Origin of the sequence: Shewanella spartinae, assembly GCF_019457555.1 — a bacterium.
In the GTDB taxonomy this organism is placed as follows: domain Bacteria; phylum Pseudomonadota; class Gammaproteobacteria; order Enterobacterales; family Shewanellaceae; genus Shewanella; species Shewanella loihica.
Genome location: NZ_CP080418.1, coordinates 4,031,604 through 4,146,946 on the forward strand (window position 1 = coordinate 4,031,604; position 115,343 = coordinate 4,146,946).

Annotated in this window: 84 protein-coding genes, 3 tRNA genes and 7 rRNA genes (2 of these 94 cut by a window edge); 45 read left to right on the forward strand and 49 right to left on the reverse strand. The window is 53.2% G+C overall.

What is annotated here, in order from left to right:
- The 3 genes from K0I31_RS17430 to K0I31_RS17440 form a co-directional block, all read right to left on the reverse strand.
- Nucleotides 1–236, reverse strand: partial view of an NACHT domain-containing protein gene (locus K0I31_RS17430; protein ID WP_220079196.1) — the beginning only. The gene continues 1,504 nt to the left of window position 1, outside the view; only the first 236 of its 1,740 coding nucleotides appear in the window; the start codon lies at nucleotides 234–236; its stop codon lies beyond the left edge, outside the window.
- Nucleotides 237–395: 159 nt separating this feature from the next.
- Nucleotides 396–695, reverse strand: a complete 300-nt coding sequence (locus K0I31_RS17435; protein ID WP_220079197.1) for a hypothetical protein — start codon at nucleotides 693–695, stop codon at nucleotides 396–398.
- Nucleotides 696–708: 13 nt separating this feature from the next.
- On the reverse strand, nucleotides 709–951 hold the full coding sequence (locus K0I31_RS17440) for a hypothetical protein (protein WP_220079198.1): 243 nt from the start codon (nucleotides 949–951) through the stop codon (nucleotides 709–711).
- Nucleotides 952–1,877: 926 nt separating this feature from the next.
- On the opposite strand from K0I31_RS17440, the gene K0I31_RS17445 reads away from it, so the two are divergent.
- The 11 genes from K0I31_RS17445 to hemB all read left to right on the forward strand — a co-directional run bounded on the left by K0I31_RS17445 (nucleotide 1,878) and on the right by hemB (nucleotide 12,272).
- The gene (locus K0I31_RS17445) at nucleotides 1,878–2,921 is read left to right on the forward strand and encodes a formimidoylglutamase (protein WP_220079199.1); all 1,044 of its coding nucleotides are present in this window, start codon (nucleotides 1,878–1,880) and stop codon (nucleotides 2,919–2,921) included.
- A gap of 213 nt (nucleotides 2,922–3,134) precedes the next feature.
- Nucleotides 3,135–3,890: a bifunctional demethylmenaquinone methyltransferase/2-methoxy-6-polyprenyl-1,4-benzoquinol methylase UbiE gene (gene ubiE, locus K0I31_RS17450; protein ID WP_220043454.1), complete on the forward strand. Its 756-nt coding sequence runs from the start codon at nucleotides 3,135–3,137 to the stop codon at nucleotides 3,888–3,890.
- A gap of 234 nt (nucleotides 3,891–4,124) precedes the next feature.
- Nucleotides 4,125–4,748: a ubiquinone biosynthesis accessory factor UbiJ gene (locus K0I31_RS17455; RefSeq protein WP_220079200.1), complete on the forward strand. Its 624-nt coding sequence runs from the start codon at nucleotides 4,125–4,127 to the stop codon at nucleotides 4,746–4,748.
- Nucleotides 4,745–6,394 (forward strand): ubiquinone biosynthesis regulatory protein kinase UbiB, encoded by a 1,650-nt coding sequence (ubiB, locus tag K0I31_RS17460; RefSeq protein WP_220043456.1) that lies wholly within the window; start codon nucleotides 4,745–4,747, stop codon nucleotides 6,392–6,394. Before K0I31_RS17455 ends, ubiB begins: the two co-directional genes overlap by 4 nt.
- Before the next feature lie 60 nt (nucleotides 6,395–6,454).
- A complete protein-coding gene (tatA, locus tag K0I31_RS17465) occupies nucleotides 6,455–6,685 on the forward strand; it encodes a Sec-independent protein translocase subunit TatA (protein WP_220079201.1) in 231 nt (76 codons plus the stop codon).
- 6 nt (nucleotides 6,686–6,691) lie between these two features.
- Complete coding sequence (tatB, locus tag K0I31_RS17470; RefSeq protein ID WP_011867173.1) at nucleotides 6,692–7,090, forward strand: Sec-independent protein translocase protein TatB; 399 nt, start codon at nucleotides 6,692–6,694, stop codon at nucleotides 7,088–7,090.
- A 3-nt stretch (nucleotides 7,091–7,093) separates the two neighbouring features.
- Entirely contained in the window at nucleotides 7,094–7,849 is a 756-nt protein-coding gene (gene tatC / locus K0I31_RS17475; RefSeq protein ID WP_011867174.1) for a twin-arginine translocase subunit TatC, read from the forward strand.
- A 111-nt stretch (nucleotides 7,850–7,960) separates the two neighbouring features.
- The gene (locus K0I31_RS17480; protein WP_220079202.1) at nucleotides 7,961–8,500 is read left to right on the forward strand and encodes a hypothetical protein; all 540 of its coding nucleotides are present in this window, start codon (nucleotides 7,961–7,963) and stop codon (nucleotides 8,498–8,500) included.
- A complete protein-coding gene (locus tag K0I31_RS17485) occupies nucleotides 8,500–9,309 on the forward strand; it encodes a TatD family hydrolase (RefSeq protein WP_220079203.1) in 810 nt (269 codons plus the stop codon). The genes K0I31_RS17480 and K0I31_RS17485 overlap by 1 nt, the downstream gene beginning before the upstream one ends.
- Complete coding sequence (locus K0I31_RS17490; RefSeq protein ID WP_220079204.1) at nucleotides 9,296–11,164, forward strand: sensor domain-containing diguanylate cyclase; 1,869 nt, start codon at nucleotides 9,296–9,298, stop codon at nucleotides 11,162–11,164. Before K0I31_RS17485 ends, K0I31_RS17490 begins: the two co-directional genes overlap by 14 nt.
- Before the next feature lie 91 nt (nucleotides 11,165–11,255).
- Nucleotides 11,256–12,272: a porphobilinogen synthase gene (gene hemB, locus K0I31_RS17495; RefSeq protein WP_011867178.1), complete on the forward strand. Its 1,017-nt coding sequence runs from the start codon at nucleotides 11,256–11,258 to the stop codon at nucleotides 12,270–12,272.
- A gap of 77 nt (nucleotides 12,273–12,349) precedes the next feature.
- Here hemB and K0I31_RS17500 read toward each other — a convergent pair whose 3' ends face one another.
- The 6 genes from K0I31_RS17500 to K0I31_RS17525 form a co-directional block, all read right to left on the reverse strand.
- Nucleotides 12,350–12,910 (reverse strand): hypothetical protein, encoded by a 561-nt coding sequence (locus K0I31_RS17500; RefSeq protein ID WP_220079205.1) that lies wholly within the window; start codon nucleotides 12,908–12,910, stop codon nucleotides 12,350–12,352.
- A 224-nt stretch (nucleotides 12,911–13,134) separates the two neighbouring features.
- On the reverse strand, nucleotides 13,135–13,995 hold the full coding sequence (gene ubiA, locus K0I31_RS17505) for a 4-hydroxybenzoate octaprenyltransferase (RefSeq protein WP_220043461.1): 861 nt from the start codon (nucleotides 13,993–13,995) through the stop codon (nucleotides 13,135–13,137).
- Between the two features lie 117 nt (nucleotides 13,996–14,112).
- Complete coding sequence (uvrD, locus tag K0I31_RS17510; protein WP_220079206.1) at nucleotides 14,113–16,278, reverse strand: DNA helicase II; 2,166 nt, start codon at nucleotides 16,276–16,278, stop codon at nucleotides 14,113–14,115.
- A 155-nt stretch (nucleotides 16,279–16,433) separates the two neighbouring features.
- Nucleotides 16,434–17,369 (reverse strand): SPFH domain-containing protein, encoded by a 936-nt coding sequence (locus K0I31_RS17515; protein ID WP_220079207.1) that lies wholly within the window; start codon nucleotides 17,367–17,369, stop codon nucleotides 16,434–16,436.
- Nucleotides 17,366–18,292 (reverse strand): SPFH domain-containing protein, encoded by a 927-nt coding sequence (locus tag K0I31_RS17520; RefSeq protein WP_144202573.1) that lies wholly within the window; start codon nucleotides 18,290–18,292, stop codon nucleotides 17,366–17,368. The genes K0I31_RS17515 and K0I31_RS17520 overlap by 4 nt, the downstream gene beginning before the upstream one ends.
- 29 nt (nucleotides 18,293–18,321) lie before the next feature.
- Nucleotides 18,322–18,783 carry an NfeD family protein gene (locus K0I31_RS17525; RefSeq protein WP_220043463.1) on the reverse strand — a complete coding sequence of 154 codons (462 nt, stop codon included), beginning with the start codon at nucleotides 18,781–18,783 and terminating at the stop codon, nucleotides 18,322–18,324.
- Nucleotides 18,784–19,084: 301 nt separating this feature from the next.
- On the opposite strand from K0I31_RS17525, the gene K0I31_RS17530 reads away from it, so the two are divergent.
- On the forward strand, nucleotides 19,085–19,837 hold the full coding sequence (locus K0I31_RS17530) for an outer membrane protein OmpK (RefSeq protein ID WP_041407482.1): 753 nt from the start codon (nucleotides 19,085–19,087) through the stop codon (nucleotides 19,835–19,837).
- Nucleotides 19,838–19,926: 89 nt separating this feature from the next.
- On the opposite strand, the gene udp is transcribed toward K0I31_RS17530, so the two are convergent.
- On the reverse strand, nucleotides 19,927–20,685 hold the full coding sequence (gene udp, locus K0I31_RS17535; protein WP_011867186.1) for a uridine phosphorylase: 759 nt from the start codon (nucleotides 20,683–20,685) through the stop codon (nucleotides 19,927–19,929).
- A gap of 443 nt (nucleotides 20,686–21,128) precedes the next feature.
- Between udp and K0I31_RS17540 the strand changes: the two genes are divergently transcribed.
- The gene (locus K0I31_RS17540) at nucleotides 21,129–21,344 is read left to right on the forward strand and encodes an HP1242/YdcH family protein (protein WP_011867187.1); all 216 of its coding nucleotides are present in this window, start codon (nucleotides 21,129–21,131) and stop codon (nucleotides 21,342–21,344) included.
- 66 nt (nucleotides 21,345–21,410) lie between these two features.
- Here the strand turns inward: K0I31_RS17540 and K0I31_RS17545 are convergent, their stop codons facing one another.
- The gene (locus K0I31_RS17545; protein WP_220043466.1) at nucleotides 21,411–22,586 is read right to left on the reverse strand and encodes a type III PLP-dependent enzyme; all 1,176 of its coding nucleotides are present in this window, start codon (nucleotides 22,584–22,586) and stop codon (nucleotides 21,411–21,413) included.
- A 223-nt stretch (nucleotides 22,587–22,809) separates the two neighbouring features.
- Nucleotides 22,810–23,265 (reverse strand): hypothetical protein, encoded by a 456-nt coding sequence (locus K0I31_RS17550; protein WP_220079208.1) that lies wholly within the window; start codon nucleotides 23,263–23,265, stop codon nucleotides 22,810–22,812.
- Nucleotides 23,266–23,496: 231 nt separating this feature from the next.
- Between K0I31_RS17550 and K0I31_RS17555 the strand changes: the two genes are divergently transcribed.
- Complete coding sequence (locus tag K0I31_RS17555) at nucleotides 23,497–24,330, forward strand: mechanosensitive ion channel family protein (protein ID WP_011867190.1); 834 nt, start codon at nucleotides 23,497–23,499, stop codon at nucleotides 24,328–24,330.
- Nucleotides 24,331–24,374: 44 nt separating this feature from the next.
- Here the strand turns inward: K0I31_RS17555 and K0I31_RS17560 are convergent, their stop codons facing one another.
- Nucleotides 24,375–25,253, reverse strand: coding sequence for a radical SAM protein (locus tag K0I31_RS17560; protein WP_220079209.1), 879 nt, complete (start codon nucleotides 25,251–25,253; stop codon nucleotides 24,375–24,377).
- 295 nt (nucleotides 25,254–25,548) lie between these two features.
- Here K0I31_RS17560 and K0I31_RS17565 point away from each other — a divergent pair, with 295 nt between their 5' ends.
- Nucleotides 25,549–25,725, forward strand: a complete 177-nt coding sequence (locus tag K0I31_RS17565) for a hypothetical protein (RefSeq protein WP_258406130.1) — start codon at nucleotides 25,549–25,551, stop codon at nucleotides 25,723–25,725.
- 168 nt (nucleotides 25,726–25,893) lie between these two features.
- Here the strand turns inward: K0I31_RS17565 and K0I31_RS17570 are convergent, their stop codons facing one another.
- On the reverse strand, nucleotides 25,894–26,364 hold the full coding sequence (locus tag K0I31_RS17570) for a GNAT family N-acetyltransferase (RefSeq protein ID WP_220079210.1): 471 nt from the start codon (nucleotides 26,362–26,364) through the stop codon (nucleotides 25,894–25,896).
- 364 nt (nucleotides 26,365–26,728) lie between these two features.
- Between K0I31_RS17570 and K0I31_RS17575 the strand changes: the two genes are divergently transcribed.
- From K0I31_RS17575 to K0I31_RS17605, 7 genes are all read left to right on the forward strand, one after another.
- Complete coding sequence (locus K0I31_RS17575) at nucleotides 26,729–27,025, forward strand: c-type cytochrome (RefSeq protein WP_011867194.1); 297 nt, start codon at nucleotides 26,729–26,731, stop codon at nucleotides 27,023–27,025.
- Nucleotides 27,026–27,372: 347 nt separating this feature from the next.
- Nucleotides 27,373–29,451: a transcriptional regulator NosR gene (nosR, locus tag K0I31_RS17580; protein WP_434086930.1), complete on the forward strand. Its 2,079-nt coding sequence runs from the start codon at nucleotides 27,373–27,375 to the stop codon at nucleotides 29,449–29,451.
- A gap of 52 nt (nucleotides 29,452–29,503) precedes the next feature.
- Nucleotides 29,504–31,390: a TAT-dependent nitrous-oxide reductase gene (nosZ, locus tag K0I31_RS17585; RefSeq protein ID WP_011867196.1), complete on the forward strand. Its 1,887-nt coding sequence runs from the start codon at nucleotides 29,504–29,506 to the stop codon at nucleotides 31,388–31,390.
- A gap of 204 nt (nucleotides 31,391–31,594) precedes the next feature.
- Nucleotides 31,595–32,968 (forward strand): nitrous oxide reductase family maturation protein NosD, encoded by a 1,374-nt coding sequence (locus tag K0I31_RS17590; protein ID WP_220080894.1) that lies wholly within the window; start codon nucleotides 31,595–31,597, stop codon nucleotides 32,966–32,968.
- Between the two features lie 4 nt (nucleotides 32,969–32,972).
- Entirely contained in the window at nucleotides 32,973–33,941 is a 969-nt protein-coding gene (locus tag K0I31_RS17595) for an ABC transporter ATP-binding protein (protein ID WP_220079211.1), read from the forward strand.
- Nucleotides 33,938–34,756: an ABC transporter permease gene (locus tag K0I31_RS17600; RefSeq protein ID WP_220079212.1), complete on the forward strand. Its 819-nt coding sequence runs from the start codon at nucleotides 33,938–33,940 to the stop codon at nucleotides 34,754–34,756. Before K0I31_RS17595 ends, K0I31_RS17600 begins: the two co-directional genes overlap by 4 nt.
- Before the next feature lie 14 nt (nucleotides 34,757–34,770).
- Nucleotides 34,771–35,292 carry a nitrous oxide reductase accessory protein NosL gene (locus K0I31_RS17605; protein ID WP_220080895.1) on the forward strand — a complete coding sequence of 174 codons (522 nt, stop codon included), beginning with the start codon at nucleotides 34,771–34,773 and terminating at the stop codon, nucleotides 35,290–35,292.
- 51 nt (nucleotides 35,293–35,343) lie between these two features.
- Here the strand turns inward: K0I31_RS17605 and K0I31_RS17610 are convergent, their stop codons facing one another.
- Both K0I31_RS17610 and K0I31_RS17615 read right to left on the reverse strand, forming a co-directional pair.
- On the reverse strand, nucleotides 35,344–36,951 hold the full coding sequence (locus tag K0I31_RS17610; RefSeq protein WP_434086931.1) for a DHA2 family efflux MFS transporter permease subunit: 1,608 nt from the start codon (nucleotides 36,949–36,951) through the stop codon (nucleotides 35,344–35,346).
- Between the two features lie 5 nt (nucleotides 36,952–36,956).
- Nucleotides 36,957–38,033 (reverse strand): HlyD family secretion protein, encoded by a 1,077-nt coding sequence (locus K0I31_RS17615; protein WP_220079213.1) that lies wholly within the window; start codon nucleotides 38,031–38,033, stop codon nucleotides 36,957–36,959.
- Nucleotides 38,034–38,143: 110 nt separating this feature from the next.
- Here K0I31_RS17615 and K0I31_RS17620 point away from each other — a divergent pair, with 110 nt between their 5' ends.
- From K0I31_RS17620 to K0I31_RS17630, 3 genes are all read left to right on the forward strand, one after another.
- Nucleotides 38,144–39,079, forward strand: a complete 936-nt coding sequence (locus tag K0I31_RS17620) for a LysR family transcriptional regulator (RefSeq protein WP_220079214.1) — start codon at nucleotides 38,144–38,146, stop codon at nucleotides 39,077–39,079.
- A gap of 108 nt (nucleotides 39,080–39,187) precedes the next feature.
- Nucleotides 39,188–39,913 carry a YebC/PmpR family DNA-binding transcriptional regulator gene (locus tag K0I31_RS17625; RefSeq protein ID WP_011867204.1) on the forward strand — a complete coding sequence of 242 codons (726 nt, stop codon included), beginning with the start codon at nucleotides 39,188–39,190 and terminating at the stop codon, nucleotides 39,911–39,913.
- Nucleotides 39,914–40,305: 392 nt separating this feature from the next.
- Nucleotides 40,306–41,337: a DUF4382 domain-containing protein gene (locus K0I31_RS17630; RefSeq protein WP_220079215.1), complete on the forward strand. Its 1,032-nt coding sequence runs from the start codon at nucleotides 40,306–40,308 to the stop codon at nucleotides 41,335–41,337.
- A gap of 95 nt (nucleotides 41,338–41,432) precedes the next feature.
- On the opposite strand, the gene K0I31_RS17635 is transcribed toward K0I31_RS17630, so the two are convergent.
- Nucleotides 41,433–42,872 (reverse strand): SO_0444 family Cu/Zn efflux transporter, encoded by a 1,440-nt coding sequence (locus K0I31_RS17635; protein ID WP_220079216.1) that lies wholly within the window; start codon nucleotides 42,870–42,872, stop codon nucleotides 41,433–41,435.
- A 3-nt stretch (nucleotides 42,873–42,875) separates the two neighbouring features.
- On the reverse strand, nucleotides 42,876–43,352 hold the full coding sequence (zntR, locus tag K0I31_RS17640) for a Zn(2+)-responsive transcriptional regulator (RefSeq protein ID WP_011867207.1): 477 nt from the start codon (nucleotides 43,350–43,352) through the stop codon (nucleotides 42,876–42,878).
- A 298-nt stretch (nucleotides 43,353–43,650) separates the two neighbouring features.
- Between zntR and purH the strand changes: the two genes are divergently transcribed.
- From purH to K0I31_RS17655, 3 genes are all read left to right on the forward strand, one after another.
- Entirely contained in the window at nucleotides 43,651–45,240 is a 1,590-nt protein-coding gene (gene purH, locus K0I31_RS17645) for a bifunctional phosphoribosylaminoimidazolecarboxamide formyltransferase/IMP cyclohydrolase (RefSeq protein ID WP_011867208.1), read from the forward strand.
- 51 nt (nucleotides 45,241–45,291) lie between these two features.
- On the forward strand, nucleotides 45,292–46,593 hold the full coding sequence (gene purD / locus K0I31_RS17650) for a phosphoribosylamine--glycine ligase (RefSeq protein ID WP_220079217.1): 1,302 nt from the start codon (nucleotides 45,292–45,294) through the stop codon (nucleotides 46,591–46,593).
- A 288-nt stretch (nucleotides 46,594–46,881) separates the two neighbouring features.
- Nucleotides 46,882–49,884 carry a hypothetical protein gene (locus K0I31_RS17655; RefSeq protein WP_220079218.1) on the forward strand — a complete coding sequence of 1,001 codons (3,003 nt, stop codon included), beginning with the start codon at nucleotides 46,882–46,884 and terminating at the stop codon, nucleotides 49,882–49,884.
- 111 nt (nucleotides 49,885–49,995) lie between these two features.
- On the opposite strand, the gene K0I31_RS17660 is transcribed toward K0I31_RS17655, so the two are convergent.
- On the reverse strand, nucleotides 49,996–50,802 hold the full coding sequence (locus K0I31_RS17660) for an SDR family oxidoreductase (RefSeq protein WP_220079219.1): 807 nt from the start codon (nucleotides 50,800–50,802) through the stop codon (nucleotides 49,996–49,998).
- An 89-nt stretch (nucleotides 50,803–50,891) separates the two neighbouring features.
- The gene (locus tag K0I31_RS17665) at nucleotides 50,892–53,465 is read right to left on the reverse strand and encodes a sensor domain-containing protein (protein ID WP_220079220.1); all 2,574 of its coding nucleotides are present in this window, start codon (nucleotides 53,463–53,465) and stop codon (nucleotides 50,892–50,894) included.
- A 323-nt stretch (nucleotides 53,466–53,788) separates the two neighbouring features.
- Here K0I31_RS17665 and K0I31_RS17670 point away from each other — a divergent pair, with 323 nt between their 5' ends.
- From K0I31_RS17670 to K0I31_RS17685, 4 genes are all read left to right on the forward strand, one after another.
- A complete protein-coding gene (locus K0I31_RS17670; protein ID WP_220079221.1) occupies nucleotides 53,789–54,490 on the forward strand; it encodes a spondin domain-containing protein in 702 nt (233 codons plus the stop codon).
- Nucleotides 54,491–54,499: 9 nt separating this feature from the next.
- Complete coding sequence (locus K0I31_RS17675) at nucleotides 54,500–55,228, forward strand: spondin domain-containing protein (RefSeq protein ID WP_220080897.1); 729 nt, start codon at nucleotides 54,500–54,502, stop codon at nucleotides 55,226–55,228.
- A 98-nt stretch (nucleotides 55,229–55,326) separates the two neighbouring features.
- On the forward strand, nucleotides 55,327–56,055 hold the full coding sequence (locus K0I31_RS17680) for a response regulator transcription factor (RefSeq protein ID WP_220079222.1): 729 nt from the start codon (nucleotides 55,327–55,329) through the stop codon (nucleotides 56,053–56,055).
- A 2-nt stretch (nucleotides 56,056–56,057) separates the two neighbouring features.
- On the forward strand, nucleotides 56,058–57,551 hold the full coding sequence (locus K0I31_RS17685; RefSeq protein ID WP_220079223.1) for a sensor histidine kinase: 1,494 nt from the start codon (nucleotides 56,058–56,060) through the stop codon (nucleotides 57,549–57,551).
- 8 nt (nucleotides 57,552–57,559) lie between these two features.
- Here K0I31_RS17685 and K0I31_RS17690 read toward each other — a convergent pair whose 3' ends face one another.
- On the reverse strand, nucleotides 57,560–57,775 hold the full coding sequence (locus K0I31_RS17690) for a hypothetical protein (protein WP_220079224.1): 216 nt from the start codon (nucleotides 57,773–57,775) through the stop codon (nucleotides 57,560–57,562).
- Between the two features lie 176 nt (nucleotides 57,776–57,951).
- Complete coding sequence (gene hemE / locus K0I31_RS17695; protein WP_011867218.1) at nucleotides 57,952–59,016, reverse strand: uroporphyrinogen decarboxylase; 1,065 nt, start codon at nucleotides 59,014–59,016, stop codon at nucleotides 57,952–57,954.
- Between the two features lie 477 nt (nucleotides 59,017–59,493).
- On the opposite strand from hemE, the gene K0I31_RS17700 reads away from it, so the two are divergent.
- Nucleotides 59,494–59,964 carry an Rsd/AlgQ family anti-sigma factor gene (locus tag K0I31_RS17700; RefSeq protein WP_011867219.1) on the forward strand — a complete coding sequence of 157 codons (471 nt, stop codon included), beginning with the start codon at nucleotides 59,494–59,496 and terminating at the stop codon, nucleotides 59,962–59,964.
- A gap of 109 nt (nucleotides 59,965–60,073) precedes the next feature.
- Here the strand turns inward: K0I31_RS17700 and acnB are convergent, their stop codons facing one another.
- A complete protein-coding gene (gene acnB / locus K0I31_RS17705) occupies nucleotides 60,074–62,671 on the reverse strand; it encodes a bifunctional aconitate hydratase 2/2-methylisocitrate dehydratase (protein WP_220043485.1) in 2,598 nt (865 codons plus the stop codon).
- Nucleotides 62,672–63,084: 413 nt separating this feature from the next.
- Between acnB and hxpB the strand changes: the two genes are divergently transcribed.
- Nucleotides 63,085–63,756, forward strand: a complete 672-nt coding sequence (hxpB, locus tag K0I31_RS17710) for a hexitol phosphatase HxpB (protein ID WP_220079225.1) — start codon at nucleotides 63,085–63,087, stop codon at nucleotides 63,754–63,756.
- A gap of 87 nt (nucleotides 63,757–63,843) precedes the next feature.
- Here hxpB and K0I31_RS17715 read toward each other — a convergent pair whose 3' ends face one another.
- The 9 genes from K0I31_RS17715 to ampD all read right to left on the reverse strand — a co-directional run bounded on the left by K0I31_RS17715 (nucleotide 63,844) and on the right by ampD (nucleotide 81,670).
- A complete protein-coding gene (locus tag K0I31_RS17715; protein ID WP_220079226.1) occupies nucleotides 63,844–65,898 on the reverse strand; it encodes a M13 family metallopeptidase in 2,055 nt (684 codons plus the stop codon).
- Nucleotides 65,899–66,029: 131 nt separating this feature from the next.
- The gene (locus tag K0I31_RS17720) at nucleotides 66,030–68,243 is read right to left on the reverse strand and encodes a patatin-like phospholipase family protein (RefSeq protein WP_220079227.1); all 2,214 of its coding nucleotides are present in this window, start codon (nucleotides 68,241–68,243) and stop codon (nucleotides 66,030–66,032) included.
- A 95-nt stretch (nucleotides 68,244–68,338) separates the two neighbouring features.
- On the reverse strand, nucleotides 68,339–72,793 hold the full coding sequence (locus K0I31_RS17725) for an EAL domain-containing protein (RefSeq protein ID WP_220079228.1): 4,455 nt from the start codon (nucleotides 72,791–72,793) through the stop codon (nucleotides 68,339–68,341).
- Between the two features lie 142 nt (nucleotides 72,794–72,935).
- On the reverse strand, nucleotides 72,936–74,363 hold the full coding sequence (gene lpdA, locus K0I31_RS17730) for a dihydrolipoyl dehydrogenase (protein WP_041509825.1): 1,428 nt from the start codon (nucleotides 74,361–74,363) through the stop codon (nucleotides 72,936–72,938).
- A 153-nt stretch (nucleotides 74,364–74,516) separates the two neighbouring features.
- Nucleotides 74,517–76,472: a pyruvate dehydrogenase complex dihydrolipoyllysine-residue acetyltransferase gene (gene aceF / locus K0I31_RS17735; RefSeq protein WP_220079229.1), complete on the reverse strand. Its 1,956-nt coding sequence runs from the start codon at nucleotides 76,470–76,472 to the stop codon at nucleotides 74,517–74,519.
- 11 nt (nucleotides 76,473–76,483) lie between these two features.
- Entirely contained in the window at nucleotides 76,484–79,150 is a 2,667-nt protein-coding gene (gene aceE / locus K0I31_RS17740; RefSeq protein WP_011867227.1) for a pyruvate dehydrogenase (acetyl-transferring), homodimeric type, read from the reverse strand.
- Nucleotides 79,151–79,219: 69 nt separating this feature from the next.
- On the reverse strand, nucleotides 79,220–79,972 hold the full coding sequence (pdhR, locus tag K0I31_RS17745; RefSeq protein ID WP_011867228.1) for a pyruvate dehydrogenase complex transcriptional repressor PdhR: 753 nt from the start codon (nucleotides 79,970–79,972) through the stop codon (nucleotides 79,220–79,222).
- Between the two features lie 238 nt (nucleotides 79,973–80,210).
- On the reverse strand, nucleotides 80,211–81,062 hold the full coding sequence (ampE, locus tag K0I31_RS17750) for a beta-lactamase regulator AmpE (RefSeq protein ID WP_220079230.1): 852 nt from the start codon (nucleotides 81,060–81,062) through the stop codon (nucleotides 80,211–80,213).
- A gap of 62 nt (nucleotides 81,063–81,124) precedes the next feature.
- Entirely contained in the window at nucleotides 81,125–81,670 is a 546-nt protein-coding gene (gene ampD, locus K0I31_RS17755) for a 1,6-anhydro-N-acetylmuramyl-L-alanine amidase AmpD (protein WP_220079231.1), read from the reverse strand.
- 285 nt (nucleotides 81,671–81,955) lie between these two features.
- Here ampD and nadC point away from each other — a divergent pair, with 285 nt between their 5' ends.
- The 10 genes from nadC (at nucleotide 81,956) to mutT (ending at nucleotide 91,599) form a co-directional block, all read left to right on the forward strand.
- Nucleotides 81,956–82,834 carry a carboxylating nicotinate-nucleotide diphosphorylase gene (nadC, locus tag K0I31_RS17760; RefSeq protein WP_220079232.1) on the forward strand — a complete coding sequence of 293 codons (879 nt, stop codon included), beginning with the start codon at nucleotides 81,956–81,958 and terminating at the stop codon, nucleotides 82,832–82,834.
- Nucleotides 82,835–82,879: 45 nt separating this feature from the next.
- Nucleotides 82,880–84,544: a PglL family O-oligosaccharyltransferase gene (locus K0I31_RS17765; protein WP_220079233.1), complete on the forward strand. Its 1,665-nt coding sequence runs from the start codon at nucleotides 82,880–82,882 to the stop codon at nucleotides 84,542–84,544.
- Between the two features lie 474 nt (nucleotides 84,545–85,018).
- Nucleotides 85,019–85,396 carry a prepilin-type N-terminal cleavage/methylation domain-containing protein gene (locus tag K0I31_RS17770; protein WP_220079234.1) on the forward strand — a complete coding sequence of 126 codons (378 nt, stop codon included), beginning with the start codon at nucleotides 85,019–85,021 and terminating at the stop codon, nucleotides 85,394–85,396.
- A 217-nt stretch (nucleotides 85,397–85,613) separates the two neighbouring features.
- Nucleotides 85,614–87,320, forward strand: coding sequence for a type IV-A pilus assembly ATPase PilB (gene pilB, locus K0I31_RS17775; protein WP_220079235.1), 1,707 nt, complete (start codon nucleotides 85,614–85,616; stop codon nucleotides 87,318–87,320).
- A 32-nt stretch (nucleotides 87,321–87,352) separates the two neighbouring features.
- Nucleotides 87,353–88,624, forward strand: coding sequence for a type II secretion system F family protein (locus K0I31_RS17780; protein WP_220079236.1), 1,272 nt, complete (start codon nucleotides 87,353–87,355; stop codon nucleotides 88,622–88,624).
- A 43-nt stretch (nucleotides 88,625–88,667) separates the two neighbouring features.
- Complete coding sequence (locus tag K0I31_RS17785) at nucleotides 88,668–89,579, forward strand: prepilin peptidase (RefSeq protein ID WP_220079237.1); 912 nt, start codon at nucleotides 88,668–88,670, stop codon at nucleotides 89,577–89,579.
- Nucleotides 89,580–89,599: 20 nt separating this feature from the next.
- Entirely contained in the window at nucleotides 89,600–90,205 is a 606-nt protein-coding gene (gene coaE, locus K0I31_RS17790; RefSeq protein WP_011867237.1) for a dephospho-CoA kinase, read from the forward strand.
- A gap of 8 nt (nucleotides 90,206–90,213) precedes the next feature.
- Nucleotides 90,214–90,948, forward strand: coding sequence for a cell division protein ZapD (zapD, locus tag K0I31_RS17795; protein WP_011867238.1), 735 nt, complete (start codon nucleotides 90,214–90,216; stop codon nucleotides 90,946–90,948).
- A gap of 48 nt (nucleotides 90,949–90,996) precedes the next feature.
- A complete protein-coding gene (yacG, locus tag K0I31_RS17800) occupies nucleotides 90,997–91,209 on the forward strand; it encodes a DNA gyrase inhibitor YacG (protein WP_041407493.1) in 213 nt (70 codons plus the stop codon).
- On the forward strand, nucleotides 91,210–91,599 hold the full coding sequence (mutT, locus tag K0I31_RS17805) for an 8-oxo-dGTP diphosphatase MutT (protein WP_011867240.1): 390 nt from the start codon (nucleotides 91,210–91,212) through the stop codon (nucleotides 91,597–91,599).
- A gap of 936 nt (nucleotides 91,600–92,535) precedes the next feature.
- On the opposite strand, the gene rrf (K0I31_RS17810) is transcribed toward mutT, so the two are convergent.
- From rrf (K0I31_RS17810) to K0I31_RS17865, 12 genes are all read right to left on the reverse strand, one after another.
- Nucleotides 92,536–92,651 (reverse strand): 5S ribosomal RNA (gene rrf, locus K0I31_RS17810).
- A 122-nt stretch (nucleotides 92,652–92,773) separates the two neighbouring features.
- A 23S ribosomal RNA gene (locus K0I31_RS17815) occupies nucleotides 92,774–95,666 on the reverse strand.
- Between the two features lie 251 nt (nucleotides 95,667–95,917).
- Nucleotides 95,918–97,460: ribosomal RNA gene (locus K0I31_RS17820) — 16S ribosomal RNA — on the reverse strand.
- A gap of 1,840 nt (nucleotides 97,461–99,300) precedes the next feature.
- Nucleotides 99,301–99,416 (reverse strand): 5S ribosomal RNA (rrf, locus tag K0I31_RS17825).
- A 9-nt stretch (nucleotides 99,417–99,425) separates the two neighbouring features.
- Nucleotides 99,426–99,501 (reverse strand) — tRNA-Thr (locus tag K0I31_RS17830).
- Nucleotides 99,502–99,583: 82 nt separating this feature from the next.
- Nucleotides 99,584–99,699: ribosomal RNA gene (gene rrf / locus K0I31_RS17835) — 5S ribosomal RNA — on the reverse strand.
- Nucleotides 99,700–99,811: 112 nt separating this feature from the next.
- A 23S ribosomal RNA gene (locus K0I31_RS17840) occupies nucleotides 99,812–102,704 on the reverse strand.
- 245 nt (nucleotides 102,705–102,949) lie between these two features.
- Nucleotides 102,950–103,025 (reverse strand) — tRNA-Ala (locus K0I31_RS17845).
- A 52-nt stretch (nucleotides 103,026–103,077) separates the two neighbouring features.
- Nucleotides 103,078–103,154 (reverse strand) — tRNA-Ile (locus tag K0I31_RS17850).
- Between the two features lie 69 nt (nucleotides 103,155–103,223).
- Nucleotides 103,224–104,768: ribosomal RNA gene (locus K0I31_RS17855) — 16S ribosomal RNA — on the reverse strand.
- The 16S, 23S and 5S rRNA genes sit together here with 3 tRNA genes alongside, the layout of an rRNA operon.
- 677 nt (nucleotides 104,769–105,445) lie before the next feature.
- Entirely contained in the window at nucleotides 105,446–108,169 is a 2,724-nt protein-coding gene (gene secA / locus K0I31_RS17860; RefSeq protein ID WP_220079238.1) for a preprotein translocase subunit SecA, read from the reverse strand.
- A gap of 58 nt (nucleotides 108,170–108,227) precedes the next feature.
- On the reverse strand, nucleotides 108,228–109,127 hold the full coding sequence (locus K0I31_RS17865; RefSeq protein ID WP_011867242.1) for a M23 family metallopeptidase: 900 nt from the start codon (nucleotides 109,125–109,127) through the stop codon (nucleotides 108,228–108,230).
- 27 nt (nucleotides 109,128–109,154) lie between these two features.
- On the opposite strand from K0I31_RS17865, the gene K0I31_RS17870 reads away from it, so the two are divergent.
- Nucleotides 109,155–109,610, forward strand: coding sequence for a DUF721 domain-containing protein (locus tag K0I31_RS17870; RefSeq protein WP_144201747.1), 456 nt, complete (start codon nucleotides 109,155–109,157; stop codon nucleotides 109,608–109,610).
- A gap of 3 nt (nucleotides 109,611–109,613) precedes the next feature.
- Here K0I31_RS17870 and lpxC read toward each other — a convergent pair whose 3' ends face one another.
- The 5 genes from lpxC to murC form a co-directional block, all read right to left on the reverse strand.
- Nucleotides 109,614–110,534, reverse strand: a complete 921-nt coding sequence (gene lpxC, locus K0I31_RS17875) for a UDP-3-O-acyl-N-acetylglucosamine deacetylase (protein WP_011867244.1) — start codon at nucleotides 110,532–110,534, stop codon at nucleotides 109,614–109,616.
- A 178-nt stretch (nucleotides 110,535–110,712) separates the two neighbouring features.
- The gene (gene ftsZ, locus K0I31_RS17880; protein ID WP_011867245.1) at nucleotides 110,713–111,888 is read right to left on the reverse strand and encodes a cell division protein FtsZ; all 1,176 of its coding nucleotides are present in this window, start codon (nucleotides 111,886–111,888) and stop codon (nucleotides 110,713–110,715) included.
- Nucleotides 111,889–111,922: 34 nt separating this feature from the next.
- Nucleotides 111,923–113,158: a cell division protein FtsA gene (ftsA, locus tag K0I31_RS17885; RefSeq protein WP_011867246.1), complete on the reverse strand. Its 1,236-nt coding sequence runs from the start codon at nucleotides 113,156–113,158 to the stop codon at nucleotides 111,923–111,925.
- A gap of 3 nt (nucleotides 113,159–113,161) precedes the next feature.
- On the reverse strand, nucleotides 113,162–113,926 hold the full coding sequence (locus K0I31_RS17890) for a cell division protein FtsQ/DivIB (RefSeq protein WP_220079239.1): 765 nt from the start codon (nucleotides 113,924–113,926) through the stop codon (nucleotides 113,162–113,164).
- Between the two features lie 143 nt (nucleotides 113,927–114,069).
- Nucleotides 114,070–115,343: the 3' portion of a UDP-N-acetylmuramate--L-alanine ligase gene (murC, locus tag K0I31_RS17895; protein WP_220079240.1), read on the reverse strand. It continues 181 nt past the right edge of the window; the window shows 1,274 of its 1,455 coding nt (coding positions 182–1,455); its start codon lies beyond the right edge, outside the window; the stop codon is at nucleotides 114,070–114,072.

Consider the following 115,343-nt stretch of genomic DNA (forward strand, 5'->3'; position numbering starts at 1 on the left):
TTTCGATAATTGGGGTATATCTTTAAAGAAACGTAGATATGGGATATTTTTTTTGCATTGCTCATCCCCATAATCTGAACTTTGTTTAACGAATGCTCAATACCTTCTCTGTAAGTATTCAACTTCTCGTTTTTTGGATCTATTTTCTGAAACCACTTTTTGGCCTCGCTATAAACATCTCCAGAAATACTCTTAGAAAGGCTACGTTCAGACCCATTGACAAAATCATTATCCAAATTTAACAGCTCCTAATGTAAAAATTTAAGCCAAATCCCGATATTGGCAGCTAACGCCCGCCTCAACTGCCGGAGGCTACTGGCGCCTTTTGTGCGGCTTTTTGCACAAAAGGTGACAGTAGCCGGAGGTCAGATTGCAGGCGCTTGTTATGTTTTGGCTTAAAATGTGACCTGAATATCTACGAATTTGTCATCTCTCTTTTTATATAAAATTCTTCCACCATCAAGATGAACAGCTAGCTCAAGTTTGGTTAATGTTCCTCTAGCATCTGTGCCAGCGTGTACGAATATTTGTGCATAAGCTTCTTTAGTAAGTGATGCCGGTGGATAAGCTGTCCAATCACTTGGAGCCTCACTATCTGAAAAGCAAGTGGCAGATTTACTAACGAAAAAACCAATACCTTGCTTTTCTTCGCAAGATTTCTTAATTGTAGGGTAATTTTTCTGATTGAATTCCATGCTTTTTATAGCCTTATTTATTAGATTTTTGCCAAACATTTAGAGCATTTTTTAAAAACTCCTCGGGCTTTGGCATTGGGTGAGACTTTCCTGGTTTTGTTTTCCTTTCATGGTCTCGATATGATTTTTCGATTTTACCCCAGTCTTTTGGGTACATTTCAATGAACTTGCTAATAAATTCTTCTTGCGTGTAGTTATCATTCAAGGAATCTACCACATCACCAATTTTTTCATCTTTCTTTGTAAGTACAGCCATTCTTATTCCTTGTTAGTATTCGCACGATGCCTGATTAAAAATCATAACAACTTATTAGTGAGACCTTACAAGGTACGCTACCTTGTAAGGTAGGAGACCAAGCACGTAAATAAATGGGGTCAGAGTAAACTTTTGAGGGCGTTGGTTGGCGCATGGTGGTTCGCTTTTCCTTCCCTGAATGACGTAATCGATGTTTGATTCGAGTTCGCCTAGCTCTGTCCTTAACTGGTTACACATTAAGCTATTGATCAGGCAGCAATCAACATGTTCAGTCACATTTCCGCGCGTTTTTTATTAAAAAGAATAGTTTGTCTCAATGTCATCTAAGTAAGGCGAAATCGAAGAGACGTTAGATACCCAGTGTAAACACGCCTATGACTTTCGGTTTCAGGGCCGAAAATGTTCCCTACATTTTTCGACATTCCCTACATCCATGTGGGTCAGATGATCTCGCAGAGCGGCCTGGGATGGCGCACACGTGTCACAGGCCGCTCTGCACATCCCTCGCCGGGCAGGCAATAAGTAACATTGAAGATGCAACCATCAATCACCTCCCAAACAAGCATTCAACTAAACGCTACAACGAAAAACAAACCAAGACTCCTTTCGCTTCCAATAAAGCTAAATCGAAGAGATGAAATTCCCCGGTGTAGATGCATCTGCGGACGTCGATGGCAGGGATGCCATCGTCGAGCCTCCACGGATGGATTCACGGCGTGTAGCAGATGTATCTACACATAAGCCCACCGCAGGTGATAGGTTGCCATGAAGGTGAGACCTTCAAACATTTCCCCAGCAAACATTCGGGTAGAGGCTACTCAGAAAAACCTGTATTTTTTGCAGGCGACAAAAAAATCAAACTTTTCTAAATTTTATCCATTAAAATTACCCCACCTTTGCATCAACAACAAAAAACAGAACCCCTAATGCAAACCCTAATTCCATTTACCGCCGAGCGTTGCCAGGGCCTTGTCGCCAAGCGCGAGGGCGAAACCAAGATAGGTCAGACAATTCATTGTTATGAAGGCAAGACGCCGCTCGGCGAGCAGCTGGCAAGTGCCAAGGCCGACGGCGTGCGCTTCGTCATCCTTGGGATAGGCGAAGATATCGGTCCCAGAGCCAACCTGGGACGCGGTGGCGCCGTCGATGGTTTCGAGGCCGCCATGGCGCAGTTTTGTAACTTCCAGTCGAATCAGTTTCTCGACGGCGGCCACTGTATGGTGCTGGGGCAGATCGCCACAGACGATCTGCAGCTGCCAGAGGGCAGCAGCGCGCAGGCCCTGAGAGAGAACGTCGACAAGTTAGATGAGCGGGTGATCGAGATAGTCGGCGAGATCATGACGGCCGGCCTGGAGCCGATAGTGATCGGCGGCGGGCATAACAACGCCTATGGCCTCTTGATGGCCACCAAGCAGGCGACAGGTAAAATGGTAGCGGCGGTTAACTTAGACCCCCACTCAGACTTTCGCCCGCGAGAGGGCCGCCACAGCGGCAATGGTTTCAGCTATGCCGCCGCCAGCGGCGCCCTGGGACACTATCATGTGCTGGGGCTACATGAGCTAAAAAACAGTCAGCAGACCCTGGAGCAGCTAACGGCCTTCGGCGGCAAGTGGCACACGCTACAGGCTATCTGGGTCAGACGCGAGACAAGCCTGGAGCAGGCGCTCAAGACGATAGTCGAGGACCTCAACGCCAGCGATCTGCCGGTAGCGCTGGAGCTGGATCTCGACGCCATCACTAACATGCCCAGCAGCGCCTCGACGGCGGCGGGAATTCCCCTGCTCGATGCCCTCTATTATGTGAATCAGGTGGCCAGCAAAACCCCGGCCGCTTACCTGCATCTGGCCGAGGCGGCGCCAAGCTGTCACGTGGCGGGTGTCGAGGCCGGTCGCCGGGAGACGGGTCAGAGCATCGGCGAGCTGATCTACGCCTATATCCAGGGACGACTGGCACAGCATCCCCTGGGGTAAGTCACTCTGCGCATTTGGCATATTGCTAATATTGTGCTGTAATGCGCTCCTCGTTTTTGAAACTCTGGTTGAAACTCTGCGCTATAACGCATTTTTCAATTAATTGTGCACGGATTATTTACATCGATCACAGAGTGATAGACCAATGATTCAGCAAACTGAGTCAATCACTTACACTCGCGGTTAACAGCAGCAATAAACAGGAAGCCAGTAATGTCAGAGGGCAGCTCAAACAGTACCCACTTTGGATATAAGACGGTCGATGCTGAGAAGAAAGCAGACCTAGTGGCCGACGTCTTTCACTCGGTCGCCGCCAAATACGACATCATGAACGATGTCATGTCCTTTGGTATTCACCGTCTATGGAAGCGTTTTACCATCGAGAGTGCGGGTGCGCGTCCGGGCATGAAGGTACTGGATCTCGCCGGTGGCACAGGCGACCTTACCGCCAAGTTTTCCCATATCGTAGGTAACACAGGTCAGGTGACCCTGGCCGACATCAACGATTCTATGCTGAAAGTGGGCCGCGAGAAGCTGCGCAACCGTGGCGTTGTGGGTAACGTCAACTATGTGCAGGCAAACGCCGAGGCGCTGCCTTTCCCTGACAACCACTTCGATATCATCACCATCGCCTTCGGTCTGCGTAACGTGACCGACAAAGATGCGGCGATCCGCTCTATGCTGCGCGTGCTTAAGCCAGGTGGTAAGCTGCTGATCCTCGAGTTCTCTAAGCCACAGCACGACCTGATGCGTAAGGTCTACGACCTCTACAGCTTCAAGGTACTGCCTAAGATGGGCGATATCATCACTCAGGATGCCGGCAGCTATGAGTATCTGGCCGAGTCTATCCGTATGCATCCGGATCAGGAAACCCTTAAAGGAATGATGATAGATGCCGGATTCGAGCAGGTGGAATACACCAACATGACAGACGGTATCGTCGCCCTGCACAAGGGTTACAAGTTCTAATATTGGTTCCAATACCAATTCTTATATCGAAAAAGGCCCCGCACAATCGGGGCCTTTTTGTTGTCGCCTTTTTGCTGTCGCCTACTTTGGCCGCCTCGCCGCAATCTCACTGAATAAATGACATTTTTACCTAGCCCTTTTGCCGCCAGATTAGTGTAGAATAGCGTCACCTTTGCGCCATCATCATTTGATGATGAGCCCAGCAGCCACAGATTCTCAGGTCTTAGGTAACGCATGAAACGTGAAATTGCATTGCTGATCTGTGCGGCCCTCGAAACCGCACTCAAAAAAGTGACTCAGCAGTCTCCCGGCGCCTACGCCAAACTCCACAACCTGCAGGGGCGAGTTCTCTGCCTCGAACTCAGCCAACTGGGCTGGCCCATCTACCTGTTGTTTGCCAAAGAGATTCAGGTCTTTAGCCAGTATGATGGCGAGGTGACCACCAAGGTGTATGCCGATCTGACCACCCTCTATAAGCTCACCGAAGGCGCCAACCTCACCGAGCTGATCAAGCAAGACAAGCTGACCCTGGAAGGGGATCTCAACCTGCTACAGAGCTTTAGCCATTTCATGCAGCAGGTGGAGTTCGACTTCGCCGAGCCCCTGTCACGCTACATAGGCGATGCGCCGACTCACCTGCTCACCGAGGGCGCCAAGCAGCTGAAGCAACAGCTGGGGCAGGTGCTGAGCAAGAGCTGGGATCATATGGGCCAGCTAGCCACAGAGGAATATCGCCTGAGCCCCCACAAGATAGAACTTGTTCATTTTAGTGATAGAATCGAGCAACTTGAGGCCGATACCAACGCCTTAAGCCAACGGATTGAGCGACTCATAAACAAGGCAAACAGCAACAGATGACAATCAAAAGCATGCGGCGCGCATACCAAGTCGTAAAGACGGTGCTTCAATATGGTCTGGATGATCTTATCCCCGCTAAGCTCAAACCCTGGTATTTCAGGCTGCTACGCTGGAGCTTCTTCTGGTTAACCAACCAACATAAAGACAAGGTGGGCGGCGAGCGCCTCAAGCTGGCGATGCAGGAGCTGGGCCCGGTCTACATCAAGTTTGGTCAGATGCTGTCGACCCGTCGGGATCTGCTCAGCGACGAATGGGCCGAAGAGTTGGCCATGCTGCAGGACAGGGTGCCGCCCTTCGATTCAGCCATCGCCCGCGCCCAGATAGAGGCTGAACTCGGCGCCCCCATAGAGACCTATTTCGACAATTTCGACGACACGCCGCTGGCCTCGGCGTCCATCTCCCAGGTACATACCGCCACCCTCAAGTCTAACGGCGAAGAGGTGGTGCTCAAGGTACTCAGACCCAATGTGGAAGAGAAGGTCCACGCCGACCTGCTGCTGATGACCCAAAGCGCCCAGGTGCTGGAAACCCTGCTTGGCCACGGCAACCGCCTGCGCCCCGCCGAGGTGGTAGAGGATTATCGTACTACCATTGAAGGCGAGCTGAATCTCAAGCTCGAGGCGCTCAACGCCATCAAGCTCAGAAACAATTTTATCGACTCGGGCGCCCTCTACATCCCTAAGATGTATGAAGAATTTTGCTTTACCCGCCTGATCGTCATGGAGCGCATCTATGGCGTGCCCGTATCCGACAGGGCGGCACTGGAAGCCCAGGGCACTAACCTTAAGCTGCTGGCAGAGCGCGGCGTTGAGCTCTTCTTCACCCAAGTATTTCGCGACAACTTCTTCCATGCCGACATGCATCCCGGCAACATCTTTGTCAGTACCGAGCATCCGCAGGATCCCTTCTACATAGGGCTGGACTGCGGCATCATGGGCACCCTCACCGAGCAGGATAAGCGCTACCTAGCTGAGAACTTCCTCGCCTTCTTCAACCGCGACTATACCCGCATCGCCCAGCTCTATATCGAGTCAGGCTGGGTGGCGGCCGACACAGATCTAGTCGCCTTCGAGCAGGCGATCAAGGTGGTGTGCGAGCCCATGTTTAACAAGCCGCTGGATGAGATCTCCTTCGGCCACGTGCTGCTTGAGCTGTTTCGCACCGCGCGCCGTTTCGACATGGTAGTGCAGCCGCAATTGGTACTGCTGGAGAAGACCCTGCTCTATATCGAAGGCCTGGGACGTCAGCTCTATCCTCAGCTGGATCTCTGGCAGACGGCCAAGCCTTTCCTGGAAAGCTGGATGGCGGAGCAGATGGGTCCCCTGGGCATGGCGAAGAAGATCAAGAAGCAGTTCCCTTATTGGACAGATAAGCTGCCGGAGCTGCCTGAACTGGTCTATGACAACCTGAAGATGGGTAAAAACTTCGTCAACAGTCAGAATCAGCTGCTGGATCGCTACCTGAAGCAGCAACAAAAAGCCCATAAAAGCAACTACCTTTTAATCACATCAGCAGTTTTAGTGATCTGTGGCAGTATTTTGTTTTCCCAAAACGCTACACTATGGGCCTCTTATGCTTGTATCGGCATCGGCGCAACCTTGTGGTTACTCGGATGGCGATCTAGACCAAAGAATCGCAAATTTTAGCTAGCACTAAATAACCAAAGGGTCATAATAGGACCAGTATTACATCAAGAGGAAAGTTACATGGGTGGCATCAGTATTTGGCAACTTCTTATCATTGCTTTAATCGTTGTTTTGCTTTTCGGAACTAAGAAATTGCGCTCTCTAGGTGGTGACCTCGGCGGTGCTGTTAAAGGCTTCAAGAATGCTATGTCTTCTGAAGATGAGAAGAAGGCTATCGAAGACACCAGCGCAGAAAAAACAGCTCAGACTGAAGAGAAAAAGACTGGGTCCAAGGATAAAGAACAGGCGTAATTCCTTATGTTCGACGGTATCGGCTTTATGGAGCTGCTGTTGATTGGTGTTTTGGGGCTGGTCGTACTCGGCCCCGAAAGACTACCGGTCGCAGTGCGCTCAATTACAGGCTGGATTCGTGCCATGAAGCGCATGGCTAACTCGGTAAAAGACGAGCTGGAGCAAGAGCTTAAAATTGAGCAACTGCACGCAGATCTCAAGAAGGCGGAAAGCCAGGGGCTAAAGAACCTCTCCCCCGAGTTACAGGATTCAATCGATCAATTAAAAGAAGCAGCCCAATCTGTTAATCGTCCCTATAAGGTAGAAGATATTGCCACTGGCAGCGAACCCGCCAGCAGCGAGGCGAAACCTGCAGAGACCACGACAGCCAAGGCCAGCAATTCAACCGAAAAATCTGACGGGTAGTTCATGTCGCAACAGCAGCCGTTAATCAGCCACTTGCTTGAGTTACGCAACAAGTTGCTCAAAGCCATTGGCAGTGTCCTCCTGGTCTTTATCTGCTTAGTCTACTGGGCAAATGATATCTATCACTACATGGCCACGCCGCTTATGCAGGCGCTACCCGAGTCCAGTAGTATGATTGCAACCGATGTGGCCGCGCCCTTCTTTGCTCCCTTTAAACTAACGCTGATCCTGGCGTTTTTTATCGCCATTCCCTATGTCTTGTACCAGATCTGGTCCTTTATCGCGCCAGGCCTCTACAAGCATGAGAAGCGCTTGATGGTGCCGCTGCTGGCCAGTAGCACCATACTCTTCTACCTGGGTATCGCCTTCACCTACTACATAGTATTTCCCGTGGTGTTTGGCTTCTTCACCAGCGTGGCCCCCGAAGGGGTGCAGGTGGCGACCGATATCAGCAGCTACCTGAGCTTCGTGCTTAAGCTGTTCTTCGCCTTCGGTCTGGCGTTCGAGATCCCGATCGCGGTGATCTTGCTCTGTTGGGCGGGGGTTACTACGGTTGAAGATCTCAGGGCGAAACGTCCCTATATTATTGTCGGCGCCTTCGTGGTCGGCATGCTGTTAACGCCGCCAGATATCATCTCGCAAACCATGTTGGCCGTGCCTATGCTGATATTGTTTGAGGGGGGATTGATTGCCGCGCGTTTCTACAGTAAAAAGGACTCTGACGAAGACGAGCTCTCCGAGCAAGACAACGCTGAGTAATAAAACTGAATCTTGCTGCAAGCTATCCGGCAACGGATAGCTTGTTGTTATTTATTACCCCATCATCAGCCTGTCTCGCCGCGAGCCCTCCATAATAAAAAGGAACTCTATATGCGCTTAAGTTTTGCGGCACCGACCAGCTGGATTGCACTCTCCACTCTTCTCTTCTCACTCAACGCCTCTGCCGGTATCGAGCAGCAACTCAGCCAATGTGCGGCAAAACAGGACAAGCTAGACAGACTGATCTGCTACGACAACCTGGCTGCCAAGGTCGGTAACCAGTCTCAGGCCAGCAGCCATGTGGCGCCTGTCTCTAAACCCGCACCGGCGCCTCAGCCTAAGCCTGCACCACAGGCAGCAGCCGTAGTAGCCAGCACGCCGGCCGCACCGGAAGCCAGTTTCGGTAAGGTCTATAAGGAAGAGAAAGCCGAAGTCGATAAGATTGTCATGACAGTCAAAACGGTGAAGAAGAACCAACACGGCGTCTTGACCATCAGCTTCGACAATGGTCAGGTGTGGAAACAGAATGACACCAACCGCTTCAAGCTCAAGGCGGGTGAAACCGTATTTATCGAGAAGGGCGCCCTAGGCTCTTTCCTACTGGGTAAAGATGACACTAACGCCACCATCAGGGTCAAACGCATCGACTAATGCCCAGCTACATAGACATAGCTGTCAACCTGGTTGGCAGCCCGTTAGAACAAGAATGTGACACGCTAATCAGTGATGCGGCGGCCCAGGGGGTTTCGCCGCTCATTGTTATTGGCTCCAGCCTAGATGAGAGTCAGCAGGCGATCGACTGCGCCGCCCGTTACCCAAACGCCCTCTACACCACGGCTGGGGTACACCCGCACCATGCCAGCGAGTGGGATGCCGCTAGCCGTGAACGACTCATACAGCTGGCAAGGCAGCCAGGCGTTGTGGCCATCGGCGAATGTGGCCTGGACTATAACCGTGACTTCTCGCCCCGGCCGAAACAGCGCGAGGCCTTCGAGGAGCAACTGGCCCTGGCCGTCGAGTTAGAGATGCCTGTGCTGATGCATGAGCGCGATGCCCATGAAGACTTTGCCGCCATACTGCAGAACTATCGCCCGCAGCTTAAGGGCGCCCTACTGCACTGCTTTACCGGCAATCGCGCCAGCCTGGAGCGCTATATCGAGCTGGATCTGCACCTTGGGATCACGGGCTGGGTGTGCGACGAGCGCCGCGGTCAGGAATTGGCCGAGTTGGTGGTCGACATTCCCGCCGAGCGCATCATGATAGAGACCGACAGTCCCTATCTGCTGCCCCGCAGCATGCGACCCAAGCCGAAATCGAGCAAGAACAGACCCCAATACCTGCCCTACATCAGCCGGGTCATCGCCCAGCTCAGGGGCGAAACTGAGGAGGCCTTTGCCCGTCAGGCCTATCACAACAGCTGCGCCTTCTTCGGCCTAGAAGCGGACTATGAGCCCCTTTAAGCTGTTGTTACTATTGATCACCCTGAGCTTCCCCGGCTTTAGCCAGGGGGAGTCGCTGCTGGCGGTCAATAAGAACCAATCTATGGAGCTCGCCTCCTGGCTCTATTATGTGCAGGACGATTCACTGACCAGCCTGGAGCAGGTCAGCAAGTTAAGTTCCAGCCACTGGCAACGACTGACCCCGGAATTTAACCAGCACCTGGGGGTAGAGCCTTTCTGGGTCAAGATAAGCCTCTACAACGCCACAGATACCCAGATGCGGCGCTATTTTAAGCTAGGCAACCCGCACCTGAATAGGGTCAGCCTGTTCCACCTACAGACAGGTAAGCCGACAGTTCACCTGGAGATGGGCGACAGCTATCCGTTCAGCCAACGGCCCATCATCAACAACGATTTCCTCTATCGTTTCGAACTGGCGCCCGAGGTGGTACACACCTTCTATATTCGGGTCGATACCGAGGGCAGCGCCAACCTGCCCATCTCCCTGCTGTCGCCGGACCATATCGTCAAGGCCACTGAGACTCAGTCCCTCTATCAGGGATTCCAGCTGGGCGCCCTGATGGCGATTGGCCTCTTTAGCCTGTTTATCGCACTCACCTCGCGCTCCTACAGCTACAGTTATTACTCTGGCTATGTCTTGTCGGTGACCCTCTTGGTGGCCAGCCTGCATGGCCTGTCGTTTCGTTATCTCTGGCCCAACTGGCCCGTACTGCAGGCGGTGATGATCCCCATACTGATCCCGATCGCCCTCACCTTCGTGCTGATGTTTTCCGAGAAGGTGCTGCAACTCAAGTATCACAACCTCAAGATGTTGAGGCTCTGTCGCTATAGCGCCGCTACCGGGCTGTTTCTCACCTTGGTCACGCCATTTTTAAGCTACTCTGTGGCCCTCAAGGTCAACATAGTCGCCGTGCTGATCACCACCAGCATGCTGATGCTGATCGCCCTGCTGCTGAGCCTGCGAGGCCACAAGCTTGCCAGACTCTACACCCTGGCTTGGTCGGGGATGCTGATAGGCTCCTTCGTTACCGCCATGATGTATCTGGGTGTCATCTACCTGCCCATCATGCACCAGACCCCTATCATGGTCGGCCTGAGCTTCGAAATCGTCTTCATGGCGGCGGTATTGGCGATCCGCTACAACGACGAGCGTAAGGCCAAGCTCAAGATCCAGCAGGAAGCCTTGCTGCAGGCCCAGCGGATCCGTCAGGCCCGGGAGGAGGCGCTACAGGTCGAGGCCGACAGCAACGAACGCCTGGAGCAGATGGTGCAGGAGCGCACGTTAGAGCTCGAGATCGCACTTCGAGAATTAAATGAGGCCAACCAGAAACTTACCGAACAAAACACGGTCGATAGTCTCACAGGCGTGAAAAACCGCGCCGCCTTCGAGAAACGCCTCCAGGCCGAAGGCCGCCTGAGTCGTCGTCAGCAGACGCCGCTGGCGATCCTCATGATAGATATCGACCGCTTCAAGGCGATTAACGACACCTATGGCCACTTGGCCGGGGATCAGGCGCTCAAGACCATAGCCCAGGCGTTAAAGGAAAAATTAAGACGCCCAAGTGATCTGGTATCACGTTTCGGTGGTGAAGAGTTTGCTATGATACTGCCTAATACCTCCTGTGACGGGGCACTACAGGTGGCGGAGCTGATGCGCAGCACCGTCTGTGAGTTGCCACTGGCATGGGGAGAGCAGGCTATTCCGCTCACCATCAGTATCGGGATCTGCGCCGAAGTGATCGTCGATGATCAGCACACTCAGCTGCTGGTCGACCAGGCAGACAAGGCACTCTATCGTGCCAAGCATGAGGGCCGAAATCGCGTATGCGTCTATTCGCCCGAACTCGAAGAATAAAGTAACCGACTTAGTGGCTATGCCCCATCCACGGATGAGCTGTGAAGTGTGTAGCCCAATAAAGCAAACAACCCTAAATTAGGAGTCGAATGTGAACATCATTACCAGTGCTTTCCCTCAGCGCAGAATGCGCCGCATGCGTAAACACGATTTTAGTCGCCGCCTGATGGCCGAAAACCAACTGTCGGTAAACGACTTGATCTACCCTATGTTCGTGCTCGAAGGTAATAACCGTACTGAGCAGGTCGCTTCAATGCCTGGCATCGAGCGCTACTCAATCGATCTATTGCTCAAGGAAGCGGAAGAACTCGTTAAGCTGGGGATCCCTCTGGTGGCCCTGTTCCCTGTGACCCCAGCCGAGAAGAAGACCCTGATGGCCGAAGAGGCCTACAACGCCGACGCACTGGCGCAGCGCGCGGTTCGCGCCCTGAAAGAAGCCTTCCCACAACTTGGGGTGATGACAGACGTGGCGCTGGATCCCTTCACCACCCATGGTCAAGACGGCATCATCGACGAAGACGGCTATATCCTGAACGACATCACCACAGAGATCTTGGTGAAGCAGGCCCTGTCTCACGCCGAGGCCGGTGCCGATATCGTGGCGCCATCGGACATGATGGATGGCCGTATCGGCGCGATTCGTCAGGCGCTGGAAGCAGCGGGTCACGTGAATACCCAGATCATGGCGTATTCAGCCAAGTACTCCTCTAACTACTATGGTCCCTTCCGCGATGCGGTGGGCTCTGCCGGCAACCTCAAGGGCGGCAACAAGCACAGCTACCAGATGGATCCGGCCAACAGCGACGAAGCCCTGCACGAGGTCGCGCTGGACATTCAGGAAGGCGCCGACATGGTGATGGTGAAGCCTGGCATGCCGTACCTGGATATCGTTAACCGCGTCAAGACAGAGCTGGCCGTACCTACCTTCGCCTATCAGGTGAGCGGTGAGTATGCCATGCACATGGCAGCCATCGAGAATGGCTGGCTGGCCGAGAAGGCGATCGTGATGGAGTCACTGCTGTGCTTCAAGCGCGCCGGTGCCGATGGCATCCTGACTTACTTCGCCAAGCGCGCCGCCCAGTGGCTGAAGGAAGCCGATAACAAGTAAAGTTATCTGTTTAAACAAAAAGCCAGTGACGCGAGTCGCTGGCTTTTTGTTTCTGCGCGCAAGTTTTAGGATGACAGTTAACGGCTGGCGGCCAGCGCCAAGCCCTCATCGTCGAACAGCTGCTCCACCTTGACGATACAGGGCGCCTTGAGGGTATAGCGATTGCTGCGATAGGTGTAGTGATACTCGCTCCAGTAGATGGAGAGCCGCAGGTGGGCGTCGGGATGAAACTGATTCTGAGTATAGAGGGCGCGGTAACAGCGGGCGCTGGGAAGATAACCTGAGTGATACAGCTTGATGGCTCGCTCATCCAGGCTGATCTCGCGGTAATCTATGCCATGCTTGGCCACATTAGAAAACTGATAGTCGCCGTAGTGAAAGTTGCCCTCTACCACCTCAAGCTTGGCGCCTCTTACCAGCAGGTCGCTGAGCTGACTCACCTGAAGACGGCTCTGCGCGCAAAGCGTTACTAGGCCGCCACTGACGATCAACACCAGGGCCCAGCGCCAGAGCCCCAGTGGCCACCAGTGCCCAATCAGCAGACTCAGCAGCAAGATCCCCAGGCCAACACACAGCAAGACCAGCTCATAGAGCTGCCACTCACCCACCTCAAACACCAGACTCGAATATGACATCATCCCTTGCCTCACCTCAACGCTGCGCCCATTGAGCTTTCCTGTAGCCTGAGCTATTGCGTTAAGTAAGTGTAGAAGGCGATAGCCTTCTTGGCTCGTCAGACAAGATGCTATAGGGAGATGATGTCAGTTTGGTGAACAGGCTAGCTTGGTGAGACGGGCATTAAAAAAGCCATGACGCCGCGCCTATAAGCAGTGCCATGGCTTTGTTTTTCATCCTAATGGTATTAGATAAGGTAATCGGCGCCCAGAGCCACGAAGAGCACCATGCCAGCCCAGTTGTTATTTAAGAAGGCCTGCAGACAGGGGGCGCGCTCACGGTCGAAGATCAACTTCTGCTGGTAGAGGCCGAAGCCGATGAAGGTGAGGATCCCCAGGGCGAACACCAGGCCGCGATCGGCGCTGAGCCCAGCCATGATGAAACAGCCCAGGGCGGCCAGTTGAAACAGGCCAATGATCTGCCGATCGAAGCGGCCAAAGAGGATCGCCGTCGACTTGATGCCCACCTTAAGATCATCGTCTCTGTCCACCATGGCATACATGGTGTCGTAGGCCACCGTCCAGCACCAGTTGGCGGCAAACAGCCACCAGGCTTCTACCGGCACAGTGCCTAGCTGCGCCGCATAGGCCATAGGGATCGACCAGCTCCACACCACGCCGAGAAACATCTGCGGCATGTTGGTGAATCGTTTGGTAAAGGGGTAGATGATGGTCAGTATGATACCGACGAAGGAGAGTTGCACCACCAGCGGGTTGAGCATCAACACCAGGGCGAAGGCCAGCAGGCCCATCACCACGAACAGGATAAGCGCCTCTTTGACCGTCACCTCGCCACTGGCCAGGGGGCGGCTCTTGGTGCGCTCCACATGGGAGTCCAACTTACGGTCGGCATAATCGTTGATGATGCAGCCACAGGCGCGCATCACCACCACACCGATCACGAAGATGATCAACACCTTAAGATCCGGCATACCACCGGCAGCCAGCACCAGCGCCATCAAACATGGCCATAGCAGCAGGAAGGTACCTATGGGTCTATCCATCCGCGCCAGACGCAAATAGGCGTCCAATTTATCCCTTAAGCTCATTTTCTAGGCTCTCCTAACGACTGCTTTGGCCTTTCGATTTATGTGGGCAAGCTCATCAAAATACTCTGGCATTATGACTGACACCCTAAGAGTTTCAAGCGCTTTATCAACCCGGGTTTACAGGGTCTCGAGACGGGCATAGGCCACCACCAGCCACTTGCTGCCCACGTCGAGGAAATCCACCTGGACTCTGGCCTGGGCGCCGCTACCCTCGAAGTTAGTCACCTTGCCTTCGCCAAACTTGGGATGATTCACTCGCTGGCCAATATTAAAGCCGGAATCGTTGAAGGCGGACTGGGCCTGACTGAATCTGTTGCTGCTGGCCGGCGCCGACACGCTGGTTCGCATGCGGATCTCCTGCACATAGTCGCCAGGGATCTCCTTGATGAAACGTGACGGACGGGCATAGTTTTCCCGGCCATAGATGCGGCGCGATTCGGCGTAGGTGATATAGAGCTGCTTCATGGCGCGGGTCATACCCACGTAACAGAGGCGGCGCTCCTCATCCAGCCTATCGCCCTCATCCATCGCCATCTGACTGGGGAAGATCCCCTCCTCGACGCCCGCCATGAAGACCATGGGGAACTCCAGGCCCTTGGCCGAGTGCAGGGTCATCAGCTGCACCGCATCGGTGAAGGCATCGGCTTGCCCCTCGCCCGCCTCGAGTGCGGCGTGGGAGAGGAAGGCGTTTAGCTCGCCCATGTCTTCGAGATCTTCCGGCATCACGAAGGTGCGCGCCGCAGTGACCAGCTCCTCTAAGTTTTCCACCCTGGCACGGGCCTTCTCGCCCTTCTCCGTCTCATACATGGCCTTGAGGCCGGAGGCCTGGATAACATGGTCCGTCATCCGATGCAGCGACTGCTCCGCCGTCTCCTGCTGCAGGGTGACGATAAGATCCATGAAGCCACGTACCGCGTTAGCAGCGCGGCCGGAGAGCACCTTCTCATCGAGCAGGCGCAGGCAGGTCTGCCACAGGGTCAGCTCCTGCTGGCGCGCCGTGCTGCGCAGGATCTCCAGGGTACGATCGCCTATGCCTCGGGTCGGCGTGTTGATGATACGCTCGAATGCGGCGTCGTCGTTCTTATTGCTGATCAGCCGCAGATACCCCATGGCATCCTTGATCTCCTGACGCTCGAAGAAGCGCAGGCCGCCATAGATGCGATAGGCCATCCCCTTGTGCAGCAAGGCCTCTTCCAACACCCGCGACTGGGCGTTGGAGCGATAGAGGATGGCGCAGTCGCTGAGGTTGCCGCCCATATCCTGCCAGTCCGTGATGCGACCGACGATGAAGCGGGCCTCATCCATCTCATTGAAGGCGCAGTAGAGGCCGATCTTCTCGCCGTCCTTGTCCTCGGTCCACAGCTTCTTGCCTAGCCGGTCCGGGTTGTTGGCGATCAGCTCGTTGGAGGCGTTAAGTATGTTGCCGCTGGAGCGATAGTTCTGCTCCAGGCGTATGGTCTGAGCTGCGGGGAAGTCCTGCAGGAAGCGGTGCAAGTTCTCCACCTGGGCGCCGCGCCAACCATAGATAGACTGATCGTCATCGCCGACGATCATCACGTTGGCAGTGCTGCCGGCCAGCACGCGGATCCAGGCATACTGGATGGCGTTGGTATCCTGAAACTCGTCCACTAGGATGTTCTTAAAGCGCTCCTGATAGTGCTCCAGAATATGGGGCTTGTTGAGCCACAGCTCGTGGGCCCTTAGCAAGATCTCGGCAAAGTCCACCAGGCCAGCGCGATCGCATGACTCCTGATACACCTGATAGATCTTCAGCAGATTCTGCTCAATGGGGAAACCACCGGCATCGATATGCTTAGGCCTCAGCCCCTGATCTTTCTTGCCATTGATATAGCCCTGGGCCTGGCGGGGCGGATACTGCTTCTCGTCCAGATTAAGGCTCTTGAGGATCCGCTTGATCAGCCTGAGCTGGTCGTCCGAGTCGAGGATCTGGAAACTCTGGGGCAAGTTGGCGTCTTGATAATGGGTGCGCAGCAGACGGTGGGCCAGGCCATGGAAGGTGCCTATCCACATTCGGCCCATGTTGCTACCGCTCACCTTCTCCACACGCTCGCGCATCTCGGCCGCGGCCTTGTTGGTAAAGGTCACCGCCAGAATAGAATAGGGACTCTGCTGCTCTACCTGCATCAGCCAGGCGATGCGGTGGGTCAGTACCCGGGTCTTACCACTGCCCGCGCCCGCCAACACCAGCATGCTAGATTGTGGTGCGCCGACGGCCTCGCGCTGTTTGTCGTTTAAGCCGTCGAGTAAAGAAGATACGTCCATTCTTGCCTCCAAAAAATCAGGCGGCAAGTATAACAGGAGGCGTTGCGCGATCCTACCGTCGACCACATCGCCATAGGTCATCCACACCTAGCCCAAGGCAATAAAAAAGCCCAGGCAAGGGTCTGGGCTTTTAGGACGTTAAGGGTTAGGCGAGCTTAGCTCTTGCTCTCTTCCAGCCCTATGCTGTCCATCCAGTGATCGAAGTCCATCATGTTGCCCGGCAGCACTATCTTGTTGGCGCTGTTGGTCAGGCCGTCGAACTGCTTGAGGTACTGGGCACCTAGCTGCATGCGCACCACGTTCTTACCGCCAGGCGCCGACACCACCTGAGCCATGCGCTCGATAGACTCAGCGGTCGCCTTGGCGATAGTGAGGATCTCCTCGGCCTTACCCTCGGCCTCGTTGATACGCTTCTGCATCTCACCCTCGGAGCGGTTGATCATCTCCGCCTTGACCCCTTCGGAGCGGTTGATCTTGCTCTGCTTGTCACCTTCGCTCTTGGCCAGCAGGGCGCGGCGTTCACGCTCGGCGTTCACCTGCATCTCCATGGCGTTCTTTACCGTCTCGGGTGGGGCGATATTCTTGATCTCATATCTGTGCACCCGGATCCCCCAGGTAGCCCCGGCCTGATCCAGCACTTCGACTACTTTAGCGCTAATCACGTCACGCTCCTCGAAGGTGCGGTCGAGATCCAGGGTACCAATCACGGAGCGAGTAGTGGTCTGCGCCAATTGAATGGCCGCGTAACGGTAGTCGGTCACCCCATAGCTGGCCTTCACGGGATCCATCACGGAAATATAGATAACCCCATCCACCTCGACGTTCACCTCGTCGCTGGAGAAACACTCCTGAGGCGGTACATCGATAGTTTCCTCTTTCAGGTCATGCACATAGGCCACCTTGTCGATGAAAGGCACCAGGGCATGGAAACCGGCATCTAGGGTGGTATGATACTTACCCAGACGCTCGACGATATAGGCCGACTTGGTAGGCACCAGGCGGATCGACTGAAACAGCTTGATGATGAAGATGGCGAAGATCAGTCCCCAAATGCCCAGAACGATTAAATCTGTGTTGATATCTGCGATCATGCGCGACCTCCTTTTACCTGACCCACACTCTGAGTCACCTGCTCCATGCCCTCAAAGAAGCCTTCCAGTTTGGCCATCTCGGCCGGTACCACTGAAATATCGGCTTCGTTGAGTATCTTACCCAGCTGGGTGATGAACTGCTCCTTGAGCTGCATGTTCATCGCCTCGTTACCGCCCTCAAGTGCCAAGGCCTCTGAGACCATAGTCATGGCTTCCGCCTTGGCGCGGGCGACGATGGCGATCTCCTGGGCCGTACCCTTGGCCTCATTGATCCGTTTCTGCTTCTCACCTTCCGAGAGGTTAATCGCCTCCTGACGCTCCCCCTCGGAAAGATTGATCATCGCTGCCTTCTCGGCGTTGGCCAGGGTGATCTCGGCGCGCTTGCTACGCTCGGCCTCCATCTGCTTCTCCAGGGTGTGGATCACCTTGTGAGACGGGGTAATGTTCTTGATCTCGTACCTAAGCACCTTGATCCCCCAAGGGTCAGACGCCTTATCGATCTCACGCACGATAGACTCGTTGAGGCTGTCACGCTCGGAGAAGGTCTCACTCAGACTCAGCTTACCTATCTCGGAGCGCATGGTAGTCTGTGCCAGATTCACCGCGGCGCGGCGATAGTCTTCGATACCATAGCTGGCCAGCTTGCCGTCCATCACCTTGAGATAGACCAGGCCGTCGACCTCCAACTGAGTGTTATCCTTCGAGATACAGCTCTGTGGCGGCACATCCAGCACCTGCTCACGGGTGTCGTGGCGATAGGCTACGCGGTCGAAGAAGGGAATTAAAAAGTGAAAACCTGGCTGTAACACCACCCTAAACTTACCCAGACGCTCGATAACGTGTACCTCGCGCATGGGAACGATCAACAATAAGTTATAAAGAATAAAGAAAACGAAGAGTATAAAAATGGTAAATTCAAACATAGATTCCATCCTGTAAAGTAGCAGCCAGGCTATGCCTGCTCTGTCAAAGGTTCAACGACCAGGGCAATATTCTCGCGGCAGATCACTCTGACGCGTGCGCCGATAGGGATCTCGCTGCCATCACCCAGTGCTGGCCATTCGCTTCCCTGAAACTCGACGCGCCCCTGCTGCTGTGCTGGGCCGATCACCGCCTTGACGACGGCAACTTGGTTATAAAGGTCAAACTCCTCATCGGTATTGTCCACATGGGAATCTCCACCCACCAAGCGCTGTGTCAGCTGACGAAAAGCCAGTAACAAGACGATAGCGGCGATGAACCAGAGCGTCAGGGCCTGCACAAAGCCTTCGACCCAACCTAGGGTCAATGCGCCCGCCACCACCAAACAGGCGGCGCCCAGGAAAATAACGATACCGCCAGGCAGAATGATCTCGGCTAACATCAAGACTAAACCGACGGCAATCCAGATAAAGATAGGATTAGAAAACTCCATATTTCCCCCCTGAAATGAGAGTATCCCTGCCAAGACTATATCAGCTCTTTTCTCGCAATGCGACATATTATGTCATGATACAAATGTGACACAGGCAACAAACATTTAATTTACCTAGGTAAAAGACATTGTTTTGGAATTGGGCGCAATGGCGAAATCCCGTATACTTGCGGCGCATAAATAATAGGGCGTGAAAACAAGCCAAAAAGACACCTTGAGAGTGCCGCGATTGTTTTCAAATTAGCCCCAAATAGCGGCGTCAAAGGCTGCCCCCAAAAATAATGATAAAGGTAAAAAGATGATGAACAGGAAATGGCTTCTCCTCGCGCTAGTCGCCGCCCAGCCCGCGCTGGCCGATGATATGATCCAATGGTGGGACTTCAGTGCCACCGCCCTCTATGGCGACAACTATGATCTGGCGCCCTCGGAGCGACAAACCACTATTACCCTAGAGACCGCCGGCGGCTGGAAGTATGGCGACTGGTTCGCCTTTCAGGACTTCATCTACTTCAATGGCAACAACGGCGGCAAAGACAGCACCACCTATGGTGAGATCTCGCCCCGCTTCAGCGCCAGCAAGATCTTAGGCAAGCCTGTGGGCGTAGGCGCCATCACAGACGTGTCACTGGCACTCACCTACGAAGAGGGCGAAGGCCCGGTGAAGAGCTTCCTCTATGGTGTGGGTCTCGACTTCAAGATCCCTTATTTCAGCTACTTCCAGCTAAACACCTATCGCCGCGACGCTATCAGCACCGGCAACCTGAGCGACGGCTGGCAGTTGACCCCAGTCTTTCGTATGGACTTCCCGGTAGGCCACTCGAACATCGTCTTCGACGGCTTTATCGACTGGGTATTCTCGGCCGACAACACTGGCTATGAAGAGAACTTCCACTTCAACCCTCAGGTTAAGTATGACCTGGGCGCGGCCATCTTCGGTGCTCACAAAAAAGATAAGCTGTTCGTCGGTATCGAATACGATTACTGGAAGAACAAGTATGGTGTTAAGGGCATAGATCAGAACACCTACTCGGTGATCGCCAAGTATCACTTCTAAGTGTTATGAACAAAGCGTGCTTCTATGCATGCCCACAAAAAAGGCGCCTTCAGGCGCCTTTTTTAATCTCGCGAGTTCAGCCGCTAGGCTTAAGCCAACAGCTTCTTCGCCGCCGCTACCACGATAGACACGGCACTGGTCTCGGTCTGCTTCATGGTCGCCTCATCAGGGATCTCCTGCTGAGTACGGTTAACGATCACGCCAGCCACACAAGCCGCGCGCCAACCTTGAGTCGCACACATGGTGAACAGAGTCGATGACTCCATCTCATAGTTGAGTACGCCCATGTCCTGCCACTCTTTCATCGAACCGGCAAAACGACGAGTCACACGACCCGTCACGGTATCGTAACGCTCTTGACCTGGGTAGAAGGTATCTGACGAAGCTGTGATACCGATATGAGGCTCAAGACCCGCTTCACGGCTCGCCGCCACCATGGCGGTAGTACATTCGAAGTTCGCCACGGCTGGGAACTCCATAGGTGCAAAGTGCAGACTCGCACCATCTAGACGCACCGACGCCTGAGTCACGATCACATCACCCACATTAACCTGTGGCTGAATAGCACCCGTGGTGCCGACGCGCAGGAAGGTGTCGATACCCAGCTGTGCCAGCTCTTCCACGGCGATAGAGGTCGATGGACCACCGATACCGGTAGAGCAGATCACCAGCGGCTTACCGTCGATATAGGCAAGGTAGCTGGTGTATTCGCGGTGACTGGCCAGGAATGTTGGATTGTCCATCAACTCGGCAATACGTTTCACACGCTCTGGGTCGCCCGGAACGATAGCAAGTGTTGCACCATCTAACATCTCTTTCGTCAGGCCTAAATGAAATACATCTGACATTGTGAAAACCCCTTTCAATTTTGATTATAAAATTCTTATAAAATGGACTTTAACCTAGTATGAAAGCCATTAAGGTTAACCTGATCACACTTTCCCCGCCAGTAGTTAGATAATTTGTTGTAATGAATTTACCAAAGCATTTCCGCTAGCAGCACTGAAAATATAGCAACTCCCACCTAGGCTGCCAGCCAGTCGGCAAAATTTATTACTTGGCCTGATCCATCGCCGAAAACCTGGTTTTATCCCCAAATAAAAATCACAAAATAAGCTTGTATGACAACAGGTTAAATCAGCTGTAGTAAAGCGACGAAAACGAAATCCCAGGCGGTGAAGTCGATCACAAAACCAGCAAACAGATCGCGCTAGGCTGAAACCATAGCAAAGGGAAATTAACCACTTTTGCTATGACCTCTCACCCATTTTGACCAAGAAGGACGGCCAATATGTTTCCAGAATACAGAGACCTGATCAGCGAACTAAAATCAAAAGACGCGCATTTTCTTAAGATGTTTAACAAACACAACGAACTCGACGACGAGATTAAAGAACTAGAGCAACATGCGGCCAGCGATTTCACCCCAGAGGTCAAGGTACTCAAACAGCAGAAACTGCATATCAAAGAGGAGCTGCATCAGATCCTTAAGGCACACGACAAATAGTGCGGACATCGGACATTAAAAAGGGCGCCTAGGCGCCCTTTTCTTATCTCTTAGAAATTCTATCTACTACAGATAGTAATCCTTCAGCGGCGGGAAGCCGTTGAAGCAGACCGCCGAGTAGGTGGTGGTATAGGCGCCGGCCGTCAGCCAGTACATGCGATCGCCAATGGTCAGATCCAGCGGTAGGCCGTAGCTGTAATGCTCATACATGATGTCGGCACTGTCACAGGTCGGGCCGGCGATCACGCAGCGATCCAACTCGCCCTGACGCTCGGTATAGATGGGGAATTTAATCGCCTCATCCATGGTCTCGATCAGGCCAGAGAACTTACCCACGTCGGTAAATACCCAGCGCTCCAACGCCGTCTGCGACTTCTTGCTGATCAGCACCACCTCAGACACCAGCACGCCGGCATTAGAGAGCAGCGAGCGGCCAGGTTCTAGGATGATCTGCGGCAGCTGATCGCCAAAGTCCTCTTTGAGGAAGTGGGTGATCTGCTCGGCGTAGGTGCCCAGCTCGTTGGTCTTGTCCAGATAGTTCGCCGGGAAACCGCCGCCCAGGTTGATCATCTTCAGTTCGATGCCATGCTCTTCACGCAGGCGCTCGAAGATACTCTTCACCTTGGCGATGGCCGAGTCCCAGGCTCCTATGTCCCGCTGCTGTGAGCCCACATGAAACGAGATGCCATAGGGTTCCAGCCCCAGCGTCTTGGCCAGCACCAGCAGCTCGAAGGCCATCTCATTCTGGCAGCCGAACTTACGCGACAGGGGCCAGTCAGCGGTATGGGTGCCTTCGGTCAGGATGCGTACATAGACGCGAGAACCGGGGGCTTCCTCGGCGATCATACGCAGATCGGCTTCGGAATCAGAGGCGTACATACGCACGCCACGCTCATAGAAGGCGCGCACATCTTTACGCTTCTTGATGGTATTGCCATAGCTGACTCTGTCAGGCGTCACGCCGATGTCGCTCACCATATCCAGCTCATAGATAGAGGCGATATCGAAATTGGCGCCACGGTCACGCAGCAGGGTCAATACCTCCTTGGCCGGGTTAGCCTTGACGGCATAGTAGATACTGGCATAAGGAAAGTTATGCACCATGTCATCATATTGTTTTGCAATGATTTTAGTGTCAATCACCACGAAAGGTGTCGGTTTATCCTGAGCAAACGCCTTGATACGCTCAAAGGTAGCTTGGTCATAATACTCATTAACATCAATCGCTTGAAATTGGCTCATCTCGCCAGTATCTCCGTAGCAGAATAAAAATAATTTAGCGTGATTCGGTTAAAAATCGCTGCGAAGTAAACGCTATTTTTTCGTCGAGATCAACGAATTTTTATGCTTAATAAATAAATTTTTATTCCAAAACGGATAAACTGATTTTTAACGGGACAAAAACCAAGCTAAGTCATTAATTAGTAAAATGAATTCTGCTAGCCATCAGCTAACACTTTTCGCGCTATTTCACCGCCTCGAGCAGGGCCTTGGCCGAATCGACGCTCACTACCTTGATCACCTTGAGCCCATCCAGGGTGATCACTGTCGCCGTCTCCTTATCACCGGGAAGCAGATGGGTCGCCTCGCCCTCCTGATCCAGGCCGATGGCGAAGTTAAGATCTTGCATCTTGGGGATGGCCACGAACTTGGCGATAAGCGATGGCATACCGCTGATGTCGGCCACATAACGCCAGTTCCCCGGCATGGGCCCCTCTAGGGACTCAAGTGCCTCCTGAATGATCTCGCCCCCCTTCATGCCGCGGCTAAAGAGTAAAATCTGGGTATTGCTGTTGAGCTCCCACACGGCTTGGTGTTGATCCGCCAGGGTGATTGCCTCGATACGATCGCCTGTGGCCAGGCTGCTGGCCAAGCTGGCGGCCGAAAACAGCACGCCCACAGCCAAGATTAGCGCTTTCATAATGCCTCTTTCACTAAGGATTAGGTTACTTAGGGGTGAACTAGACTATATCTTATACTGGCCGCCATGCCCTCGGATGCGTGCCAATTGCTTGATATGCTTCACGCTAATGAGTGTCATGGGACATGAATGAGATATTGGTTATCAAGCCATTGAATATTAAGTAACATACCCAGGTTGGATTCTATGCCCGCGCGATAGTGGTTCGCGGCAAATTTTAGGACGAATGTTATGAACGAAAATGGTCTGGAGCAGGAGCTGGCGCAACTGCAAAATGTCTACAACCTGTTGACCGAATTTCTGGTGAAATACAGCTTCCAGCTGGTCGGCGCGCTGCTTATCTTCCTCTTGGGGCTCTGGGTCGCCAACAAGATCTCCAACCTGGTGGCCAAGCAGTTTGAGAAGCACGAGATAGACATCACCCTGAGCAACTTCGTCTCCAATCTGGTGCGCATTCTCATCATAGTCATGGTGGGGGTCATCGCCCTGGGCAAGCTGGGGATCAGCATCACGCCCATGGTGGCGGCTATCGGTGCGGCCTCTCTGGGTGCTGGCCTGGCCTTGCAGGGGATGCTCTCTAACTACGCGGCGGGCGTCACCATAATCGTTACCCGCCCCTTCGTGGTGGGCAACACCATAGAGATCCAGGGGGTCAGCGGCGTGGTCAAGAGCATCCACCTGGGACTGACTCTGCTCACCAATGAGGAAGGCGAGGTGATCAGCATCCCCAACAAACATATCGTCGGCGAGATCCTGCACAACTCATTCAGCGACAAGCTGGTCGAGATACGTTTCAACATCAGCTATGCCAGCGATGCCAACCAGGTGCTGGCCATCGCCCAACAGGTGCTGGATGCCAACGAAGAGGTGAATCAGGAGCGTGCCCCTCAGATAGGGATCAACGGCTTCAACAGCATAGGCTTAGAGATAGGCCTGCGTTACTGGGTGCCCACCAATCGCTACTACCAGAACAAGTATCAGGTCAACCTGGAGCTGATCAACGCGCTGCGCCAGGCCGGCATAGAGATCCCCTGCCCGGTGCGCGAAATTCATATCGAGCGATAAAGCCATATAGAGCGCTAGCGCCGAAAACACCAGGCGGCGCCGGCCTAGAGGCCGCGTTGCCACTCCTGGCGCAGGGGCACCAGTCCCTGAATCGCCTGCTCGACCTGGGTCAACAGGCTCTGCTTGTCACGGCCCAGTATCCCCTTGAGCACTAGGTAGTTAGAGGCGTGATCTGACCTGAATATGGTCTTCTCCAGCTCGAGTTCACCAAGCAGCAACTGCATCTCGCTCAGCAGGCCATGCTGGTCCGGCAGTTTAAAATCGCCGTCGAATCCGGCGTCCATTCGCGCCTTGCCGAGGGGCAGAGTCACCACCAGGGTCGACAGATAGTCTGGCTGCGCCTCATTCATCAGGCGCGCCGAGTTGAGCGCGTGTTGCCTGGACAGCTCCACGCCCCCCAAGCCATTGAGTATCATCACGGATGACTTCATGCCGGCGGCGCGTATCCGCTGTAAGGCCAGCAAGGAGGAGTCGAAGGTCTCGCCCTTCTCGATACGGGCCAGCACCTCATCGTCCCCACTCTCGCAGCCCACATACAGCAGGCTAAGCCCCAGCTCTCTGAGCCGGGCGAGCTGCGCATCCGTCTTATTGTTGAGATTTCGCGGCAGACAGTAGCTGCTGATGCGGGTCACCTGGGGCAGATGCTCACGAATCAACAGACAGATGGCCTCCAGGCGATTGAAGGGCAGGCTCATGGCATCGCCATCGGCGAGGAATACCCGTGAGATCGGCAGGTTTCGCTGGGCGACCCGTTGAATATCCTCTGCAATTTTATCTATTTTTTGTGCACGAAATTGCTTCTGCGGCGCGGTATACATATCGCAGAAATGGCAGCGATTCCAACTACAACCATTGGTTACCTGGAGGATGAGGGACTTCCACTCGGAAGGCGGCCGAAATAACGGCTCGATATAATTAATCATTTTATGCCTGTCTCAAAATGTGACCAAGATGTGAGCATTTTCATAATTTTTCGCTTTCGGGCCCACTTCTCGCCCCATAAATTGATCTCGTTCAATTAATGTTCAATTAAAGTCAGTAAAATGACTGACGTTAATCTAATTAAGATTAATCTTTTAAAACTGGCTGGCGGTGCCAGCACAGAAAGAAATATTGGCTACATCGGCCGACAAACGTGTAGATAATAACATGCAAATAGCACAGCAACTGCAAGACAGGCGAGGGAACGTCCTGCATCATGATGAGCATTGGAGCTCGATGAGTGCGGAACAAAAGATGGCCCTCTATAGCCTGCATCGATACGGGTATCGGCTGTTGTTTGTTCGCCATTTGCCTTCGGGTCCACTGGCGATCATCGCCCAACAAAGCCAGCTGTCGACCATAGACAGATATGGCGAAGTTGAACATGATCCTAAGATCCAACTCAGGGATTAGTCACCGACTCGGTGACTGACGAGCCTAACGGCTTAATTACCCGAACATAGAGGAGCACGCCCTGTGCTCCTCTATTTGCACGTCTCTCTAACCCATTCATTAGTCCCTTTCGTTAGACCTTTTCGTTAGTCCCTTTCATTAGACCCTTAGTGTGCCCACAGATCTGCATCAGGCATCCAGCAACATGTCGAGATGGGGAATACCATCCTCCAGATAGACCTCAGACACGGGTCGAAAACCCACCCCTTGATAGAAACCCTTAAGGTATTCCTGGGCGCCGATCTGAACACCCTGGGCTGGCCAGTTCTGTCTGGCGATGGCGATCGCCTCAAGCATCAAGGGCTTGGCGACGCCCGCACCGCGAGCCGATGGCGCGACGATGACCCGGCCGATACTGGCCTGAGGGTAACTCACCCCGGGGGCTAAGATCCTCGCATAGGCGGCAATCCGTCCCTGCTCATCCAGACCCAACAGATGACGGGTCTCGGCCAGGGTGTCTTTGCCATCCAGCTCGGGATAGGCACAGGCCTGCTCCACCACAAACACATCGACCCTTAACTTCAACAGCTCGTAGAGCCGCTCAAGGCTCAACTCGGTAAACGCCACACTCTCCCAACGCACTGCAATCCCCTCATTCATTAATCCGGCGTCTATCGCCTTTTCTTCAATTACTTCTGCCTAGCCGTTTTAGATTAACCGCTTCGGCGGCCATCGACTCCCAAGCATGTGCCAGGTCGGTGTGCGCCTGTTCGGTACGCGCCTGACCAGACCTCAAAAGAAGTGACAGGCTGTGACGCTCACCGCAAATTTCGGCGAGACTTGACCTCGGTCAAATACATGCATTATAAATACACCTAAGATTCACATGCCCAATTTAACCCATTCTAAACTAGGAAGCATTCGATTGACGCCGCCTACATTTAGATGACCTAAGTCGTCTGTCATCAGATATTGCGACAACAATTGTTCTTAAAAATAAAGAACTTATTCTAATGGAGTTCATATGAAAAAGATTGCCCTCATCGCTTTTGCAAGCCTAATGTCTCTGACGGCCCACGCCGGTGATATCGAAGCCGGTAAAGCCAAATCTATGCTTTGCGCCGCCTGCCACGGTGCCGACGGTATCTCTCTGGCGCCCATCTACCCTAACCTCAAAGGCCAGAAGGCTCAATACATTGAGAAACAACTGAAAGCCTTCAAGGAAGGTACGCGTCAAGACCCAGTGATGGCGCCTATGGCCATGCCGCTGACCGACGAAGATATTGCCAACCTGGCCGCCTACTTCGAGAGTCTCAAGTAAGCCCCTCTCGTCCTCGCAAGACAGTACTCTCCCAACAGGTCGCGCCCCGTCGCTCAGGTGACGCGGCCTGTCTTTTCCCTGATTCTCTCCCTTCTAAAGCCAGTCGCCGGTGCCCAATTTCTGGGTGATCGCCAGCCCAAATCGCCTTGTTTCAATATGTGTCAAATTAACAAAATCGCGATTTATTTGATCTCAGTCACGTCACAACCACAAAGATGTATTTAGGATGCACTATAAATAACACTAGGTTGACACACCCTGGGACTGACTGTAGGAGCGTTCGAGTGGCAAGATTGATGCACCATGCGAGGCAAGCAAAATGGATTTTATTGACCCTGTTGGCACTCATGCTAGCACTTATGCTAGCCACGCCCAGCTATGCCCTGTTTGTCAGCCCGCCCAAAGATCCCCTGCCCATTCTGCATGAGCTGTTCCCCGAGGCGACACGCATCTCAGACAAACAGGGCGAGCCCGCCCTGTGGACCATCTACAAAGATCAGCAGATCCTGGGCTATGGCTTCGAGACCAATGATATCGCCCGCATCCCTGCCTACTCGGGCGAGCCGGTCAACATCCTGGTAGCCATCGACCCAGAAGGTAAATACCTGGGCGCCAAGGTGCTGGAGCACCACGAACCCATCATCCTGGCGGGGATCCCAGAGAGCAAGCTGTGGAAATTTGCCGAGCAATATACCGGGCTGTCGGTCAAAGACAGGCTCAAGGTGGGCGGCAACGAGAAGGAGGGCATAGTCGCCATCGACGGCCTCTCGGGCGCGACCGTGACCGTCATGGTGATGAACGTCGCCATCACCAAGGCCGCTACCCAGGCCGCCACCGCGCTCGGGATCATCGAGCAGCAGGCCGACCAGATCCAGCCCATCTCCACCATCAAGCAGGAACTCTTCACCCCGGCCAACTGGACCGAGCTGACCGGCGACGGCTCGATTCGCAAACTCTACCTGACCCGCGGCGCCGTCGATGACGCCTTCGAAGGCACCGCCGCCGAGGAGGTCGACAAGGCCAGCGAAGATGAGAAGCAGGAGATGTTTGCCGAGATCTACTACACCCTGGCGGACATTCCCACCATAGGCAAGAACCTCTTCGGCGAGGCCGACTATCAGTGGCTGATGCAGACGCTGCAGCCCGGCGAGCATCTGGTGGCCGTGATGGGTAATGGCTACTCCTTCAAGGGCTCTGGCTATGTACGCGGCGGCATCTTCGATCGCATCCAGGTGCACCAGAAGGATAACGCCATCTCCTTCAGGGATCTGGACCACAACCGCATCAGCGATCTCTACATTCAGGGTGCCCCCAAGTTCAACGAGATGTCAGTGTTTCGCATCGCCCAGCACCACGAGTTCGATCCAGGTAGCAGCTGGCAGTTCGAGCTACTGGTGCGCCGTCAGACCGGCCCCATCGACAGCATATTCACCAGCTTCAAGGGGCAGTACGACCCGCTGAACAAGTATGTCGACACCCCGGCGGCCATAGTGCCCGAGCCGGAGCTCACCATGGTGCAGCAGATCTGGCACGACAGACAGCTGGAGGTGGTACTGCTGCTGATCCTCATGGGCGTCTTACTGCTGATCCTCTTCTTTCAGGACATACTGGTGCGTCATCCCACCTTCATGCACCGCCTGCGTCACGGCTTCCTGGTGGTTACCGTGGTGGTGATCGGCTGGAGCTGGGGCGGACAGCTCTCTGTGGTCAATGTGTTTACCTTCCTGCACGCCCTGATGAAGGATTTCTCCTGGGATCTCTTCCTACTCGATCCCATCATCTTCATCCTCTGGTGCGCCGCCGCTGTGACCATGCTGCTGTGGGGACGCGCCGTCTACTGTGGTTGGCTCTGCCCCTTCGGCGCTCTGCAGGAGTTGGTCAATGTCATGGGCCGCTACTTCAAGCTGCCGCAGGTCGAGCTGCCCTTCGCCGTACATGAGCGCCTATGGGCCATCAAGTACCTGATCCTGCTGGCGCTGTTTGGCCTATCGCTGGACTCGCTGGCCATGGCGGAGCAGTTTGCCGAGATTGAGCCCTTCAAGACCACCTTCTTGCTCAAGTTCGATCGCGAGTGGCCCTTCATTCTCTGGGCGCTGCTGATGATCTTCTCCAGCCTGTTTAATCGCAAGACCTTCTGCCGCTATCTCTGCCCGCTCGGCGCGGCCTTGTCGGTAAGCAACAGCGTGCGTCTGTTCGACTGGCTCAAGCGCCGCCCCGAGTGTGGCACGCCCTGTAAGACCTGTGCCAAGGAGTGCGAGATCCAGGCGATTCATCCCAACGGGGTGATCAACATGCGCGAGTGCCACTACTGCCTCGACTGCCAGGTGACCTATTTCAACGAAGAGAAGTGCCCACCGCTGAAAAAACTGGCGCGCAAACGCCAGCAATACAAAGACCAAGAGATCCCAACGGTCACCGCCGTATAGGACGAATCAACACATATAAGTGCAGGTAACATAACTAAGATGGAGATGGACTATGCAAGATAAGAATAACAAACCAGCCAACCAGTTGGAGAACGCTGGTCGACGCGAGTTTATGGGCAAGACGGCCCTGCTAGGGGCGGGTGCAGTGGCCGCCCCCATGAGCGCCGCCATGTTCGCCTCGATGGCCAAGGCCCAGGCGGCCGAGGCCAGCAACAGCCCTGTGGTTCATCCGGGCGAGCTGGACGAATACTATGGTTTCTGGAGCGGTGGACACTCTGGCGAAGTCCGTATCATGGGCCTGCCCTCGATGCGCGAGCTGATGCGTATCCCGGTATTCAACATCGACAGCGCCACCGGCTGGGGCATCACCAACGAGAGTAAGGCGGTCAAGGGCGAAAGCGCCCACCTGATGGCTGGCGACGCCCACCACCCGCACATGAGCATGCAGGACGGCCGCTACGACGGTAAATATCTCTTCATCAACGACAAGGCCAACACCCGCGTGGCCCGTATCCGTTGTGACGTGATGAAGACAGATAAGATGATCACCATCCCCAACGCCCAGGCCATCCACGGTCTGCGGGTACAGAAGGTGCCTTACACTAAATATGTCATCTGTAACGGCGAATTCGAGGTCCCGCTGAACAACAATGGTAAGGAGACGCTGGAAGATGTCAGCACCTATCGCTCTCTGTTCAACGTGATCGATGCCGAGAAGATGGAGGTCGCCTTCCAGGTGATGGTAGACGGTAACCTGGATAACACAGATGCCGACTACGACGGCAAATACTTCGCCTCAACCTGCTACAACTCAGAGATGGGGATGAACCTCAGCGAGATGATCACCGCCGAGCGCGACCATGTGGTGATCTTCAACTTGGCCCGTTGTGAAGCTGCGGTCAAGGCCGGTAAGTTCAAGACCTACAATGGCAACAAGATCCCCGTACTGGATGGTCGCAAGGGCTCAGATCTCACCCGTTATATTCCCGTGCCTAAGTCGCCACACGGTCTGAACACCTCGCCGAGCGGTAAGTACTTTGTCGCCAACGGCAAGCTGTCACCGACCGTCTCTATCATCTCTATCGAGAAGCTGGACGACCTGTTCGACGACAAGATCAAGCCAAGAGACGCCATCGTCGGTGAGCCAGAGCTGGGCCTTGGCCCGCTACACACGGCGTTTGACAACAAGGGCTACGCCTACACCACCCTCTTCCTCGACAGCCAGATCGCCAAGTGGAACGTAGAAGAGGCGATTCAGGCCTACCAGGGCAAGAAGGTCAACTACCTGCGCCAGAAGCTGGACGTACACTATCAACCGGGCCACAACCACACCTCTCAGGGCGAAACCCGCGATGCCGACGGCAAGTGGCTGGTGTCTCTGTGTAAGTTCTCTAAGGACAGATTCCTGCCCGTTGGCCCGCTGCGCCCAGAGAACGATCAGCTGATCGACATCTCAGGCGATGAGATGAAGCTGGTGCACGACGGTCCAACCTTCGCCGAGCCTCACGACTGCATCATAGTGCACCGTAGCAAGCTCAAGCCGAAGAAGCTGTGGACCCGTGACGATCCGCTGTTTGCCGATACCGTGGCCATGGCCGAGAAAGATGGCGTGCGCCTGATGATGGACAATAAGGTGATCCGCGACGGTAACAAGGTCCGCGTCTACATGACCTCGGTCGCGCCAAACTACGGCATGAGCGAGTTTAAGGTCAAGCTGGGCGACGAAGTTACCGTAGTGGTCACCAACCTGGATCAGGTGGAAGACGTGACCCATGGCTTCTGTATGACCAACCATGGCGTGCAGATGGAGATTGGCCCGCAGGCCACGGCATCTGTCACCTTCATCGCCGACAAGCCAGGGGTACAGTGGTACTACTGCAACTGGTTCTGTCACGCCCTGCACATGGAGATGCGTGGCCGCATGTTGGTAGAAGCCTAAGTGAAATGCAGGCGTCTGATGCCCCCGCGTCAGGCGCCTGCCTTAACCAAGGGCTAGCGTAAATAAAAGCGATAACAACGAAAACGATAAGCTCGAAAACAGTAGCAACGAATACGATAACAACCAAAACGATAGACGCCAGAGGTGTAACTGACCTTGAACCACAAGCCAAACAGATCCACCACCAACCCCGGTCTCACCTCCATGGCATTGAGGCTTAGGCTAGCTCATGGCCTGGGGCGCTGCGGCCTACAAATTATGCAGTTCTGTGGCTTGAATGCACCAAGCCTACTCTCTTTCAGCCTGATCTCTTTCAGTCCACTTAGCCAGGCCGTCTATATCGAGGTGAGTCCAGAGCAAGACCTGCAGCAGGTGCTGGATAGCGCCAAGGCGGGAGACGATATTCAGTTGCAGCCGGGTCGCTACCTTGGCAACTTCGTCATCAAACAAGGGGTACGCCTCACAGGCGCCGATGACTATACCAGCATCATAGACGCCCAAGGCAAGGGCAATGCCTTGCTGCTGCAAAGCTCCAAGGTCACCATAGAGAGACTCAAGATAGTCAACTGGGGCGACGATCTCACCGCCCAGGATGCCGGGATCTATTCGGATCAGAGCGCCAGCGAACTCGTCATCAGAGAGAACCGCCTACAGGGCGACGGCTTCGGTATCTGGCTGCAAAAAGGCAAGGAGATCAAGGTTCACCATAACCGCATTCAGGGCAATCCGGCGCTGCGCTCCGCCGACAGAGGCAACGGCATTCAGCTCTCCATAGTGCAGAACGTCGAGGTCAGCGACAACGAGGTCAGCCAGACCCGCGACGGCATCTACATCATCTCCAGCCAACACAACACGATTAAAAACAATACCATGCATAACCTGCGCTATGGGATCCACTACATGTATTCCCACAGTAATCGCGTGCAGGACAACCTGGCCTACGACACCCGCGCCGGTTATGCCCTGATGAGTTCACGTCAGCTCACCGTGAGCGGCAACGAGAGCCGTGACAGCCAGGACTACGGCTTCCTGATGAACTTCATCACCTACTCGGAGATCAGCCATAACCGCATCTACCGGGTCTGGACCAAGCCGGAGAACAAGGTGCTGGGCCGTGAGGGCAAGGGGCTGTTTGTCTATAACTCGGCCTACAACAGCATCAATCACAACCTGATCGACACCGCCGAGATCGGCATCCACCTCACCGCAGGCTCTGAGCACACCAAGGTATTTGGCAACAGCTTCATCAACAATCCGGTGCAGGTGAAATATGTGGCCAACCGTCAGGCCGAATGGAGCCAGGACGGCAGAGGCAACTTCTGGAGCAACTACCTGGGCTGGGATCTCGACAACGACGGCTTCGGCGATCGCCCCTTCGAACCCAACGACGGCATCGACAAGCTGATCTGGCAATACCCGGAGGCCAAGATGCTGCTGGACAGCCCGGCGGTACTGATCCTGCGCTGGATTCAGACCCAGTTTCCCGTGCTCAAACCCGTGGGCGTCAAAGACAGTTTTCCACTCATGCAGGCGCCACCTCTGGCTGGCCAGCAGGCAGTAATCAATGAGGCAGAGTGACACAATGCAAGCATCTTCTCCTTCAAGGCCCATCGTCTCCCTGAGCGGCGTCGCCAAGCGCTATGCCAAGGTAACGGCCCTCGAACGTATCGACTTCGAACTCTTTCCCGGCGAAGTCATGGGGCTGTTCGGCCATAATGGCGCGGGCAAGACCACCATAATGAAGCTGATCCTGGGGATCATCCCGGCCTCGGACGGTCAGGTAAAGGTATTCGGCCAGGACCCCCTCTCCAAGCAGGCCTTCGAGGCGCGCAAACAGGTCGGCTACCTGCCGGAGAATGTCAGCTTCTACGACCAGCTCACCGGCCGAGAGGTACTGCGCTACTTCGCCCGTCTCAAGTCTGTACCCAAACAGGCGATCGAACAACTGCTGGAGCAGGTAGGCCTGACCCACGCCATGGACCGCCAGGTGAAGACCTACTCTAAGGGGATGCGTCAGCGGCTGGGGCTGGCCCAGGCCTTCGTCGGCAGCCCCAAGTTGCTGCTGCTGGATGAACCGACCGTGGGGCTGGATCCCATCGCCACCCAGGAATTTTACGCCAGCGTCGATAAGCTCAAGAGCGAGGGGGCCAGCATCATACTCTGCTCCCATGTGCTGCCGGGCGTCGAGCAGCATATCGACCGCGCGCTGATCATCTCAGGCGGTCGCCTGCTGGCCAAGGGCAGCCTGAGCGAGCTCAGACAACAGGCCCAGCTACCCGTCGCCATCAAGACCCAAGGACTCAACGGCGCCCTGAAGCAGGATGCCCGCTTCACCCCCTATCTCATCGCCCCGGATCAGCTACTGGTGCCCGAGCAGGAGAAGCTCGCCATCATACGTCAGCTGGTAGAGCTGGATCAGCTGGGGGATATTCGTGTCGAACCGGCGGATCTGGAGCGTGTCTACCAGCACTATCTGGGTCAGCGCCCAGGTAAGGCGCATAAAGGGGACAATGAAATAGAGATTAGCCATCAAGGAGGGCAGATACAATGAATGCCATTCTCGCCGTCGCCATCAAGGAGTTTCAGGACGGGCTACGTAATCGCTGGCTGATCTCCATCACCCTCATCTTCGCCGTGCTCTCCCTGGGACTCAGCTACTATGGCTCGGTCGCCTCGGGGCAGCTGGGCACGGCGTCGCTGTCGTCCACCATCGCCAGCCTGTCGAGCCTAGCGGTGTTTCTGATCCCGCTGATCGCCCTGCTGCTGGCCTACGACAGCTTCGTCGGCGAGCAGGAGGCCGGCACCCTGCTCTTGCTGCTCACCTACCCCATCAGCCACACCCAGCTCTTGCTGGGCAAGTTTGTCGGCCAGGGCGCCATCATGGCGCTGGCCACCAGCCTGGGCTTCGGTAGCGCCGCTGTGCTACTGGCCAGCCAGTCCGACGCCAGCACCGTGCTGCAGAGCTTCGGCCTCTTCATCGCCACGGCTATCTTGCTCGGCCTCTGCTTTATCAGCATCGCCTACGTGATCAGCCTGTCGGTGAGTGAGAAGTCCAAGGCCGCCGGGCTGGCGCTGATGCTCTGGTTCTTTTTCGTACTGGTGTTCGACCTCGCCCTGCTGGCGGTGTTAGTCGGCATAGAGGAGGGACTGAGTCAGCAGCAGCTGGTGCAGCTGATGATGCTCAACCCGGCGGATCTCTTCCGCCTGGTGAATCTGGCCAGCCTGGATACCAAGGATATCAACGGTGTGCTGGCGGTGGCCATCAACAGCAGCATGTCGGCCGGCGGTCTATTCTCGCTGCTACTGGCCTGGGTATTCGCCCCGCTCTCTTTAGCCGCCCTCATCTTTAACAGGAAGACACTCTAATGCGCCAAACCCAAATGCATCAAACCAGAATGCACCAAACCAAGCTTACCCACTCGCCACTTTTCATGAGTCTCGTCAGCCTCCTGCTGCTGGGGCTGAGCGCCTGCGGGCAAGAGAGTGAACAAAACGCGATTCGTGAGGCGGTGGCCATGGAGCACGGCGACGAGTGTCACCTGTGCGGCATGTTGATAGGTAACTTCCCCGGCCCCAAGGGGGAGCTCTATCTCAAGACGGAAGAGACGGTGAAGAAGTTCTGCTCCACCCGGGATCTGTTTAGCTTCCTGCTAGACCCCGAGTATCGCAAGCAGGTCAAGGAGATCTATGTGCACGACATGGCTAAAAGCCCCTGGCAGGCGCCGCTGGACAGTCACTTCATCGACGCCAGACAAGCCTGGTATGTGGTCGGTTCGAGCCAGACAGGCGCCATGGGCAAGACGCTAGCCAGCTTTGGCAAGCAAGAGGAAGCCGAGGCCTTTGCCGCCGAATTTGGCGGCCAGGTTTACCCCTTCGGACAGATCAGTCTCGCCATGCTCTAGACTCTCTTGCTCTTGCTCTGGCCCTAGCTCTAGCTGGCAAAGTGCTAACCACTAGGCGGCGTCAGGCTTAGGCTTACGGATCATCAGCACGGCCACCACGGCCAGCATCAGCAGCACTGAGATGATCAGAAACACATCGTTGTAGGCCTGAATATAGGCCTGCTGGGTCATAGTCTTGGCCAGCATGGCCTTGGCCTGCGCCTGGGCGGTTACGGGATCCGAGCCTGCCTGCACAAACAGCTGACTGGTCTGCTGCAGATATTGATAGGCCTGGCCACTCACCGCCGCCACAGTCTGTTTCATGTCCGCCAGATGGGTGCGCGACTGATTGTCGATCAGGGTGGCCACCAGGGCGATACCGAAGGCGCCGCCGAGATTACGGATCACATTGAGCACGGTCGAGGCCGACGGCGTCTGCTGGGCGCTGATATGCATGGTCGCAATGATGCCGATGGGCACCAGGATGAAGGGCTGACCAAGGGCCCTGACCACCTGGGCCGCGATCATCTGCTCACCGGCAAAGTCCAGCGTCATGTGGCTGTTCATGTAGTAGCTCAGGGCAAACATGCTAAAGCCGAAGGCGGCCAGGTATCGCCCGTCGAATCTTTGCAGCAATCTCGGCACCAGGGGCAGCACCAGCAGCTGAGGAAAGCCCATCCACATGATCACCTCGCCGATCTCCAGCGGACTATAGTCATGGATCTGCGACAGATAGAGGGGGATCATATAGATGGCTGAGAACAGCGCCATCCCCAGCAGAAAATAGGCCAGGGTCGACAGGGCAAAATCTCGTTGTCCCAGTAGCCTGAGGTTCACCAGCGGCGATGACTTTCGCAGCTGAATAAAGACAAACAGGGCTATGTTGATGGCAGCGACGATCGCTAAATTCTGGATCAGCTCTGAGCCAAACCAATCCTTACGATTGCCCTCCTCCAGCACCACCTCGAGGCACCCCATGCCCAGCGCCATTGTGACTATGCCTGAGTAATCGGCATTCTTCAGCTTGTCCCAGTCGATAGCCTGAGATCTCAAACCATAGGCCAACATGGCCATCACCAGCAGCCCGGGGGGAATATTGATATAGAAGAGATAGTGCCAGCTAAACTGCTCGGTGAGCCAGCCCCCCAGGGTGGGGCCGATAGATGGCGCAAAGGTGGCGGTGACGCCAAACAGCGCCATGCCTGTGGCGCGTTTCTCCTCGGGGAGCAGCTCCAGGATGAGTCGAAAGGCCAGCGGGATCAGCGCGCCGCCGAAAAAGCCCTGCAGGGCGCGAAAGGCGATCATCGCCTCCAGGTTCCAGGCAAGCGAACAGAGAAACGAAGCCAAGATGAAGGCCGCCGTGGTCCACAGCAGATAACGTCTCACCGAAAGCCCCTGACTCAGCCAGCCCGATAGCGGGATGGCGATCATCTCGGCCACCAGGTAGGCGGTAGCGATCCAGGATCCCTCCTCCAGGGTCGCGCCTAGGCTGCCCTGGATCTCCTTCATCGAGGCGTTGGTGATCTGAATATCCAGGATCGCCATGAAGGCACCCAGCAGGCCGGCAAACACGGCGACCCAGGAGCGAAAGCTGCCGCGCTCATAGCCCTGGGGGCCAGCGACTTGCGGTTTAGCAGCTTGCTCTACTATCTCGGCAGGGATTTCCTGAGTGGCGCTCACACTGCTCATTGGGTGGCCTTAACCGAAACCTGCTTACGATTGCTGGCGATCACTGTGTCTTTCGGCGCGCCTCGGGTATCCACCTTCACCACAGCACTGAGGCCGGGAACTATGTTGATCTGGTCATCCAGATCCAAACGGATCCGCACCGGAATGCGCTGCACTATCTTGGTAAAGTTACCGGTGGCGTTTTCCGCCGGCAACAGGCTGAATTTGGCGCCAGAGGCGGGTGCCAGGCTATCGATCACACCAGTAAAGCTCTGGTCGGGAAACGCGTCGAGATGAACCTGAACCAACTGCCCAGGCTGCATATGCTGGATCTGGGTCTCCTTGAAGTTGGCGGTGATCCACACCGCGCCATCCGGCACCAAACTGTATAGCGACTGCCCCGGCTGCACATACTGGCCAGTCAGGGCGCCGCGCTTGCCGATCACCCCGGAGAAGGGGGCTCGAATCTGGGTATCGGCCAGCTGGATCTCTGCCAGCTCAAGACCGGCCTTGGCCTGCGCCACCTGTGACTGACTCTGATTCAGCTGGGCATTCAGCACCGCCAGCTCGGCCTGCTTGGCCACCAGGGCCGCCTTGGCCTCATCCAGATGGCCCACGGCCGAATCGAAGGCGGCAGTCGCCTGATCCACCTCATCTTGTGAGCTGTAATCTCTGTGCTTTAGCTTAGTGGTGCGTTTGAGCTGCTGCTCGGCGCGGATCTTCTCCGCCTCGGCGCTGGCCACACCGGCGGCCGCCTGACGTATGATCGCCTGTTGCAGCGTCACCTTGGCCGACAGGGTCTGCAGCTCTGCCTGACTACTCTGCAGGCTCGCCTGACTCTGGCTCACCTTGGCACGGTACTGGTTGGACTCCAGCTCGGCCAGCAACTGCCCCTGCTCCACATGCTGGTTATCTGTCACCTTAGCGGTCACCACATAACCCGGCACCTTGACACTGATATTAGAGATATCGGCCTCTACATAGGCGTTGTCGGTCGATTCGATAAATCGAACCTGACTCCACCAGTAGTAGCCTCCAACTACCACAGCCAATAACAGCAGCGGTAGCACAATAAATATGCGACGTTTTGACATCCAATCCCCACGGATAAACACCTTGATTAGTATTTGATAGTTTACTACTGTCTTATAATGTTTATTAGTCAGTTAAAAAATTACCAACTGTTTCACAGGTGTAACAATAGATGGATTTGAATCGCATTCAGATGTTCGCCCAGGTGGTGGACAAGGGCAGCTTCACCTCAGCCGCCAAGGCGATGGGACTCACCAAGGCGACGGTGAGCCGTAAGATCGCCGAGCTGGAGACAGATACCGGGGTGCAGCTCTTGTACCGCACCACCCGCGCCCTCAAGCTCACCGAGGCGGGAAGCATCTATTACAACAAGATCCAGCGGATTTTGATGGATCTGCAGAGCGCCGAAGACCAGCTCAGCGCCAGCCAGGAGACCATCAAGGGCAACCTCAAAATCGTCTGCCCGATAGAGCTGGGGCAGCTGTTCTTCGGCCGCATCTTCGCCCGCTTTCTCGAGGCGCATCCCGAGATGACCCTGGACGCCGAGCTGACCAACCGTAAGGTCGACATGATAGAGGAAGGGATAGATATTCTGTTTCAGGTCTCAGATGTGCGCGACTCGCGGCTGCAATCCTACAGGGTGCTCAACACAGACAAATCCCTGGTGGCCAGCCCAGACTATCTGGCCCGCCATGGCACGCCAGCCACGCCGCAGGATCTGATCGACCACAAGGCGATTCGCCTCAAATCGACCCACATCGACGGTGGCTGGACATTGTTCGATGGTCAGCAATGGATCACCATAGAGCCCGAGGCCCAGCTGACGGTCAACAATGTCACCCTGGCCCGTGAGGCCGCCATCGAAGGATTGGGGATCGCCACGGCGCCGACCCTGGTGGCCCAGGCCGCCATCGACGAGGGGCATCTTATCCCCCTGTTGACCGACTTTCCCATGGCGCAGACCGCCATTACCCTGAGCTTTCCCCGCCGCGCCTACCTGCCGCGCAAGTATCGCGCCTTCATCGAGTATATCTATCTGTCGCTGTTCGACCGCAGGCCCGGCGAGATACTGGAGATCCCAGATTTCATCACCCCGCCCCAGCGTTAGGGAGTTGCCGCGCCACAGTTTTGACAAAATAAGCAGCGGAGTCTGCAAAATCGTCGACAAAGCTGCTAACATTGGGCCAATTTTTTTCGCTTAAAGAGATATCGCAAGATGGGAAGAGCATACCAGAACCGCAAAGAATCTATGGCCAAAACGGCTGGGCAAAAGACGAGACTCTACTCTCGCTACGGCAAAGAACTCTATGTTTGCGCAAAGAACGGTGGCTTCGATCCTGACGGCAACCTGGCACTGCGCCACATGATCACCAAGGCTAAGAAAGATCAGGTTCCTGCTCATGTCATCGAACGCGCCCTAGAGAAAGCCAGAGGCGGCGGCGGTGAAGACTATGAAACCGCGCGTTACGAAGGCTTTGGTCCAGGCGGCACCATGGTGATCGTCGACTGTCTGACCGACAACGGCAAGCGTACCTTTACCGAGGTACGTCAGGCCTTCGTGAAGAACGACGCCAAGCTGGGTAGCCCAGGCACAGTTGGTCACATGTTCGACCATCAAGCGGTATTTGCCTTCAAGGGCGAGGATGAAGAAGCGGTACTGGAAGCCCTGATGATGGCCGACGTCGATGTGGCCGACATCGAGGTAGAAGATGGCATCATCAGCGTGTTCGCGCCAAACACTGAGTTCTACAAGGCCAAGACCGCCCTGAACGAAGCCTTCCCTGAGACAGAGCTTGAAGTGGAAGAGATCGCCTTCGTACCACAGACCATGACAGAACTCACCGACCCGGAAGTGATCGCTCAGTTCGAAAAATTCCAGGCCGCACTAGAAGATTGTGACGACGTACAAAACGTCTACCACAACGCCGACATCAAGGCCTAATTTAACGCACTCGTTTTTCGCATACGCAGAAACCGAGTTAATGCCTCTTCGACCAGCCAATCTGGTCGAAAAAACACCTAGAGCGATTCGTCGAACCTATTGATGAATCGCTCTTTTTTTAGCCAGCCCTACCGTGATTTTCCCGTAAGTTTTTTGACTCTCGCCAAGGCCTTGGCGTTTAGAGTAAGTGCTCACCACCCTGGCAATTAAACTTTATTCATAGTGCACCTTTTAGCCCTGTTTTCGGTGGACTTGGGCGTCTGTTCGCCTATCCTTATAGCTCCACTTATAAAAGCAAAAGCAAGAATCAACCGCGCCGAGACTCGCTGCCTCCCCTTAGGGCATCGCGACTTTGGCACCATTGATTAACCAAGATGATAAACAGGTAACCTATGAAGTATTCAAAATCGATTATCGCCATAGCACTCACCAGCCTACTCGCCGCCTGTGGTGGCAGCGATGACACACCGGAAACGCCTAAGACGGGTGTCTTCAGCCTGGGAGTATCGGACAACCCTGCCGACGCTAAAGTCGTGAATATCGCCTTCAAACAGGTCGTACTCAAAGGTAGCGATGGCTCCCTGTCATTCGACGTCTCAGAAAACGGCGAGCTGAAACACGTCGACCTGCTTACGGTACAAGGCCAGGAGGTCGAGACACTGGTGAGCGGCCAGTCTATTCCGGTCGGCGAGTACCAGATGTGTATCTACATGCAAAACAGCGAAGTGGCCGACACCAACAGCTCTTACGTGAAAACCATGGATGACATGGATGCGGGTCTGGTCACCAACAGCAACGGTAGCTGTGGCGGCGTGGGCGCCGAAGAGGAAGGCACGGGTCGTCTCTTCTTCAACAAGGCCTTCACCATTGCGGCCGGCGTAAACAACTTCGTCGCCGAGTTTAACCTCTCTCAAGGCCTGCAGGCTCCCCACGGCAACAAGGACTACTGGACCCTTAAGCCTACCGCGGTACAGCTGGTTAACAACGCCGAAGTCGGCGCCATTCACGGCATGGTCGACGCCAGCGTGATGGCAGACTGTGAAGCCGCCGCCGGTGGTTCAGAGTTCAGCCCGGCCGTCTACCTCTACCCAACGGCGACCACGCTGGAGAACATGCTGGACTTCCGCCTGGAGGCCGACATCACCGAGCCGCAAGTGGCACCTATCGCCTCGGCGCGCGTCAACCCAGTCACCGACGAGACAGAAACCGTGGTGGGCTACGAGTATGAGTTTGGCTTCGTCGCTGCTGCTAACTACAGCCTGGGCTACACCTGTCTGGCACAGAATGACGATCCAGAAGTGGCCAATAGCCCACAGGATGTCGAAATGCCATTCTTCATCCACGTGGATGAGCAGGACGTGACCGTTACCCAAGGCACTACCACAGAGCGTGACTTCGACGCTGCCGAAGTACCTGCGCCATAAGCCCTTGAACTAAGCGTTTATTTGTGAAGTAACCAATAAACAGACAGCAAAAAGGCACTCTCATGAGTGCCTTTTTTATTGATTGAAGCTAAATATTAAGAGCAGCAATCCCGGCGCCACCAGTTTTTCGGCAGCTTGGCCAACAAGACTTTGAGCATCAAAATCGCCAGTATGATCCCCGAGGCATTTACCACCAGGGAAGGCAACAGGTTATGCTGCTCGCCCACCTGAGGCATCACCTCGAAACCAAAGGTCGCCACCAGATAGTTCACCAGGACGCCGGATACCAAGGCCACACCCAAGACGCCACCCAGGTAGCCATAGAGGGCGCGTTTCCCCAGCTCCTTGGTCACCACCCCCAGGGTTGCGATATTAGTTGCCGGACCCGCCAGCATGAAGACCAGCACGGCACCTGGCGATACCCCTGCCAGCAACAGACCCGCGGCAATCGGCGTCGACGCCGTGGCGCAGATATACATGGGCACAGAGATCAGTACCATCACCAACATAGCCAAGATGCCATCGCCCCACTTGGCCATGAAGTCACCCGGTACATAGGTCTGCACCAGGGCCGCGAAGAAGAGACCGATCAGCAGCCAGACGGTAGTGTCACGCACCAGATCAGTCGCCGCATAGTGCAGGCCCTTACCCATGCGCGCCAGCACAGAGGTGCCCTTGAGCTCGCTGGCGACATCTTTGGTGGACTCGCAGCAACTCTCGCCCTGAGCATTCTGATTATCCGCCTTAGCACTCGAACAGCATGAGCTCGCCGCCTTCACCTCTTGCTTACTGCTACAACATGAGTCGACCGGCTTTGGCTCGGGGGCCGCCTTGCTGGCGCAGCATGAACCGCTCGCGGGCTTCACAGACGTCGGAGCCGCCACTGGCTTAACCAAGGCTTCTTGCTTGAGAATGGCCTCTGTGCTCACGGGGCGCATCATCATGGGCGAGGCATCCGCCGTCATGCGCACAGGTGCACTCGGCTTGTCACCACAGCAGCTCGATGACTCAGCCTTTTCGAGCGACTTTTGAGCAGGCTTTTCGGCAGCCTTGCTGCTACAGCAGCTGCTTGCCTCAGTCTTGTCTGCCTCATCTCGTTTAGAACCGGCCGAGTGAGCCACTTCCTCAGCCTTGGCTTCATCATCGTCACGTCCCACCAGCAGCCCGGCGACTATGGCGCTGGTGACCGCGGCTATGGGTCTGACAACCGCCATGAAGGGGCCGAGCAGCACATAGGAGACGCTCACAGAGTCGATGCCCGTCTCAGGGGTCGACACCAAGAATGAGGTGGTGGCGGCCTTTGAGGCGCCCGAGCGGCGCAGGCCGACGGCGGCAGGGATCACCCCGCAGGAGCACAGCGGCAGGGGCGCGCCTAACACGGCGGCCTTGATAGTGGTCTTCACCCCGTGGCCGCCCAGCTGCTTCTGCATCCAGCTCATGGGCACAAACATCTTCAACATACCGGCAAGCACCAGACCCAGCAGCAGCCAGGGCGCGGAATCGAGAAAGAGATCGATAAAATTAGATAACAACATAGGTTAACCCTTTAGCTTACAACTGGTTTTATATTCGGTTTCGCCGTGATCATGGCTGTGGTTCTCACACTTCACCTCGACATTAGACTCGAGCGCCTCCAGGATGGAGCAATGTTCGGCGCTCTCCGGCCCGCCACAACAGGCATCGGATAGCCGCTGCAGGGAGACGCGAAAATGATTCAGCTCGGCGATCTTCTCTTCCACATTGGCCAGCTTGATATCCACCATTCCCTTCACGTCGGCGCAGGCCCAGTTGGACTTGTCCAGATCGATAGATAACAGCTCGGTGATCTCAGACAGGGTGAAGCCCACCGCCTTTGCCCGCAGAATGAAGCGCAGACGCTCGGCGTCCTGTTCTGTGTAGAGGCGGTAACCCGAGTCGCTGCGCATCGACGGCGACAATAGGCCATGCTTCTCGTAAAAACGCAGGGTATCGGCCTTGACCTCACACTGTTTGGCTAACTCTCCAATACGAAACATCTTGCCTCCAGGGCGCCTTTTTCATTGCGATAGTGCCAGTATAAACCTTAGAGTTAAATCTAAGGTCAAGGGTTATTCTGCCGTAATTTACAATCTGTTGCTTGTTCGCCATGGCGTATTGTGAAATCGCACAGAAAAAAACAGCATGGCACACAGTTTTACGGTAAAATACGCGCGCCGCGATGGGGAGTCGACTATTTGAGGGGCTTTTGGAAAGCAATACGCTTATGGTTAGCAAGCACTAACTGTTCTGTTTTCCGAAAGATCCTTAAAATAACCACTGGACCCTGTACCTAAAATGAATAATGCCAGACCTATTCGTCGCGCGCTGTTAAGCGTTTCTGATAAAACCGGAATCCTGGAGTTTGCACAAGCCCTGCACGCTCAAGGTGTTGAACTGCTATCTACCGGCGGCACCGCCCGTCTGCTAGCAGACAACGGTGTGCCTGTCATTGAAGTCTCTGACTACACGGGCCATCCTGAGATCATGGACGGCCGCGTAAAGACCCTGCACCCTAAAGTGCACGGCGGCATCCTCGGCCGTCGCGGTATCGATGAGATAGTGATGGAACAGAACGCCATTAAGCCTATCGATCTGGTTGCCGTTAACCTCTACCCCTTTGCCGAGACTGTGGCCAAAGAAGGCTGCACCCTGGCCGACGCCGTGGAAAACATAGACATCGGCGGCCCAACCATGGTGCGCTCTACCGCGAAGAACCACAAAGACACCACCATTGTCGTTAACGCCAAAGACTATGATCGCGTGATCCAAGAGATGCAGGCCAACCAGGGTAGCACCACGCTGGAGACACGTTTCGATCTGGCTATCGCCGCCTTCGAACACACGGCCGCCTACGATGGCATGATCGCCAACTACTTCGGCACCATGGTACCGGCGCACAGCCAGGACGAGTGCCACCAGGATTCTAAGTTCCCACGCACCTACAACACTCAGTTGGTGAAGAAGCAAGATCTGCGTTACGGCGAGAACAGCCACCAGAGCGCCGCCTTCTATGTGGACCTCAACATCGACGAGGCCTCGGTTGCCAGCGCGACTCAGCTACAGGGTAAGGCACTGTCTTACAACAACATCGCCGATACCGATGCTGCACTGGAATGCGTTAAAGAGTTCAGCGAGCCGGCCTGTGTTATCGTCAAGCACGCCAACCCTTGTGGCGTTGCCATCGGCAAGGATCTGCTCGAGGCCTACAACCGCGCCTACCAAACCGATCCAACCTCAGCCTTCGGCGGCATCATCGCCTTCAACGGTGAGTTAGATGCAGAGACTGCCAGTGCCATCGTCGAGCGTCAGTTTGTCGAGGTGATCATCGCACCAGTCGTTAGCCAGGCGGCACGCGACGTGGTGGCAGCCAAGGCCAACGTTCGTCTGTTGGAGTGTGGTCAATGGGCTAGCAAGACCCGCAGCCTGGACTACAAGCGCGTCAACGGCGGCCTACTGATCCAAGACAGAGACCAAGGCATGGTCGAGATGAGCGACATCAAGGTAGTGACCAAGCGTCAGCCTACCGAAGCCGAGATGAAAGATCTTATGTTCTGCTGGAAGGTGGCCAAGTTCGTTAAGTCTAACGCCATCGTCTACGCCAAAGACAGCATGACAATCGGCGTGGGCGCCGGCCAGATGAGCCGCGTCTACAGCGCCAAGGTGGCCGGTATTAAGGCTGCCGATGAGAATCTGGAAGTCGTAGGTTCTGTCATGGCATCCGATGCCTTCTTCCCGTTCCGCGATGGCATCGACGCCGCGGCGGCCGCCGGTATCAGCTGCATCATCCAGCCGGGCGGTTCGATTCGCGATGAAGAGATCATCGCAGCCGCCGATGAGCATGGCATGGCCATGGTCTTCACCGGCATGCGTCACTTCCGTCATTAATTTGCTTTCGCGCCTGGGCCACAAGCCCGGGCGCCGTTTTAAGGATATAGCATGAACGTATTAGTAATAGGTAGCGGCGGACGCGAACACGCCCTGGCCTGGAAGGCCGCTAAGTCACCCCTGGTCGAGAAAGTCTTCGTGGCACCGGGCAACGCCGGCACAGCGCTGGAGCCTAAGCTTGAGAACGTTTCGATTGCCGTCGAAGCCATCTCTGAGCTGGTGAGCTTTGCCAAGGAGCAGGCGATCGAGCTGACTATCGTCGGCCCGGAAGTGCCGCTGTCATTAGGCGTGGTCGATGCCTTCAACGAAGCTAAGCTACCTATCTTCGGTCCAACCCAAGGTGCGGCGCAGCTAGAGTCTTCTAAGGCGTTCACCAAGGACTTCCTGGCCCGTCACAACATTCCGACGGCGGCCTACTCGAACTTCACCGAGATCGAGCCTGCCAAGGCTTACGTTACCGAAGTCACCGCCAACACTGGCTTCCCTATCGTCATCAAGGCCGACGGCCTGGCGGCGGGTAAAGGGGTGATCATCGCTCAGGATCAGGCCGAAGCCGATGCGGCTATCGAAGATATGCTGGCCGGTAACAAGTTTGGCGAGGCGGGTTCTCGCGTGGTGATCGAGGAGTTCCTCAAAGGCGAAGAAGCCAGCTTCATCGTCATGGTCGATGGCAAGAATATTCTGGCCATGGCCAGCAGCCAGGATCATAAGGCCAGAGACAATGGCGACAACGGCCCAAACACGGGCGGCATGGGCGCCTACTCTCCTGCTCCAGTGGTGACACAAGCGGTTCACGACTGGACCGTTGAAAACGTCATTCGTCCAACCGTAGATGGCATGGCTGCTGAAGGCAATGTCTACACAGGTTTCCTCTACGCCGGTCTGATGATTGCGCCAGATGGCAGCGCCAAGGTACTGGAATACAACTGCCGCTTCGGCGACCCTGAGACTCAGCCTATCATGATGCGCCTTCAGTCAGATCTGGTCGAGCTCTGCCTGGCCGCCACCCGTGGCGAGCTGGACAAGGTGACCGCCGAATTCGACAGCCGCGCCGCCGTAGGTGTGGTGATGGCCGCCGGTGGCTACCCAGATGCCTATCGCAAGCACGATGTGATCGAGGGACTCAGCCTGGGCGGCGATGATGCCAAGGTATTCCACGCGGGCACCAGCATGAAGGATGGCCATGTGGTCACCAACGGCGGCCGCGTCTTGTGTGCCACCGCCCTGGGCCAAGATGTGACTCAGGCGCAGCAACGTGCCTATCAACTGGTCAACGAGATCCACTGGGATGACGTCTATTTCCGTACCGATATCGCCTATCGCGCTATCGCCCGGGAAAACGAGCAGGCCTAATACCCATAAAGGGATATTCATGGAAAGTTGAGATCTACATCACGCTCAGTTTTCATGCAATAAAATCGCATAAAAGCACCTATACTCCATAAGGGTATTAGGTGCTTTTTTATACGACTCAATAAGTTAACTGCGAATTCCGAATCATGTATTAAAAATAGCCTGAATACATTATTTACATACGATAAAAACCACAATATTAGCATAATTCAATATTTTACCCTCATATTGCAGCAGAATATTCACATCTGTATACTCGCCGCCTCTGTTTTTTAAGCTGGAGGCTTAATGAGATACTTCATCCTGTTGTTCACCCTTTTACTCACCGCTTGTGGCGGAGGCGACTCGGACAGTCCTGCACCGCAAGCCGAAAAACTAGCGCACCCTGGCATTCAAATTCAGGAACTGGTGCAAACCTATGCGCCAGATCAGCGCCTCACCCCGGCCATCACAGGCAAATTAGGCAGCATCAGCTACCAATTGGTTAACGGCGCCCCAGCCGATGTGGTCAAGATCTCTGCCGACAAGCAGTATCTCGCTATCCTCAACGCCGGCACCACAGAACTGATCGCCACAGATAGCGGCAACAGCCAGACCAAGCCGGTCAGCCAACGTTTTAGTATCAGCATCAATAAGGCGCCTCGCACGCCGCTACTGACTAACGATATCAGCCAGGGCTATGTCGCCGGCGTCCAACTCTCTCCTAGCATCAGCGGCGTCAAAGGCAGCCTGAGTTTGATGCTGGCCGAGGGGCAGCCCGCAAACGTAGTGACAGTCGACGCCCAGGGTAAGATCACTGTGCTAGGCAGCGGCAGCGTCAAACTGCTGGCCAAAGATGATGGTGGCCGTAACTTCCAGGCCGACTCGCGCGAGTTTCAGATCAACATCTCACCTGCCGAGACCGCCTTTGCTACTTATCAGAATATCACAGGCAAGCCACTGATCTTTGGCGGTAAGCTACTGCCCGTCTACAGTGGCACGCCCACCACAGAGGCCCACTACCAGCTGGTTGCAGGCGCCGATACTCAGGTGGTTCAGGTACATCCCACCACAGGGGCGATGAACATACTTGGCGCCGGTGAGACTCAGGTTGAAGTGCAGCAAGTTGCGCCGGCCAACCATACACAGGTGCCGGTCCAACGCTTTAGCGTTCAGATCGACAAGGCGCAGAACCTGGCCTTCAAGGCGAGCGATGTCACCACACGTTTCGACGCCGATAAGACGGCGAGCTTCGATATCACCGGCGTCCAAGGTAAGCTACATTACGCCATCAAGGCGGGCGCGGCCGAGGATGTCATCAGCATCACAGATGCCGAGCTGGGTGAGTTTAGCTTCCAGGGCGTCGGCGAGACAGAGGTCGAGGTAACCGACGCCGGTAACCACAACTACCTGAGCGCGACTCGCACCTTCAAGGTCAAGGTCGAGGCCATGATTGCCGGCTCACTGCAGGCAATCGATATCGACACCCAATATCAGGCCAATCAAACCCTGACGCCGCAAGTTGTCGGTGCCAAGGGCAAGCTAAGCTATAGCCTGACCGCCAGCAGCGCCACCGATGTGGTCACACTGGACACCACAACCGGCCAGATGCAGGTGTTGAAGCCAGGCACTGTAGAGGTGCTCGTCAATGATGATGGCGGCGAGCTGTGGACGGCGCAAGCTCAGCAGTTCACTGTCACCATCGCCAAGCAGGATAACAGCCTGTTCGTGGTGGAAAATAGCCGGGTGGACTTTGCCGCAAACGCCCCCTTCGTCCCTCAACCTAGCCATAATCAGGGCCAGGTCAGCTACCAGGTAGACAATGGCGGCGACGGCGTCTTCAGCCAAGATGCCGATACCAAGGCGATCACTATTGTCGGCGCAGGCCGAGGCTGGATCACCGCAACAGATGCAGGCAATGACTTCTATAATCCCGCCAGCAGCCGTTTCTTCGTCGATGTGGCGCCGCTATACGGTAGTCTGCAAATATCGTCCGTGCGCAGTCAATATGCGCCGGGCAAGACGATCGCTATCCCCATGTCGGGCGTCGTCGGCAGCCTGAGTCTGAAGCTACATAGCGGTCAGAGTGATGTGGCCAGCGTCGACCTAGCCAACAAGACCCTGACGGTTAAGAACGCGGGCAGCGTCACCTACATAGTGACAGACAGCGGCGATGCCGGTCACCTGTCACAGAAGGCCGAACTGAATGTGGTGATCGACAAGGGCAGCGAAAACCCTGAACTGGCACTCTCAAGCGAGTTGATCAGCGCGGTATACAGTGCTGGCACCAAGCTCAAGGCTCCAGGTGTCAGCGGTCGCGGTGTCGACAGTCAGATCAGCTACTATGCAGATCTTTCGTCCAGCAAGGTGGTTAGCCTGGACGAGACGACAGGTGAGATGACGATACAAGCGGCAGGCACGGCTAAGGTGACTGTGATCGAGCAGAGCCGCAACTACGAGCGCACCCTACTCGACTTCAACGTCAGCGTGGCTAAGGCAGTTCACCCTGGCCTCAGCCTGGATGAGATCACTCAATCAGTGGTCTACTACCCGGACCGCAAGGTGTTACCGCCAGAGTTTACCAACGCCTTTGGTAACCTCACCTATGCCTTCGGCCTACAGGTATCTCCCGAGTATGCCGAGCTCACCTCGACGGGCGAACTCACCCTGCATGCCTATCCACGTTCTGGCGATAACGACTACTTCGACATCATAGTCACCGACGATGGCGGCAACAATTATCAGAGAGCCAGCCTGAACTACAAGCTGTTCCTCAAGGATATCGAGCCAGATCTTGGCGAAGAAGCCAACCTGACCTTCGATGGCAGCGAGCTGCAGCTCGTCTCTCCGGCAGAGGTTGCCGCGGGCGATGTCTCCTACTTCACCGCCATCGGTGGACGTGGCGATGCCATCAGCAAGGATGGCGACGATGAACTGAGTGGCGGCTATACCACTATGCTGACTCAGGTGTGTACCGACCCTGACAATTACAAGGGCTGCACCTTTATCACCCTGAGGCTGCAAAACACCAGCCTGTGTGGTGACGGCAGTCGAGTCGCCTATCCGCTGGCTTCCAGCAGTCGCTACACCTGCCCAGGCCTAAGCCAGCCGGTCAGCTCCGAGGTCAGCATCAGCATGCATGACGAGGATCCTTACAACGCCTGGTTCGTTAATCCAGGACGTTTTAAGACTCTCAAGCCTATCGTGGTGACTCATTTTGCCAAGCCATATCGCAGCGGCGACATGGTCGAGGCAGGCGACGTTCAGGCCAGAGCCTGGTGGCTGATCAACCTGGATATCACCAAGGAATAAGCTCGACTTTACTCCTCACACAAAAAAAGCCCAGTTTAGACTGGGCTTTTTTATTGCTCTTCTGCTTTTACCTGAGACATTAGGAGCTAGGGCAGTCCTTAGCAAATCTAATCAATGTCCTGAGGCGATCGCCTTGCGGGCGATCTTGTCGATAAGGCCTGGGGCAATGATCTTAAACCAGCGACCCAAACGGCCCCGCGTCGAGGTGATAAGCAGTCGCTTACGCCCGGCAATGGCCGGCAACATCATCTGGGCGCACTGCTCGGCGGTGATGATCTTAGCCTCCTGCATCGGGCTCTTACCGAGAGGCTTGCCCTGACCATCCAGGGCGCGCTTATGGATCTCAGACACCACGAAATCGGGACAGATATGGGTGACGGCCACATCATGTTCCACCAGCTCGATGCGCAGCGAGTCGAAGAACCCCATCACAGCATGCTTAGAGGCACTGTAGCCGCTGCGGGTAGGCACACCGGTGAGGCCCGCTACCGAAGCCACCACCACTATCTGACCACGACTGGCCTTTAGATGCGGCAGGGCAAAATGGGTCAGCATGGCCGGGGCCAGATAGTTAACCTGCATCACACGTTCGAGAATGGAGAGGTCTTCGAGCTCATCGAAGCGCGACCACATGGTCATGCCGGCATTGTTGACCAAAATATCCAGGCGGCCAAAATGGGCCACACAGGCATCGATGAGGCCTTGGCAGGCAGCGGCGTCGGTGACATCGGCAGGGATCACTAAGGGCGGCACGCTGGCGATGGACGAGAGCTCCTCCTGCAGGGAGTGCAATCGCCCCTGACTGCGGGCGGTGAGCACCAGGCGACATCCCAGGGGCGCCATCGCCTTGGCCAAGGCTCTGCCAATTCCCTCGGAGGCACCCGTGATGATAACGACCTTGTCGGCTAAAGTTTGCATCGAAAACCTAAGGTGTGAATGGATGGATAAGCCACAAATTCACACACTTAAGCCCAAAGTACAAGCCTTAAAACAGGTCGATTGTGGGGTTAGGCCATCAGGCGATGCACATTGTCGGTCGGTGTTGTGAGGTATTGATCCAGGCTCTTGGGGCGGCCGATGGCATAGCCCTGGGCATAGTTGATGCCGATCGACTTGAGGCGCTCGATGATCTCCTGATTCTCCACGAACTCGGCCACCGTCTCTATGCCCATCACACGGCAGACGTCGTGTATCGATTTGACGATGGCGTAGTCCTTGGCATTGCTGGCCAGGGACTTGATGAAGCAGCCATCGATCTTCACATAGTTCACCGGCAGCTCCCGCAGGTAACCATAAGAAGCAAATCCGGTACCGAAGTCATCCAAGGCGAAGGAGAAGCCCTGCTTCTTCAGCTGATTGAGCATCTCCATCGCCCGGTTACGATTCTGAATCGCACTGGTCTCGGTGATCTCAAAACAGATGCACTGACTTGGGATGGCGAAACGCTCCAACTGAGCGATGATATAGTCCACCATGCCCTCGGCCCCCAGACTGTTGGCCGAGAGGTTGATCGACAGACAGTGATCCGCCCACAGCTCCTCGTGCAAGGATAGCCAGAGGAAGGTCTTACGTATCACCTCTTTATCGACATCTGTCATCAGCTTAAAGCGCTCGGCCGCGGCAATAAACTGCGCCGGCGCCAGGATACGCCCACAGGGTTCCTGGATCCTCAGCAGGACCTCCATGCGCTGCTTGCCCTGAGGCCCCAACGCCTTGATGGGCTGATAGTAGATCAGCAGCTCGTTGTGTTCGATCGCCTGGGCGATACGCACCGCCCATTTGGGGGCATTGCGCTGATAGGTGAGTTCCTTGTCCTTATCATCATAAAAATGCACCTGATTGCTGCCCTTGCGCTTGGCGGCGATACAGGCGATATCGGCATCTTTGAGCAGCTCCAGCGCATTAATATAAGGTGCCCTGGCCAATGCCACCCCGGCGCTGATCCCCACATGATAATGGCAGCCGTGATGCTCCATCACCTGTTTGCCGACGGCATTAATGATCTGTTTCACCTGCTGAGCCAGTGCCACCACGCCTAAATCTTTCAGCGCCAGGCCAAACTCGTCGCCGCCCAGGCGAGCCAGCAAGCCCTGCCCCTCCAGGCTGGCCTGAATCGCCTTGGCCACCATCTTCAACATGGCATCGCCGGCGTTGTGGCCGCAGGAGTCGTTGATCAGCTTAAACTGCTCCAGGTCGAAATAGCAGATCGCCAGAGTCTGGGCGTCCTCGGCAAAAACTTGTAATCGCTCCTCGAAGGCGCAGCGATTGAGCAAGCCGGTGACATTATCGAAGTTTGCCCTGCGTCTGAGCTGATGCTTGAGCAGCTCCTCTTGGGTAATGTCCCGCAGCACGATCACAGTGCCGATAATCTTGTTGTTCGGTCCCTTGAGGTTGCTGATGCTGCGCTCCATCAGCCTGGGCGTATGACTGGTAAACTTGACTTTGCTCAGCATGGGCGTCGGCGTGCCGCTTGCCATGAAGGCAAACAGCAACTGATTCAGCTCGGGCTCGCTGCGAAACACCTTGTCCAGATTCATCCCCACCGCAGATTCGGCCTTCACCTTGAGCAGCCGCTCCGCCTGGGGATTAAGGTAGATAACCTTTGCCCAGCTATCGGTAAGGATCACTGCCTCGGCAATCGCCTCGAGGGTGATCTTGGAGCGCTCCTTCTGCTGGAAGATACGCGCCAGCAGGCTGTTGACCTGCTCGGAGATCACCATAAATTCTGAGGTGCCCTTGGCTCGGATCGGTTGATAGGTCTTCGCCGTCGGATCTACCCGCGAGAGCTGACGCAATAGCTGCTTGAGGGGATCGACCACCCCATGGCGCAGCCAGAGGTAGCCCAGCAACAACAGCAACAGGCTGATGCCACCTATGAGATAGACCAGGGTCGCCGGACCGCTCTGCACCAGGCTGTCTCTCTGTGTCAGCTCGATATCTAATAGCAGCGAATGGTCACCGAGCAGGCTGGGCACCTCCAGAGTCACCCGCTGTGGCGAAGTCTGCGCCAGCAGGCTCGGCGTGGTGGTCGCGAGCCTCAGTCCCGCCAGCGACGAATAAGCCTGATAGTGTTCGAATAATTGATTGTCGACCCGGCGCACCATCAGCAGACGCCTGTTGTCAGACAGAGGGATCACGCAGGCCAGAAAACCTTGCTTGCCCTGGAGCAGAAAGCCGGTGCGAACGCCATCCAGAGTCAGGAGCTCGGGCCAGAGCGCATCGAGATCCAAAGCCTGGGTTTCCGGGCTGGGCTCCGCAAAAGCACGAATGCCATCGTCCTCTACGTCGTAGAGGCTGACATGGGCAGACAGGGCCATGGCATGCCAGGTCGCGGACAGGGTCTGGCGCTGGTCGGCAGGCAAGAGCGCCATGGGCACGCCGTAGAGCTGGGCCAACATCTCAAACTGCCCCAGATCTTCCTCGAGATGGTGGGCGATATTCTGCTGAGCACGCTGACTCATCTCCTGGCGAAGATCGCTCAGGCGCAGTTCATACCAGGCGTTTAACCCATAGGAGATGGCCATGATGGCGGGCAGGCAGAAGCCGGCCACAAAAACCACAATTTTCTTGCTAATGCGCATCTTGTCTCTGAGCCATCCTATCGGTGTCGCGTTTTGGGGCTAAGTTCGAATCGGCGAGGAAAATACCCTATTTGCCCTAGGGTTTAAACCGCCGGGCGACTGCCCGTTGCAAAACTAGCCAATAGCCTGCCTGCGGCGAACGGCCGCTGCATTGACTTAGCGCAGGAATTGACGATTGAACGGTAATTCTAAGGACAAATTGGGAGCCAGTTCACCGCCAAACGTCAGTTGTGAAGCTTTTGTGATAATTTGGCGATACTTAAGTGAACTCCGAACGCCATGCTTGAAGCTAGGAATCGATCATGTCAATCAGGAGAACACCCATGACCCTACGCAAAATCAGCGCCGGCCTATTGTTAGCCGGTTTAGTCGCCACCCCAATTAGCGCTGCCGAACTCACCATCAGCATCAGCAACCTCACCCATGGCAATCACTTCACCCCAGTCCTCATCGCCGCCCATGATGCTCAGATGCATCTGTTCCAGGCAGGCGAACCTGCCACCAGCGCACTGCAGAAGATGGCGGAGGGGGGTGATATCGCCGATCTCGCCGCCATGGTAGACGGCGCCAGTGGCGTCACCCTGTCTAACCCGGCCGGCGGCCTGATGGCACCGGGGCAGAATGTCACCAGCATTAGCTTTGACTCCCTGGCGATGACTCATCTGTCCTTGGTCGCCATGATACTGCCTACCAACGACGCCTTTGTCGGCCTGGACGGCTGGGAGATCCCATCCACGCCCGGTACCTATACCCTGAACCTCAACGCCTACGACGCCGGTACCGAGGCCAACGATGAGATCATTAATGGCGGCGGCATGCCAGGCGTGCCGGGGATCCCTGCGGCGCCGGGCGGAGATGGCGGCAGCAATGCTAGCGGCGTGGCCGACACCAGTCCCAACGACAAGGTGCATATCCACCCCGGCATTCTGGGTGACACTGACCCTGCCGGCGGCATGAGCGATCTCGACAGCCGGGTACACCGCTGGCTCAACCCGGTCGCCCGCGTCACCATCACAGTTAAGTAGGAGGCCATGATGAAACTGCAACAGCTCAAGAATGGCCTCCCCTTAACGGCGGCGGCACTCACTGTGGGGTTGATGCTCAGCGCCTGCTCAGACAACGACCATGACACTAATATGCCAGAGCCACCGGCACCACCCGTGGAGCGCAGCTTTACCCTGACGGTGACCAACCTGACGGCGAATCAACCTATGTCGCCCCTGGCGCTGTTGGCAACCTCCAACGGCTATCATGCCTGGAATAATGGCGAGCCTGCCAGCCTGGCGCTGGAGCAACTGGCCGAGGGCGGCGATCAGTCGGGCTATAGCGCCGAGATGGACGGCATCGATATGGTCGTTAGCGGCGCTGGCATACTCCCTCCCGGGGCGAGTGAAAGCCTAACCCTGACCCAAACCGAGGCGGCAACTGCCTCCCTGTCACTGCTGACCATGCTGGTCAACACCAACGACGCCTTCAGCGGCCTTGACGCCATTGATATCAGCCAGATGGCCGTGGATCAGAGCCAGAGCTTCTACACGCCCGCCTATGACGCCGGCACAGAGGCCAACGGCGAACTCAAGGGAAGCATCCCAGGGCCGGCGGATGGCGGTGAAGGCTTTAATGCGGCCCGCGATGATGTGGATCGTGTGCATCTACATCCTGGGGGGATCAGCCAGGACGATGGCCTGAGCGACTCTGTGCTCAAAGCCAGTCATAGGTTCGACAACCCTGTGCTCAAGGTAACCATTCAGCGCACCCGCTAGTAAGCCAGGTTTACCTAACCAGCTTAATTTAGCATCGACGAAATAAATTCCCTCTGGGCTGGGTCTACTGGATGTAGGCCAACTAGAGGGAGTTTGTTATGTCTGTGATAAACGGTGACAGGACGCTAGGTGAAGGGCGCCGCATCTTGCTGGTCGAGGATGAGCCAGACCTCGCCCGCCTGATCCGTCTCAACCTGGAGTCCTTGCAACATGAGGTGACCCAGGTCAGCACTCTGAACCAAGCCAGGCAACAGCTGCGCAGCAAGTGTTTCGATCTCCTGCTGCTGGATCGCATGCTGAGCGACGGCGATGGCCTGACCCTGTGCCAGCAACTGCGTCAGGAGGGCAAGAGCCTGCCCTGCATGATGATCACCGCCAGAGACAGCGAGGCAGATATCGTCCTCGGTCTCGAGTCCGGCGCCGACGACTATCTGGTCAAACCCTTCAGCGTGTTGGAACTCAGGGCCAGGGTCAAGGCGCTGCTCAGACGCTCCGCTCAGCAGGCCGCCGACCAGTATGCCCTCACCTTCGACGAGTTGGTGATCGACAGCAAAACGCGTGAGGTCACCGCCGCCAATCAGCCCCTGACTCTTACCGCCAGGGAGTTCGATCTCCTCTACTATCTGGCCCAGCATCCACGCCAGGTGTTCAGCCGTATGCAGTTGCTGGAAGCCGTGTGGGGATATTCCTATGCGGGTTATGAGCACACGGTCAACAGCCACATCAATCGCCTCAGGGCCAAGCTGGCCTGCTGCCCCAGCAGCAACGAACTGGTGCAGACGGTATGGGGCGTGGGCTATAAGTTCGCCCCACCGACGGCGCACTAGCCATGGTCAACAGCCTGTTTGGCCGCATCCTGCTGCTTGCCAGCGCCTGTGTCTTGCTGCTGTTTCTCGGCTTCTGGCAGTGGTCTAGCCTGAGTCAGCAACACAGCCAGCGGCTGGTACAGCAGTCCCTGCACAGAGAGCTGGCGAGCCATATGGCCGAGATAAACCCGCTTCTATCCCAAGGGATCACCTCGGACGCCGCCCTCAAGGAGGCCTTTCACGACCTCATGTTGCTGGGGCCCAGCTTCGAGATCTACACCTTAGACACTCAAGGCAAGGTGATCGCCTTCGACGCTAGGGAGGAGCAGATCAAGACCCAGGAGGTGGACATCACCAAGATTCGTTCCTTCCTCAAGGGTGATACCCTGCCAATCCTGGGCACAGATCCCAGGAGTGATGGCCAGCAGAAGATCTTCTCCGCCAGCCCACTCATTGGTCCAAATGGCACCCTCAGCGGCTACCTCTATGTGATCATCGGCGGCGAAGCCTTCGATAGTTGGCAGTCGCTTATCCAGGCCAAAGACCTGCCCGAGCGCTGGGGCGTCGCCCTGGGCGGCTGGGCACTGTTTACCCTGATCTTGTTTGCCCTGCTGCTGCGTTACCTGACCCGGCCCCTCAATCGTCTCACCCAGGCCCTGGGCGAGCTGGAACACAAACCCATAGACCAGCCCCTCGCCCTGCCCCTGGCGCCGAGCCGCAGCCAGGAGATGGCCCAGCTCAATGGACAGATCAATCGTCTGTTAGAAGAGGTAGCCCAGAAGCAGCGACAGGTCACGGCGCAGCAGGCTGCCAAGCAGGAGTTTCTATTGCATCTGTCACACGATCTCAAGACGCCGCTCACCACCTTGCTGGGATACTTAGATACCTGGCTGCTGAGCCCGGCCGATGCCCGCGACGACAGCCTGCTGCAGTACGCGGCCGCCTCGGGGCAGAGGCTACAGCAGCTGCTGGCGCAGATGCTCGAGTTAGCGGCGCTGGAGAACGGTCAGATCAAGGCGAACATGCGCCGCGTCTCGCTTCAGTCGATTCTCGATGAGCTCAAACAGACTTTCACCCCCAAGGCCAGACGGGCCGAGGTCAGCCTCCGCCTAGGCCAAGGTGAAAATGAGGGTAAGAGTGAGGGCGAGAGTGAGTTCCTCTATACGGATCCCCAGCTCATGAGCCGGGTGCTCAACAACTTGCTGGACAACGCCCTACGCCACACGCCGCCGGGCGGCGAGATAGCCGTCTATCCCGAGACGCTGGCCTCTGGATCTTATCTGGTGATTCAAGACTCGGGCAGTGGCATGCAACCCGAAGCCATTGCCGCCCTGCAGCATACTCCTAGCCCAAGCCAACCCGAGCTCTACTATTGTCGGGGCGAGACGCTGCCGCAGCTAGGCGTCGGCCTAGCGATCGTCAGGCAGCTATTGGCCAGACTCGGCTGTCGTATCGAGGTGCAGAGTGCAACCGACCGGGGCAGCCGATTCATGATCGCACTGCCCCGATATCGATGAGGTGGGGTTTATTGCGGGGAGATCACCTGATGGCGGCGGAGGAAGGGGTACGCCAAGCTAACCAGCGAGGCGAAGAGGCAGGCCCACATGACCACCACCAATGCGGCAACCATATATTGGCCCAGAATAGTGTCAGCGTTAGCAACATAGATATGGAGAATCCCATTAAGCAGACCGAAGAAGACTGCGAAACATATCATGCTGATTGCTATAAACTTTTTCATATCGAAATCCTTGTTTTCCCTGACTGAATTCAGGTTAGCAGATGCTCTCCGATAATACACATTGGTTACTATTCGAATTTTTAATAGGTCTAGAGGGAAGGATTAACAGGGATTCACGGGCAAAAAAATAGCCAGTCGAGTTGCCCCGACTGGCTAGCTTTCAAACTTAATGCCGCTTACTTGTGGTATTGCGCCGACAGTTCGTGAACTGACTTGATGAAGGCGCCGGCATGCTCTGGATCCACATGCTGGTGAATACCATGACCCAGGTTGAATACATGGCCCGAACCTTCGCCGTAACCGGCCAGGATCTGACGCACTTCTTCGTGGATGCGCTCAGGTGAAGCGTAAAGCATAGAAGGATCCATGTTACCCTGCAGGGCAACCTTGTGACCCACGCGGCGACGCGCATCGGCAATGTCCACAGTCCAGTCCAGACCCAGTGCATCACAGCCAGTCTCGGCCATCGCCTCTAGCCATAGTCCGCCACCCTTAGTGAACAGCGTCACAGGTACCTGACGACCATCGGCATGGCGGGTCAGACCGTCGACGATCTTCTGCATGTAGCGCAGCGAGAACTCGCGGTAAGCGGTATGAGACAGGGCGCCGCCCCATGAGTCGAAAATCATCAGTGACTGGGCACCGTTGGCCACCTGAGCGTTCAGGTACAGGGTCACGGCATCGGCCAGCTTGTCTAGCAGCATGTGCAGCGCCGCAGGCTCAGCATAGGCCATCTTCTTGATCTTCTCAAAAGTCTTGCTCGAACCGCCCTCGACCATGTAGGTCGCCAGTGTCCAAGGTGAACCAGAGAAACCGATCAGCGGCACTTCGCCTTTCAGCTCGCGGCGAATGGTGCTAACGGCCTTCATCACATAGCCAAGCTCATCTTCTGGATCCGGTACGGCCAGCTTCTTGATGGCATCAAGCGTATCGGTTGGACGCTCGAAACGAGGACCCTCACCGGTTTCGAAATAGAGACCCAGGCCCATGGCATCTGGCACGGTCAAAATATCAGAGAATAAGATCGCAGCATCGAGATCGTAACGACGAAGTGGTTGCAACGTCACCTCACAGGCCAACTCGGCATTGCGGCACAGTGACATGAAGTCGCCGGCTTGTGCGCGGGTTGCTTTGTATTCAGGAAGGTAACGACCCGCCTGACGCATCATCCACACAGGAGTCACATCAACAGGCTGTTTTAGTAAGGCACGTAAATAACGATCATTTTTTAGTTCTGCCATAAGGCTCTATTCCTACGCTTATTGATTTTCGCTGGGACAGTAGTTTAGCATTTACGCGAGTAAAGTAACCTCCATCGGCGCATTTATGTGACAAACGCCGCTTGATTATTTTTTTACCCCCTCGCGCTTTCACTCAAGGTTTGGCCTAGAGCGCAAATTGCTCGCCTCAGCCCTCAATTCGTTAGAAAAAAGTTGCACCCCCTCTTTGCCTTTGGTATAAAAAGTCTGCGCTAGCAAGAACAATCAAGAAGCTCGTCGCATCGAGCCCGCAAAAACTTTACTCGCCCAGCGATAGATTTCTATCGCTGGGCATTTTATTTCTACCCCTCTCACCGACAACGTCTCCGTCATTTTGTATACAAAACAAGCAGATTCGACCAGCTGAAAGATCGCCCGGATCGACTAAAAAATGGTTGATCAAAGCGGTATTTCTCACCTACATTAGAAGTCATAGAATAACTTGCGATGGGGACCATCATGCTAAAGCAATTGGAACGGGCCGAACAGAAATGGGGTGGCGCCAATACACTGATTGATCAATGGCTAAACCACCGTCGTAAGCTGCTGATTAACTACTGCCAAATCGCCGGGCTACCGCCCTACGAGGCGATAGACAAGTCACTTCCCGCCTTCAAGTCGGTCAAAGAGTTCTGCGATCTTCTGGTGGATTATGTGTCCGAAGGGCACTTCGAGGTCTATGATCGCGTGGTCACCGCCTGCGAGAAAAACGGCGAATCCAGCCAGGCCTTGGCGCAGACCATAGTGCCTAAGATCAGCGAAACCACAGATATGGCCCTGGACTTCAACGACAAGTACACCAGTGCCAGCGACGATAAGATCCTCTATCAGCTGGACAAAGATCTCTCCTCACTCGGCGATGCCATGGAGACACGTTTCCAACTGGAAGATCAGCTACTGGAAGTGCTGCACAGCAAATACTCGGCATAAACGACAAAGAGCAAGCGCCTAAACGCACTTTCCCTATCGCTGACATACAATAGCGCAGACATAAAAAAGGCCAGCTAATCAGCTGGCCTTTTCGCGTTATCAATTCCGATTACACGGCAGACTGGAAGATCACTTCGCCCGCTTTTTGTGTGTATGAATCGATCTGGTCGAAGTTCAGGTAACGGTAAGTATCGGCTGCAGTAGCATCGATCTCTTTGGCGTACTCTTGATACTCTTCAACGCTTGGCAGACGACCCAACAGCGCGGCAACCGCGGCCAGCTCGGCAGACGCCAGGTAGACGTTTGCGCCGGTACCCAGACGGTTCGGGAAGTTACGGGTAGAGGTAGATACTACCGTTGCCCCCTCGGCAACACGTGCCTGGTTACCCATACACAGAGAACAACCTGGGATCTCGATACGTGCACCGACACGACCGAAGATGGCGTAGTAACCCTCTTCTGTCAGTTGATCACGGTCCATCTTAGTTGGTGGTGCGATCCACAAACGGGTTGGTAGCGTCTTAGCGAACTTGTCCAGCATCTTACCGGTTGCACGGAAGTGGCCGATGTTAGTCATACAAGAACCCACGAACACCTCGTCGATCTGAGTGTCTTTCACCTGAGACAGGAGCACGGCATCATCTGGATCGTTTGGTGCACACAGGATAGGCTCTTTGATCTCGTTCAGATCGATCTCGATCACTTCGGCGTATTCTGCATCAGCATCAGCAGCCATCAGCTCTGGGTTAGCCAACCACTCTTCCATCGCGGCGATACGACGCTCGATGGTGCGACGGTCACCGTAACCTTCGGCGATCATCCACTTCAACATCACGATATTAGAGTTGAGGTATTCGATGATAGGCTCTTTGTCCAGCTTGATGGTACAACCGGCAGCACTACGCTCGGCAGAGGCATCAGACAGTTCGAATGCCTGCTCAACCTTCAGCTTCTCAAGACCTTCGATCTCCAGGATACGACCAGAGAAGGCGTTGATCTTGCCTTTCTTTTCAACGGTCAGTAGACCCATTTCGATCGCCTTGTGCGGAATCGCATGTACCAGGTCACGTAGTGTGATACCAGGCTGCATTTCGCCCTTGAAGCGAACCAAGATAGATTCAGGCATATCCAGTGGCATCACACCGGTCGCTGCGGCGAAAGCCACCAGACCAGAACCCGCTGGGAAAGAGATACCGATTGGGAAACGAGTATGCGAGTCACCACCTGTACCTACGGTATCAGGCAGCAGCATACGGTTTAGCCAAGAGTGGATAACGCCGTCACCTGGACGCAGCGACACACCGCCACGGTTCATGATGAAGTCAGGTAGCGTGTGGTGAGTGTTCACGTCAACTGGCTTAGGATAAGCGGCAGTGTGACAGAATGACTGCATGGTCAGGTCGGCGCTGAAGCCAAGACATGCCAAGTCTTTCAACTCGTCACGCGTCATAGGACCTGTGGTGTCTTGTGAACCCACAGAAGTCATCTTAGGCTCACAGTATTGGCCAGGACGCACACCGGCTACGCCGCATGCCTTACCCACCATCTTCTGTGCCAGGGTGTAACCCTTGCCAGAATCGGCCACATCTTGTGGACGTACGAATACGTCAGATGCTGGTAGACCCAGGGTCTCACGAGCGCGATCTGTCAGACCACGACCGATGATCAGCGGAATACGGCCACCGGCACGTACTTCGTCAAGCAGCACATCAGTCTTAAGCTTGAACTCAGAGATCACTTCGTCGCTGCCATGTAGCTTAACCACGCCTTCGTATGGGTAGATGTCGATCACATCGCCCATGTTCATCTTGCTGACGTCTAGCTCGATTGGCAGTGCACCGGCATCTTCCATAGTGTTGAAGAAGATTGGCGCGATCTTGCCGCCTAGACAGAAACCACCGGCACGCTTGTTAGGTACGAATGGGATATCGTCGCCCATGAACCAAAGTACAGAGTTGGTCGCAGACTTACGTGAAGAACCTGTACCCACAACGTCGCCCACATAAACCAGTGGATGACCCTTCTGTTTCAGGGCTTCGATCTCATTGATCGGGCCTTTCACGCCCGCTTCGTCTGGCACTATGCCGTCGCGCGCGTTTTTCAGCATCGCCAGGGCGTGCAGTGGAATATCTGGACGAGACCAGGCATCGGGTGCTGGTGACAGATCGTCTGTGTTGGTTTCACCCGTCACCTTGAATACGGTCAGGGTAACCTTGTCGGCCAGCTTAGGACGGCTGAGGAACCACTCGGCGTTCGCCCAAGACTCAACCACTTGCTTAGCGTGAGCGTTGCCCGCTTGCATCTTCTCAACCACATCGTGGTAGGCATCGAACATCAACAGGGTGTTTGACAGTGCCTTAACCGCCAATGGTGCCTGAGCGTCATTGTCGAGCTGCGCAATCAGCGGCTCGATGTTGTAACCGCCCTGCATGGTACCCAGTAGCTCAACGGCGCGCGCCGCAGACAGGATAGGAGATGTTGCCTCACCTTTGGCAACCGCATCGAGGAAACCGGCTTTCACATAGGCCGCTTCGTCAACACCTGGTGGAATTCTGTTTTCCAGCAGGTCGAGGATGAACTCCTCTTCACCCGCAGGTGGATTCTTAACTAATTCGATTAATTCGGCCACTTGATGGGCATCTAGTGGCTTAGGGACTACGCCCTCTGCAGCACGTTCTGCGACGTGTTTACGATATGCTTCTAGCACGGCAACATTCCTCTTTGTTTGGCGTTCTAACAGCGAAACTGCACGTCTTCAATTCTGAAGCTCACAGTCAAGCAGGCTCAACCCGTATTTCCGGCCGCATTATACTACAGCTTTGCAAAAGTATGAATCAGATCACACTCTTAGAAGTGAGAAATTACCGGGATTTCCTAGGGTGCCCAGCAAATTAGCGCAGCCCTGAAACAAATGAAATTAGACAATAGTTTGAATAACAAATTAAGCATTTGAAATACAATAAATTTCAAAGGCAACACAAATTCATTCCAAACGCATAAACCCTGCTCTCTCCTGAGAAAAAATCGCACAAAAAAATTGCCTGGAGACTCGTAAATACCCGAAGAATCCGCATAATATTCCACTTTCTCAATCAATATGAAGCAGCAAGAGCCATAACCATGAGCCAAATAAATTTAGCGGCGGTCATCTTCGATATGGATGGGGTGCTTATCGATTCCGAGCCGAGTTGGCAGGCCGCCGAATACAAGGTGCTGAGCCAGCTGGGGCTACCCATCAGCCTCAGCGATACCGAGCAGACCACAGGGCTGCGCATCGACCAAGTAGTCGAGTACTGGTATCGACGCCACCCTTGGGAAGGCTATGACAATGAGGCGACCGCCGAGGCGATAGTCACGCAAGTGGCCGGAGAGATCCTGAGTCACGGCGAGGCGATGTCCGGCGTCAAGGAGGCGCTCAAAGCCTGCAAACAAAGGGGACTCAAGCTTGGCCTGGCAACCTCATCGCCGATGCTTTTGATCGATGCCGTGATGCAGAAGCTGGCCATCAGAGAGCTGTTCGATTCCATCGAGAGCGCCGAGACGCTGGCCCTGGGCAAACCCCACCCAGAGGTGTACCTCAACTGCGCCAAGGCCCTAGGCGTGGCGCCTTCACAATGCCTGGCGATAGAAGACTCCTTCAACGGCCTGATCGCCGCCAGGGCCGCCAACATGCATACTGTGGTGATCCCGGCGCCCCATGAGGCGAGCCAGGCCAGATGGGCAGCCGCCCACCAGCAGCTCGCCAGTCTCGATGAGTTCGCCGACTACCTGGCACAATGCACCGCTAATTAGCTGTAAATAGAGGGGTTCAGACAACAAAAAGCCCATCCTAGGATGGGCTTTCGTTTGTTTAGATTGTACTTTTGTTAAAGTCTGGGATTACCAGATCTTCACGCGATCTTCTTCGCTCAGGTACATCTTGTCGCCCGCCTTAACATCGAACGCCTCGTAGAAGGCTGGGATGTTACGCGGCGTACCCATGGCACGGAAATGGCTTGGTGAGTGCGGGTCGGTCAACAGACGACGTCCCAGCTCTTCGTCGCGATAGTTACGACGCCATACCTGTGACCAGCCGATGAACAGACGCTGCTCGCCGGTCAGGCCATCGATCACTGGCGCTTCTTTACCGTTTAGGCTCAGCTGATAAGAGCGCGCCGCCACAGTCAGACCGCCCAGGTCGCCGATGTTCTCACCTAGTGTGAGGTCACCGTTTACAAACTTACCCGGCAGGGCTTCATAACCAGAGTATTGGGCGCTGAGCTGAGCACCGCGCTTCTTGAACTCTTCTCTGTCTTTGTCAGACCACCAGTCTCTCAGGTTGCCGTCGCCATCATACTTGGCGCCCTGGTCATCGAAACCATGGCTGATCTCGTGGCCGATCACAGCGCCGATGCCACCATAGTTGATCGCATCGTCGGCATCCATGTTGAAGAACGGCGGCTGCAGGATAGCGGCCGGGAAGACGATCTCGTTCATCACAGGGCTGTAGTATGCGTTAACCGTCTGCGGCGTCATGTGCCACTCGGTGCGATCGATTGGCTTACCTAGCTTGTCCAGCATGGTCTTGTATTCGAAGTGAGCGTAACGCAGATAGTTACCCACGAGATCATCGGCCTTGATGCTCAGATCTGTGTAATCTTTCCACTTGTCTGGGTAGCCGATCTTGTAGTTGAACTTAGACAGCTTCTCTTGCGCCGCCACCTTAGTCTCAGGCGTCATCCACTCGAGCTCGTTGATACTGACCTCGAAGCCCTTGATCAGGTTATGGATCATCTTCTCCATGCGCGCCTTGGCTTCTGGCTTAAAGTGACGCTTAACGTACTCTTGACCTACCAGCTCACCGATCACCTGATCCGCAGCATCTACCGCTTTTTTCCAGCGCGGCTTCTGCTCTTCGATGCCCATCAGCGTCTTGCTGTGAAAGGCGAAGTGAAGATCGACCATCTGCTTGTTCAGCAGCTCGGCGGAGCTGTCCACCAGGTGGAACATCAGGTAGTCTTGCCACTGCTCGACACTGAACTGGTTAAATTGCTTGCCAAACTTCTCGAAGAAAGAGGGCTGACGCACGATCACCTCGGTGACCTTGTTCATGTCGGCGCCGTTAGCAAACTGTGAATAATCGAAGTTGCTGACTGTCTTCTGCAGGCCAGCGATATCCATCTTGTTGTAGCTCTTGTTGGCGTCACGTGACTCGGTGCGCGTCCACTGGCTCTCGGCCAGGAAGCGCTCGATCTCGGCAACGTTGTTCGCGGCGCGCTTGGCATTCGCGTAACCGGCAGCAGCCAACAGATCCGTCACATAGCTCTGCAGCGCGGCGCGGTTGGCCACGAACTTAGCATCGTCTTTCAGGTAGTAGTCACGATCCGGCAGGGTCAGGCCAGACTGGTAGAAGTAGACGCCATACTGGGTCGACTTCTTGGCATCGTTGTTCACATAGAAGCCCAGTGGCATCTGCACGCCAGAGACCAGCAGCTTACCCATCTGGTTGGCAACGTCTTGATGGCTCTTGAGGCCAGCGATCTCCGCCATAGGCGCCTTAATCGGCGTCACACCCAGCTGCTCGACCAGGTCGGTATTCATGTAACTGGCGTAGAAGTCACCCACCTTCTGCTCGTTAGAGCCTTCGGCCTTGTTTGGCATGGCTGCCACTTCGTCGATGATCTCTTTCAGGGCATTCTGGCTCTGCTCATACAGCACAGAGAAGGCGCCGTAGTTAGACTTGTCGGCAGGGATCGGCGTGTTCGCCAACCAGTGACCGTTAACGCTGTAATAGAAATCGTCCTGATGACGCACCTGAGTGTCGAAGTTTTCCTTCTCAACGCCCGACACCTTTGTCGCTTGTACACTCTCTACCTGAGTGGTGTCATGGCTACCACAGGCGCCTAGGCCCAAGCCCAACGCCACGGCTAATGCCAAATGACTGACTTTTTTCATCTCGAATTCCCCGGTTTTTACGCTTTATTGTTTATCTTCAGGTTGGTTAAACCATTGCGAATGACACACTAACACCCCAGCCTGCTCGACTGTAGGGCGATTTTGTAACTTTGTATGACGCACTAAACGGCCTACCAGTTTTTACCCAGGAAGAGGAAGACGGTATTTTCGCCATCGTCTGTCCAGCCATAACCGATAGCCGCCGGTCCTATGGCGGTATCTGTCCCCAGATAGAGGCTGCCGCCATAGATGAGATCATTCAGGCTGACGCTGTCGCGGATCGACCAGACGTTACCCGCCTCGAGACTGGCCCCCAGATAGAGGGGATAGTCAGTCATGCCCAGCACGTCCCGGCCCAGATCGTATTGATAGATAAAGGCGCCGAACACCTTGTGAGGCCCGACCAAGGCATTTCTGTGGTAGCCCGACAGGTTGAGGAAGCCCCCCAATTCTGAGACGTTGACGCTGAAGCCGCGCTCCTTATCAACTGTCGCCAGCGAGGCCTTACCCACGAAGGCATGATTGCCGACACTCAGGGCGCCGCGCCAATCGGCCGTGATCTGGAATGAGGTATCGGACGGATCTTCCCCAAAAATTTCGGGCGAGTGCTCACGGCGATAGTACATGTTGACCGTGACGCGGTTACCCGAGGTCGGAAAGCTAATGCTGTCCAGGTCATCGAAGCCAAATTTCAGATAGGCGCCGTAGGAGCTAAAATCGGCACGGCCATCAAGAATGGCATTTTCTAGGTAGCCGGTGTCGCCCACCAGACCCAGTTCCACCAGCCCTTCCTTGACGTAGTTGAAGCCAATGCCCATCTCCGCGTGATACTTGACCTGATTGAGCTCCAAGAAAAAGTTGTTGCCCTCATACAGGGTCCAGTCTTTCTTCTCATAGCCCACCTCGGCGCGGGTGAAATAGTTCTGGTCGGAGTCCAGCGGCACATATAGCTCAGAGGAGAGCAGCTTCTCATAGCCCAGACGCAGCTCGTTGCGCCACTCGCCGCCATAGGCGGTGATATCTGTCATGGTGTAGGCCAGATCAAGCGCAACCGCCGTATGCAAGGCAAGATCGTCTTCCCAGCTGAATCCGAGCTGAAAATAATTAGGCCCCCAGGACTTGGCCCGGGTCTGCAGTATCAGTATCCGCCCCTCTTCGGTATCGACAAACTCGGCGTTAACCCGCTCGAATTTATCCAAGGCATAGACACTGTTGATCCCCTTCTCCAGTTTCGCCTTATCGACCACCTCACCCGGCTCTATGCCCAGGGTCTCTGCCAGCAGCTTCTCGCTCACCTTAGAGTTGTTGTCGAAACGTATGGCAACCACGGGGCGCGACAGGTTGTAGAGCCAGCCGACGCTGGCGGCATCCTTGTGGGCCTGGTAGGCGGTGTATTGCTCAGGCGTCACGGCCAGTTGCTTGAGTCTGCCCAGCTGCTCCTTCACCGCCACCTCACCCAGACGATAGGCCTCGGGCATAATGGCAAAATCTGTGGTGCTGAGCTCGCCCACCTCGGGGCGGATCAAAATATCTTGCTCCGTCAGCAGCTGTTTCTGCCGCTCTGTGCTGGCATTGGTCAGCATGGTCGACAGCTGATTGAGTACCGCCACCGTGCTCTCCAGCTGATCCCGCTTTACCAATGAGGAACCGATATCCACGGCGATGACGATGTCGGCGCCCATGGCCTTGACCACATCCACCGGCATGTTGTTGGCGATACCACCGTCGACGATAATGCGTCCCTTATACTGGGCCGCCTGCAACGCGCCAGGTACGGTGGCCGAGGCCTGCATGGCATCCACCAAGCTGCCGCTGTCGATCACCACGGCGCCGCTGGTCTCGAGGTCGGTCGCCACGGCGCGATAGGGAATCGGCAGCTCATCGAAGTGCTCGAACTTGTGTACCAGATCTGTCGAGTGTTGCAGCAAGATAGACATAGACTGGCCGCGCAGCAGACCGTTAGGCACCTTCACCTCTTTGTCGCTGTAGCCAATATTGATAGGAATATTGAATCTGTCCCGCTGCTGCTTACCGCGATAGCTGAGGGCGGCGCGGGGAATGGTATCCGAATAGCCGGCATTCCAGTTGGAACCCATCATGATCTCTTCGATCTCTTCCGCGCTATAGCCCAGAGCATACATGCCGCCCACATAGGCGCCTATACTGGTCCCGGCAATGTAGTCGACGGGAATATGCTCTGTCTCCAGCGCCTTAAGCACGGCGATATGGGCCGCCCCCTTGGCACCGCCACCGCTGAGCGCCAGACCTATCTTGGGGCGTTCTTCGCTCAGGGCTGGGGCTGAGAGGCTTGTCAGCAGCAAAGAGAATAGAAAAGGTTTCATCATCGGCGGTGCATCTTCCTTTGAAAAGAGGGACAAGATATTCTAGCAAACCTTTTAAAAAACAAGAAAGTTTGCACTATCACGCGATGAAAATGCCGCTACTGAGACTTGATGTAGAGGTATTTCTCAAACTCATCTATGGTCATCGGCTTGGCAAAATAGTAGCCCTGAATGATGTAACAGCCACGACTAAAGACCTGCTCTAACTGCTCCTGGGTCTCCACCCCTTCGGCCACCACCTTCAGCTTGAGGTTACGGGCCAGCTCTATGATACTGCTGGCGATCGCCTGATCCGCCTCGTTAGTGGCGATATCGATCAGGAAGGAGCGGTCGATCTTGAGCGTGCTGACATCGAAGCTGCGCAGATAGGCAAGCGACGAGTAGCCGGTACCGAAATCGTCGATCGCGACCTCTATGCCGATCTCCCGCAGCGCCTTAAGGTGATCTTTGGCCACATGCAGCTCTTTCATCAAGACGCCTTCGGTGATCTCCAGCCCCAGCATCTTAGCCGGCATGCCAGACTCCTTGAGCGCCTGCTGTACGTCTTGAATAAAGTCGGGTTGCCTGAAGTGCACCGCAGAGACGTTGACCGACAGTTTCAACTCGTCGCCGAAATGCTCAGCCCACTTAGCGCCCTGCAGACAGGCCTGTTTGATCACCCAGCGGTCGATTTCAATGATCAGGCCGCATGACTCCGCCACCCGGATAAAGATATCGGGACGGATATAACCTTCCTTGGGGTGATGCCAGCGCAGCAGCGCCTCCATGCCCACCACCTTGTCGTCTTTGAGGATATCGATCTGCGGCTGGAAGTAGAGCTCAAACTCCTGCCTGTCCATCGCCTTACGCAGCTCGGCCTCTAACTTGAGGTGATACAGGGCCTCGGCGTTACGCTCGGCCGAGAAGTATTGGAAGTTACCGCGCCCCTCTTCCTTGGCGTGGTACATGGCCTGATCGGCGTTCTTGATCAACACCTCGGGCTGCTTGGCATCATCCGGCCACAGGCTGACCCCGATACTGGTGGAGATGAAAAACTCACGACCATAGAGCTCGAACGGCTTCTCTATCTGACGGATCAGCGCCTCACACAGATGGTTGACCTCGTCGATGTCCACCATGTCGCGCATCAAAATCACAAACTCATCGCCACCGAAGCGACAGAGGGTGTGGTTTTCACTCACGCAGGATTGCAAACGGCTAGCGGCCTCCACCAGCAGGGCGTCGCCCATGCTGTGGCCATAGGAGTCGTTGACGTTCTTGAAGCGATCTAGGTCGAGGAAGATCAGTGCCAGCTTATCTTCGGTCTGCTCGGCGCGGTGGATACACTTAGCCAGGCGCGCGGCGAACAGGGAACGATTGGGCAAGCCGGTCAGCACGTCGTAGTTGGCCAGGCGGCGCAGGTCCGCCTCCGTCTGTTTGCGCTCTGTGATATCGGAGAACACCGCCACATAATGGCTGATGTTGCCGCGATCATCTTTCATGGTGGACAGGTTCAGCCACACGGGGCAGATAAGCCCCTCGGCGCACTGAAACTCGTGCTCGCCGGTCCAGGTGATGCCCTGCTCCAGCAGGATGTTGATCTCATCGCTCCTGTCTTCGCTGCTGTGAACCAGCTGAGCAAAGTATCTGTCGATAAGATCATCGGCGCTCATCCCCAGAATCGACTGGGCCGCCTTGTTCGAGACCCTCACCCGCTCATCGGCGTCTAAGATCAGCACCCCTTCCGAGGTGTTGGCAAACGCCTGGGCCAGCAGCTTAACGTCATCTTCCAGCATTCGCTGCGTAGTAATGTCAGTGTAGATACCGGCGACCTTCTTCACCCGGCCGCTAACGGGATCGAACTCCAATGCACGGCCGCGTACCCGGGTCCAGCCCCAAGACTCGTCGGGGCGGCGGTAACGATAATCCACATCCAACCTGTCATCCTGCTTGGAGAGCAGGCGTTTCCAGGCGGTAAATACCTTTTCCTGGTCATCGGCATAGATGGGGAACTCATCCATCTTAAGCTCGAAGGCATCGCCCCTGTCGGGGAAATAGCCCCCACGGTTTTCCAGCAGGAAGGTTTCGCTCTCGCTGTGCCACTCCCACAGCTCTGAGTCACTGCCCCGCAGGGATTGTCGCAGCCTGTCCTCGCTCTCCTTGAGCTTTTTGTTGACCCGTCTGAAGGCGCCTATCTGTTTCTGACGCAGCAGCAGGAAGTAGAGCCCCACCAGCAGCAGCGAGAGCAGCAGCAAGCCTCTGAACCAGTCGTAGTTCCACCAGTAATCTTCGACCACGAAGCTGAACGAATAGGGGGTCTGCGACCAGACGCCATTTTGTTCACTGAGAATGTCTAAGGTGTAGTGGCCATCCTTGAGGCCCGAAACGTTGACTTGGGACTGGCCCATTAGCTGTAAGTACTTGCTCTCCTCGGAGGCCTTGCCGCGGCGAAGACGATACTGCAGCTGAAACGGAATATCGGTCAGATAGTCGAGACTGGTCAGCTGGAAACTGATCAGGCGCGCACCGGGTTTTATCAGCATGCCCGCCTCGGGCACCAGCTTGGTCTCCGTGTTGTCCTCGTAGAATACGGAGACAGATTCCATCATGATGCCATCTTCCGCCAGGCGGTTACGCATCTGGGGCACATCCACCAAGGCCACCCCATCAGGGCTACCGACATAGAGGCCGGCGCCTGGCTCATAGAAGGCGGCGCCATCGTTGAGCTCGTGACTGATCAGTCCGTCCTGCTTCTCGATAACCGTGATCCCGCCGGTGGTGAGATCTTGTCTCACCAGGGAGTTGGCACAGCCAAGTACCCGATAGCCCGGCAACTGCTCGATGAAATAGACTGAGCTACACTCCACCTGCCAGTTGTCGGTGAGGAAATAGGTCAGGCCCGTCTTAGGGTGATACTCCACCAGCCCCTTGGGCGAGGTACCGAGCCAGAGCACGCCCGAATCCACCTCTTTGATATAGCTGACGTCGACTGAGATGTTATCATCGGCGAACAGGTCGATGCGGGAATAGAAGAGCCCCTTGCTATCGATATAGCCGAACAGGTTCTCACCGCCGATCCACAGCTTGCCGTCGGCCGCCCGGTAAATAGAACGCAGCGGGATCTGATGCAGGGTGCCGTCGACCCCCTTGACCTGCATTCGAGTCGGCTCCAGGCTTCCCTTGTCCCAGTAAAACAGGCCCGTGGCAGTGACGAACCACCAGCGCGAGGTGATCAGAGGGTCCTTGTAGCTGAAGTAGATCATCTTATTTTCGAGCGAGGTGCGCCCGCCGCTGATCTCGGCGAAACGCATGGTCTTGCGCGCCTGCTTGTCGTAGATGAACAGGCCATTGGTGGTGCCCAGCAGCAGACGCTGCTTGTCGAACGCGCTCACGGTGTAGACGCTGTCGTTGACCTCCATCTCATCGGGCAGGTAGGTCTCACTCTTCTTGGCGTCGCGATCGACCTCGATAAGCCCCTTGTCTGTGCCCAACCACAGCTTATTTTGCTCGGCGAAGATACCCCAAATCATCTCGTTGCTAATCTGATAAGGGGCGTTGCGGCTAAAGTTGTCCAGCACGAAATCGGGATCGTCGGCAATGATTGCCAGGCCATCACCCGAGCCACCGACCCAGACCAAGTCGTTATCGTCCACCGCCAGGTCATAGATGTAATCGAGATCCGCCGCCAGCTTCAGCTCATTGCTAAAGTGCTTTATCTCAAGGGTATCCGGGTGCCACTTGATCAGCCCCTCACGCCCCGACAGCCAGAGAAAGCCGAGCTTATCCTGAGCCATTTGGGTCACGTAGAAGGGGATCTGCTCTACCTTCTCCAGGGTTAATGAATCTGGGTAGACACGATACAGGCCATTGCTCGAGCCCAGCCACAAACGCCCCGCTCTGTCTTCGAACAGGTTCTTTATCTGGCCCTGCTCTTCGGTCCAGGGGAAGATGCCTCTGAGCATCCCTAGGCTGTCTCTAAGCTGCAGCTCATAGCTCTTACCGACGATCAGCTGGGCATCGCCAAATTGCGACAGCACGAACCAGGGCATATCCGGGTCGCTCGGCAAGGCGCTGATGAAGGTGAGCGTCATCGCCTTATAGTCGAGTCGGTACAGCTCGCCGACATAGCTGAGCAGCACATAGCTACCATCTTTCTGGCGGGTGACCGCCTGCAGCCCGCTGGGATGAAACTCGGGAAACAGCTTGTCGCTGCCCAGCTGGACAAACTCATCTTTGACTATGTCGTACAGATAGGTGTTGGCATAGCTGCTGACCAGCAGATGTTGCTTACTCAGGGATTCGGTGAGATAGATATATTCGTCGGAGAGGCGGATATGGTTGGCGTCTTTGTCGATACGCCGCGCCTTGGTATCGCTGATACGGTACAGCCCCTGCTCGGTGGAGAGCCAGGTATAGCCATACTCATCGAAGCTGATGTCGTTGACCGTGGCATTGTTGAGGCCATCCCGCGCACTAAAGACCCTCTGTACCAGATCGCCCGCCATACTTGGCGCGGTAAAGCCAATCATGAAAAGCAAACAGCCTAGTAAGCGTAACGCCTGGGTAAAACTCATAGAGGATCCCATCTCAGACAGACAGCACAACGGGGTTGGGGCATAGCGCGAGAAACTTATTATTGTTACAAAAATATAATATATAAGTTAGCCAGCCAAAAAAAAAGCGCTCAGTGAGCGCTTTTTCGGATTTCAGAAGCAATTACTTTTTCTTCTTTGCCTTAGGGTTTGGCAAATCGGTAATTGAACCTTCGTAGATCTCAGCCGCTAGACCGACAGACTCATGCAGTGTTGGGTGAGCGTGGATGGTCAGTGCCAGATCTTCGGCATCACAACCCATCTCGATAGCCAGACCGATCTCGCCCAGCAGTTCGCCACCGTTAACACCCACGATAGCACCACCGATCACGCGATGAGTTTCCTTATCGAAGATCAGCTTAGTCATACCGTCTGAGCAATCAGAGGCGATTGCACGACCACTCGCCGCCCATGGGAAGCTTGCTGTCTCGTAGGCGATGCCTTGCTCTTTGGCTTCTTTCTCGGTCAGACCAACCCAAGCCACTTCAGGATCTGTGTAAGCGATTGATGGGATCACCTTAGGATCGAAGTAGTGCTTCATGCCAGCAATCACCTCGGCGGCGACGTGACCTTCATGCACACCTTTGTGTGCCAGCATAGGCTGACCCACGATGTCACCGATAGCATAGATGTGTGGCACGTTAGTGCGCATCTGCTTGTCGACATTGATGAAACCGCGCTCATCGATGTTTACGCCAGCCTTGTCGGCGTCGATCAGCTTACCATTAGGTGTACGGCCGATAGCAACCAATACTGCGTCGTAGCGTACTGGCTCAGTCGGTGCCTTCTTGCCTTCCATAGAGACATAGATACCGTCTTCTTTCGCTTCAACGGCAGTCACCTTGGTCTCGAGGATCAGATTGAACTTGTTCTTGATCTTCTTGGTGTAAACGCGAACGATATCTTTATCGGCAGCAGGGATCACCTGGTCAAACATCTCAACCACGTCGATTTCACTACCCAGTGATGAGTATACTGTACCCATCTCAAGACCGATAATACCGCCGCCCATGACCAGCAGCTTACCAGGCACTTCTTTCAGCTCAAGCGCATCGGTCGAATCCCAGATGCGTGGATCTTCATGAGGAATGAAAGGCAGTTGAATTGGACGAGAACCCGCAGCGATGATCGCTTGCTCGAAGTGAACCACTTTCACGCCGTCTTCGCCGGCAACTTCGATGGTGTTAGGACCGGTGAACTTACCCAGGCCGTTAACCACGTTCACTTTACGCATCTTAGACATGCCGCCAAGACCGCCGGTCAGCTGGCTGATAACACTCTGCTTAAACTCACGTAGCTTATCGAGATCGATCTGTGGCTCGCCAAACACCACACCGTGGTTTGAGATAGCCTTAGCTTCTTCGATCACCTTTGAAACGTGCAGCAGTGCCTTAGATGGGATACAACCCACGTTCAGACACACACCACCTAGGGTGCTGAAACGTTCTACGATAACAGTCTCCAGGCCTAAGTCGGCAGCACGGAATGCTGCTGAATAACCTGCAGGGCCTGCACCTAAAACCACTACCTGAGTTTTGATTTCGTTACTCATGTTTTCCTCTATTCTTTCTCATTGTGTTGGGAGGAATTCCGGCCCAACCCATTATGACGCCAGCTTTTTGAACGTTAGTTCTTGTAAGGTGGCCGCATTTTAACCTTTCAAGGAGTTAAACAAAAGGCTACTCATGGTGAGTAGCCTTCATCATTACAAAATAAGTGTGCGTATGTCGGACAGCATACTTGACAGGGTCACGCTGAAGCGTGCCGCCATAGCGCCGTCGATCACACGGTGGTCGTAAGATAAAGAGAGCGGCAACATTAACTTAGGCTCGAACTCTTTACCATTCCACTTAGGTTTAATTTCAGACTTAGAAACCCCTAAGATCGCCACATCAGGATAGTTAACGATAGGCGTAAACGCGGTACCGCCGATGCCACCCAGGCTAGAGATGGTGAAACAGCTACCTTGCATGTCGGCCGCCTTAAGCTTGCCGTCACGGGCCTTAACCGAGATCTCCATCAGTTCGGCCGACAGCTCTATGATGCCTTTCTTGTCGACATCACGAACCACAGGCACAACCAGACCGTTTGGCGTATCGACCGCCACACCAATGTGGTAGTACTTCTTCTTGATCAGCGACTCACCGTCGGCGCTCAGGCTGGCGTTAAACACTGGGAACTGCTGCAGTGTCTTGGCAACCGCCTTCATCATGAAGACCAGAGGCGTGATCTTAACGCCAGTCTTCTGCTTGGCGGCGATCTCGTTTTGCTGCTTACGGAAGGCTTCCATCTCTGTGATGTCGGCTTCGTCGAACTGAGTCACGTGTGGAATGGTGACCCAGTTACGGTGCAGGTTAGGTCCAGAGATCTTCTGGATACGGCTCAGTGGTACTTCTTCCACTTCACCAAACTTAGCGAAATCAACCTTGGGCGCTGCAATCACCTGCAGACCACCCTCACCGGCGCCCACGCTAGTGGCCGCAGAGGCTTTAGGACGAGACAGCTCATACTTGATAAAGGCCTGAACGTCTTCCTTGAGAATACGTCCCTTAGGACCAGTACCAGTTACCTGAGTCAGGTCTGCACCAAACTCGCGAGCCAGACGGCGAACCGCTGGCGAGGCGTGCACGGCACCTGTTACCGGCTTGCTACCGGCACTTGGGTGATGCGGCACAGGCGGCTTGCTCGCCGCTGGCGCTGGTGCGCTGGCTTGCGCAACTGGCGCAGGTGCAGCAGCTGCCGGAGCAGGAGCGGCAACGGGCGCACTCGACTGTGTCTCTATGGTCGCGATGACGCTACCCTGAGAAACCTTGTCACCCACCTTAACGGTCACAGAAACCAGCTTACCGGCAAACGGTGCAGGCACTTCCATGGTGGCCTTGTCGGTTTCCAGGGTGATCAGGCCTTGGTCGGCCTCAATCACATCACCAGCAGCGACCAATACCTCGATAACATCGACGTCAGACGCGTCGCCGATATCAGGCACGGCGATCTCTTTCACTTCGATGCTGGCAGCTGCCGCTGGCGCAGCCTCTGCGCTTGGTGCTGGAGCCGCGCTTGCCGCAGGAGCCGCAGCTTCACCGCCGCTCACCTCAAGCATCAGAACCAGAGAGCCTTGAGAGACCTTGTCACCAACGGCCACTTTCATCTCTTTCACCACACCGGCTGCTGGCGCTGGTACTTCCATGGTCGCCTTGTCGGTTTCCAGGGTGATAAGGCCGGTGTCGACATCTATGCTGTCGCCCACGGCCACCAGCACTTCAATCACGTCGACATCTGAAGCATCGCCGATATCCGGCACTGTCACTTCAATCACTTGTGCTGACGCAGGCGCCGCAGCAACAGGCGCTGCCGGAGCAGGCGTAGCCGGTGCTGCTGGAGTCACTTCGGCTGCCGGAGGTGCAGGCTCGGCGGCCTGCGCCTCACCCGCTTCCATCATAGCGATAAGTGTACCTTCAGAAACGGTATCGCCCACCGCGACCTTGATCTCGGCAAGTTTACCGGCGAAAGGCGCAGGAATATCCATGGTCGCCTTGTCGCTTTCAACGGTAATGATCGATTCTTCGGCGGCGAGAGTATCGCCCACCGCAGCACAGATCTCGATAACCTGTACTTCATCCCCACCGATATCTGGGACTAAAACTTCTTTTAATTCAGCCATGCTCTATCCCCTTACGCGAACTGTGGGTTGATCTTGTCAACATCGATGCCGTACTCGGCAATTGCTTGCGACAGTACTTCAACTGGCAACTCGTTGCGGTCAACCAGCGACTTCAGTGCGGCGATCACGATGAACTTGGCATCCACTTCGAAGTGGTGACGCAGGTTCTCGCGGCTGTCACTCCGGCCGAAACCGTCGGTACCCAGCACCTTGTAGTCGGTAGGAACATATGCGCGTAGCTGCTCGCCATATATCTTCATATAGTCGGTGGCAACAACGGCTGGTGAATCGCTAGATAGCACCTGGCTGATATAAGCCTGCTTAGGCGTTTCGGTTGGGTGCAGCATGTTGTAACGCTCTGCCGCCTGACCGTCGCGAGTCAGCTCGTTGAAGCTGGTCACGCTGAATACGTCTGACGAGATACCGAAGTCTTTCGCCAGCGCCTGCGCCGCCTTACGAACTTGTTCAAGGATGGTGCCACAGCCCATTAGCTGTACCTTACCCTTGCCGCTACCAGAAACTGATTCCAGCTTGTAGATACCCTTGACGATACCTTCCTCGGCACCCTCTGGCATCTCAGGCTGAACATAGTTTTCGTTCATCGTGGTCAGGTAGTAGAAGATATCTTCTTGGTTTTCGCCATACATGCGACGGATACCGTCTTGAACGATAACCGCGATCTCATAACCATAAGTTGGGTCGTAAGAGATACAGTTAGGAATAGTGTTAGCCAATACGTGGCTGTGACCGTCCTGATGCTGCAGACCTTCGCCGTTCAGGGTAGTACGGCCCGATGTACCACCAACCATGAAGCCGCGAGCGCGCATATCACCTGCCGCCCATGCCATGTCGCCAATACGTTGGAAACCGAACATAGAGTAGTAGATGTAGAACGGAATCATTGGCGTATCGTTGACCGAGTAGCTGGTCGCCGCAGACACCCAAGAAGACATGGCGCCTAGCTCGTTGATACCCTCTTGCAGTACCTGGCCAGACTTATCTTCGCGGTAGTAAGCTACCTGATCCGAGTCTTGTGGTACGTACTTTTGTCCTTCGTGAGCATAGATACCCACCTGACGGAACAGACCTTCCATACCGAAGGTACGCGCCTCATCTGGGATGATAGGGACAATGTTCTTACCTATCTTCTTATCTTTCAGCAGCGCAGTCAGAATACGGACGAACGCCATTGTGCTTGAGATCTCACGACCGTTTGAGCCCTTGAGGATAGAGTCGAAGATCTTTAGTGAAGGCACTTCGAGGTCTTCAGAGAACTTCTGACGGCGAGCCGGCATAGAACCGTGCAGCGCGGCGCGGCGTTCCTGCAGGTACTTCACCTCTTCCGAATCTGGACCTGGGTGATAGAAAGGGATCTCTTCTAACTTGTCGTCAGGGATCGGGATATTGAAGCGATCGCGGAAGTAACGTACGGCGCTGATGTCCATCTTCTTAACGTTGTGCGCGATGTTCTTACCTTCACCGGCATCACCCAAACCATAACCTTTAACGGTTTTCGCCAGGATTACGGTTGGACGACCCTTAGTGTTCTTAGCGTGTTGCAGCGCGGCATAGATCTTCACTGGATCGTGACCACCACGGTTGAGGCGCCAGATGTCATCATCAGACATGTTAGCAACCATCTCGGCGGTTTCAGGGTACTTACCGAAGAAGTGCTCACGGGTATAAGCGCCACCTTTGGCCTTACAGTTTTGGTATTCGCCGTCTACGGTTTCTTCCATCAGCTGCAGCAGCTTACCGCTGGTGTCGCGAGCCAATAGCGGATCCCAGTAGCGACCCCAGATGACCTTAGCCACTTCCCAGCCAGCGCCGCGGAATTCGCCTTCAAGCTCTTGAATGATCTTGCCGTTACCACGTACAGGACCATCTAGACGCTGCAGGTTACAGTTAACGATAAAGACCAAGTTGTCCAGCTCTTCACGAGCGGCCAGACCGATAGCACCTAGCGTTTCTGGCTCGTCACACTCACCATCACCCAGGAAGCAGTATACGGTTTGCTCAGAGCAATCTTTCAGACCACGGTCGGTCAAGTATTTCAGGAAACGTGCCTGATAGATAGCCTGGATAGGACCCAGACCCATAGAAACTGTTGGGAACTGCCAGTAGTCAGGCATCAACTTAGGGTGCGGGTAAGATGATAGACCCTTACCGTCCACTTCCTGACGGAAGTTAGCCAGTTGATCTTCGGTCAGGCGACCTTCGAGGAAAGAGCGCGCATAGATACCAGGAGCGATATGACCCTGGAAGTAAACCAGGTCACCGCCATCCTTCTCGTTTGGCGCACGGAAGAAGTGGTTGAAGCAAACATCGTAAATGGTTGCACTAGAGGCAAAACTGGAAATGTGGCCACCCAGCTCAAGATCTTTCTTCGAACCACGCAGTACCATGGCCAAGGCGTTCCAACGAATGATGGCGCGAATGCGACGCTCCATCTCTTGGTTACCTGGCATATGAGGTTCCTGACCGGCAGGAATCGTGTTGAGGTAGGCGGTGGTCGCCTTATAAGGCAGATGTGTACCGTTACGACGAGCCTTGTCGATTAGCTTCTCAAGAAGAAAATGAGCACGTTCCGGACCTTCTTGCTCTAATACAGCTTGTAATGAATCGACCCACTCTTGAGTCTCTAACGGATCTAAATCTTGCAGCATATGTTCAGACATTTCGCAGTCCTTCCCTATATACATTAATTGTATGAATTGAATAATAAAAAGTGGCGATTAGACCTAAGCCTACGCGCCACTCTTCAAACGGCGCAGACTACGCTGCAACCGGCTATCTTCTTCCCTCACAGACAACATCACTTCCTCAATGTAGCTTAGATGCTCGTTTGAGGCTTCTCTTGCGGCTTCGGGATCACGACGGACGATGGCGGCAAGAAGATCTTGCCTATGCTCGTTCGCCATTTTAGAGGCATCAGCTCTGCGCTTTAGCAACTCTAGGTTTTGCGCCACATTCTTATGCAGCACGGGAGATAAACTCAGTACCAAGTGCAGCATAGCCACGTTGTGTGAGGCCTCGGCAATGGCGCGATAAAAACACACGATCGCCTCTGCCTTCGCCTCGATGTCAGACGCAGCTTCTACCGCTTGGATTTTTTCTTTGATGTTTTGCATGTCCGCATCGGTACCCCGAAGCGCCGCAAAATAGGCCATCATGCCTTCAGTGGCGTGACGAAACTCGAGGAGGTCATACTGACTCTCGGAATCGCTGTGCATCAGTTCCACAATAGGATCGGCAAGACTCTGCCAAAGTTGCTCTTTGACATAGGTTCCACCGCCTTGACGACGCAGCAGCAGGCCTTTTGCTTCTAACTTTTGAATTGCTTCACGAAGAGATGGTCGAGAGACTTCGAATTGCAGTGCCAATTCACGCTCTGGTGGTAACTTCTGACCCGGTTGCAGACTCCCCTCTAGGATCATCTGCTCCAGCTGATTCATGATCACGTCAGAAATTTTTGGCTGGTTGATTTTGCTATAAGCCATATGGCCCTCAGCTCCTATTGTAAATTGGTCTTACCAATTTAATTGACTGAGCGCACTTTATCAAATCACATTTCAGATGTCCAGTTCGTGATCTGCTTCATGTAAACTCACGATTTGTGAGAATAGCTTATATTTATGATTAAGGGGTCTGACCATTGCTCCAAGCACCTAAGGTTGGCATTAAGTAGAAGCAACGAAGCGAGTCAGGCGCTAAATAGCCGCCGGTCTCGCCCAGTCCCTACACTACCACCCCGAAGATCGTCAGCAAAGAGAGACCGATCACGAGTAAGATAAAGTTTCGCTTACTCAACTGTAGCAAAGAGATGGTCGATTGGACGCAAATTGGTGTAGGTGAATTAAATTCAACTGTCTCTGCCGCCAAGGCAACCTCTGAGATCACATCTCGCGCAGGGCAGCGCCAGCACAATGCCTGCTCGCGCCAACGACTAAATGCCAGCGAAAAGTGGCCGCTGAGTACGTAACCCAGGGCGATCAGGCGGCTCGGCAGCCAGTCCAACAGCATCAAGGCGGTATCCACGATGGGAAGCTCCGCGCCTCGGCTCTTGGCATCGTCTGAGAAATAACGCACGGTACAGTAGAGCACGGCACCGGCCGGTCCAAAGAAGATAAGGTATAAGGCTACGGCGCCATAGAAGCGATAGTTAAGCCAGGCAACCGTTTGCCCGACCTTCTCGCCAAGATCCTGCTCGGAAACGGCATTAAGTGACACATAGGGATCGAGCTCATCGGCAAAATGGTAACAGGCCTGGGCATCGCCGCGGCAGGCTGCCTGTATATATTGCTTGAACACCTGTCGCTGCTTGAGATGACTGAAACAGAGAATCGACACCCCGACCCAGAGCCCGAGGCTCAATAGCCCCCAAAACATGCCGGCCACAAACCAGGCCAGCACTTGGACGGCTATCGCTGGCAAAATCAACGCAATCGCCATCATAAGATCATTGGTTAGCTGCTTGCGACCAAAGAAACTCTTGGCATACAAGGCTAATAGGGTTTCTAGCTGCCATGCCTGGGGTAATAGCTTGAGGCGCTCAATCATGATCGCCAACAATAAGGAAAACAGTGCCATCTTACTCCCCTCTCCCTTCCATCTAATTATTTTACTTTTGGTCAATGAAACTATTGAGTAGCTTAGCCAGTCACTAGGCTGGCGCGATATCTGTGCCAGTCGAAACTCTCGCCCGGATCTGTCTTACGCCCTGGGGCAATGTCGCAGTGCCCGACGATAAGATTTCTATTGAGCATAGGATATGCGTCAAACAAGACCAAGGTTAATTGCGAGAGCCGCTCATACTGCTCGTCGGTATAGGCAAGGCTATCTGTTCCTTCGAGCTCAATACCTATGGCAAAGTCGTTACAACCGGTACGCCCTGCAAATGAGGAGACGCCGGCATGCCAGGCGCGGTCATCACAGCTGACATACTGCACCAACTCGCCGTCTCGCCGTACAAGAAAATGCGCCGACACTTCTAATCCTTGTAGGTCGCAAAAACTCTCATCGGCTTGAATATCCAAACAGCCTTGGAAAAGCTGATCGATATAGGGCAAGCCAAACTGCCCGGCAGGCAGGCTAATGTTGTGGATCACCAGCAGGCTCACCTCATCATCTGGACGGGCATTAAAATGTGGCGAGACACACTGTCGACACTCTCGAATCCAACCTTTATGCAATGTCATGTTAGCCACAGACCAATCTACCTCCAAACAATATCAAGCCGTTAGCACTTTAACCCAATTCGGATGATAGCCGCCAGTCACACGAGAGCAATGATTACAAATCGGCACAAATTGCGTCTATCTTCACCGGGTAGCACTAAATATCCCTGCTTTTTCAATCACGGATTTGTTACTATTAACGACATATAGCTAAGTGCTCGCAGCCTTTGAATCAAGAGAGATAACCCATTCGAGCCACAAGTGATGCGCTCAGGGAGTGCGGCGAGCCGCCATGAGGAAAAAAAGATGCTGGAAAATGACATTAGATTAGCCGTCAAAGTCGCACTCGAAGAAGATTTAGGTTTTCAGGCCGATTCAAATCTTACCGCCGAAGAAAAGTTAAGCCTGGATATCACGGCTCAACTTATTCCAAGCGAAAAGTATGCGCAGGCCACCTTGATCACCCGCGAAGAAGGGGTCTTTTGTGGTAAGGCCTGGGCAGAACAAGTCTTTAACCAGCTAGGTGGTGAAGTTGCCCTGCACTGGCATGTGGATGATGGCGATCTCGTCTTACCGAACCAAGTGTTATGTGAAATGTCAGGTTCGGCCCGAGCCATCCTGACTGGTGAGCGCACCGCGATGAACTTTATCCAGACACTATCTGGCGTTGCCACCCTAACCAAACTCTATGTCGACAGACTGGCAGGTACTCACTGCAAGCTATTAGATACCCGCAAAACCATTCCTGGCCTACGCACGGCACAAAAATATGCCGTCACCTGCGGCGGTGGCAAGAACCATCGAATAGGCTTGTTCGACGCCTTCCTTATCAAGGAAAATCACATCATGGCCAGTGGCTCAATTGCCTCTGCCATTAATGCCGCCCGAAGGCTTGCCAGCGACAAGCTAGTGGAGGTCGAAGTCGAAAGCATAGATGAACTCAAGCAGGCACTCGATGCAGGTGCCGATATCGTCATGCTCGACAATTTTGACGTCACCATGATGATAGAGGCGGTAGAGCTAAATAACAGCTATAGCGAAAACCAGCGGGTAAAACTCGAGGTGTCGGGCAACGTGACCCTAGACACCATCTCAGACTTTGCCAAGACAGGAATCGACTACATTTCAGTCGGCGCCCTCACTAAACACGTCAAGGCGCTGGATTTGTCGCTACGCCTGAAATAAAGGTATAAAACAAATAAAAAAACCTTACACACAAAAGGAACTTGCATGACAACTGCAACCCAACGTTATTTCTATATTATTTTTGCTCTAATGTTTGCAGTTGGCATGCACTACTTTCATAACAATTTTGGAGGAGTAGGTTTAGAGCTTCCTTTTAACCTTGTTGTATGGTGCTTTGTATCTATACTGATTGGGCTTGGGCTGTGGCAAACTCAGACTAATAACATTGTCATCAAGTCAAAACTATTAATTTATTCGACAATATTTTCAATAACTCTATTTTTTCCTTTGCTTTATGTAAATAATGAGCTAGCTATTTACAGCACCCAAAGATTGGTAGGGCTTTTAGCAGGCCTTGCATTCTTATTCAGCATCTATCAATTAAACTTCTCTGCTTCCTCACGTGAAAAACTTATTGTATGGATATTGATAGGCGTCATTATCGAAGCTGTTTTGGGTTTTTTTCAACAGTACATACTAACAACCAATAACTGGTTCAATTATAATCCTGAAATTTCACCTCCGTTTGGCATTTTCCAACAACCAAACGTCATGTCAACCTTCATGGTAATGGGACTTGCCTTAAGCGCCTATTTATTGTCTTCCGCAAAAGAAGGCAATACCTCTCAACGACTCCTGATGCTTACATCACTCCTTGCTAGCTATATGGTTATTTTAAATGGATCAAGAACCGCCACAATTTCACTTTTTGTTCTATTAGTGGGCACTGCACCATTCCTGTTTAAAAAAGCACAAAAGAATCATCTGCAGCAATGGTATGCATCCATACTCCTTGGTATATCTATACCTTTGATAATTAGCTTTTTTTATAGCACAGACTTACCGACAAAGGGCATCGTAGACTTCAATAGACTACACATTTATACAACTTCTCTTTCAGTACTTTATGAAAACCTACTGTTTGGTACAGGATATGGTAGCTTCGATGTGGTTTTCCAGCACAGCCAAGTTGGGAATATTAACAATATAAAACCAGGATTTATCTTCCCAACAAATACAGCTCACCCTCACAATGAAATATTACTATGGGGGATCGAAGGGGGTCTTCTGCCAATTATTGCAGCACTGACACTTTTCACAGCTATGCTTCACAGGTATTTTAAAAAAGGATGGAGAATCGGCTTATTTTGTGTGGCTATCATTTTCCCTGCTGCATTTCATTCCATGACTGAGCTTCCATTCTATCATTCTGCAATAGTGTGGATAACTTTCCTCTTTACACTATACGTTTTAGAAGCAAAATTCTTCGATATGGAATCGCTCTCCCTACCAAGATTTATAAAACTTAAAATCGCTTCCTTAGCTATTCCTGCTATCACTATCTCTTACATGCTTACTGGGCTTTACACATTCCATTGTGTAGAAAATTTTGTAAAGAGTGAATACCGTCAGAGAGCGTTTTTAACCAACATTATAAACCCCACCCCTTTATTACCTATGGTAGAGTATCAGTTGTATCTTCTTCCTCTACTTAAAAGTAATGATATAGAATCAACAGAATACTTTATTAGCAAAACAAAGAAGCTAATAAAACACTCTCCCAGAGATACTTATTATCATGGTTTGATCCAGGCTTACATAAAGCTACGGGACTATGAACATTACTTGGAGACATATAATGAAGGGAAGATGATTTTTCCTCAAAGCATATACTTCCAGAATGCACCTATGACTCGTCCATCTAAATAGAGTCGTACCAGTTGACTAAAAAGAAAGCAAGAAGAAACGGAGTCCACCAATACAAATGACTCCAGCAGCAATAGACACACTCTATCTGCTGAAAGCCAGCTTAAAATCAAAACGCCAAGTTTTGACAAATGACGTTTTACCGACGCTAGCTACCAAGGTGTCAAAAAAAAGCTAGAACTATATTGCTTGTAAATTCGTCTTTTTAGACAAAATGTTCTTTTCATTAACACTTTATGGTGATTTGCTATTTCAATTTCTGTAACTTTGTACTAACTTTTACAGCAGGCAGCCAGACTTGGTTTAAAGTAAGTGGTTTGTAGTTAAAAACTAATCACTTGCCAATCAAATGGAGCCGGGCGACATGCAGACGTGTAGACACAGATGCACGTCAGAAATTCAATAACAGGTTAGTTTGGGTCCACTTTATAAGACTCACCAACAGTTACAAAAGATGATAAATATCGGAGATTTAAAATGAAAGGTTTTCAAAAGAGCAAGCAAGCAAAGGGTTTCACTCTAATCGAGTTGATGATTGTTGTCGCCATCATTGGTATTTTGGCTGCTATCGCGCTACCTGCGTACCAAGAGTATGTTAACAAAGGTAAGATCAACTCATGTATGGGAGAAGCTGCAGCCTTCGTTAAAGCTAAATCAGCTTCCGTTCTTGGCGAAACAACCCAATCTGCATATAATGCAGTATCTTGTCTAGCTTCTCCAACTGGGTTGGACTTGACATCAACAACTACAACACTTGCCAATTTATCTGGGGCAACAAGCACATTCACAGCTAAAGATGCTAGCGCGACTCAAATTGAATGTGACTGGGAAACTGCCACTTGTAAACAGCTATAAAAACTAGACTACGTTAAAGTGACTTACGAACGATTTGTTGATTTATCTTCAAATCGTTCGTGTAATTTTCTGAATAGTAGAGTTTAATTAAGTAGTCTTACGTACAGCAATTCTGCTCACCAATGACGCAATTATACTGGTTAGCTGGTAGACAGATATGCTCATAGTATCAATAGTTTGCATCTAGATACCAGAAAATGAATTAGGAAATGTTACAATGCCTACGACAGGACTGCACCTAGGTCTATCGACTCTGTTCATAAGAAAATCTCTCCTAACCGAAGAACAGATGTCGGACGCCATAACTAAGTCTAGGCAAACCAAATTATCTCTTGTATCTACAATTGTTACCGAAAAAATCCTCTCGGCACGAGAAATCGCTGAGTTGTGTTATGAAGAATACGGTACGCCGCTACTCGATCTCGATGAATTTGATATATCAAGTATCCCCGAAGACTTTCTCAATAAAAAACTAATCGAAAAACACAAATGTCTTCCGCTTTTCAAGCGCGGTAACCGTCTTTACATCGGAACCTCAGATCCCACTAATATAGCGGCATTAGAAGACTTTCAATTTAGCGCAGGTCTACATGCTGAAGCCATTCTAGTAGAAGACGATAAACTTACTGTAGCACTCGAAAAAGTACTCGAAGAAGATATCTCGGCACTCGATTTAGATGGTATAGATGAAGATTCTCTTTCAGGCATTGAAATCACCGACACCGACAAACACCAAGAAGAGCAAAGTGATGCTGCCGATGATGCTCCAATTGTCATCTACATCAACAAAATCCTTACTGATGCCATACGTAAAGGCGCATCAGATTTACATTTCGAACCTTACGAGAAGCGATACCGCATTCGCTTTCGTATCGATGGTATCTTACACGAAGTATCCGAGCCGCCAGTCAATCTAGCTGGTCGCATCTCAGCTCGCCTTAAGGTAATGTCTAAGCTTGATATCGCCGAGCGCCGCGTCCCTCAAGATGGTCGAATCAAGATGAAGCTGTCTCGTACAAAGTCTATCGACTTTCGTGTCAGCACCTTGCCCACTATCTGGGGCGAAAAAATCGTAATGCGTATATTGGACTCTTCTTCGGCGCAGCTCGGCATCGAAAAGCTTGGATATGAAGATGATCAAAGAGAACTATACGAAGAAATGCTTGCCAAGCCCCAAGGAATGATCTTAGTCACAGGCCCAACAGGCTCAGGTAAGACTGTATCTCTCTATACCGGTCTAAATATTCTTAATACTCAAGAACGTAACATCTCTACTGCAGAAGATCCGGTAGAAATTAACCTTGAAGGCGTGAACCAAGTTCACATTAATCTCAAGGCAGGTCTTACTTTTGCCTCTGCTCTACGCTCTTTCCTGCGTCAAGACCCTGATGTCGTAATGGTTGGTGAAATACGTGATTTGGAAACCGCTGAAATAGCAATCAAAGCAGCGCAAACCGGGCACTTAGTATTATCAACCCTGCATACCAACTCCGCTGCGGAAACCTTAACCCGTCTAATCAACATGGGGGTGCCCGGATATAACATAGCGAGTTCAGTCAACCTGATTATTGCTCAACGTCTCGCGCGAAGACTGTGTACCGAATGTCGTCAACCAGAAGAGGTCCCTGAACACGAACTACTCAAATTAGGCTTTACCCAGGCCCAAATTGATGACGGATTTACCGTCTTTAAACCTGTTGGCTGCGATCTCTGCTCTGGTGGATATAAGGGCCGAGTGGGTATTTACGAAGTAATGAAGATGTCAGATGAAATTGCCCGTACTATTATGGAAGGAGGCAATTCATTGCAAATTGCCAACCAGGCCAAAGAGCAAGGCATGCGCGATCTACGTGAGTCGGGACTTCGCAAAGTCATCGCTGGGGTGACGAGCATTGCTGAAATCAACCGAGTAACCAGCTTCTAAAGTAAACTGAACAGACTTCAAAAGGATCCCCAATGGCTACCGCATCACTTGCAAAAACAACGACTAAAACAAAAAAGCAAAAGGCAGCCAAGGTTCAACCTAAAGTTGTCACTTTCGAATGGAAGGGAACCAATCGTGACGGTAAAAAAACCAGTGGTGAACTGCGCGGCACATCATCGGCAGAAATTAAAGCCCAATTAAAATCTCAAGGGGTTAACCCGAAGGTTGTTAAGAAGAAAGCTGAACCATTATTTAAACGTGATCCAAAAATTAAAGCAATGGACATAGCCATGATCACCCGCCAAATAGCAACTATGCTGGCGGCTGGTGTTCCCATTGTTACCACCCTTGAAATGCTGGGGCGTGGACATGAAAAACCAAAGATGCGTGAGTTATTAGGTACCATAGTAAGCGATGTCCAAGCCGGTATTCCTTTATCCGACTCTCTAAGACCCCACAAAAAATATTTTGATGATCTCTATGTGGATTTAGTTGGTGCGGGTGAGCATTCTGGCTCGCTAGACGCTGTATTCGATCGTATTGCAACCTATCGAGAAAAAGCTGAGGCACTCAAATCAAAAATTAAAAAAGCGATGTTTTACCCTGCTGCAGTGGTAATCGTAGCCATAGCAGTTACTACTTTATTACTTCTTTTTGTTGTACCTCAGTTTGAAAGCATTTTTGCGGGCTTTGGTGCTGAGTTACCAGCTTTTACACAAATGATCGTGGGATTATCCCGCTGGTTACAATCATCATGGTATTTTTTTGTCATTGGAATTATTGCAACAGTTTGGGCCTTCAGGAGGGCACATCTTAATTCTCAAAACTTCCGTAATAGAATCGATGAACTCGTTCTAAAAATTCCAGTAATAGGAGACATACTCCATAAAGCGGCAATGGCACGCTTTGCAAGAACCTTAGCTACAACTTTTGCTGCTGGGGTGCCACTAATTGATGGGCTCGAATCTGCAGCAGGCGCTTCAGGTAACTATGTCTATCGTAGCGCACTGACTAAAGTTCGTACCGAGGTAATGTCGGGTATGCAGATGAATGTCGCCATGCGGACCACAGGTCTCTTTCCCGATATGCTTATCCAGATGGTTATGATAGGTGAAGAATCTGGTGGACTCGACGAGATGCTTAATAAAGTCGCCAACATTTACGAGATGCAAGTCGATGATGCAGTTGACGCTTTATCAAGCTTAATAGAACCTATGATGATGGTCGTAATAGGTACCCTAGTAGGTGGTTTGATTGTCGGTATGTATCTTCCTATCTTCCAGTTAGGCAACGTTGTCGGCTAACCATCCACTTTTACTTTTTCAATAACAAGAATAAGCATTTTCAATGACTGATTTTATCCAATTAATGGCTCAGTACCCTTTGCTGTTTGCCGCAATTTCCTTTGCCTTTGCCGCGGTCATTGGCAGCTTTTTAAATGTAGTGATTCATCGCCTTCCCGTGATGATGAAAAGAGAATGGCAAGAGGAATGCAACCAATATCTCGACGAATACCACAAGGCTAACGTTACAGAAATTAAAGATAAGCTAGCCCAGCCTATCGATGATTTTCCAGAAAAATACAATCTTATCGTTCCGGGCTCATCTTGCCCTAAGTGTAAAACCGATATAAAACCTTGGCACAACATCCCCATAGTTGGGTGGTTAATGCTAGGAGGTAAGTGCGCTCATTGTAAGACAAATATTTCTGTAAGGTACCCCATCATAGAAGCCTTAACAGGGTTTGCAGTGGCCTACCTCGCTTACCATTTTGGCCCAACTTGGCAATTTGTCTTTGCCACCATTCTGACCTTTGGTCTAGTAGCCTTAACAGGAATAGATCTCGATGAGATGCTGCTGCCGGATCAGGTCACTTTGCCACTCTTATGGATTGGCCTACTTATAAATCTAAATGGCACCTATGTCTCGATTACAGATGCGGTCATTGGCGCTTCTGCAGGCTATATGAGCCTTTGGAGCGTGTTCTGGGGATTCAAAATATTAACCGGCAAGGAAGGTATGGGTTATGGCGACTTTAAGCTATTAGCCGTATTCGGTGCCTGGTTTGGCTGGCAATTACTGCCCCTCATCATCCTGTTATCCTCCATTGTTGGCGCACTAGTTGGCTTGCTGCTCATCGTCAATAAGAAGATCAATTCTGGCAATCCCATACCATTTGGCCCTTATATCGCCTTAGCAGGCTGGATAGCCATGATTTGGGGTGAGAATATAGTAAATTGGTACCTATCTACCTTATAGCCTTTAGCTAAGAAAACATCATGTCGAAATTTGTTGTAGGCCTCACCGGCGGTATAGGAAGCGGCAAGACAACTGTCGCCAACTTGTTTGGCGAATTGGGTATTGATCTTGTTGACGCAGATGTTGTCAGTAGAGAGGTTGTCGCCAAGGGAACGAAAGGGCTAACCGAAATTGCTCATCATTTTGGTCCAAGCGTCCTACTTGAAAATGGTGAGCTCAATCGCGCTGCTTTAAGAGAAAAAATTTTTAACGACCCATCTGCAAGAGAGTGGTTGAATAACCTTCTGCACCCGTTAATTCGGACGGAAATGTTAACACAATTGCAAAATGCGACCTCGGCCTACGCAATTTTAGTTGTCCCCTTGCTATTTGAGAACGGTTTAGATAGGTTAGTCAATTGCACTTTAGTGGTTGATATTTCGCCAGAGTTACAAATAAAGCGGACCACTGAAAGGGATGCTGTCGATGCGCAGCAAGTAAAAAATATAATAGCTAGCCAGGCGAGCAGAGACGAAAAACTATCTAAAGCCGATGATGTTATCGATAATCGAGGTGATATCTCGGCATTAAAAGAAAAAGTCGCTGCATTACATAATAAATACATAAAATTAGCCGCTCAGACTTGATAATCATCATGAATGAATTGATCTATGAACAACCGCTAAACGAGAAGACTCGAAGCTACCTTAGGCTAGAGTACCTCGCTAATCAGGTGCAAAGTAATTTAGATCAAGATCATCAACATCGTTGTTTCTATCCGTTATTTTCTCTTTGTGAACTCACCGAACGTTGTGACTATCGCGGTGAAATTATAAAAGACATCGATAAGCAGCTCATAAACCTCAAAAAATGGCAGCACCTCCCCCACATCGATGAGCAGCAGGTAGAAGGCTATATCGATCAGATGCAAGAGGCGAGAGTTAAGCTAATCCGCTGTGAACGACCCGGTCAAAAACTAAAACAAGACAGATTTCTCTCAGCATTACGCCAGCGATTTGGCATGCCAGGTGCCTGCTGTAATTTCGATCTACCCCAGCTACATTACTGGTTAGCCAAACCCTGGGAAGTACGCCAGCAAGAGTACAAGAACTGGACAGAACATTTCGAATGCCTGTTAACACCAATCAAATTACTACTTGAGCTCACCCGTAAAACAACCGTTTATAACCCTGCAACGGCCACCGCTGGCTTTTATCAAGGGTCGAGCACTCAAGCCCTCTCACTTATCCGAGTGAAGATAGATCCCGCTCAGGGATGCTACCCCACCATCAGTGGCAACCGTAACCGCTACGCCATACATTTCGTCTTATTTGACCAACAAAAACACTCAGACAGATCGATAGACTTTATGTTGGCAACCTGCACCTAAAGTGGTTTACCATAGCCGACTGTTACAAACCGGCCTATGGGAATGTTTATGCCAACCACAGTTAAGTGCCCTACCTGCCAGAAAGAGGTGCTTTGGTCAAAAGAATCTCAATTTAAACCCTTCTGCAGTGAAAGATGTAAGCTGATCGACCTTGGCGACTGGGCATCAGAAAAGCACGCCATCCCAGTAAAACCCGAGTTTGATCCCGAAGCCCTAGATTCATTAGGCTATGAAGAAGCAGACTTTTTTAAGGACCACTAAATGAAACGTGTGCACGTCGCGGTAGGCATAGTATTCGATGAACAAGAGCAGATCTTACTTGCCAAACGCCCAGATCATCTACACCAAGGTGGGAAGTGGGAATTTCCTGGTGGCAAGGTCGAATCTGGTGAGACAACCTCCGAAGCGCTGATAAGAGAGTTAAGGGAGGAAGTTGCAATAAAAGTTACCTCCACAAGCCCCTTAATGGCAATTTCCCACGATTATCCGGATAAACAGGTATATCTTGATATCCATACAGTAAAATCCTTTTCTGGTGAAGCTCAGGGACTTGAAGGCCAAGAAGTTAAATGGGCTAGACTCGACGAGCTCAAAGACTTTGACTTTCCAGAAGCCAATACGCCCATCATAGAAAAGCTCCTCTCTTTATAGCAAAGAATCCGAAAGCCCGAAAATCAGCTCGGGCTTTACACTTCTTTTCTAGCAAATCGCAATCGCTTTCAACGTACCACTTCCTGAAGATGGATTCTCGAATAAGTACGATCGATATGAGATAAACGACTTATACAATGGCTTTAATTAAAATCTCCGTCACTCACCAAATAATCATCAGCCAGACACCATTAAACCTCATTGGCTAGTGTCATACATAATGGTATTGAAAAGCCACGCATCGGGCCAAATAGAATCTCAGTTGCTAGCTTCAGCCCAGACTCCGTCTTGTTACCCATCACGAATGCGAAATATACAGACTTAGTCAGATTTATCATTCGCCGTCTTTTACTTGAGAGCAAATTCAGCCCCTTATCAAGCAATACATATAGGCTTCAAACTAGAAATTCCACCGTGTTTAATTAAGAAATTAAGGCTCTAACATGAGGGCGTAAGACATCCGCTTGTCAAGCGCAGCTTGATGAATTACTGGAGCGCGAAGCAGCTAGGCTGCGAGCTGAGGGCAAGGCACATGGAAATACCGAATGCCATAAACGCAATATGCAGTTTATGGGCAAGCTCAGCGGTGGGCGACCGCCTTGGATGGCGGAAATGCAGTTTAATGATTGGAGCACTTAACTGCCACCCACGAAGTGGCTGTGGGCTGCGTGTGAAGCAACACTTTCACGCGACCTACATGGATGTAGGAAGTGCAATAAATTACTGGGAACAATTTAGACGCCTGTCATGGCCAGCTCCGCTAAAGCTTCGCGCTCATAAGCACATCGCTGTCGCGATATTCGCCCTACTTCACATGGAAATGCACTTCACTACGTTCGGGCTCTTTATATTCCCCATGTTCCAGTAGATATTTCAAAAGCTGTTAAACGAAAAAATCCCCAGCACGTAGTGCTGGGGATTTCTCGTTTATTAGGCGCCTGGAAATGACCTACTCTCACATGGGGAGACCCCACACTACCATCGGCGCGATTGCGTTTCACTTCTGAGTTCGGGATGGGATCAGGTGGGACCACAATGCTATGGTTTCCAGACAAATTTGGAAATTCGGAAAGCTGTACTCTTATCTAAGAGTCAATCTGAGTTCGCACTTCAATCAAGTACTTTGTATTCTTTTGATTACGTAAAACCATTATACGAAACCCTTTTGGGTTGTATGGTTAAGCCTCACGAGTCATTAGTACAGGTTAGCTCAACGCCTCACAACGCTTACACACCCTGCCTATCAACGTCCTAGTCTCGGACGGCTCTTTAGAGACCTTAAAGGTCTAGGGATGACTCATCTTAGGGCTCGCTTCCCGCTTAGATGCTTTCAGCGGTTATCGATTCCGAACGTAGCTACCGGGCAATGCCATTGGCATGACAACCCGAACACCAGCGGTTCGTCCACTCCGGTCCTCTCGTACTAGGAGCAGCTCCCTTCAATCATCCAACGCCCACGGCAGATAGGGACCGAACTGTCTCACGACGTTCTGAACCCAGCTCGCGTACCACTTTAAATGGCGAACAGCCATACCCTTGGGACCGACTTCAGCCCCAGGATGTGATGAGCCGACATCGAGGTGCCAAACACCGCCGTCGATATGAACTCTTGGGCGGTATCAGCCTGTTATCCCCGGAGTACCTTTTATCCGTTGAGCGATGGCCCTTCCATTCAGAACCACCGGATCACTATGACCTGCTTTCGCACCTGCTCGACGTGTATGTCTCGCAGTTAAGCTGGCTTATGCCATTGCACTAACCGTACGATGTCCGACCGTACTTAGCCAACCTTCGTGCTCCTCCGTTACTCTTTGGGAGGAGACCGCCCCAGTCAAACTACCCACCAGGCACTGTCCTCAACCCCGATTCAGGGGCCAGAGTTAGAACATCAACACTACAAGGGTGGTATTTCAAGGATGACTCCACGAGAACTGGCGTTCCCGCTTCAAAGTCTCCCACCTATCCTACACATGTAGGGTCAATGTTCAGTGCCAAGCTATAGTAAAGGTTCACGGGGTCTTTCCGTCTAGCCGCGGGTATACGGCATCTTCACCGCAATTTCAACTTCACTGAGTCTCGGCTGGAGACAGCGTGGCCATCATTACGCCATTCGTGCAGGTCGGAACTTACCCGACAAGGAATTTCGCTACCTTAGGACCGTTATAGTTACGGCCGCCGTTTACCGGGGCTTCGATCATGAGCTTCTCCGAAGATAACCCAATCAATTAACCTTCCGGCACCGGGCAGGCGTCACACCGTATACGTCATCTTGCGATTTTGCACAGTGCTGTGTTTTTGATAAACAGTTGCAGCCACCTGGTATCTGCGACTCCCGTCAGCTTAGAGAGCAAGTCTCATCACCAACAGGAGCGTACCTTCTCCCGAAGTTACGGTACCATTTTGCCTAGTTCCTTCAGCCGAGTTCTCTCAAGCGCCTTGGTATTCTCTACCCGACCACCTGTGTCGGTTTGGGGTACGATTCCTGCTAACCTGAAGCTTAGAAGATTTTCCTGGAAGCATGGCATCAACTACTTCATCACCGTAGTGACTCGTCATCAACTCTCAGTATTAGGTACCCGGATTTGCCTAAGTACCCTACCTACAGCCTTAAACGCGGACAACCAACGCCGCGCTAGCCTAGCCTTCTCCGTCTCTCCATCGCAGTTAGCAGAAGTACGGGAATATTAACCCGTTTCCCATCGACTACGCCTTTCGGCCTCGCCTTAGGGGTCGACTCACCCTGCCCCGATTAACGTTGGACAGGAACCCTTGGTCTTTCGGCGAGGAGGTTTTTCACCCCCTTTATCGTTACTCATGTCAGCATTCGCACTTCTGATACCTCCAGCGTGGGTTACCCCTTCACCTTCAACGGCTTACAGAACGCTCCTCTACCGCACTAGCGCAAGCGCTAGTACCCATAGCTTCGGTGTATTGCTTAGCCCCGTTATATCTTCCGCGCAGGCCGACTCGACTAGTGAGCTATTACGCTTTCTTTAAATGATGGCTGCTTCTAAGCCAACATCCTAGCTGTCTAAGCCTTCCCACATCGTTTCCCACTTAGCAATAACTTTGGGACCTTAGCTGATGGTCTGGGTTGTTTCCCTTTTCACGACGGACGTTAGCACCCGCCGTGTGTCTCCCGAGTAGTACTCATTGGTATTCGGAGTTTGCAAAGGGTTGGTAAGTCGGGATGACCCCCTAGCCTTAACAGTGCTCTACCCCCAATGGTATTCGCTCGAGGCGCTACCTAAATAGCTTTCGAGGAGAACCAGATATCTCCCGGTTTGATTGGCCTTTCACCCCCAGCCACAAGTCATCACCGCATTTTTCAACATACGTGTGTTCGGTCCTCCAGTTGATGTTACTCAACCTTCAACCTGCCCATGGCTAGATCACCGGGTTTCGGGTCTACACCTTGCAACTAAACGCGCAGTTAACACTCGGTTTCCCTACGGCTCCGCTATTCGCTTAACCTCGCTACAAAATGTAAGTCGCTGACCCATTATACAAAAGGTACGCAGTCACGGTCTCAAGAACCGCTCCCACTGCTTGTACGTATACGGTTTCAGGTTCTATTTCACTCCCCTCACAGGGGTTCTTTTCGCCTTTCCCTCACGGTACTGGTTCACTATCGGTCAGTCAGGAGTATTTAGCCTTGGAGGATGGTCCCCCCATATTCGAACAAGATATCACGTGTCCCGTCCTACTCGTTTTCACCTAAAGTTAGTTTTCATGTACGGGGCTATCACCCTGTATCGCTGTGCTTTCCAACACATTCCACTAACACCCTCTAGGCTTAAGGGCTAATCCCCGTTCGCTCGCCGCTACTAGGGGAATCTCGGTTGATTTCTTTTCCTAAGGGTACTTAGATGTTTCAGTTCCCCTCGTTCGCCTCACTAAGCTATGTATTCACTTAGTGATGACACCTTATGGTGCCGGGTTTCCCCATTCGGACATCGTTAGCTCAAATGCTTGTTACTAGCTCGCCAACGCTTTTCGCAAGTTACTACGTCCTTCATCGCCTCTGACTGCCAAGGCATCCACCGTATACGCTTAGTCACTTAACCATACAACCCAAATGAGTTTCATCTGAGTCGCATCGCAACTAACGGTTTCTACTTTCGCCAAAAGAATACTCAAGTCACTTGATTAAAGTGTGTTTTGAGAACTCAATTATTTTTCGCAATAATCTTTCGATTATTACTATCAGCTTTCCAAATTTTTAAAGAACAAGCATCGTCGCTCGGACGTGCCACTCGCTCTAACAAGAACAAGTTATCTGTGTGAACACTCAACAAATATCAGTCAATCGTATAGGTAAGGAGGTGATCCAGCCCCAGGTTCCCCTAGGGCTACCTTGTTACGACTTCACCCCAGTCATGAACCACACCGTGGTAAACGCCCTCCCGAAGGTTAAGCTATCTACTTCTGGTGCAGCCCACTCCCATGGTGTGACGGGCGGTGTGTACAAGGCCCGGGAACGTATTCACCGTGGCATTCTGATCCACGATTACTAGCGATTCCGACTTCATGGAGTCGAGTTGCAGACTCCAATCCGGACTACGACCGGCTTTGTGAGATTAGCTCCACCTCGCGGCTTCGCAACCCTCTGTACCGACCATTGTAGCACGTGTGTAGCCCTACTCGTAAGGGCCATGATGACTTGACGTCGTCCCCACCTTCCTCCGGTTTATCACCGGCAGTCTCCCTAAAGTTCCCGGCATTACCCGCTGGCAAGTAAGGATAAGGGTTGCGCTCGTTGCGGGACTTAACCCAACATTTCACAACACGAGCTGACGACAGCCATGCAGCACCTGTCTCAGAGTTCCCGAAGGCACCAATCCATCTCTGGAAAGTTCTCTGGATGTCAAGAGTAGGTAAGGTTCTTCGCGTTGCATCGAATTAAACCACATGCTCCACCGCTTGTGCGGGCCCCCGTCAATTCATTTGAGTTTTAACCTTGCGGCCGTACTCCCCAGGCGGTCTACTTAATGCGTTAGCTTGAGAACCCAGTGTTCAAGACACCAAATTCCGAGTAGACATCGTTTACGGCGTGGACTACCAGGGTATCTAATCCTGTTTGCTCCCCACGCTTTCGTACCTGAGCGTCAGTCTTTGTCCAGGGGGCCGCCTTCGCCACCGGTATTCCTTCAGATCTCTACGCATTTCACCGCTACACCTGAAATTCTACCCCCCTCTACAAGACTCTAGTTGACCAGTTCGAAATGCAGTTCCCAGGTTAAGCCCGGGGCTTTCACATCTCGCTTAATCAACCGCCTGCGTACGCTTTACGCCCAGTAATTCCGATTAACGCTTGCACCCCTCGTATTACCGCGGCTGCTGGCACGAAGTTAGCCGGTGCTTCTTCTGCGAGTAACGTCACAGCTAACGGGTATTAACCGTTAACCTTTCCTCCTCGCTGAAAGTGCTTTACAACCCGAAGGCCTTCTTCACACACGCGGCATGGCTGCATCAGGCTTGCGCCCATTGTGCAATATTCCCCACTGCTGCCTCCCGTAGGAGTCTGGGCCGTGTCTCAGTCCCAGTGTGGCTGATCATCCTCTCAGAACAGCTAGGGATCGTCGCCTAGGTGAGCCATTACCTCACCTACTAGCTAATCCCACCTAGGTACATCCAATCGCAGAAGGTCCGAAGATCCCCTCTTTTCCCCCGTAGGGCGTATGCGGTATTAGCAGTCGTTTCCAACTGTTATCCCCCTCGACTGGGCAGTTCCCTAGGCATTACTCACCCGTCCGCCGCTCGTCAGCAAAGTAGCAAGCTACTTTCTGTTACCGCTCGACTTGCATGTGTTAGGCCTGCCGCCAGCGTTCAATCTGAGCCATGATCAAACTCTTCAATTAAAAGTTTTTTTGCTCCACTCTTTATTCAAAAGGAAGCGACTCAATGAATTCTGATTCACATAAATGACTCGGAAGAATCATCTACATGTTTGTACATATTGCTATGAACACTCACTATCTCTAGCAAAACTAGATTTAGTAAATCATGCATTGAGATTTAAATCGTTTTCGATTAACTCAATACCTGTGAGTGCCCACACAGATTTCTTGTTTTATCTTGTTAAAGAACGTTTGCCTCATACTGGAGTCCAGCGGGCTAGGGCTGCGTATTCTACGCTTCTCCCTGTCGGCGTCAAGCGCTTTTTTCAAAAGATTTTTAAGTGGTTAATTACTGTGCTTTCGCGCTGTAACTACCGGCTTAAAAACTCGAACCGCTTATCACCTTGACTCGACATTCGTTACCTACTCACTTGGTAAGTAGCGCCGTTTGCCGTGTCAGTGGGAGCGCATTATAGGGAGCCAAATCTTTTGCGCAAGGGCTTTTTTCAATAAAAATGAACTTATTTTTTATACCTGATATAAGCACACCCTTTACACAAATTACGCACAAAGTTATCCACAAAAGTGACAATTGAAACACTGGCACAGGCTGGTCACCGCTTACTTTCAAACATAGCAAACTGGCTAACGAGAGAGACTTGAGCGCTGACGGCCTATGCGCTTTATCTAAAAAGAAGGAAGTGACAATTGCCTTTACGGCCAGAATAAATATCTACCCATCACTGCTCCGGTAAAAATTAGGGAAAAGAAAAGATCGTGTTAGGCGATCGAAATATTTTTTTGAAGGAATTCTAATACCAGGCATGTTATAGAATGAAGAATTAAGGTATCCACTAAGCGTTTGACGAACTACTTACCATGGACGTTCAAAAGCGAAAATGAATGTAAATTAACTCAAAAACAGAAAAACATCTTTGCTCTATGAGACATTAGGCTATCAGGGTCAACTTGGCTAAGCAGGGAATAGCATGTATGGACCTGAATGCTTATGGTGATCCTAGGAAAAACATCTCAAGCCAATCGAGTAACCAATAAGGTTCAACTCTATAGTTGAAGGGTTAAATCATCTGATGCATGCAAAAGCTTGCATGCATGAATGGTGGCAATATCGCCCTTTAGATAAGCATACATAAGGGCTCATTTACCCTGGCACTTATCATCAGACATTGTCACGGCTCAACTAAATAAAGGACGTTTTGGATCTTTAGCGCCTATCGTGGACAGCTTCGAGCTAAGCTCTCTAAATCCTCCATTGTCTGCACCAAATTACATTTGATCGACGCAAGTTCTTCACTCCTATGCCGCTATGATTTGTGGAGATGTCGATTTAGCAGTATCCATTTATCGATCTATCACATGAGGCGTAAGAGACCCTCTTATTTAGCTCATCTTGATGGTTGGTTCTTGAAGGTGCCTGAAGCTAAGCTGCAAGCTGAGAAGCAAGAGAGCCCTGAACAGCTGAAGTGTCGATATTGCAGAATGCATTATCAACCTCAGCATGGGATTGTATCTCACTGCGTGAGGACGATTTACCTCCCCCATGTTCGAGTGAGATTCCTCGTTATTAGACGCCTGAAAATAATCTGCTCGGTTCGTGAAGCGAATACGTGGGGGTGAAAGTAGGGCTCTTTGAATAAGCATTATTTAGCCTGACTTGAACACGGAGAAGCTATGCTTCGCGGCCGATGACAAGGCACATGGATGTAGCGAATGTCATAAGCTCAGGATACGGTTTATCACCACGCCCGGCGGTGGGGCGACATCGGGGTAAGTTTTTTCTCAGAGTGTAGAAAGCAAAAAGCCCTAGCGTTTTAGGCTAGGGCTTTTTGCTATATTAGGCGTCTGGAAATGACCTACTCTCACATGGGGAGACCCCACACTACCATCGGCGCGATTGCGTTTCACTTCTGAGTTCGGGATGGGATCAGGTGGGACCACAATGCTATGGTTTCCAGACAAATTTAGTGGTGCTGATACCCAGAATCGAACTGGGGACCTCATCCTTACCAAGGATGCGCTCTACCGACTGAGCCATATCAGCACAAAACTGTTAAATAACTATGCGTCTTACTCTAAATGCGCTTGGTTATTTTGCTATACCTTAAAGGTTAAGCGAAATTAGTGTCTGGAAATGACCTACTCTCACATGGGGAGACCCCACACTACCATCGGCGCGATTGCGTTTCACTTCTGAGTTCGGGATGGGATCAGGTGGGACCACAATGCTATGGTTTCCAGACAAAATTGGAAATTTAGAAAGCTGTTTGAGTTCGCACTTCAATCAAGTACTTTGTATTCTTTTGATTACGTAAAACCATTACTTACTTTGCAGTAAAACCCTTTTGGGTTGTATGGTTAAGCCTCACGAGTCATTAGTACAGGTTAGCTCAACGCCTCACAACGCTTACACACCCTGCCTATCAACGTCCTAGTCTCGGACGGCTCTTTAGAGACCTTAAAGGTCTAGGGATGACTCATCTTAGGGCTCGCTTCCCGCTTAGATGCTTTCAGCGGTTATCGATTCCGAACGTAGCTACCGGGCAATGCCATTGGCATGACAACCCGAACACCAGCGGTTCGTCCACTCCGGTCCTCTCGTACTAGGAGCAGCTCCCTTCAATCATCCAACGCCCACGGCAGATAGGGACCGAACTGTCTCACGACGTTCTGAACCCAGCTCGCGTACCACTTTAAATGGCGAACAGCCATACCCTTGGGACCGACTTCAGCCCCAGGATGTGATGAGCCGACATCGAGGTGCCAAACACCGCCGTCGATATGAACTCTTGGGCGGTATCAGCCTGTTATCCCCGGAGTACCTTTTATCCGTTGAGCGATGGCCCTTCCATTCAGAACCACCGGATCACTATGACCTGCTTTCGCACCTGCTCGACGTGTATGTCTCGCAGTTAAGCTGGCTTATGCCATTGCACTAACCGTACGATGTCCGACCGTACTTAGCCAACCTTCGTGCTCCTCCGTTACTCTTTGGGAGGAGACCGCCCCAGTCAAACTACCCACCAGGCACTGTCCTCAACCCCGATTCAGGGGCCAGAGTTAGAACATCAACACTACAAGGGTGGTATTTCAAGGATGACTCCACGAGAACTGGCGTTCCCGCTTCAAAGTCTCCCACCTATCCTACACATGTAGGGTCAATGTTCAGTGCCAAGCTATAGTAAAGGTTCACGGGGTCTTTCCGTCTAGCCGCGGGTATACGGCATCTTCACCGCAATTTCAACTTCACTGAGTCTCGGCTGGAGACAGCGTGGCCATCATTACGCCATTCGTGCAGGTCGGAACTTACCCGACAAGGAATTTCGCTACCTTAGGACCGTTATAGTTACGGCCGCCGTTTACCGGGGCTTCGATCATGAGCTTCTCCGAAGATAACCCAATCAATTAACCTTCCGGCACCGGGCAGGCGTCACACCGTATACGTCATCTTGCGATTTTGCACAGTGCTGTGTTTTTGATAAACAGTTGCAGCCACCTGGTATCTGCGACTCCCGTCAGCTTAGAGAGCAAGTCTCATCACCAACAGGAGCGTACCTTCTCCCGAAGTTACGGTACCATTTTGCCTAGTTCCTTCAGCCGAGTTCTCTCAAGCGCCTTGGTATTCTCTACCCGACCACCTGTGTCGGTTTGGGGTACGATTCCTGCTAACCTGAAGCTTAGAAGATTTTCCTGGAAGCATGGCATCAACTACTTCATCACCGTAGTGACTCGTCATCAACTCTCAGTATTAGGTACCCGGATTTGCCTAAGTACCCTACCTACAGCCTTAAACGCGGACAACCAACGCCGCGCTAGCCTAGCCTTCTCCGTCTCTCCATCGCAGTTAGCAGAAGTACGGGAATATTAACCCGTTTCCCATCGACTACGCCTTTCGGCCTCGCCTTAGGGGTCGACTCACCCTGCCCCGATTAACGTTGGACAGGAACCCTTGGTCTTTCGGCGAGGAGGTTTTTCACCCCCTTTATCGTTACTCATGTCAGCATTCGCACTTCTGATACCTCCAGCGTGGGTTACCCCTTCACCTTCAACGGCTTACAGAACGCTCCTCTACCGCACTAGCGCAAGCGCTAGTACCCATAGCTTCGGTGTATTGCTTAGCCCCGTTATATCTTCCGCGCAGGCCGACTCGACTAGTGAGCTATTACGCTTTCTTTAAATGATGGCTGCTTCTAAGCCAACATCCTAGCTGTCTAAGCCTTCCCACATCGTTTCCCACTTAGCAATAACTTTGGGACCTTAGCTGATGGTCTGGGTTGTTTCCCTTTTCACGACGGACGTTAGCACCCGCCGTGTGTCTCCCGAGTAGTACTCATTGGTATTCGGAGTTTGCAAAGGGTTGGTAAGTCGGGATGACCCCCTAGCCTTAACAGTGCTCTACCCCCAATGGTATTCGCTCGAGGCGCTACCTAAATAGCTTTCGAGGAGAACCAGATATCTCCCGGTTTGATTGGCCTTTCACCCCCAGCCACAAGTCATCACCGCATTTTTCAACATACGTGTGTTCGGTCCTCCAGTTGATGTTACTCAACCTTCAACCTGCCCATGGCTAGATCACCGGGTTTCGGGTCTACACCTTGCAACTAAACGCGCAGTTAACACTCGGTTTCCCTACGGCTCCGCTATTCGCTTAACCTCGCTACAAAATGTAAGTCGCTGACCCATTATACAAAAGGTACGCAGTCACGGTCTCAAGAACCGCTCCCACTGCTTGTACGTATACGGTTTCAGGTTCTATTTCACTCCCCTCACAGGGGTTCTTTTCGCCTTTCCCTCACGGTACTGGTTCACTATCGGTCAGTCAGGAGTATTTAGCCTTGGAGGATGGTCCCCCCATATTCGAACAAGATATCACGTGTCCCGTCCTACTCGTTTTCACCTAAAGTTAGTTTTCATGTACGGGGCTATCACCCTGTATCGCTGTGCTTTCCAACACATTCCACTAACACCCTCTAGGCTTAAGGGCTAATCCCCGTTCGCTCGCCGCTACTAGGGGAATCTCGGTTGATTTCTTTTCCTAAGGGTACTTAGATGTTTCAGTTCCCCTCGTTCGCCTCACTAAGCTATGTATTCACTTAGTGATGACACCTTATGGTGCCGGGTTTCCCCATTCGGACATCGTTAGCTCAAATGCTTGTTACTAGCTCGCCAACGCTTTTCGCAAGTTACTACGTCCTTCATCGCCTCTGACTGCCAAGGCATCCACCGTATACGCTTAGTCACTTAACCATACAACCCAAATGAGTTTCATCTGAGTCGCATCGCAACTAACGGTTTCTACTTTCGCCAAAAGAATACTCAAGTCACTTGATTAAAGTGTGTTTTGAGAACTCAATTATTTTTCGCAATAACCTTTCGGTTATTACTATCAGCTTTCCAAATTTTTAAAGAGCGGGCTTAAAAAAGCCAAAGATAAATTCTGCATTTATCTTTGGCATCTCTAACCATAACTGCATGCTCTTTTTAAGAGCAAATGGTGGAGCTATGCGGGATCGAACCGCAGACCTCCTGCGTGCAAGGCAGGCGCTCTCCCAGCTGAGCTATAGCCCCATTACATGCAGCGAGAATAATACGTTTACCGAATCTTTCCAGTTGAAAAGATTGGTGGGTCAGAGTGGACTTGAACCACCGACCTCACCCTTATCAGGGGTGCGCTCTAACCAGCTGAGCTACAGACCCAACGTCATTCTCTATCTTCTATCAAGTAATCTGTGTGAACACTCAACAAATATCAATCAATCGTATAGGTAAGGAGGTGATCCAGCCCCAGGTTCCCCTAGGGCTACCTTGTTACGACTTCACCCCAGTCATGAACCACACCGTGGTAAACGCCCTCCCGAAGGTTAAGCTATCTACTTCTGGTGCAGCCCACTCCCATGGTGTGACGGGCGGTGTGTACAAGGCCCGGGAACGTATTCACCGTGGCATTCTGATCCACGATTACTAGCGATTCCGACTTCATGGAGTCGAGTTGCAGACTCCAATCCGGACTACGACCGGCTTTGTGAGATTAGCTCCACCTCGCGGCTTCGCAACCCTCTGTACCGACCATTGTAGCACGTGTGTAGCCCTACTCGTAAGGGCCATGATGACTTGACGTCGTCCCCACCTTCCTCCGGTTTATCACCGGCAGTCTCCCTAAAGTTCCCGGCATTACCCGCTGGCAAGTAAGGATAAGGGTTGCGCTCGTTGCGGGACTTAACCCAACATTTCACAACACGAGCTGACGACAGCCATGCAGCACCTGTCTCAGAGTTCCCGAAGGCACCAATCCATCTCTGGAAAGTTCTCTGGATGTCAAGAGTAGGTAAGGTTCTTCGCGTTGCATCGAATTAAACCACATGCTCCACCGCTTGTGCGGGCCCCCGTCAATTCATTTGAGTTTTAACCTTGCGGCCGTACTCCCCAGGCGGTCTACTTAATGCGTTAGCTTGAGAACCCAGTGTTCAAGACACCAAATTCCGAGTAGACATCGTTTACGGCGTGGACTACCAGGGTATCTAATCCTGTTTGCTCCCCACGCTTTCGTACCTGAGCGTCAGTCTTTGTCCAGGGGGCCGCCTTCGCCACCGGTATTCCTTCAGATCTCTACGCATTTCACCGCTACACCTGAAATTCTACCCCCCTCTACAAGACTCTAGTTGACCAGTTCGAAATGCAGTTCCCAGGTTAAGCCCGGGGCTTTCACATCTCGCTTAATCAACCGCCTGCGTACGCTTTACGCCCAGTAATTCCGATTAACGCTTGCACCCCTCGTATTACCGCGGCTGCTGGCACGAAGTTAGCCGGTGCTTCTTCTGCGAGTAACGTCACAGCTAACGGGTATTAACCGTTAACCTTTCCTCCTCGCTGAAAGTGCTTTACAACCCGAAGGCCTTCTTCACACACGCGGCATGGCTGCATCAGGCTTGCGCCCATTGTGCAATATTCCCCACTGCTGCCTCCCGTAGGAGTCTGGGCCGTGTCTCAGTCCCAGTGTGGCTGATCATCCTCTCAGAACAGCTAGGGATCGTCGCCTAGGTGAGCCATTACCTCACCTACTAGCTAATCCCACCTAGGTACATCCAATCGCAGAAGGTCCGAAGATCCCCTCTTTTCCCCCGTAGGGCGTATGCGGTATTAGCAGTCGTTTCCAACTGTTATCCCCCTCGACTGGGCAGTTCCCTAGGCATTACTCACCCGTCCGCCGCTCGTCAGCAAAGAAAGCAAGCTTTCCTCCTGTTACCGCTCGACTTGCATGTGTTAGGCCTGCCGCCAGCGTTCAATCTGAGCCATGATCAAACTCTTCAATTAAAAGTTTTTTGCTCCACTCTTTATTCAAAAGGAAGCGACTCAATGAATTCTGATTCACATAAATGACTCGGAAGAATCATCTACATGTTTGTACATATTGCTATGAACACTCATCGTTGCATTGAGATTTAAATCGTTTTCGATTAACTCAATACCTGTGAGTGTCCACACAGATTACTTGATAAATTGTTAAAGAGCGTTAGCACACCCCGGTGATTCCCGAGTGGCTAGGGCTGCGTATTCTACGCAATCCCTTGTTCGCGTCAAGCAGTTTTTGCAAACTTTTTGAGGCTTCACTTTTCAGTGACTGACCACCTTATCGCCTTGGCTACCAAGTGTTTCGACGCTGCGTTGTCTGCTTTGCCGTGTCAGTGGATGCGCATTATAGGCAGTTCTGATTTGGGCGCAAGTGGTTTTTTAAGAAAAATCAGACTTTTTTCAATCTTTTTAGATAGTCACATCATACGCACTATTTACCCCCAAAGTTATCCACAAATATTGGCATTTAGGCCAATTTTATACCTGCTGGTCATGGAACCTCGAGGATCAAAAAAGCCATCCTAAGGATGGCTTTTTATTATGCTTGGCTAAATCAGTCCACTTACTAAGATATAGTTTAGCTAATGCTGTTGCTTAACTAATGTTTTTGCTTAACTAAGTCTTAGCTCAACTTGGTCTTAACTCAACTTGCCGTGGCACTGCTTATACTTACGTCCCGAACCACAAGGGCAAGGATCGTTACGGCCAACCTTCTCCCCCTCACGCACCACTGGCTGAGTAGCGGCCAAGGCTTGCGCCTCTTCGGCACCTACGAGGGCTTCGGCTTCGGCGTGCTGATAATCGCGGCGCACCTTAGCTTCTTCCTGGCGACGACGCTCTTCCATCTCTTCAACGTCAGACTGCGCCTGAACCTGTACCTTAGAGAGAATGCTGATCACGTCATGCTTTAAAGATTCCAACATTTGCTGGAACAACTCGAAGGACTCACGCTTGTACTCTTGCTTAGGATTCTTCTGCGCATAGCCACGAAGGTGGATACCTTGACGCAGATGATCCATCGCCGCCAGATGCTCCTTCCACAGGCCATCCAGGGTCTGCAGCATCACGGCCTTCTCGAATTGACGTAGTACCTGGGCACCTACCATCTCTTCTTTAGCCTTATAAGCCTTCACCCAAATCTCGACGATACGCTCACGCAGCGTCTCTTCGTGCAGGTCATCTTCCTTATCCAACCACTCCTGAACAGGCATTCTTAACGCGTACTCTTGCTCGAGACGCGTCTCTAGGCCGGCAATGTCCCACAGCTCTTCAACCGATTGTGGTGGAATGTACTGGTCGATAAGACCATTAACCACATCGGCCTGGATGTTCACGATAGTGTCTTGAATGCTCTCGGCATCCATCAACTCGTTACGCTGAGCATATACTACCTGACGTTGGTCGTTGGCCACGTCATCGAACTCAAGCAGTTGCTTACGAATATCGAAGTTACGTGCCTCAACCTTACGCTGGGCGTTTTCAATCGCGCGGGATACCCATGGATGCTCGATCGCTTCACCTTTCTCCATGCCAAGCTTCTTCATCATAGATGAGACACGCTCAGAGGCGAAGATACGCATCAGGCTGTCTTCCATCGACAGATAGAAGCGTGATGAACCTGCATCACCCTGACGACCCGAACGGCCACGTAGCTGGTTATCGATACGACGTGATTCATGACGCTCGGTACCGAGAATATGTAGACCGCCTGCGGCAACCACTTCGTCGTGGCGCACCTGCCAATCGGCCTTGATCTTGGCTTTCTGCTCGGCAGTTGGGTTCTCGAGGGTATCGATCTCCATGTTCCAGTTACCGCCTAACACGATATCGGTACCACGACCCGCCATGTTGGTTGCGATGGTCACCGCGCCACTGCGACCCGCTTGGGCAACGATCTCGGCTTCACGCTCGTGGAACTTAGCGTTAAGTACTTCGTGAGGGATCTTCGCCTTCTTGAGCATGCTATGGAGCAGCTCAGATTGTTCGATAGAGACAGTACCCACCAGTACTGGCTGGCCACGGTCACGACAATCTATGATGTCTTTGATGATGGCATCGTATTTCTCTTCCGCCGTCAGGTAGACCAGATCCGCATGGTCCTTACGCACCATAGGGCGGTTGGTCGGGATAACTACAGTATCCAGGCCATAGATGTGTTGGAATTCGAACGCTTCGGTATCGGCAGTACCTGTCATACCGGCCAGTTTTTCATACTGACGGAAGAAGTTCTGGAAGGTGATAGACGCCAGCGTCTGGTTTTCATTTTGAATATGCACCCCTTCTTTGGCTTCTACCGCCTGGTGCAGACCTTCCGACCAGCGACGACCCGGCATGGTACGACCCGTGTGCTCATCGACGATGATCACTTCGTTATCTTGTACTATGTAGTCGACATCTTTTTCAAACAGGGTATGGGCGCGTAGCGCCGCGTTGACATGGTGTAACAGCGAGATATTGGCAGCAGAGTAGAGCGAATCGCCTTCGGCCAACATGCCACGTTCTGTCAGCAGGACTTCTACCTTCTCTTGACCACGCTCAGTCATGTGGACCTGCTTGGCCTTCTCATCGATAGAGTAATCGCCATCGCCGATCTCTTCCTCGGTATCTTCTTTGTCCTGACGGATAAGGTGAGGGATCAGGGTGTTGATCTTGATATAAAGCTCAGAGCTGTCTTCTGCGGCGCCCGAGATGATCAGTGGCGTACGCGCCTCATCAATCAGAATCGAGTCGACCTCATCGATCAGTGCATAATGCAGTGGACGCTGCACGCGCTCGTTAGGCGAGAATGCCATGTTGTCGCGCAGGTAATCGAAACCAAATTCGTTGTTGGTACCATAGGTAATGTCAGACGCGTAGGCCATCTTCTTCTCGGCCTGACCCATACCGGCGATGTTCACGCCGACTGTCATACCCAGGAATTCAAATAGAGGGCGGTTGTTTTCCGCGTCGCGACGGGCAAGGTAGTCGTTCACTGTGATCACGTGAACCCCTTTGCCGGTCAAGGCATTCAAATAGGCAGGGAGAGTTGCGGTCAGCGTCTTACCTTCACCGGTACGCATCTCGGCGATACGGTTACTGTCCAGTACCATACCACCCAGTAGCTGCACGTCGAAGTGACGCATCTCAAACACACGCTTAGAGGCTTCGCGCACTACGGCAAAGGCTTCCGGCATGACGTCGTCCAGCGTCTGGCCCGATTCCAATCGCTGCTTAAACTCGGCCGTCTTGGCTTTGAGTTCCTCGTCGGAAAACTTCTCAAAATCCGCTTCGAGGGCATTAATCTTTGTGACAATCTTACCGAGAGTTTTTAGGGTGCGATCGTTACGACTACCAAATATTTTTGTCAGTAATTTACCAAACATCTGAACCACTTTTATGTTGTTGGCTAAGTCCCTGTCGAGTCTAAAAGCCTATTTTAGTTTAACCTGCCTTGCGGTAGACATACTTCTTAGGATCTATCTGCTGTCCACCACGCAACACTTCATAATGCACATGGGGACCGGTCGAACGACCCGTACTCCCCATTTTGGCAATACTTTCGCCTTTTGCGACCACATCACCTACAGCTACTGACAAAGACTTATTGTGTCCATAGCGAGTTCGCAGACCATTGCCATGATCTATCTCAACCAACTCACCATAACCAAACATATTGCCTGCCCATGTTACGACGCCGCCCGCGGTGGCGACAACATCGGCTCCCTCTTTGCCAGCAAAGTCTATGCCTTTATGCATGGTTCTGCGGCCGTTAAAGGGATCATTGCGTAAACCGTAGGGCGAAGACAACCAACCTTTCTGGATGGGACGCCCTGAGATATAACGTTCTTCATCTATATGGAGATTAGATGTCACCGTTTCAAGTAGTGATAATTGAACATTATTGTTATCTATTCGTGACACTAGCCTATCCATGTCCTGGATAAGCTGATCGAGTTCGATGTTGCTGCCCAGTTCGCTCAGGCCGCCAACACCGACTTCAGAAGAGAAATCGAATTGATCTTCGAGTTTGTAATCTTTTGCAACTTGCTGGCCCAGGGCCTCGAGACGTGCAAGCTTGGCCTGCATCTTAGCCACGTGGGTAACCAAGATCGCCAATTGCGATTCGGTCGCGCCTTTAAGTTCGATAAGCTCGTTTTTCTGCTCTTCACGAGCAACACGTTCGTTATCGACGCTGGCCTGCTGTTGCTGAATTTGTTTGGCGTTATGCTGATATAAGCCAGTGCCTGCGGCAATAAGCAAAACCGGTAATAATAGCCAACGCTTACCCGGCTGCCAGCGCGTCGCACCATTCCGACCTTGAATAAAAACTGTTACACTCATAGCCTCATTAAGCCATTTTATTATGTTATGAAAAAGCCCCCGCAGGACCTCAGTCAATTACTGCTTCAGCAGGGTCAATTGCCCTCTATCGCCGAAAAAGCAGAACTACTGCTTCACCTGGATCACTATGTTAAACAGGTGATCACCGGTCCTGTCTCGGAACAACTAAAAGTCGCCAACTTCCGTCAAGGTGTGCTCGTTATCGAAACCAGTACCGCCGCATGGGCTGCGAGAATAAACTTCCAAAAACCCAAACTTTTACAGCAGTTACAAGCCGAAACGCTCCCCATGCTGTCCGCTATCGAGGTTAAAGTCAACCCAAGCCTGAAAATGTATGAGACAAAATCAAAGCAGGCTCACAACCAGATAAGCGAAACCGCTGCGGCGCATATCGACGCCTTGGCCGAGCATATAGAAGGTTCCCTAGGCCAAAAACTAAAACGGCTGGCTGCTTTAGCCAGCCGTTCAAGGCAATCCAAATAAGCGTTACGCCAATACCGCACCGGCTGGCACGGCGAAACTGACTGGTACCTCTTCTTCTTTCTCGAAGCTTACCAATTCCCAAGCATCTTGCTCGGCTAACAGGGCGCGAACCAGCTGATTATTCAGCGCGTGGCCTGTCTTGAACGCACGGAATTCACCGACGATAGCGTGACCGGCGACATAGAGATCACCGAACGCATCGAGAATTTTGTGCTTAACAAACTCGTCCTCATAACGCAGACCATCGGGGTTGAGGACGCGATATTCATCAAGCACAACGGCATTTTCCATGCTGCCACCTAATGCTAGGTTATTGGCACGCAGATATTCGATGTCGCGCATAAACCCAAAGGTTCTGGCGCGGCTGATATCGCGAACGAAGGCAGAAGAGGAAAAATCCATCACCATATGCTGCTGACTTCTGGCGATCTCAGGGTGATTGAAATCGATCGCGAAATCGACTCTGAACCCTTTGAATGGACGCAATTCGGCCCACTTATCACCATCTTCAACACGCACCGGGCGCTTGATTCTTAGATATTTCTTTGCTGCGCTTTGCTCCTGAATGCCGACAGATTGCAACAGGAAGACCCATGGGCTGGCGCTGCCATCCATAATGGGGATCTCAGGGGCATCGACTTCGATTGTCGCGTTGTCTATGCCTAAACCTGCCAGGGCGGCAAACAGATGCTCAATCGTTGAGATACGAACACCTTCGTCATTCACAAGCGCCGTACACATGGTCGTCTCACGCACTTGATCCGCCTTGGCGGCAATGGCCACGCTTGGCGTCAAGTCGGTACGAACCAACACGATCCCTGTATTAACTGGCGCGGGTTTGATCGTCAAAGTCACCTTGTTACCGGAATGCAATCCGACACCGGTGGTCTTAACCATTTCTTTAACAGTTCTTTGAAAAATCATTTAGTTACCCGTTTTATCACAACCAAAAAGCGTTTATTTCTGCACAGCAAAGCGGCGCACAAAGGCGCAGCAGGTCGGACATGCTAGCATATCTTTGCCAATTCACCAAAATTTACCGACGAAAATCGTCGTACCACATTCAGGTATATGGCGCCGACTAGCACGCTCCGTCCTGAAACTAGTCAGCTTGCTTACGCAAAAATGCCGGTATATCTAAGTAATCAAGGTCACTCTTAGGCGCGGCGGCCGCGGCTGGTTGTGCTACCTGCACAACATTACCCGCCCCCATTGCCTGTGGGACAGCTTCTTCCACTGGAAGTTCAATTTTGACCTCAGGTGCTGGCATTGGCTCTGGACGCGGCGCAGGTTTAGAAACCAGTTGAATATCAGGCTTCTTCTCGGCGCCGATACCGGTTGCCACTACGGTTACACGCAGCTCGTCGCTCATCTCTGGATCGATAACCGCACCCACAACCACAGTCGCGTTATCTGATGCATAAGCCTTAACATGGTTACCCACTGTCTCGAACTCTTCGATGCTCATGTCCATACCGGCGGTGATGTTCACCAATACACCACGGGCACCCGCCAGATCGATATCTTCCAGCAGCGGGCTGGCCACGGCAGCTTCGGCCGCTTCTTCGGCGCGATCTTCACCGCTGGCGACGCCTGTACCCATCATGGCATTACCCATCTCAGACATCACAGTCTTAACGTCGGCGAAGTCGACGTTAATCAGACCCGGACGGGTGATCAGCTCGGCAATACCTTGTACTGCGCCGAGCAGCACGTTGTTGGCTGCTGCGAAGGCGTCGAGCAATGAGGTGCCACGGCCTAAAACCTTGAGCAGCTTCTCGTTAGGAATAGTGATCAGCGAGTCCACATGCTTGGCCAGCATCTCGATACCCTGGTCGGCATAAGCCATACGCTTCTTGCCTTCGAATGGGAACGGCTTGGTCACCACGGCAACGGTCAGGATCCCCTCTTCACGGGCGATCTCGGCCACGACAGGTGCGGCACCTGTACCCGTACCACCACCCATACCGGCGGCGATAAAGATCATGTCCGAGCCCTTGATCGCGCTGCGGATGTTCTCCCTGTCTTCTTCGGCCGCCAGGCGGCCGATCTCTGGGTTGGCGCCTGCGCCAAGCCCCTTGGTGACATCGCGACCCAACTGAATGGTCGTGCCCGCCGCCGACTTACGTAGCGCCTGGGCATCGGTATTGGTTGCAACGAACTCAACACCCTCGATATTGTGTTTCACCATATGCTCGACGGCGTTACCACCACCGCCACCGACGCCGATGACCTTGATCACCGCCTCATCGGAATGACTATCCATGATCTCAAACATGGTCTTTTCTCCGTTTTAGTCTGCGTTATTAACCTTAAAACTCACCCTTAAACCAGCTCTGGACCCGATTCCAAAGACTGGTCACCCCTTGGCGCTCGGGGCGCTCGAACTGTCTCTCGAGCACACGTCTTGCACCATAATGTAACAACCCAACACCCGTGGAGTAGATGGGCTGGTTCACATATTCAAATAATCCTTTCACCGGCAACGGCTCGGCTACCCTAACCGGCATGCCGAAGGTCGCCTCGGCGACATCTACCGCGCCTTCAATCGATGCGGTACCGCCCGTGAGTACGATACCTGCGGCAACCTGATCTTCCAGGCCGCAGTCGCGCAGCTCTTTACGCACCAGCTCGAACAGCTCCTGATACCTAGGCTCAACCACCTCGGCAAGTGTATGGCGCGACATGGTGCGCGACGGACGTCCGCCGACCGATGGCACCTCTATGCTGTCTTCGCGGCTCACCATGGCGCTTCTGGCGCTGGCGTACTGCACTTTAATCTGCTCCGCATGTGACAGCGGCGTACGGAAAATCTTGGCAATATCGCTGGTCACCTGGTTACCGGCCACAGGCACCACGGCGCAGTGACGCAGGGCGCCATTGGTGTAGATGGTGATATCTGTGGTGCCGCCGCCCATATCCACCAGGCAGACGCCTAGGTCTTTCTCATCGTCGGTGAGCACGGCATCAGCCGAGGCGATGGCCGAGAACACCAGGTCATCTACCTTCAGGCCGCAACGCTCGACACTCTTGGTAATATTCTTGGCCATGTCGTTGGCGCAGGTAACGATATGCACCTTAGCTTCCATACGCATACCCGACATGCCGATTGGGCTGCGGATACCATCTTGTACGTCGATGGCATACTCTTGCGGCAAGACGTGCAGAATACGACGCTCGGTCGGGATCTTCACCGAACGCGCGGTGTGGATGACGTTGTCTACGTCTTCCTGGGTCACCTCTTCGTCGTTAATCGACACCATGCCATTTTCGTTCTGACACTGGATATGCTTACCCGAGATGCCTAGGTATACCGAGGCTACCTGACAATCGGCCATCAACTCGGCCTGATCCAGCGCGCGTTGCACACTACGCACGATAGAGTCGAGATCGTTTACCCCGCCCTTATCCATGCCGCGGGAGGGGTGACTGCCGAGACCGACCACACTGATCTCACCATCGGGTAATACCTCACCGATGATCACAGCAACTTTGGACGTTCCTATGTCTAATCCAACGATCAGATTTCTATCTTGATTCTTGGTCATTAATTAACGGCTCTCATCTTGTGCTTCATCCCAACCTACGGCCAATCCGGTATCGTAGCGCAAATCGACTCGGGCAACGGGCTTATCCTGTTTCACCAATGTGGGATACACATGGATAAAGCGCTGCACCCTTGCCATCTTATCTTCCCTTCCCAGCTTCAACTCTATGCCGTTGGCCAGCACGGCTAACCAGGCATGTCTGGGGCTTAACTCTAAACGGGCCAAATCGAACCCGTTGATCTTCAATAATTCACTGACCTGGCGATAGTTAGTCAACACAGACTTCGCCTGATCTTCCGGGCCGACCAGATTAGGCAGCGGGCCTATGCCCTCACGACGGGGCGCCTTAAACACCTGCCCCTGGTCGTTGAGCCAATCTGTCTCGTTCCAGTGGGCGACTGGCGTCTGCTCCACCAGATACACCTTTAACTTTGCCGGCCACTCGCGCCTCACAGAGGCGTGGTAGACCCAGGGCAGATTTTCCAGCGCCTGCTGTACCTGATTCACATCCGCCGAAAAGAAGCTTCTCTGCATCAGATCCTGCAGCGCACTGCGTATCTCGGCGTCACTGGTAAACTGCCTGTCACCCTTGATCGCCACCGCCTCAATCGGCAGGGCATCGGCGTCGTTTAGTACCAGGTGAAGCTTCCAGCCTCCCATAGATAAACCACAGATCACCAGGAACAGAAAAATCAAGCCGAAACACAGGTACCAATCGACCTGTCCCAACCTGCTTTTCCAACCGCTACCTAGCTCTCTTAAGGACACTGCTTATCGCCCTAACGCATCATTAAATGTATAAAAATCAATCAATTTATTGCCAGAGGGCAGTCCTAAGGAACCGGCCATTATAACTACCTCACCTCTAGCGTCAAAAGCTTCATCGAGGCCGGGGCAAGATGCCCTCAACCTCATTGGTTTTCCGACTCAAACTGCAAACCGGCATCGGCCAGCTGACGACTCAGGGCCCCGATATTGCCGGCCCCTTGGGTCAGCAGCATATCGCCCCCCTGCAACACCCCAGGCAGTATCGTCTGTAGCTGCTCGGGCTCGGCCACGAAGATAGGATCTATCTGGCCACGCTGACGAATCGAGCGGCACAGGGCACGGCTGTCTGCACCAGGTACCGGCGCCTCGCCGGCGCTATAGACATCGAGTAACAGCAGGCAATCTACCTGGGCCAAGACCTCGACAAAATCATCATAGAGATCCCGGGTGCGGCTGTATCTGTGGGGCTGATAGATCATCACCAGACGCTTATCCGGCCAACCGGACCGCGCCGCCTTGATGGTTGCCGCCACCTCGCTGGGGTGATGACCATAGTCATCGACCAGCATCACATCGCCTGCTGTGGTAGTGAACTCACCCAGCTGCTGGAAACGACGACCTATGCCCTGGAACTCATCCAGGGCGCGGATGATCGCCTCATCTTCAATCTCATCTTCCGTGGCCACGGCTATGGCCGCCAGAGCATTGAGCACATTGTGACGACCCGGCAGATTAACCCTCAGGTCCAGATCTGCCATCCCTTCACGGCGCACGGTAAAGCGTGAGCTATAACCCTGCTGCTCGAAGTTAAGTGCCTGCACGTCGGCATCTTCGCTAAAACCATAGGTCACTACCTTGCGGCCAATGCGGGGCAGTATCTCTCTCACCACAGGATCGTCGATACAGGCCACGGCCACGCCGTAGAACGGCAGGTTATGCAAAAAGTCGACGAAGGTGGATTTCAGCTTCTCGAAATCCCCTTCATAGGTATCCATGTGGTCGGCTTCGATGTTGGTGACCACACTCACCATGGGTTGCAGATGCAGGAAGCTGGCATCGCTCTCATCGGCCTCGGCGATCAGGTAACGGCTCTTACCCAAACGGGCATTGGTGCCGGCACTGTTAAGCAGGCCGCCGATCACGAAAGTCGGGTCCCGCTCTGCCTGACCATAGACGCTGGCAATCAAGCTCGTAGTGGTCGTCTTGCCATGGGTACCGGCCACCGCCACACCGTGGCGATAACGCATCAGCTCGGCCAACATCTCTGCCCGGCGAACGATAGGAATGCGTCGCTCCTGGGCCGCTAGAATCTCTGGGTTACTGGCATCGATGGCCGTAGAGACCACCACTACATCGGCGCCCTTGACCTGATCGGCACTGTGACCGATGAAGATCGCCGCACCGAGGCGCTTAAGGC

What these genes read in the sequence shown, in the direction of transcription:
- yacG (WP_041407493.1), top strand. Translation starts at nt 90,997, where the DNA reads ATGCCAACCACAGTTAAGTGCCCTACCTGCCAGAAAGAGGTGCTTTGG.
- K0I31_RS17725 (WP_220079228.1), bottom strand. Translation starts at nt 72,793, where the DNA reads ATGAGTTTTACCCAGGCGTTACGCTTACTAGGCTGTTTGCTTTTCATG.
- tatB (WP_011867173.1), top strand. Translation starts at nt 6,692, where the DNA reads ATGTTCGACGGTATCGGCTTTATGGAGCTGCTGTTGATTGGTGTTTTG.
- zapD (WP_011867238.1), top strand. Translation starts at nt 90,214, where the DNA reads ATGAATGAATTGATCTATGAACAACCGCTAAACGAGAAGACTCGAAGC.
- K0I31_RS17720 (WP_220079227.1), bottom strand. Translation starts at nt 68,243, where the DNA reads ATGATGAAACCTTTTCTATTCTCTTTGCTGCTGACAAGCCTCTCAGCC.
- K0I31_RS17620 (WP_220079214.1), top strand. Translation starts at nt 38,144, where the DNA reads ATGGATTTGAATCGCATTCAGATGTTCGCCCAGGTGGTGGACAAGGGC.
- K0I31_RS17605 (WP_220080895.1), top strand. Translation starts at nt 34,771, where the DNA reads ATGCATCAAACCAGAATGCACCAAACCAAGCTTACCCACTCGCCACTT.
- K0I31_RS17715 (WP_220079226.1), bottom strand. Translation starts at nt 65,898, where the DNA reads ATGAAAAAAGTCAGTCATTTGGCATTAGCCGTGGCGTTGGGCTTGGGC.
- K0I31_RS17485 (WP_220079203.1), top strand. Translation starts at nt 8,500, where the DNA reads ATGCCCAGCTACATAGACATAGCTGTCAACCTGGTTGGCAGCCCGTTA.
- K0I31_RS17445 (WP_220079199.1), top strand. Translation starts at nt 1,878, where the DNA reads ATGCAAACCCTAATTCCATTTACCGCCGAGCGTTGCCAGGGCCTTGTC.
- K0I31_RS17560 (WP_220079209.1), bottom strand. Translation starts at nt 25,253, where the DNA reads ATGATTAATTATATCGAGCCGTTATTTCGGCCGCCTTCCGAGTGGAAG.
- K0I31_RS17665 (WP_220079220.1), bottom strand. Translation starts at nt 53,465, where the DNA reads ATGCGCATTAGCAAGAAAATTGTGGTTTTTGTGGCCGGCTTCTGCCTG.
- pdhR (WP_011867228.1), bottom strand. Translation starts at nt 79,972, where the DNA reads ATGGCTTATAGCAAAATCAACCAGCCAAAAATTTCTGACGTGATCATG.
- K0I31_RS17575 (WP_011867194.1), top strand. Translation starts at nt 26,729, where the DNA reads ATGAAAAAGATTGCCCTCATCGCTTTTGCAAGCCTAATGTCTCTGACG.
- aceE (WP_011867227.1), bottom strand. Translation starts at nt 79,150, where the DNA reads ATGTCTGAACATATGCTGCAAGATTTAGATCCGTTAGAGACTCAAGAG.
- K0I31_RS17440 (WP_220079198.1), bottom strand. Translation starts at nt 951, where the DNA reads ATGGCTGTACTTACAAAGAAAGATGAAAAAATTGGTGATGTGGTAGAT.
- K0I31_RS17690 (WP_220079224.1), bottom strand. Translation starts at nt 57,775, where the DNA reads ATGAAAAAGTTTATAGCAATCAGCATGATATGTTTCGCAGTCTTCTTC.
- tatA (WP_220079201.1), top strand. Translation starts at nt 6,455, where the DNA reads ATGGGTGGCATCAGTATTTGGCAACTTCTTATCATTGCTTTAATCGTT.
- K0I31_RS17870 (WP_144201747.1), top strand. Translation starts at nt 109,155, where the DNA reads ATGAAAAAGCCCCCGCAGGACCTCAGTCAATTACTGCTTCAGCAGGGT.
- K0I31_RS17565 (WP_258406130.1), top strand. Translation starts at nt 25,549, where the DNA reads ATGAGTGCGGAACAAAAGATGGCCCTCTATAGCCTGCATCGATACGGG.
- K0I31_RS17765 (WP_220079233.1), top strand. Translation starts at nt 82,880, where the DNA reads ATGACAACTGCAACCCAACGTTATTTCTATATTATTTTTGCTCTAATG.
- K0I31_RS17530 (WP_041407482.1), top strand. Translation starts at nt 19,085, where the DNA reads ATGAACAGGAAATGGCTTCTCCTCGCGCTAGTCGCCGCCCAGCCCGCG.
- K0I31_RS17480 (WP_220079202.1), top strand. Translation starts at nt 7,961, where the DNA reads ATGCGCTTAAGTTTTGCGGCACCGACCAGCTGGATTGCACTCTCCACT.
- K0I31_RS17590 (WP_220080894.1), top strand. Translation starts at nt 31,595, where the DNA reads ATGGCATTGAGGCTTAGGCTAGCTCATGGCCTGGGGCGCTGCGGCCTA.
- K0I31_RS17675 (WP_220080897.1), top strand. Translation starts at nt 54,500, where the DNA reads ATGAAACTGCAACAGCTCAAGAATGGCCTCCCCTTAACGGCGGCGGCA.
- zntR (WP_011867207.1), bottom strand. Translation starts at nt 43,352, where the DNA reads ATGTTTCGTATTGGAGAGTTAGCCAAACAGTGTGAGGTCAAGGCCGAT.
- K0I31_RS17625 (WP_011867204.1), top strand. Translation starts at nt 39,188, where the DNA reads ATGGGAAGAGCATACCAGAACCGCAAAGAATCTATGGCCAAAACGGCT.
- hemE (WP_011867218.1), bottom strand. Translation starts at nt 59,016, where the DNA reads ATGGCAGAACTAAAAAATGATCGTTATTTACGTGCCTTACTAAAACAG.
- K0I31_RS17785 (WP_220079237.1), top strand. Translation starts at nt 88,668, where the DNA reads ATGACTGATTTTATCCAATTAATGGCTCAGTACCCTTTGCTGTTTGCC.
- K0I31_RS17770 (WP_220079234.1), top strand. Translation starts at nt 85,019, where the DNA reads ATGAAAGGTTTTCAAAAGAGCAAGCAAGCAAAGGGTTTCACTCTAATC.
- K0I31_RS17550 (WP_220079208.1), bottom strand. Translation starts at nt 23,265, where the DNA reads ATGAAAGCGCTAATCTTGGCTGTGGGCGTGCTGTTTTCGGCCGCCAGC.
- K0I31_RS17515 (WP_220079207.1), bottom strand. Translation starts at nt 17,369, where the DNA reads ATGATCGCAGATATCAACACAGATTTAATCGTTCTGGGCATTTGGGGA.
- ubiB (WP_220043456.1), top strand. Translation starts at nt 4,745, where the DNA reads ATGACAATCAAAAGCATGCGGCGCGCATACCAAGTCGTAAAGACGGTG.
- K0I31_RS17540 (WP_011867187.1), top strand. Translation starts at nt 21,129, where the DNA reads ATGTTTCCAGAATACAGAGACCTGATCAGCGAACTAAAATCAAAAGAC.
- K0I31_RS17435 (WP_220079197.1), bottom strand. Translation starts at nt 695, where the DNA reads ATGGAATTCAATCAGAAAAATTACCCTACAATTAAGAAATCTTGCGAA.
- ftsA (WP_011867246.1), bottom strand. Translation starts at nt 113,158, where the DNA reads ATGACCAAGAATCAAGATAGAAATCTGATCGTTGGATTAGACATAGGA.
- uvrD (WP_220079206.1), bottom strand. Translation starts at nt 16,278, where the DNA reads ATGGACGTATCTTCTTTACTCGACGGCTTAAACGACAAACAGCGCGAG.
- ubiA (WP_220043461.1), bottom strand. Translation starts at nt 13,995, where the DNA reads ATGAGCTTAAGGGATAAATTGGACGCCTATTTGCGTCTGGCGCGGATG.
- ubiE (WP_220043454.1), top strand. Translation starts at nt 3,135, where the DNA reads ATGTCAGAGGGCAGCTCAAACAGTACCCACTTTGGATATAAGACGGTC.
- K0I31_RS17600 (WP_220079212.1), top strand. Translation starts at nt 33,938, where the DNA reads ATGAATGCCATTCTCGCCGTCGCCATCAAGGAGTTTCAGGACGGGCTA.
- K0I31_RS17525 (WP_220043463.1), bottom strand. Translation starts at nt 18,783, where the DNA reads ATGGAGTTTTCTAATCCTATCTTTATCTGGATTGCCGTCGGTTTAGTC.
- ampE (WP_220079230.1), bottom strand. Translation starts at nt 81,062, where the DNA reads ATGGCACTGTTTTCCTTATTGTTGGCGATCATGATTGAGCGCCTCAAG.
- K0I31_RS17545 (WP_220043466.1), bottom strand. Translation starts at nt 22,586, where the DNA reads ATGAGCCAATTTCAAGCGATTGATGTTAATGAGTATTATGACCAAGCT.
- K0I31_RS17865 (WP_011867242.1), bottom strand. Translation starts at nt 109,127, where the DNA reads ATGAGTGTAACAGTTTTTATTCAAGGTCGGAATGGTGCGACGCGCTGG.
- K0I31_RS17780 (WP_220079236.1), top strand. Translation starts at nt 87,353, where the DNA reads ATGGCTACCGCATCACTTGCAAAAACAACGACTAAAACAAAAAAGCAA.
- K0I31_RS17490 (WP_220079204.1), top strand. Translation starts at nt 9,296, where the DNA reads ATGAGCCCCTTTAAGCTGTTGTTACTATTGATCACCCTGAGCTTCCCC.
- pilB (WP_220079235.1), top strand. Translation starts at nt 85,614, where the DNA reads ATGCCTACGACAGGACTGCACCTAGGTCTATCGACTCTGTTCATAAGA.
- coaE (WP_011867237.1), top strand. Translation starts at nt 89,600, where the DNA reads ATGTCGAAATTTGTTGTAGGCCTCACCGGCGGTATAGGAAGCGGCAAG.
- K0I31_RS17700 (WP_011867219.1), top strand. Translation starts at nt 59,494, where the DNA reads ATGCTAAAGCAATTGGAACGGGCCGAACAGAAATGGGGTGGCGCCAAT.
- K0I31_RS17500 (WP_220079205.1), bottom strand. Translation starts at nt 12,910, where the DNA reads ATGATGTCATATTCGAGTCTGGTGTTTGAGGTGGGTGAGTGGCAGCTC.
- K0I31_RS17680 (WP_220079222.1), top strand. Translation starts at nt 55,327, where the DNA reads ATGTCTGTGATAAACGGTGACAGGACGCTAGGTGAAGGGCGCCGCATC.
- K0I31_RS17630 (WP_220079215.1), top strand. Translation starts at nt 40,306, where the DNA reads ATGAAGTATTCAAAATCGATTATCGCCATAGCACTCACCAGCCTACTC.
- tatC (WP_011867174.1), top strand. Translation starts at nt 7,094, where the DNA reads ATGTCGCAACAGCAGCCGTTAATCAGCCACTTGCTTGAGTTACGCAAC.
- lpxC (WP_011867244.1), bottom strand. Translation starts at nt 110,534, where the DNA reads ATGATTTTTCAAAGAACTGTTAAAGAAATGGTTAAGACCACCGGTGTC.
- udp (WP_011867186.1), bottom strand. Translation starts at nt 20,685, where the DNA reads ATGTCAGATGTATTTCATTTAGGCCTGACGAAAGAGATGTTAGATGGT.
- nosR (WP_434086930.1), top strand. Translation starts at nt 27,373, where the DNA reads ATGCTAGCACTTATGCTAGCCACGCCCAGCTATGCCCTGTTTGTCAGC.
- K0I31_RS17520 (WP_144202573.1), bottom strand. Translation starts at nt 18,292, where the DNA reads ATGTTTGAATTTACCATTTTTATACTCTTCGTTTTCTTTATTCTTTAT.
- K0I31_RS17660 (WP_220079219.1), bottom strand. Translation starts at nt 50,802, where the DNA reads ATGCAAACTTTAGCCGACAAGGTCGTTATCATCACGGGTGCCTCCGAG.
- purH (WP_011867208.1), top strand. Translation starts at nt 43,651, where the DNA reads ATGAATAATGCCAGACCTATTCGTCGCGCGCTGTTAAGCGTTTCTGAT.
- K0I31_RS17615 (WP_220079213.1), bottom strand. Translation starts at nt 38,033, where the DNA reads ATGTCAAAACGTCGCATATTTATTGTGCTACCGCTGCTGTTATTGGCT.
- ampD (WP_220079231.1), bottom strand. Translation starts at nt 81,670, where the DNA reads ATGACATTGCATAAAGGTTGGATTCGAGAGTGTCGACAGTGTGTCTCG.
- K0I31_RS17555 (WP_011867190.1), top strand. Translation starts at nt 23,497, where the DNA reads ATGAACGAAAATGGTCTGGAGCAGGAGCTGGCGCAACTGCAAAATGTC.
- lpdA (WP_041509825.1), bottom strand. Translation starts at nt 74,363, where the DNA reads ATGAGTAACGAAATCAAAACTCAGGTAGTGGTTTTAGGTGCAGGCCCT.
- mutT (WP_011867240.1), top strand. Translation starts at nt 91,210, where the DNA reads ATGAAACGTGTGCACGTCGCGGTAGGCATAGTATTCGATGAACAAGAG.
- K0I31_RS17595 (WP_220079211.1), top strand. Translation starts at nt 32,973, where the DNA reads ATGCAAGCATCTTCTCCTTCAAGGCCCATCGTCTCCCTGAGCGGCGTC.
- K0I31_RS17655 (WP_220079218.1), top strand. Translation starts at nt 46,882, where the DNA reads ATGAGATACTTCATCCTGTTGTTCACCCTTTTACTCACCGCTTGTGGC.
- aceF (WP_220079229.1), bottom strand. Translation starts at nt 76,472, where the DNA reads ATGGCTGAATTAAAAGAAGTTTTAGTCCCAGATATCGGTGGGGATGAA.
- K0I31_RS17670 (WP_220079221.1), top strand. Translation starts at nt 53,789, where the DNA reads ATGACCCTACGCAAAATCAGCGCCGGCCTATTGTTAGCCGGTTTAGTC.
- nadC (WP_220079232.1), top strand. Translation starts at nt 81,956, where the DNA reads ATGCTGGAAAATGACATTAGATTAGCCGTCAAAGTCGCACTCGAAGAA.
- nosZ (WP_011867196.1), top strand. Translation starts at nt 29,504, where the DNA reads ATGCAAGATAAGAATAACAAACCAGCCAACCAGTTGGAGAACGCTGGT.
- K0I31_RS17685 (WP_220079223.1), top strand. Translation starts at nt 56,058, where the DNA reads ATGGTCAACAGCCTGTTTGGCCGCATCCTGCTGCTTGCCAGCGCCTGT.
- ftsZ (WP_011867245.1), bottom strand. Translation starts at nt 111,888, where the DNA reads ATGTTTGAGATCATGGATAGTCATTCCGATGAGGCGGTGATCAAGGTC.
- purD (WP_220079217.1), top strand. Translation starts at nt 45,292, where the DNA reads ATGAACGTATTAGTAATAGGTAGCGGCGGACGCGAACACGCCCTGGCC.
- K0I31_RS17455 (WP_220079200.1), top strand. Translation starts at nt 4,125, where the DNA reads ATGAAACGTGAAATTGCATTGCTGATCTGTGCGGCCCTCGAAACCGCA.
- hxpB (WP_220079225.1), top strand. Translation starts at nt 63,085, where the DNA reads ATGAGCCAAATAAATTTAGCGGCGGTCATCTTCGATATGGATGGGGTG.
- secA (WP_220079238.1), bottom strand. Translation starts at nt 108,169, where the DNA reads ATGTTTGGTAAATTACTGACAAAAATATTTGGTAGTCGTAACGATCGC.
- K0I31_RS17635 (WP_220079216.1), bottom strand. Translation starts at nt 42,872, where the DNA reads ATGTTGTTATCTAATTTTATCGATCTCTTTCTCGATTCCGCGCCCTGG.
- K0I31_RS17570 (WP_220079210.1), bottom strand. Translation starts at nt 26,364, where the DNA reads ATGAATGAGGGGATTGCAGTGCGTTGGGAGAGTGTGGCGTTTACCGAG.